General features: G+C 66.0%; 97 protein-coding genes, 3 tRNA genes and 3 pseudogenes (1 of these 103 running past the window's edge). 57 read left to right on the plus strand and 46 right to left on the minus strand.

Features of this window, described 5'->3' with window-relative positions; all coding sequences use genetic code 11:
- Window positions 1-191 precede the first annotated feature (191 nt).
- A complete protein-coding gene (locus ACFYOW_RS32820; RefSeq protein ID WP_387293952.1) occupies window positions 192-5,021 on the minus strand; it encodes an ATP-dependent helicase in 4,830 nt (1,609 codons plus the stop codon).
- A 137-nt stretch (window positions 5,022-5,158) separates the two neighbouring features.
- Between ACFYOW_RS32820 and ACFYOW_RS32825 the strand changes: the two genes are divergently transcribed.
- Window positions 5,159-5,704 carry a histidine phosphatase family protein gene (locus ACFYOW_RS32825; protein WP_387293953.1) on the plus strand — a complete coding sequence of 182 codons (546 nt, stop codon included), beginning with the start codon at window positions 5,159-5,161 and terminating at the stop codon, window positions 5,702-5,704.
- Here ACFYOW_RS32825 and ACFYOW_RS32830 read toward each other — a convergent pair.
- Complete coding sequence (locus tag ACFYOW_RS32830; protein ID WP_387293954.1) at window positions 5,694-6,323, minus strand: TetR/AcrR family transcriptional regulator; 630 nt, start codon at window positions 6,321-6,323, stop codon at window positions 5,694-5,696. The genes ACFYOW_RS32825 and ACFYOW_RS32830 overlap by 11 nt on opposite strands.
- 69 nt (window positions 6,324-6,392) lie before the next feature.
- On the opposite strand from ACFYOW_RS32830, the gene ACFYOW_RS32835 reads away from it, so the two are divergent.
- Window positions 6,393-7,340, plus strand: a complete 948-nt coding sequence (locus tag ACFYOW_RS32835; RefSeq protein WP_387293955.1) for a patatin-like phospholipase family protein — start codon at window positions 6,393-6,395, stop codon at window positions 7,338-7,340.
- A complete protein-coding gene (locus ACFYOW_RS32840) occupies window positions 7,337-8,176 on the plus strand; it encodes an SDR family oxidoreductase (protein ID WP_387293956.1) in 840 nt (279 codons plus the stop codon). The genes ACFYOW_RS32835 and ACFYOW_RS32840 overlap by 4 nt, the downstream gene beginning before the upstream one ends.
- 256 nt (window positions 8,177-8,432) lie before the next feature.
- On the opposite strand, the gene ACFYOW_RS32845 is transcribed toward ACFYOW_RS32840, so the two are convergent.
- A complete protein-coding gene (locus ACFYOW_RS32845; protein ID WP_387293957.1) occupies window positions 8,433-11,900 on the minus strand; it encodes an indolepyruvate ferredoxin oxidoreductase family protein in 3,468 nt (1,155 codons plus the stop codon).
- A 501-nt stretch (window positions 11,901-12,401) separates the two neighbouring features.
- On the opposite strand from ACFYOW_RS32845, the gene ACFYOW_RS32850 reads away from it, so the two are divergent.
- Window positions 12,402-12,542, plus strand: a complete 141-nt coding sequence (locus ACFYOW_RS32850) for a hypothetical protein (RefSeq protein ID WP_387294066.1) — start codon at window positions 12,402-12,404, stop codon at window positions 12,540-12,542.
- Here the strand turns inward: ACFYOW_RS32850 and ACFYOW_RS32855 are convergent.
- Window positions 12,482-12,745, minus strand: coding sequence for a DUF3761 domain-containing protein (locus ACFYOW_RS32855; RefSeq protein WP_387294059.1), 264 nt, complete (start codon window positions 12,743-12,745; stop codon window positions 12,482-12,484). The genes ACFYOW_RS32850 and ACFYOW_RS32855 overlap by 61 nt on opposite strands.
- Between ACFYOW_RS32855 and ACFYOW_RS32860 the strand changes: the two genes are divergently transcribed.
- Complete coding sequence (locus tag ACFYOW_RS32860; RefSeq protein ID WP_387294067.1) at window positions 12,630-12,980, plus strand: hypothetical protein; 351 nt, start codon at window positions 12,630-12,632, stop codon at window positions 12,978-12,980. The two genes, ACFYOW_RS32855 and ACFYOW_RS32860, sit on opposite strands and share 116 nt — an antisense overlap.
- 161 nt (window positions 12,981-13,141) lie before the next feature.
- On the opposite strand, the gene ACFYOW_RS32865 is transcribed toward ACFYOW_RS32860, so the two are convergent.
- A tRNA-Met gene (locus ACFYOW_RS32865) sits at window positions 13,142-13,215 on the minus strand.
- Between the two features lie 170 nt (window positions 13,216-13,385).
- Window positions 13,386-14,915, minus strand: a complete 1,530-nt coding sequence (locus ACFYOW_RS32870) for an aldehyde dehydrogenase family protein (RefSeq protein ID WP_387293958.1) — start codon at window positions 14,913-14,915, stop codon at window positions 13,386-13,388.
- Window positions 14,916-15,024: 109 nt separating this feature from the next.
- Here ACFYOW_RS32870 and ACFYOW_RS32875 point away from each other — a divergent pair, with 109 nt between their 5' ends.
- The 3 genes from ACFYOW_RS32875 (at window position 15,025) to ACFYOW_RS32885 (ending at window position 18,267) form a co-directional block, all read left to right on the plus strand.
- Window positions 15,025-15,477, plus strand: coding sequence for an Lrp/AsnC family transcriptional regulator (locus tag ACFYOW_RS32875; protein ID WP_040686931.1), 453 nt, complete (start codon window positions 15,025-15,027; stop codon window positions 15,475-15,477).
- 64 nt (window positions 15,478-15,541) lie between these two features.
- Window positions 15,542-16,891, plus strand: coding sequence for an L-lysine 6-transaminase (lat, locus tag ACFYOW_RS32880; RefSeq protein ID WP_387293959.1), 1,350 nt, complete (start codon window positions 15,542-15,544; stop codon window positions 16,889-16,891).
- 164 nt (window positions 16,892-17,055) lie between these two features.
- Window positions 17,056-18,267 carry a hypothetical protein gene (locus ACFYOW_RS32885; RefSeq protein WP_387293960.1) on the plus strand — a complete coding sequence of 404 codons (1,212 nt, stop codon included), beginning with the start codon at window positions 17,056-17,058 and terminating at the stop codon, window positions 18,265-18,267.
- A 13-nt stretch (window positions 18,268-18,280) separates the two neighbouring features.
- Here the strand turns inward: ACFYOW_RS32885 and ACFYOW_RS32890 are convergent, their stop codons facing one another.
- Together ACFYOW_RS32890 and ACFYOW_RS32895 are read right to left on the minus strand one after the other, a co-directional pair.
- The gene (locus tag ACFYOW_RS32890) at window positions 18,281-18,619 is read right to left on the minus strand and encodes a hypothetical protein (protein ID WP_387293961.1); all 339 of its coding nucleotides are present in this window, start codon (window positions 18,617-18,619) and stop codon (window positions 18,281-18,283) included.
- A complete protein-coding gene (locus ACFYOW_RS32895; RefSeq protein ID WP_387293962.1) occupies window positions 18,619-19,032 on the minus strand; it encodes a DUF1707 domain-containing protein in 414 nt (137 codons plus the stop codon). Before ACFYOW_RS32895 ends, ACFYOW_RS32890 begins: the two co-directional genes overlap by 1 nt.
- A gap of 195 nt (window positions 19,033-19,227) precedes the next feature.
- On the opposite strand from ACFYOW_RS32895, the gene ACFYOW_RS32900 reads away from it, so the two are divergent.
- Together ACFYOW_RS32900 and ACFYOW_RS32905 are read left to right on the plus strand one after the other, a co-directional pair.
- Window positions 19,228-21,495, plus strand: a complete 2,268-nt coding sequence (locus ACFYOW_RS32900; protein ID WP_387293963.1) for a serine/threonine-protein kinase — start codon at window positions 19,228-19,230, stop codon at window positions 21,493-21,495.
- A gap of 204 nt (window positions 21,496-21,699) precedes the next feature.
- Window positions 21,700-23,964: a protein kinase gene (locus ACFYOW_RS32905; protein ID WP_387293964.1), complete on the plus strand. Its 2,265-nt coding sequence runs from the start codon at window positions 21,700-21,702 to the stop codon at window positions 23,962-23,964.
- Here ACFYOW_RS32905 and ACFYOW_RS32910 read toward each other — a convergent pair.
- From ACFYOW_RS32910 to ACFYOW_RS32920, 3 genes are all read right to left on the minus strand, one after another.
- Window positions 23,917-24,885, minus strand: a complete 969-nt coding sequence (locus ACFYOW_RS32910; protein ID WP_387293965.1) for a patatin family protein — start codon at window positions 24,883-24,885, stop codon at window positions 23,917-23,919. The two genes, ACFYOW_RS32905 and ACFYOW_RS32910, sit on opposite strands and share 48 nt — an antisense overlap.
- 74 nt (window positions 24,886-24,959) lie before the next feature.
- Window positions 24,960-26,765: an acetyl/propionyl/methylcrotonyl-CoA carboxylase subunit alpha gene (locus tag ACFYOW_RS32915; protein WP_387293966.1), complete on the minus strand. Its 1,806-nt coding sequence runs from the start codon at window positions 26,763-26,765 to the stop codon at window positions 24,960-24,962.
- 163 nt (window positions 26,766-26,928) lie between these two features.
- Entirely contained in the window at window positions 26,929-27,843 is a 915-nt protein-coding gene (locus ACFYOW_RS32920; RefSeq protein WP_387293967.1) for a sulfurtransferase, read from the minus strand.
- A gap of 167 nt (window positions 27,844-28,010) precedes the next feature.
- Between ACFYOW_RS32920 and ACFYOW_RS32925 the strand changes: the two genes are divergently transcribed.
- Window positions 28,011-28,796, plus strand: coding sequence for a helix-turn-helix transcriptional regulator (locus tag ACFYOW_RS32925; protein ID WP_387293968.1), 786 nt, complete (start codon window positions 28,011-28,013; stop codon window positions 28,794-28,796).
- Here ACFYOW_RS32925 and ACFYOW_RS32930 read toward each other — a convergent pair.
- From ACFYOW_RS32930 to ACFYOW_RS32940, 3 genes are all read right to left on the minus strand, one after another.
- A complete protein-coding gene (locus ACFYOW_RS32930) occupies window positions 28,722-29,357 on the minus strand; it encodes a Maf family protein (protein WP_387293969.1) in 636 nt (211 codons plus the stop codon). The genes ACFYOW_RS32925 and ACFYOW_RS32930 overlap by 75 nt on opposite strands.
- Window positions 29,358-29,361: 4 nt before the next feature.
- A complete protein-coding gene (locus tag ACFYOW_RS32935; protein WP_387293970.1) occupies window positions 29,362-29,691 on the minus strand; it encodes an acyl-CoA carboxylase subunit epsilon in 330 nt (109 codons plus the stop codon).
- Between the two features lie 136 nt (window positions 29,692-29,827).
- Window positions 29,828-31,468, minus strand: a complete 1,641-nt coding sequence (locus ACFYOW_RS32940; protein ID WP_387293971.1) for an acyl-CoA carboxylase subunit beta — start codon at window positions 31,466-31,468, stop codon at window positions 29,828-29,830.
- Window positions 31,469-31,735: 267 nt separating this feature from the next.
- Between ACFYOW_RS32940 and ACFYOW_RS32945 the strand changes: the two genes are divergently transcribed.
- Both ACFYOW_RS32945 and ACFYOW_RS32950 read left to right on the plus strand, forming a co-directional pair.
- Window positions 31,736-31,915: a hypothetical protein gene (locus ACFYOW_RS32945; protein WP_387293972.1), complete on the plus strand. Its 180-nt coding sequence runs from the start codon at window positions 31,736-31,738 to the stop codon at window positions 31,913-31,915.
- Window positions 31,916-31,924: 9 nt separating this feature from the next.
- The gene (locus tag ACFYOW_RS32950) at window positions 31,925-32,725 is read left to right on the plus strand and encodes a biotin--[acetyl-CoA-carboxylase] ligase (protein WP_387293973.1); all 801 of its coding nucleotides are present in this window, start codon (window positions 31,925-31,927) and stop codon (window positions 32,723-32,725) included.
- Window positions 32,726-32,774: 49 nt separating this feature from the next.
- On the opposite strand, the gene ACFYOW_RS32955 is transcribed toward ACFYOW_RS32950, so the two are convergent.
- Window positions 32,775-33,728: an acyl-ACP desaturase gene (locus ACFYOW_RS32955; RefSeq protein WP_387293974.1), complete on the minus strand. Its 954-nt coding sequence runs from the start codon at window positions 33,726-33,728 to the stop codon at window positions 32,775-32,777.
- Window positions 33,729-33,993: 265 nt separating this feature from the next.
- On the opposite strand from ACFYOW_RS32955, the gene ACFYOW_RS32960 reads away from it, so the two are divergent.
- From ACFYOW_RS32960 to ACFYOW_RS32970, 3 genes are read left to right on the plus strand one after another with little or no spacing between them, the layout of a single operon-like run.
- The gene (locus ACFYOW_RS32960) at window positions 33,994-34,506 is read left to right on the plus strand and encodes a PH domain-containing protein (protein ID WP_387293975.1); all 513 of its coding nucleotides are present in this window, start codon (window positions 33,994-33,996) and stop codon (window positions 34,504-34,506) included.
- Window positions 34,503-35,180, plus strand: coding sequence for a response regulator transcription factor (locus tag ACFYOW_RS32965; protein ID WP_040686995.1), 678 nt, complete (start codon window positions 34,503-34,505; stop codon window positions 35,178-35,180). The genes ACFYOW_RS32960 and ACFYOW_RS32965 overlap by 4 nt, the downstream gene beginning before the upstream one ends.
- 18 nt (window positions 35,181-35,198) lie before the next feature.
- Entirely contained in the window at window positions 35,199-36,512 is a 1,314-nt protein-coding gene (locus ACFYOW_RS32970; RefSeq protein ID WP_387293976.1) for a sensor histidine kinase, read from the plus strand.
- On the opposite strand, the gene purE is transcribed toward ACFYOW_RS32970, so the two are convergent.
- Together purE and ACFYOW_RS32980 are read right to left on the minus strand one after the other, a co-directional pair.
- On the minus strand, window positions 36,513-37,022 hold the full coding sequence (gene purE / locus ACFYOW_RS32975; RefSeq protein WP_387294060.1) for a 5-(carboxyamino)imidazole ribonucleotide mutase: 510 nt from the start codon (window positions 37,020-37,022) through the stop codon (window positions 36,513-36,515).
- The gene (locus tag ACFYOW_RS32980) at window positions 37,006-38,229 is read right to left on the minus strand and encodes a 5-(carboxyamino)imidazole ribonucleotide synthase (protein ID WP_387293977.1); all 1,224 of its coding nucleotides are present in this window, start codon (window positions 38,227-38,229) and stop codon (window positions 37,006-37,008) included. Before ACFYOW_RS32980 ends, purE begins: the two co-directional genes overlap by 17 nt.
- Before the next feature lie 39 nt (window positions 38,230-38,268).
- Here ACFYOW_RS32980 and ACFYOW_RS32985 point away from each other — a divergent pair, with 39 nt between their 5' ends.
- The 5 genes from ACFYOW_RS32985 (at window position 38,269) to ACFYOW_RS33005 (ending at window position 54,899) form a co-directional block, all read left to right on the plus strand.
- Window positions 38,269-38,811, plus strand: coding sequence for a GtrA family protein (locus tag ACFYOW_RS32985; protein ID WP_387293978.1), 543 nt, complete (start codon window positions 38,269-38,271; stop codon window positions 38,809-38,811).
- Window positions 38,812-38,846: 35 nt separating this feature from the next.
- Complete coding sequence (locus ACFYOW_RS32990) at window positions 38,847-39,554, plus strand: TetR family transcriptional regulator (RefSeq protein ID WP_387293979.1); 708 nt, start codon at window positions 38,847-38,849, stop codon at window positions 39,552-39,554.
- Window positions 39,555-39,714: 160 nt separating this feature from the next.
- Entirely contained in the window at window positions 39,715-40,875 is a 1,161-nt protein-coding gene (locus ACFYOW_RS32995; RefSeq protein ID WP_040687001.1) for an acyl-CoA dehydrogenase, read from the plus strand.
- A gap of 428 nt (window positions 40,876-41,303) precedes the next feature.
- Complete coding sequence (locus tag ACFYOW_RS33000; RefSeq protein ID WP_387293980.1) at window positions 41,304-41,510, plus strand: hypothetical protein; 207 nt, start codon at window positions 41,304-41,306, stop codon at window positions 41,508-41,510.
- Window positions 41,511-41,525: 15 nt separating this feature from the next.
- Entirely contained in the window at window positions 41,526-54,899 is a 13,374-nt protein-coding gene (locus ACFYOW_RS33005; protein ID WP_387293981.1) for an amino acid adenylation domain-containing protein, read from the plus strand.
- Here ACFYOW_RS33005 and ACFYOW_RS33010 read toward each other — a convergent pair.
- Entirely contained in the window at window positions 54,896-55,222 is a 327-nt protein-coding gene (locus ACFYOW_RS33010) for a GNAT family N-acetyltransferase (RefSeq protein ID WP_387293982.1), read from the minus strand. The genes ACFYOW_RS33005 and ACFYOW_RS33010 overlap by 4 nt on opposite strands.
- 38 nt (window positions 55,223-55,260) lie before the next feature.
- Window positions 55,261-56,619, minus strand: coding sequence for an FAD-binding oxidoreductase (locus ACFYOW_RS33015; protein WP_387293983.1), 1,359 nt, complete (start codon window positions 56,617-56,619; stop codon window positions 55,261-55,263).
- A gap of 220 nt (window positions 56,620-56,839) precedes the next feature.
- Here ACFYOW_RS33015 and ACFYOW_RS33020 point away from each other — a divergent pair, with 220 nt between their 5' ends.
- Window positions 56,840-57,151: a hypothetical protein gene (locus tag ACFYOW_RS33020; RefSeq protein WP_387293984.1), complete on the plus strand. Its 312-nt coding sequence runs from the start codon at window positions 56,840-56,842 to the stop codon at window positions 57,149-57,151.
- Between the two features lie 45 nt (window positions 57,152-57,196).
- Complete coding sequence (locus ACFYOW_RS33025) at window positions 57,197-57,784, plus strand: GtrA family protein (protein WP_387293985.1); 588 nt, start codon at window positions 57,197-57,199, stop codon at window positions 57,782-57,784.
- Here ACFYOW_RS33025 and ACFYOW_RS33030 read toward each other — a convergent pair.
- Genes ACFYOW_RS33030 through ACFYOW_RS33040 form a run of 3 tightly spaced genes read right to left on the minus strand, consistent with a single transcriptional unit; the run spans window position 57,683 to window position 59,622 of the window.
- Entirely contained in the window at window positions 57,683-58,321 is a 639-nt protein-coding gene (locus ACFYOW_RS33030) for a Type 1 glutamine amidotransferase-like domain-containing protein (protein WP_387293986.1), read from the minus strand. The genes ACFYOW_RS33025 and ACFYOW_RS33030 overlap by 102 nt on opposite strands.
- Before the next feature lie 6 nt (window positions 58,322-58,327).
- Entirely contained in the window at window positions 58,328-59,167 is an 840-nt protein-coding gene (locus ACFYOW_RS33035) for a maleylpyruvate isomerase family mycothiol-dependent enzyme (RefSeq protein ID WP_387293987.1), read from the minus strand.
- Window positions 59,164-59,622, minus strand: coding sequence for an HIT family protein (locus ACFYOW_RS33040; RefSeq protein ID WP_387293988.1), 459 nt, complete (start codon window positions 59,620-59,622; stop codon window positions 59,164-59,166). Before ACFYOW_RS33040 ends, ACFYOW_RS33035 begins: the two co-directional genes overlap by 4 nt.
- 315 nt (window positions 59,623-59,937) lie before the next feature.
- Between ACFYOW_RS33040 and ACFYOW_RS33045 the strand changes: the two genes are divergently transcribed.
- Genes ACFYOW_RS33045 through ACFYOW_RS33055 form a run of 3 tightly spaced genes read left to right on the plus strand, consistent with a single transcriptional unit; the run spans window position 59,938 to window position 62,824 of the window.
- Window positions 59,938-61,056: a Re/Si-specific NAD(P)(+) transhydrogenase subunit alpha gene (locus ACFYOW_RS33045; protein WP_387293989.1), complete on the plus strand. Its 1,119-nt coding sequence runs from the start codon at window positions 59,938-59,940 to the stop codon at window positions 61,054-61,056.
- Window positions 61,056-61,394, plus strand: coding sequence for an NAD(P) transhydrogenase subunit alpha (locus ACFYOW_RS33050; RefSeq protein ID WP_387293990.1), 339 nt, complete (start codon window positions 61,056-61,058; stop codon window positions 61,392-61,394). The genes ACFYOW_RS33045 and ACFYOW_RS33050 overlap by 1 nt, the downstream gene beginning before the upstream one ends.
- Window positions 61,394-62,824 (plus strand): NAD(P)(+) transhydrogenase (Re/Si-specific) subunit beta, encoded by a 1,431-nt coding sequence (locus ACFYOW_RS33055; protein WP_387293991.1) that lies wholly within the window; start codon window positions 61,394-61,396, stop codon window positions 62,822-62,824. The genes ACFYOW_RS33050 and ACFYOW_RS33055 overlap by 1 nt, the downstream gene beginning before the upstream one ends.
- A 47-nt stretch (window positions 62,825-62,871) precedes the next feature.
- Here ACFYOW_RS33055 and ACFYOW_RS33060 read toward each other — a convergent pair whose 3' ends face one another.
- From ACFYOW_RS33060 to ACFYOW_RS33075, 4 genes are all read right to left on the minus strand, one after another.
- Window positions 62,872-63,108, minus strand: coding sequence for a hypothetical protein (locus tag ACFYOW_RS33060; RefSeq protein ID WP_387293992.1), 237 nt, complete (start codon window positions 63,106-63,108; stop codon window positions 62,872-62,874).
- A gap of 9 nt (window positions 63,109-63,117) precedes the next feature.
- Entirely contained in the window at window positions 63,118-63,402 is a 285-nt protein-coding gene (locus ACFYOW_RS33065; protein WP_387293993.1) for a hypothetical protein, read from the minus strand.
- 255 nt (window positions 63,403-63,657) lie between these two features.
- Window positions 63,658-64,929 carry an MFS transporter gene (locus tag ACFYOW_RS33070; RefSeq protein ID WP_387293994.1) on the minus strand — a complete coding sequence of 424 codons (1,272 nt, stop codon included), beginning with the start codon at window positions 64,927-64,929 and terminating at the stop codon, window positions 63,658-63,660.
- A gap of 141 nt (window positions 64,930-65,070) precedes the next feature.
- The gene (locus tag ACFYOW_RS33075; RefSeq protein ID WP_387293995.1) at window positions 65,071-65,919 is read right to left on the minus strand and encodes an NAD(P)H-binding protein; all 849 of its coding nucleotides are present in this window, start codon (window positions 65,917-65,919) and stop codon (window positions 65,071-65,073) included.
- A gap of 81 nt (window positions 65,920-66,000) precedes the next feature.
- Between ACFYOW_RS33075 and ACFYOW_RS33080 the strand changes: the two genes are divergently transcribed.
- The 4 genes from ACFYOW_RS33080 (at window position 66,001) to ACFYOW_RS33095 (ending at window position 67,857) form a co-directional block, all read left to right on the plus strand.
- Window positions 66,001-66,960, plus strand: coding sequence for an AraC family transcriptional regulator (locus ACFYOW_RS33080; protein WP_387293996.1), 960 nt, complete (start codon window positions 66,001-66,003; stop codon window positions 66,958-66,960).
- Window positions 66,961-66,986: 26 nt separating this feature from the next.
- Entirely contained in the window at window positions 66,987-67,379 is a 393-nt protein-coding gene (locus ACFYOW_RS33085; protein WP_387294061.1) for an acyl-CoA thioesterase, read from the plus strand.
- A 69-nt stretch (window positions 67,380-67,448) separates the two neighbouring features.
- Window positions 67,449-67,640, plus strand: a complete 192-nt coding sequence (locus tag ACFYOW_RS33090; RefSeq protein ID WP_387293997.1) for a type II toxin-antitoxin system HicB family antitoxin — start codon at window positions 67,449-67,451, stop codon at window positions 67,638-67,640.
- A gap of 49 nt (window positions 67,641-67,689) precedes the next feature.
- Window positions 67,690-67,857 (plus strand): type II toxin-antitoxin system HicA family toxin, encoded by a 168-nt coding sequence (locus ACFYOW_RS33095; protein WP_387294062.1) that lies wholly within the window; start codon window positions 67,690-67,692, stop codon window positions 67,855-67,857.
- Between the two features lie 44 nt (window positions 67,858-67,901).
- On the opposite strand, the gene ACFYOW_RS33100 is transcribed toward ACFYOW_RS33095, so the two are convergent.
- On the minus strand, window positions 67,902-68,414 hold the full coding sequence (locus ACFYOW_RS33100; RefSeq protein WP_387293998.1) for an Lrp/AsnC family transcriptional regulator: 513 nt from the start codon (window positions 68,412-68,414) through the stop codon (window positions 67,902-67,904).
- A gap of 145 nt (window positions 68,415-68,559) precedes the next feature.
- Here ACFYOW_RS33100 and pdhA point away from each other — a divergent pair, with 145 nt between their 5' ends.
- Genes pdhA through ACFYOW_RS33115 form a run of 3 tightly spaced genes read left to right on the plus strand, consistent with a single transcriptional unit; the run spans window position 68,560 to window position 72,015 of the window.
- Window positions 68,560-69,672: a pyruvate dehydrogenase (acetyl-transferring) E1 component subunit alpha gene (pdhA, locus tag ACFYOW_RS33105; RefSeq protein ID WP_387293999.1), complete on the plus strand. Its 1,113-nt coding sequence runs from the start codon at window positions 68,560-68,562 to the stop codon at window positions 69,670-69,672.
- A complete protein-coding gene (locus tag ACFYOW_RS33110; protein WP_387294000.1) occupies window positions 69,669-70,640 on the plus strand; it encodes an alpha-ketoacid dehydrogenase subunit beta in 972 nt (323 codons plus the stop codon). Before pdhA ends, ACFYOW_RS33110 begins: the two co-directional genes overlap by 4 nt.
- 25 nt (window positions 70,641-70,665) lie before the next feature.
- Window positions 70,666-72,015 (plus strand): dihydrolipoamide acetyltransferase family protein, encoded by a 1,350-nt coding sequence (locus ACFYOW_RS33115; RefSeq protein WP_387294001.1) that lies wholly within the window; start codon window positions 70,666-70,668, stop codon window positions 72,013-72,015.
- On the opposite strand, the gene ACFYOW_RS33120 is transcribed toward ACFYOW_RS33115, so the two are convergent.
- A complete protein-coding gene (locus ACFYOW_RS33120; RefSeq protein WP_387294002.1) occupies window positions 72,016-72,699 on the minus strand; it encodes a DUF899 domain-containing protein in 684 nt (227 codons plus the stop codon).
- Window positions 72,700-72,901: 202 nt separating this feature from the next.
- Between ACFYOW_RS33120 and ACFYOW_RS33125 the strand changes: the two genes are divergently transcribed.
- On the plus strand, window positions 72,902-73,264 hold the full coding sequence (locus ACFYOW_RS33125) for a hypothetical protein (RefSeq protein ID WP_040687025.1): 363 nt from the start codon (window positions 72,902-72,904) through the stop codon (window positions 73,262-73,264).
- A gap of 118 nt (window positions 73,265-73,382) precedes the next feature.
- Window positions 73,383-74,057: an HNH endonuclease family protein gene (locus ACFYOW_RS33130; RefSeq protein ID WP_387294063.1), complete on the plus strand. Its 675-nt coding sequence runs from the start codon at window positions 73,383-73,385 to the stop codon at window positions 74,055-74,057.
- Window positions 74,058-74,061: 4 nt separating this feature from the next.
- Here ACFYOW_RS33130 and ACFYOW_RS33135 read toward each other — a convergent pair whose 3' ends face one another.
- The 3 genes from ACFYOW_RS33135 to ACFYOW_RS33145 form a co-directional block, all read right to left on the minus strand.
- A complete protein-coding gene (locus ACFYOW_RS33135; RefSeq protein WP_387294003.1) occupies window positions 74,062-74,880 on the minus strand; it encodes a sulfurtransferase in 819 nt (272 codons plus the stop codon).
- Between the two features lie 252 nt (window positions 74,881-75,132).
- Window positions 75,133-75,741, minus strand: a complete 609-nt coding sequence (locus ACFYOW_RS33140; protein ID WP_387294004.1) for a hypothetical protein — start codon at window positions 75,739-75,741, stop codon at window positions 75,133-75,135.
- 234 nt (window positions 75,742-75,975) lie between these two features.
- Window positions 75,976-76,578: a hypothetical protein gene (locus ACFYOW_RS33145; RefSeq protein WP_387294005.1), complete on the minus strand. Its 603-nt coding sequence runs from the start codon at window positions 76,576-76,578 to the stop codon at window positions 75,976-75,978.
- 719 nt (window positions 76,579-77,297) lie between these two features.
- Between ACFYOW_RS33145 and ACFYOW_RS33150 the strand changes: the two are divergent.
- The 6 genes and pseudogenes from ACFYOW_RS33150 to ACFYOW_RS33175 all read left to right on the plus strand — a co-directional run bounded on the left by ACFYOW_RS33150 (window position 77,298) and on the right by ACFYOW_RS33175 (window position 84,838).
- Window positions 77,298-78,515, plus strand: a pseudogene (locus ACFYOW_RS33150) (benzoate/H(+) symporter BenE family transporter).
- Window positions 78,516-78,549: 34 nt separating this feature from the next.
- Window positions 78,550-78,957, plus strand: coding sequence for a DUF3224 domain-containing protein (locus tag ACFYOW_RS33155; RefSeq protein ID WP_387294006.1), 408 nt, complete (start codon window positions 78,550-78,552; stop codon window positions 78,955-78,957).
- A gap of 55 nt (window positions 78,958-79,012) precedes the next feature.
- Window positions 79,013-81,967: a DEAD/DEAH box helicase gene (locus tag ACFYOW_RS33160; protein WP_387294007.1), complete on the plus strand. Its 2,955-nt coding sequence runs from the start codon at window positions 79,013-79,015 to the stop codon at window positions 81,965-81,967.
- Window positions 81,964-82,731 carry an SWIM zinc finger family protein gene (locus tag ACFYOW_RS33165; RefSeq protein ID WP_387294008.1) on the plus strand — a complete coding sequence of 256 codons (768 nt, stop codon included), beginning with the start codon at window positions 81,964-81,966 and terminating at the stop codon, window positions 82,729-82,731. Before ACFYOW_RS33160 ends, ACFYOW_RS33165 begins: the two co-directional genes overlap by 4 nt.
- A 115-nt stretch (window positions 82,732-82,846) precedes the next feature.
- Window positions 82,847-84,080 (plus strand): annotated as a pseudogene (locus ACFYOW_RS33170) (RNA-guided endonuclease InsQ/TnpB family protein).
- A complete protein-coding gene (locus ACFYOW_RS33175) occupies window positions 84,077-84,838 on the plus strand; it encodes a helical backbone metal receptor (RefSeq protein WP_387294009.1) in 762 nt (253 codons plus the stop codon). Before ACFYOW_RS33170 ends, ACFYOW_RS33175 begins: the two are co-directional and overlap by 4 nt.
- 64 nt (window positions 84,839-84,902) lie before the next feature.
- Here ACFYOW_RS33175 and ACFYOW_RS33180 read toward each other — a convergent pair whose 3' ends face one another.
- Window positions 84,903-85,976 (minus strand): amidohydrolase family protein, encoded by a 1,074-nt coding sequence (locus tag ACFYOW_RS33180; protein ID WP_387294010.1) that lies wholly within the window; start codon window positions 85,974-85,976, stop codon window positions 84,903-84,905.
- A 73-nt stretch (window positions 85,977-86,049) separates the two neighbouring features.
- The gene (locus ACFYOW_RS33185) at window positions 86,050-86,679 is read right to left on the minus strand and encodes a TetR/AcrR family transcriptional regulator (RefSeq protein ID WP_387294011.1); all 630 of its coding nucleotides are present in this window, start codon (window positions 86,677-86,679) and stop codon (window positions 86,050-86,052) included.
- 100 nt (window positions 86,680-86,779) lie between these two features.
- Here ACFYOW_RS33185 and ACFYOW_RS33190 point away from each other — a divergent pair, with 100 nt between their 5' ends.
- Complete coding sequence (locus ACFYOW_RS33190) at window positions 86,780-87,181, plus strand: Dabb family protein (RefSeq protein WP_063046716.1); 402 nt, start codon at window positions 86,780-86,782, stop codon at window positions 87,179-87,181.
- A 14-nt stretch (window positions 87,182-87,195) separates the two neighbouring features.
- On the opposite strand, the gene icmF is transcribed toward ACFYOW_RS33190, so the two are convergent.
- Window positions 87,196-90,414: a fused isobutyryl-CoA mutase/GTPase IcmF gene (gene icmF, locus ACFYOW_RS33195; RefSeq protein WP_387294012.1), complete on the minus strand. Its 3,219-nt coding sequence runs from the start codon at window positions 90,412-90,414 to the stop codon at window positions 87,196-87,198.
- Window positions 90,415-90,643: 229 nt separating this feature from the next.
- Between icmF and ACFYOW_RS33200 the strand changes: the two genes are divergently transcribed.
- From ACFYOW_RS33200 to ACFYOW_RS33235, 8 genes are all read left to right on the plus strand, one after another.
- Window positions 90,644-90,844, plus strand: a complete 201-nt coding sequence (locus ACFYOW_RS33200) for a hypothetical protein (RefSeq protein WP_387294013.1) — start codon at window positions 90,644-90,646, stop codon at window positions 90,842-90,844.
- Entirely contained in the window at window positions 90,831-91,025 is a 195-nt protein-coding gene (locus ACFYOW_RS33205) for a hypothetical protein (protein ID WP_387294014.1), read from the plus strand. The genes ACFYOW_RS33200 and ACFYOW_RS33205 overlap by 14 nt, the downstream gene beginning before the upstream one ends.
- The gene (locus ACFYOW_RS33210; RefSeq protein WP_387294015.1) at window positions 91,022-91,183 is read left to right on the plus strand and encodes a hypothetical protein; all 162 of its coding nucleotides are present in this window, start codon (window positions 91,022-91,024) and stop codon (window positions 91,181-91,183) included. The genes ACFYOW_RS33205 and ACFYOW_RS33210 overlap by 4 nt, the downstream gene beginning before the upstream one ends.
- A gap of 180 nt (window positions 91,184-91,363) precedes the next feature.
- Window positions 91,364-92,863 carry a CoA-acylating methylmalonate-semialdehyde dehydrogenase gene (locus tag ACFYOW_RS33215; protein ID WP_387294064.1) on the plus strand — a complete coding sequence of 500 codons (1,500 nt, stop codon included), beginning with the start codon at window positions 91,364-91,366 and terminating at the stop codon, window positions 92,861-92,863.
- A gap of 28 nt (window positions 92,864-92,891) precedes the next feature.
- The gene (locus ACFYOW_RS33220; protein WP_387294016.1) at window positions 92,892-94,031 is read left to right on the plus strand and encodes an acyl-CoA dehydrogenase family protein; all 1,140 of its coding nucleotides are present in this window, start codon (window positions 92,892-92,894) and stop codon (window positions 94,029-94,031) included.
- Window positions 94,028-95,107: an enoyl-CoA hydratase/isomerase family protein gene (locus tag ACFYOW_RS33225; protein ID WP_387294017.1), complete on the plus strand. Its 1,080-nt coding sequence runs from the start codon at window positions 94,028-94,030 to the stop codon at window positions 95,105-95,107. Before ACFYOW_RS33220 ends, ACFYOW_RS33225 begins: the two co-directional genes overlap by 4 nt.
- Window positions 95,104-96,000 carry a 3-hydroxyisobutyrate dehydrogenase gene (gene mmsB, locus ACFYOW_RS33230; protein ID WP_387294018.1) on the plus strand — a complete coding sequence of 299 codons (897 nt, stop codon included), beginning with the start codon at window positions 95,104-95,106 and terminating at the stop codon, window positions 95,998-96,000. Before ACFYOW_RS33225 ends, mmsB begins: the two co-directional genes overlap by 4 nt.
- Window positions 96,001-96,003: 3 nt before the next feature.
- Entirely contained in the window at window positions 96,004-96,831 is an 828-nt protein-coding gene (locus tag ACFYOW_RS33235) for an enoyl-CoA hydratase (protein ID WP_063046710.1), read from the plus strand.
- A 60-nt stretch (window positions 96,832-96,891) separates the two neighbouring features.
- Here the strand turns inward: ACFYOW_RS33235 and ACFYOW_RS33240 are convergent, their stop codons facing one another.
- The 3 genes from ACFYOW_RS33240 to ACFYOW_RS33250 all read right to left on the minus strand — a co-directional run bounded on the left by ACFYOW_RS33240 (window position 96,892) and on the right by ACFYOW_RS33250 (window position 99,557).
- Entirely contained in the window at window positions 96,892-97,716 is an 825-nt protein-coding gene (locus ACFYOW_RS33240; protein WP_387294019.1) for a DUF6159 family protein, read from the minus strand.
- A gap of 105 nt (window positions 97,717-97,821) precedes the next feature.
- Entirely contained in the window at window positions 97,822-98,880 is a 1,059-nt protein-coding gene (locus ACFYOW_RS33245) for an Hsp70 family protein (RefSeq protein ID WP_387294020.1), read from the minus strand.
- A 128-nt stretch (window positions 98,881-99,008) separates the two neighbouring features.
- Window positions 99,009-99,557 carry a MarR family winged helix-turn-helix transcriptional regulator gene (locus ACFYOW_RS33250; protein WP_387294065.1) on the minus strand — a complete coding sequence of 183 codons (549 nt, stop codon included), beginning with the start codon at window positions 99,555-99,557 and terminating at the stop codon, window positions 99,009-99,011.
- 158 nt (window positions 99,558-99,715) lie between these two features.
- On the opposite strand from ACFYOW_RS33250, the gene ACFYOW_RS33255 reads away from it, so the two are divergent.
- Window positions 99,716-99,790 (plus strand) — tRNA-Cys (locus tag ACFYOW_RS33255).
- A 66-nt stretch (window positions 99,791-99,856) separates the two neighbouring features.
- Here ACFYOW_RS33255 and ACFYOW_RS33260 read toward each other — a convergent pair.
- The 5 genes from ACFYOW_RS33260 to ACFYOW_RS33280 form a co-directional block, all read right to left on the minus strand.
- The gene (locus tag ACFYOW_RS33260; protein ID WP_387294021.1) at window positions 99,857-100,906 is read right to left on the minus strand and encodes an ABC transporter ATP-binding protein; all 1,050 of its coding nucleotides are present in this window, start codon (window positions 100,904-100,906) and stop codon (window positions 99,857-99,859) included.
- The gene (locus ACFYOW_RS33265) at window positions 100,903-102,456 is read right to left on the minus strand and encodes an ABC transporter permease (RefSeq protein WP_387294022.1); all 1,554 of its coding nucleotides are present in this window, start codon (window positions 102,454-102,456) and stop codon (window positions 100,903-100,905) included. The genes ACFYOW_RS33260 and ACFYOW_RS33265 overlap by 4 nt, the downstream gene beginning before the upstream one ends.
- A gap of 2 nt (window positions 102,457-102,458) precedes the next feature.
- Window positions 102,459-103,478: an iron ABC transporter substrate-binding protein gene (locus ACFYOW_RS33270; protein WP_387294023.1), complete on the minus strand. Its 1,020-nt coding sequence runs from the start codon at window positions 103,476-103,478 to the stop codon at window positions 102,459-102,461.
- 126 nt (window positions 103,479-103,604) lie between these two features.
- Complete coding sequence (locus ACFYOW_RS33275) at window positions 103,605-105,005, minus strand: metallophosphoesterase (protein ID WP_387294024.1); 1,401 nt, start codon at window positions 105,003-105,005, stop codon at window positions 103,605-103,607.
- A gap of 14 nt (window positions 105,006-105,019) precedes the next feature.
- Window positions 105,020-105,673, minus strand: coding sequence for a hypothetical protein (locus tag ACFYOW_RS33280; RefSeq protein ID WP_387294025.1), 654 nt, complete (start codon window positions 105,671-105,673; stop codon window positions 105,020-105,022).
- 98 nt (window positions 105,674-105,771) lie between these two features.
- Between ACFYOW_RS33280 and ACFYOW_RS33285 the strand changes: the two are divergent.
- A pseudogene (locus ACFYOW_RS33285) lies at window positions 105,772-105,998 on the plus strand (2Fe-2S iron-sulfur cluster-binding protein).
- A gap of 32 nt (window positions 105,999-106,030) precedes the next feature.
- On the opposite strand, the gene ACFYOW_RS33290 reads toward ACFYOW_RS33285, so the two are convergent.
- Entirely contained in the window at window positions 106,031-106,963 is a 933-nt protein-coding gene (locus ACFYOW_RS33290; RefSeq protein ID WP_387294026.1) for an alpha/beta fold hydrolase, read from the minus strand.
- A 102-nt stretch (window positions 106,964-107,065) separates the two neighbouring features.
- On the opposite strand from ACFYOW_RS33290, the gene ACFYOW_RS33295 reads away from it, so the two are divergent.
- A complete protein-coding gene (locus ACFYOW_RS33295; protein ID WP_387294027.1) occupies window positions 107,066-107,878 on the plus strand; it encodes a helix-turn-helix domain-containing protein in 813 nt (270 codons plus the stop codon).
- A gap of 251 nt (window positions 107,879-108,129) precedes the next feature.
- Here ACFYOW_RS33295 and ACFYOW_RS33300 read toward each other — a convergent pair.
- The 3 genes from ACFYOW_RS33300 to ACFYOW_RS33310 all read right to left on the minus strand — a co-directional run bounded on the left by ACFYOW_RS33300 (window position 108,130) and on the right by ACFYOW_RS33310 (window position 109,964).
- Window positions 108,130-108,202 (minus strand) — tRNA-Arg (locus ACFYOW_RS33300).
- 127 nt (window positions 108,203-108,329) lie between these two features.
- A complete protein-coding gene (locus tag ACFYOW_RS33305; RefSeq protein ID WP_387294028.1) occupies window positions 108,330-109,055 on the minus strand; it encodes a DUF305 domain-containing protein in 726 nt (241 codons plus the stop codon).
- Complete coding sequence (locus ACFYOW_RS33310; RefSeq protein ID WP_387294029.1) at window positions 109,056-109,964, minus strand: DUF3105 domain-containing protein; 909 nt, start codon at window positions 109,962-109,964, stop codon at window positions 109,056-109,058.
- A gap of 111 nt (window positions 109,965-110,075) precedes the next feature.
- On the opposite strand from ACFYOW_RS33310, the gene argS reads away from it, so the two are divergent.
- The 4 genes from argS to thrC all read left to right on the plus strand — a co-directional run.
- A complete protein-coding gene (gene argS / locus ACFYOW_RS33315; RefSeq protein ID WP_387294030.1) occupies window positions 110,076-111,734 on the plus strand; it encodes an arginine--tRNA ligase in 1,659 nt (552 codons plus the stop codon).
- Between the two features lie 79 nt (window positions 111,735-111,813).
- Complete coding sequence (gene lysA, locus ACFYOW_RS33320; protein ID WP_387294031.1) at window positions 111,814-113,235, plus strand: diaminopimelate decarboxylase; 1,422 nt, start codon at window positions 111,814-111,816, stop codon at window positions 113,233-113,235.
- Window positions 113,232-114,587 (plus strand): homoserine dehydrogenase, encoded by a 1,356-nt coding sequence (locus tag ACFYOW_RS33325; RefSeq protein WP_387294032.1) that lies wholly within the window; start codon window positions 113,232-113,234, stop codon window positions 114,585-114,587. Before lysA ends, ACFYOW_RS33325 begins: the two co-directional genes overlap by 4 nt.
- Before the next feature lie 95 nt (window positions 114,588-114,682).
- Window positions 114,683-115,343, plus strand: partial view of a threonine synthase gene (thrC, locus tag ACFYOW_RS33330; RefSeq protein ID WP_387294033.1) — the 5' portion only. It continues 431 nt past the right edge of the window; the window shows 661 of its 1,092 coding nt (coding positions 1-661); its start codon is at window positions 114,683-114,685; its stop codon lies beyond the right edge, outside the window.

Here is a 115,343-nt window from a genome sequence, read left to right on the forward strand (position 1 = left end):
CGGCCTCGCTTTGCGGCGTGCGTGTGGCCGTTGCCGCGGCTGCGGGTGTGGTGTCGTCGTGCGTGGCTCGGGTCACGGCTTGCTCCGTAGTCGGAGGCGGCGTGGGGTTACCGAGAATTCGGCCTCGCTTTGCGGCGTGCGTGTGGCCGTTGCCGCGGCTGCGGGTGTGGTGTCGTCGTGCGTGGCTCGGGTCACGGCTTGCTCCGTAGTCGGAGGCCGCGTGGGGTCGCGGAGAATCCGGCCTCGGTGAGGAAACCGGCGAAGGTGTTGCCGTGCACGGTTTCTCCGTCGACCCGGTCGATCACGAGTGAGTCGACGCGGCGGTCGCGCACCAGATCGGCCAGGGCGGTGGCTGCGGCCTGGCGGATGTTCGGGTCCTCGGTGAAGGTGAGCAGGGTTTTGCCGCCGCGCTCCAGATACAGCGCGAGTTCGCCGTCGACGAGCACGACGATGGCGCCGGCCTTGCGCCCGGGACGGTGGCCCGGGCCCTCGGACGGTCCCTTCGGCCATGGCAGTGCCGCGCCGAAGGGGTTTGCGGGATCGCTTGCCGCCAAGGCGAATGCGGTGCTCCGGCGTTGTCCGCCGGTGCCGGGGCGGGTGCGCTCGGTGTCGAAGGAGCGCAGTCGGTCCACCACATCAGTGGTGGAGAACTGTGCGCCGCCCAGCGAATCGATGAAATAGCCGCGGCGGCAGCGGCCGCGATCCTCGAATTCGGTGAGCACGCGGTACATGAGCGCGAATCCACCCGGTACGCCCTCGTTCTGCACCGAACCGCGGGTCAGCACGCCGTACCGTTCCAGCAGGGTGTCGGCCGTTGCGTGGGCGCGCAGGGTGTTGTCCACTACCCGCTCCGGCAGCAGCGACCAGCGGCCCGCGACGGCGGGCGGTCCGGATCTGGTGGGCATATTCGGTCGTGGGAGGTAGGCCCGTCCGCGCGGTGCGCGCCGTGGTGTGCGATGGGCGGTGGTGGTCCGTGCGGTACCCGAGAGCAGGGCGCGAACGGGGGCGAAGGTGTCACCGGAGACCACGCCTGCCCAGACGAGCTCCCACAATGCATCCGCCACTTTGGTGTCGTCGAGGACTCCGGTGGCGTCGGAGAGTTGCCGGAAGAAGTACGCTCCGCCGCCGTGCAGGACCGGGGGAAGTCGCAATGGCGAACTGTCTCGGCCCGCTGAGCCATTGGTGGTCACCGAGGTGCCCGGCGTCGCCGAATTGCCCCGCGCCACTGAAACACCCTGTGCTGCACCATCATCCAGCGATACGACCTGGCCTGATCCCGTGCCGGGCTCGGTATCGGCATCGATGGGCGTCCACGGGGCGATCGATGCGCCCAAAGCGTTGAGCAGGCGCAGATGCACCTCGGACAGTTCGATCTCGTCGGCGGGTGTCAGGGTGAACGGGGCCTGATCGGCCAGGTGCAGGGCAATCCAGCCGTCCTTTGCGGTTATGGCGCCGTGCCCGGACCAGATGACCTCACCGGTGGCCATCAACTCGTCCAACATGGCGGGTGAGTAGTCGCGCACCCGCGCGGGCAAAACCAGCGATTCCCATGCGGACGCGGGAATCGGCACTCCCGCAAGCTGTTCCACCACCGCCGCGACCCCGTCGACCCCGCGCAGTTCACCGGTGCCGATGTGCTGCCAGGACGGCAGGAACCGGCCGAAGGCGGCGGTGGCGACCGGTTCGACCTCATGCCGGGCGGCCGCGAGCGACCGGCGGCGCAATCGGCGCAGTACCTGGCTGTCGCACCACTCCGAGCCGCTGGCCGCAGGTGTGAATTCGCCCTCCACCACGCGCTTTTCCGCAACCAGCCGATGCAGTGCCGTCGCGGCGACCGCGGTGCCGAGTCCGAAACGAGCGGCCACGGCCTCGGTGGTGAACGGTCCGTGGGTGCGGGCATAGCGCCCGACCAGGTCTCCGAGCGGATCGGCGACCGGTTCGATGAATGCGGCGGGGGTGCCGATCGGGAGCGGTACGCCGAGCGCGTCGCGCAGGCGCGCGGCATCTTCCACCGCGACCCACCAGGCTCGTCCGGCGAACGTGACCTCGAGTGCGCGCTTGGATTTCACCAGGCCGGCGAACCATTCCGCCGGATCACCGGTGGGCTCTGCATCGTCGATTCGAACGCCGACGCACCGCTGCGCGGCTTCCTCGGCAGTAAGCGGTCCGAGCAACCGCAACAGATCGGCCAGCCCCTCCGCATCCCGCGCCAACCGTTCGGGTGTGAGCCGTTGCAATTCCCGCTCGGTCTGCTCGATAACGGTGGCGTCCAACAGCTCCCGCAGCTCCACCCGCCCGAGCAGTTCGGCGAGCAGACTGGAATCGAGCGACAATGCGGCGGCCCGACGTTCGGCAAGCGGACTGTCCCCGTCGTACATGAACTGTCCGATGTAATCGAACAGCAGGGAGTTGGCGAATGGTGACGGCGTAGCGGTCTCGACCTCGACGAGTCGCACCTGGCGACGCGCCACCCGTCCGAGCAGATCCCGCAGCGACGGCAGATCGTAAACGTCACGCAGACATTCGCGCACCGTCTCCAGCAGGATCGGAAAGTCCGGAAACTTCCGCGCCACATCGAGCAATTGCGCCGACCGCTGCCGCTGCTGCCACAGTGGCGCACGCTTACCCGGATCACGTCGGGGCAGCAGCAGTGCCCGCGCCGCGCACTCGCGGAATCGCGATGCGAACAGCGCTGATCCGCCGACCTGCTCGGTGACGATGTCGTCGATCTCATCGGGCTCGAACACGAAAAGCTCGGCACCGGGCGGATCGTCGGTGGTATCGGGCAGTCGCACGACAATTCCGTCGTCGGAGGCGTTCGGCGCGACGTCCACGCCGAACCGCTCCCGCAGCCGCGCGCCGATCGCCAATGCCCACGGTGCGTGCACCGGCAGGCCGTACGGCGAATGCAGCACCAACCGCCAATCGCCGAGTTCGTCGCGGAAGCGCTCGACGATCAGAGTCTTGTCGGTGGGCAATTGTCCGGTGGCAGTGCGTTGTTCATCGAGTAGCGTCACCAGATTCGTGGTGGCATTGTCGTCGAGGCCCGCACCACGCAGGAGTGCGTCGACTGCTGGGTCCGTTGAGGAGCTTTTCTTTCCATCGCTGTCGGGATCCGCACCCTTCGGTGCGTGCACACCGGCCTTGCGAATGAATTCGCCCAGCGCCGCTCCCAGTTCGGCGGGACGACCGAGTCCGTCACCATGCCAGAAGGGCAACCGCCCCGGCTGCCCGAATGCGGGTGTGACCAGCACTCGGTCGAAGGTGATCTCCTCGATGCGCCAGCTGGTCGCGCCGAGGGCGAATACATCGCCGACGCGCGATTCGTACACCATCTCCTCATCGAGTTCGCCCACCCGCGAGGCCTTTTCACTGACCATGTAGACGGCGAAAAGGCCACGATCCGGGATCGCGCCACCCGAGGTCACGGCCAGCCGCTGTGCACCTGGCCGACCGGTGAGCGTGCCCGCGTCGCGGTCCCACACGAGCCGGGGCCGCAATTCGGCGAACTCGTCGGACGGATAGCGACCGGCGAGCAGATCGAGCACCGATTCATACGCTGACCTGGGCAGCGAGGCGTAATTGCCGGTGCCGCGCACGGTTTCGAACCAGGCGTCGACATCGATGGGCTCGAGCGCGCAGGCCGCGACGGTCTGCTGGGCCAGGATGTCCAAGGGATGCGCGGGAACTTGCAGTGCCTCGATCTGCCCCGCCGTCATCCGCTGCGAGGCGACCGCGCAGTGGATGACATCGGTGCGGTGCTTCGGGAACAGCACCCCGCGCGAGATCTCACCGACCTGGTGCCCGGCCCGCCCGACCCGCTGCAGCCCACTCGCCACCGACGGCGGCGCCTCCACCTGCACCACCAAATCGACTGCGCCCATATCGATTCCGAGTTCGAGACTGCTGGTGGCGACAACGCAGCGCAGCCGTCCGCTCTTGAGATCGTCCTCGATCAGCGCCCGCTGCTCCTTGCTCACCGAACCGTGGTGTGCCCGGGCCAGCAGCGGATCCGCGCCGTGGATCACTTCGGTGGACGCACCGAGTTGGGCGGGCGGTTTGTGTTCGGTCTCGACGGCCTCGCCCAGCCGCGCGGCATAGGCCTCATTGAGCCGTGCGGTCAGCCGCTCGGCCAACCTGCGCGAATTCGCGAAGACGATCGAAGACCGGTGGTCCAGCACCAGATCCACGATCGCCTCGTCCACATGCGGCCAGATCGACCCGGGCTGATCGGAATCGCCCGGTTCGGTCATGTCCGCGATCGGCACACGCACGGACAGATCGAAGGTCTTGGGAGCGGGCGGCGAAACGATGGTGATCGGCGCATTTCCAACCAGGAACCGCCCGACCTCCTCGGGCGGTCGCACCGTCGCCGAGAGCCCGATCCGCTGCGCGGGCCGCTCGGGCCCACCCGTCGCCCGACCGCCACCCCTCATCGAGTCGCTACGCGACGCTGTTATCAGTTGATCCAACCGGGCCAGCGACAGCGCCAGATGCGCGCCGCGCTTACCGCCCGCGATGGCGTGCACCTCGTCCACGATCACCGTGCCGACATCGCTCAGCGTCTCCCTGGCCGCGGAGGTGAGCATCAGGAACAGTGATTCGGGCGTGGTGATCAGAATGTCGGGCGGTGTCCGCTGCATCGATCGCCGGTCCGCCGGACTGGTATCGCCGGACCGAACGCCGACGGTGATCGTCGGCGGGTCCAGGCCGAGCCGCTTCGCGGTCTGGGTGACCCCGACCAGCGGTGCGCGCAGATTCCGCTCGACGTCCACCGCCAATGCCTTCAGCGGTGACACATAGAGCACCGAGGTGCCGACCTTGCCCTCTGGCTTCGGGCGGGTCGCGAGTTGATCGATGGCCCACAGAAAGGCCGACAGCGTCTTACCCGAACCGGTCGGCGCGACGACCAAGGTGTGCTCACCTGCGGCGATGGCCTGCCACGCGCCCAGCTGCGCGGCCGTGGGCGCGGGAAATGCGCCGTCGAACCACTCCTGGGTCGCGGTGGAGAACTGGGCCATGGCATCAGTGTGCACCCGGGCACCGACAACCGGCAGCGGCGGCCGGAATACCTCGAGTCGGGCAAATGGCTCGCGGCCCGAGCGAAGGGGTGGCAATCGAAGTACGGCCGCCAGCGCCGCACCGTACGCTTCCAACCGTGCAAAAGGTGCTCAGACTCGACCTGGTCAGCCATGGCATGACCGAGGCGATGCGAAAGGCACGTTTTCCAGTAGACGAATCGCTGACCGAGGCCGGTCGCCGAGCAATCGCGGCGTATGGCCGCCTGACCGCGGCGCGCGTGCTCACCGGACCCGAACGCCGGACCGTGGAAACGGCTGCGCTGATGGGACTTCCGGGCGAGGAGGACGCCCGGCTGCGCGATCTGGATGCCGGCGCGTGGCGCGGCGGCGAACTGATGTCGGTGCCGCAGGATGAGCTATATGCCTGGCTGACCGACCCACAGTTCCGTGGTCACGGTGGCGAATCCGTGATCGATGTGGTCGAGCGGACCAGGTACTGGATGGCCGAAATCGCCTCCGAGGGCATGTCCACCATCGCGGTCACCCATCCGGCGGTGATCCGCGCGGCGCTGCTGGTGACCCTGGACGCGCCGCCGAAATCGTTCTGGCGGATCGACATTCCGCCGGGCAGCGTCACCAGGCTGCATTACCGCGGCGAATGGACGTTGCACTTCACGGCGTGAGATCCGGGCTCATCGCGCGCAGCGGTCCATCGCCCATCGTCACGAGCAGTCGCACGGCATCGGTGATCAGCCGCACCGGAAGCGACGGATCGACGGCCCGCTGCATGCCGAGCCCGATGCCCATGCTCAGGATTGCCGTCGCGGCATCCTCTGCGGGCATCGGCAGTGGGATTCCGATCGTGTCCGAAAGCGCCTGCACCTGCGCCGCGACGGCGCCGCGCATCATGGCAAGACTGGAGACCAGCGCGGCCTGCAGTTCCGGATCGTCGCGGGCGACCGTGGCGAATTCGAATTCGAGCATGGTCCAGCCGACATCGCCGATGGTGTGTTCGGCCCATTCGTGGAAGCGCGCCAGCTGATCGTCGAGCGTCTCGCCCGCCGCGATCAGATCGGCCACCTCGCCGAACTTCGTCGTGTGGATCAGCCCGAGCACCTCCAGACAGAGTTCCTTCTTGGTGCGGAAGTTCGAGTAGACCGCGCCCTTCGAATAGCCCGCCTCCTCGGCGACCCGCTCCAGGCTGGTTTTCGCATAGCCCTCGGTCAAGAAGAGATCGCGTGCGGTCGCGATCAGGTCGGCCCTGGTACGGGCCTGACTTTCGGACCGGGTCAGACGTGCCATACCGCCGATTCTACGTACCGTTGGATTTCGGATACCGTAGGTATTTGAATTCTGCTAGTGTTTGAAACCATGGGTAACAAAAACCGGTCGCAACGGCGCGGCCTGGCCATCGGCTGTGGCGGCACGCTCGGGTTCGCCTGGATCGTCGCCGCGCTGGCCGCCACCCGCGAGGTGCTCGACTGGGATCCGCGCGACGCTGACGTGCTGCTCGGTACCTCGGCGGGCGCCGAGACCGTCACCCTGCTCGGCAGCGGTATCGGTGTCGAGGAACTCGTCGCCATGCAGCGCGGCACCTCGACGAATCCGATTCTGTCGGCGCATATGCGTTCCGAGCCCGGACGGTTCCCGCCGCTGCCCCGGCCGCGGCTGGGTGAGTTGGCATTGAGCCTGCGTGCGCCCGCGACCGGACAGCGGTTGCTCACCGCGGGCAGCGGCCTACTGCCGATCGGCGGTGGTGATGCGAGCTGGCTGCAACATCTGGCCGATCGGTTGAATCCCGGCCGCTCCTGGGTGTCTCATCCCGCGACCTGGCTGGTCGCCATGGACTATGCGACGGGAGAACGGGTTCCATTCGGCGCGCCCGACGCACCGTCGGCGAAGTTGGGTGAGGCGCTGCGTGCATCGTGGGCGGTACCCGGCTGGTTCCCGCCCATTTCCGTTGCCGGACGCCGCTTCATCGATGGCGGTGCGGGCTCGACCGCATCGGTGGATCTGCTTGCCGCACAACAACTCGACGAGGTACTGGTGCTCGCGCCGATGGCCTCCGTCGAAGACGTCCCCGCGACCGGTCCCGGTCATTTTCTGGAGCGGCAGCTGCGCACTCGCATGAGCGCCCAGCTCGCCGCCGAGGTCGCGGTGTTGCGTGCGGCAGGTACGCGCGTCCTCGTGATCGGTGCCACCGCAGCCGATCTCGCGGTGATGGGCCCGAATTTCATGGACGGTCGCCGCCGGGTCGAGACCTTCGAACACAGTCTGCGCAGCACCCGCCGAGCGTTGGAACAAGGAGTCTTCGCATGAATATTCTCGGTCACGGTTATCCGGATATCGACCTGAAGGGTGCGCGGGTGCTGATCACCGGCGCGGGCCGCGGCATCGGACAGTCGACCGCGGAACTGTTCGCGGCCAAGGGCGCTGAAATCGCTATCGCCGATGTCGATACTGCCGCAGCCGAATCCGCCGCTGCGGCTATCGGTGCGCGCGTCTTTGAGCTCGACGTTCGTGCCCGCGACCAGTGGGACAAGGTCGTCGCCGACTTCGGCGCGGTGGATGTTCTCGTCAACAACGCGGGTGTCATGCCCGCTGGCGCGTTCCTCGACGAGCCCGACGCGGTCGGCCGCGCCACCATCGATATCAACGTCTGGGGCCTCATCCACGGCATGCGCGCCGTGGTGCCCGGCATGATCGAGCGCCGCCGCGGCCACGTCGTCAACGTCGCCTCGCTCGCGGGCAAGATCCCGGTCGCGGGCCTCGCCGTCTACAACGCGAGCAAATTCGCCGCCGTGGGCCTTTCCGCCGCAACACGTTTGGAGTTCGCACCGCAGGGTGTCAGCGTCAGCTGTGTCATGCCCTCGGCTGTCCGTACCCGCCTCTCCTCCGGACTGACACTCGGCAAGGGCATGCCCACCGTGGACCCCGAAGACGTCGCCGCCGCCATCCTGCAAACCTGCGAAACCCGCAAGGCCGAAGTAGCCGTCCCGAACTACCTGGGCCCCATCGACATAGCCCTGGCCGCCGCCCCCGAACGCGCGGTCCGCCTCGTTCGCCGACTCCTCGACGGCAACCGCGCCCTGCACCCCGCCGACTCCGAAACCCGCGCGCAGTACGAACAACAAGTCCGTTCGATCACCGAATAGCCGAAACTTATCCACAGCCTCGTGGTCGACTTCCTCGACAAGATGCCTTACGCGCACTCGGCTGGATCGTCATCCGCTGAGCCTGGCAAGACCTGGACCACCCCGCCCGATGGCTGCGCCGCCTGCGCTCCGCAGCCGAAATCGCCCGCCCACGCCTCGGCGCTCGCTGTATATGAACCGACCGGGCAACCCGTCTCCTACCGGGCACTCCATATGCGGGTGCCGGGTGCGGAAACGGGGTGCCCGGTGGGCGCGGCTAGAGCTGTGGGGGCTCGATGCCGAGGTCGTGCAGGCTGTTTCGGTAGAGCTCGACGTTGGCCAGTTTGATGTCCTCGTAGCCGCGGACCAGGTCGGGGAGTGCGGCGGCTCGGGTGGCGCGGTCGTAGTCGGCTGGGGCGAGGTTGGTGGCCAGGGTGGTCACCATTTCCGTGTAGTGGGCGAGCAAGGCGCGTTCGACGCGGCGGACGTGGGCGTAGCCGAAGGGGTCGAACTTGGTGCCGCGCAGGCGCTTTCCCTTGGCGAGAACACGCAGCGCGAAGTGGCTGCGTGGGCCGAGGCCGATCTTCTTCGTGCGGCCCATGGCGCGCAGGATCGGCGGGTGCAGGCGGTAGGTGAGGTTGGCGCCGTCGGGGAGTTGCTCGCTGACCTGGTCGAGGAAGGCCGGGTCGGTCAAGCGGCGGGCAACTTCGTATTCGTCCTTGTAAGCGGTGAACTTGTATAGGCCGCGGGCCACCTGCTCGCTGAACTCGGTGCGATCGGTGACGCGTTGCTCTGCCTCCCAAATGCGTTGCACGGTGCGGATATAGTCGCGCGCGACGCGTACGCCCTGGAAGCCGATCAGCTCGACGGCACGCAGTTCGAGTAGCCGCCTGGTCTCACCTGTCGCGGTCACGCCGTCGAAAAGGTCTGCCGGAATGGCGATCTCGGCGCGGTTGTGCGTCTTTCGCGCAGTGACAGCGGCGAACTCGTCCGGCCGCGCGATCGCCACCCGACCCCATCGGAACGCCGCGATATTGGCATGCACCGCAACGCCGTTGATCTCGATGGCCTCCTCGATCGCCGGCGCGGGTATGCGCAGGCCACCGATCTGGTAGGCGGCGCCGACGAGCAGGAAGTTGGCGGCCGCGGTATTGCCGAACAGCACCTCGGCCGCGGCCAGCGCGTCGAACGATCGCACCGAATACGACACCTGCTCGAGCCGGGAAAGCAGTTCGCGCTCTGCGGGATACGCGACGGACTTGTCGTAGACCATTTCGCCGGTCGCGGTCTTACTGGTCGACGCGACGGACATGGTGGTCTGCTTCGACCCGTAGGCCAGATTCTTGTTATCGGTGGCGGCGAGCAGGTCGAACGCGACGATGCAGTCGGCCGAACCCGGCGTCAGGCGGTTCGCCGGTTCCAATTCGCCACTCGCGAACCGCAGGTGCGATACGACCGGTCCGGCCTTCTGACTCAGGCCGATCTGGTCCAGACTCGCCACCTCGTACCCGGCGCGCAACGCCGCGGTCGCAAGCACCTGGTTGACCGTCACGATTCCGGTGCCGCCGATACCGGCTAGGAATACGTTCTGGGTCGTCGCCGGTGCGTCGTTCGACAGGTCGGGCAGTATCGGCGGCTCGGGGCGTCGAGTTGCCTTGCGCTTCTCGGCTTTCGCAGGAAGCTCGACCGTTACGAAAGAGGGGCAATCGCCGTCCATGCAGCTGTAGTCGGTATTGCACGAGGTCTGATCAATGCGGGTCTTGCGGCCGAATTCGGTATCGACCGGCTGCACCGAAAGGCAGTTGCTCTTGATGCCGCAGTCGCCGCAGCCCTCGCAGACCGCCTCGTTGATGACCACCCGGGTGCGCCGGACCGGCAGCGTGCCCCGCTTGCGCTGACGGCGCGCGTCGGCGGCGCAGTGCTGGTCGTAGATGAGCACGGTCACGCCGGGAATGTCGCGTAGGGTGCGCTGGGCTTCGTCGAGCCGATCCCGGTGCCAGAGCAGGGTTCCGGCGGCGAGGTCGCGCTTGCGGTACTTCTTCGGTTCGTCGGCGCAGATGATGATCTGCCGCACGCCCTCGGTGGTGAGTTTATGGGTCAGCTTGGGCACCGCGAGCGCGCCCTCGGCGTCCTGCGCGCCGGTCATCGCGACGACATCGTTGTAGAGCAGCTTGTAGGTGATATTCACGCCCGCGGCGATACACGCCTGCACCGCGAGTTGTCCGGAGTGGAAATACGTTCCGTCACCGATGTTCTGGAACAGATGCGGCACCGAGGTGAACGGGGCCTGCCCGATCCACTGCGCACCCTCGCCGCCCATCTGGGTCAGTCCGGTCACCTTGCTGTCTTCGCGGCCGGACATGGTCACCATGGTGTGGCAGCCGATGCCGCCACCGGCGATCGACCCTTCCGGCACGGCGGTGGACCGGTTGTGCGGACAGCCGCTACAGAAGTAGGCGGCCCGCTTCACGGGCAGAACCGCAAGCGACAGTGGCTGCGGTAAGGGTCGTTTCATCTCCAGCCGACCCTGCAGCGCGCGGCGCAACGGTGCCACGATCCGACCCGAAGTGAGCTCGCCGTCCTGCGCGAACAGCGGCCGGTTCTCGGCATCGCGCTTGCCGATTATCTGCGGCGCATCGGCAGTGCCGTACAGGATTTCGCGGATCTGTGTTTCGATGAAAGCGGTCTTGTCCTCGACGACAACGATCCGCTCGAGCCCATCGGCGAACTGCCGGACCCGTTCGGGTGCGATGGGATACGGCATGCCGATGCGCAGCAGTCGGACCCCGGCGCGATGCAGTGCGTCATCGTCGACGCCGAGATCGATCAGCGCCTGGCGCACGGCGTCGAATGTGGTTCCGGTGGCGGCGATGCCGAGGTGGGCGCGCGCCGGATTCACCTCGATGACATCGAGTTGATTGAGTGCGCTGTAGGCCTGCACCATTTTCCAGCGCGGCCCGTACAGATCGGCCTCGGCGAGCACGCTGTCCGTCGGCGCGGCCATCGGCCGCTGGAGATAGGTGAACGGCCTTCCCTCCCATTCGATCTCGGGGACGGTGATGTCGATATCGCCGACCGAGCCGTCGACTGTCCATGCGCCGTCGGCGACATCGGCGACGATTTTCAGCGCGACCAGGCATCCCGATGCCCGCGAGAGCGCGACGCCGTGCAGCCCCATCGTGATGATCTCGCGGGCGTTGCGCGGGAACAACACCGGAATACCCATTGCGGCCAGCGACCGCTCACTCACCGCAGGCACGGTCGAAGACTTTGAGGCCGGATCGTCGCCGACCAGCAACAGGACACCGCCACGGGCATTCGCGCCGTACATATTGGCGTGCCGAAGTGCGTCCGTCGCGCGATCGAGACCGGGACCCTTGCCGTACCAGACTCCGACAACGCCGTCATGGGTCGCCGCGCCCGCGGGCAGATCCGCTTGGCTGCCCCACACCGAGGTCGCCGCGAGTTCCTCGTTCAATCCGGGGACGAACGAAATATCGTGCTCGGCCAACACATTCGGCATCCCGTTGAGCATCTTGTCCACGCCGCCGAGGGGGCTGCCCTGGTATCCGGATACGAAGGTGCCGACCCGGCGTCCGGCGCGCAGATCGCGAACATGCTGCTCGACCAGCTGTCGAGCAATCGCCTGGACGCCGGTGAGGACAACGGTGCCCGCGCCGACGCGGTAGCGGTCGGCCAGGTCATAGGGGGCTGGGATCAGTTCGCGGTCCGCGAGCTCGGTCATGTAGTCCACCCGTCCGCGAGGCACCGATCAGGCGCTTCGCTTCGTTGAGCATTTCTTGCCGCCATCCTGTACTTGAAGAGCTGAACGCACAACTGATGTGCGACACGTTGAGCAGATTGCGCAATCTGCAGCTCATATGGTGTGCACGAGCTGTGCAGGATGCGAGGTGAAATGTGACCCCGGCCACGCGAGCCGATGAACTGCATCACGCCACCGGGCGTCACCCGGGCAAGTTCGTCCGCGCCGGGCGAAACTCACGCGCCAGCGGAGTCCGGGGTCCGGGCAAAGTTCGCGCCCCGCCAGGTGAGTTCATGCGCGCCGGGGGACTCATGTGTGCCAAGCGAACTGGCGCAACAGTTCGGGCGGACTGGGTGAATTCGTGCGGGCAGCGCAACAGTTCGTGCGGGCAACGCGAGTTCATGCGGACAGGTGAGTTCGCGCCCCCGGCACCCTTGTCGCAACTGGCCACCCCTTGTATGGGAGCCCAGTTTGGAAGGCGGGGTGTCCGATACGCCCATCACCGGTGTGCGGGAGGCTCAGGTGCACCTCATCCGCGGAGTCGCCGCTGCGGTGGCCGGGAGTTACAACCAGGCGGCTACTCCGCCGTGGTGGGAGCAGGTGCCGGAGCGGTGCTGGCTGTAGCTGTAGGTGCCGTCGGTGCAGCGCGCGGTGGCTCCGGGTGGGGCGGCGGGTGCGGACTGCGGGCGGTGCACACATTGATTGTCCGAGTTGAGGTATGAGTCGTCGCCGCAGGTCTGCTGGGATTGTGCGAGCGGGGCGGCTGCTATCGGCGGTGCCGAGGCGATCGGCGCAGGCGGTGCGGGGGCCGCCGCGGGTGGTGCCACCAAGGTGGTCGGCGATGCGGTCGTCGTAGCGGCGGTGGTCGTGGTCGGCTGCGGCGATGTCGTCGCGACCGGTGTCGAGGTGACCTTGGACGTGGTGATCGACGCCGTCGCGGCGGTGAGGCCGGGGCTGCTCGATTGCGGCGCGCAGCCGCTGAGCAGCAATGTGAGCGCACCCGCGAATGCGAGTCCGGTGCCGACGAGAGTGTTGAAGCGGTTACTCATGTTCCCCTACTGAGATGCTGCCAGGCCGGTCTAAAGGTTTGGGCGCCTGGGCTACTCGCTCAATCGGCCTGGCATACATCCCGTTACCGACACTCCCGGCGACTCGCCGCACAGCGCCCGTGACGAAAAAAGGTCCAGGCCAGTCGGTTTGGAACCGACCGGCCTGGACCTCAGTGGCAGGGGCAGGATTCGAACCTGCGACCTCTGGGTTATGAGCCCAGCGAGCTACCTAGCTGCTCCACCCCGCGTCGTACGAGCAACGTTACGTCGATGCCGGTCGTCCGCGCGAGCGATTATTCGCTCTGCCGCACATGCGTGCGCGCCGCGCAAAGCCCGCGCCGCGCACTATTCGGCGCGGTCACCGTTCACCGCGACACCGTCGCCGAGGCACGCGCCGCAAGTCAGGACAGTTTGTGGCTCAGCCGAATTGGATGCCCTGCGCCAATGGCAACTGATCGGAGTAGTTGACGGTGTTGGTCGCGCGGCGCATGTATGCCTTCCACGAATCCGACCCGGATTCCCGCCCGCCGCCGGTCTGCTTCTCCCCGCCGAACGCGCCGCCGATCTCCGCGCCGGAGGTGCCGATATTGACGTTGGCGATGCCGCAGTCGGAGCCGTCGGCGGCGAGGAAGCGTTCGGCCTCGCGCTGGTCGGCGGTGAAGACGGCCGAGGAAAGGCCTTGCGGAACACCGTTGTGCAGGTCGATGGCGGCGTCGAAGTCGCGGTAGGTGAGCACGTACAGGATCGGTGCGAAGGTTTCCTCGCGGACCACGGCGGTCTGGGCGGGCATGCGCACGATCGCGGGACGCACGTAGAAGGCCTCATCGCCGAAGCCGTCGACTCGCTCACCGCCGCAGACCAATTCGCCGCCGTCGGCAAGCGCACGATCGATCGCCGCACGCATCCCTTCGTAGGCACGGCCGTTGATCAGCGGGCCGACGAGCACACCGTCATCGAGCGGATTGCCGACGCGCAGTTGTCGATACGCCCCGGCCACGCGATCCAGCAGCGGCCCGACGACATCGGCGTGCACGATCAGCCGACGCAAGGTCGTACAGCGCTGTCCGGCCGTACCCGCCGCCGCGAATACGATGCCGCGCGCCGCCAACTCCAGATCCGCTGTCGGAGTGACGATCGCGCCGTTGTTACCGCCCAACTCCAGCAGGCATCGCCCGAACCGAGCGGCCACCCGCGGCGCCACCGTACGGCCCATCCGCACCGAACCGGTCGCGCTCACCAACGCCACCCGCTCGTCCTCGACCAGCCGGGACCCGACCTCCGCGCCACCTTGAATCAGTTGATGCACTTCGGGATCCGCGCCCACATCGGTCGCCGCGCGACGCAGCAGCGTGTGGCAGGCCAGCGCCGTCAGCGGTGTCGTCTCCGACGGCTTCCACACCACCGTGTCGCCGCAGACCAGCGCGAGGGCGGTATTCCACGCCCATACCGCGACCGGGAAGTTGAATGCCGAGATGACCCCGACCACGCCGAGCGGATGCCAGGTCTCCATCAGCCGATGTCCGGGCCGCTCCGAGGGCATGGTCTTGCCGTAGAGCTGGCGCGAGAGACCGATCGCGAATTCGCAGATATCGATCATCTCCTGCACCTCGCCGACGGCCTCCGCGCCGATCTTCCCCGCCTCCAGGGTGACCAACTCGCCGAGTTCGGCCTTGTGCGCGGTGAGTAGTTCGGCCAGTCGCCGCACCACCCCGGCCCGCACCGGCGCGGGTACGGTGCGCCAGCCGCGGAAGGCCGCCGCCGCCCGCTCGATCGCCGCGTCCGCAGCGTCGAGGGAATCGGCGGGCAGGGTCATGAGCGTGCCGCCGGTGATCGGCGTCCGTGCGGGCAGCTCGCCCGCGACCGGTGTCGGTGCGCCGAGTGTGTGCAGCAGTTCGGCTGCCCGGGTTGCCAGGTTCTCGGTCAGGTGGTCGTCGAGCGTATCTGTCATCGGTTGCTCCGCTTTAGCTTTGGGTCGGCGAACAATATCGGATGGGTACGGTGCGTTAACGAGCAGAAGTTTTTGCCACGAGTAGCCTCCGCTGGGTTAGCCTTCGCTGATGGCGGATACACCGGCAAGACCCGTACTCGATGACATCGATCGCCTGCTCATTCGTGAACTGATGGCCGATGGTCGCGCCACCCTGTCGAATCTGGCCGAAAAGGCGAGCTTATCGGTCTCAGCCGTGCAGTCGCGGGTCCGCAGACTAGAGGCGCGCGGGGTGATCCGTGGCTATACCGCGCATGTCGATCCAGAGGCGCTCGGGCAACTGTTGTCGGCATTCGTCGCCATCACTCCTCTCGACCCCTCGCAACCCGATGACGCGCCTGCCGTGCTGCAACATATCCCGGGAATCGAGGCATGCCACTCGGTGGCCGGTGACGAGAGTTACGTATTGCTGGTCCGGGTGGCCTCTCCCCGGCACCTCGAGCAGTTGCTGCAGGAGATCAGGGCGACCGCCAACGTGCGAACTCGAAGCACCATCATCTTGCAGACATTCTACGACAGATAGCCTCTGGCCGTAATTACTCCGTTATTACGTAGAATTTTCGTAAAGATTTTCGTACCCTACTGATGTGACCATCGAACTGGAGCGCACCCGCGCGGGGAGTGGCACTGCACCGGTCACCCCCGCCTCCCGGGTACACGAGATCCTGTCGGCGCACATCCTCGCCGACGGATTCGACCTGGTGCTGGATCTACGGAAATCCCATGGCTGCCTGATCGTCGACGAACGAGACGGCAGCTCCTACCTCGACATGTTCGGCTTCTTCGCCTCGAATGCCCTCGGCATGAACCATCCCGCCCTGGCCGAGGACGAAGAGTTCCGCGCGGAACTGAGCGTCGCGGCGCTCAACAAGCCGAGCAACTCCGATATCTACACCGTCGAGATGGCCCGCTTCGTCGAAGCTTTCGTGCGGGTGCTGGGCGATACCCGGCTACCGCACCTGTTCTTCGTCGACGGCGGCGGACTGGCGGTGGAGAACGCGCTCAAGGTCGCGTTCGACTGGAAGAGCAGGCATAACGAATCCCACGGGCGCGCACCGGAACTCGGCACCAAGGTGCTGCATCTGACCGGAGCGTTCCACGGCCGCACCGGTTACACCATGTCGCTGACCAACACCGACCCGGTGAAGACGGCCCGCTTCCCCAAGTTCGATTGGCCGCGCATCGATGCGCCGTTCCTGGCCAACGGTGTCGACATCGCCGCCGCCGAAGCACACGCACTCGACCAGGCGCGCCGCGCCTTCGCCGAAAACCCGCACGACATAGCATGTTTCATCGCCGAGCCGATCCAGGGCGAGGGCGGCGACCGGCATATGCGCCCGGAGTTCCTGCAGGCCGTGCAGCGGCTCTGTCACGAGAACGACGCGCTGTTCATCCTCGACGAGGTGCAGACCGGCGTCGGCATGACCGGAACCACTTGGGCCTACCAACAACTCGGACTCGAGCCCGATATCGTCGCGTTCGGCAAGAAGACCCAGGTCTGCGGCATCATGGCGGGCGGGCGCGTGGACGAGGTGCCCGACAACGTCTTCGTGGTCAGCTCTCGGATCAATTCCACCTGGGGCGGCAACCTCACCGATATGGTGCGGACCCGGCGCATCCTCGAGGTGTTCGAGCGCGATGAGCTGATCGAGCGGTCACGGCCGCTCGGCGCGCATCTGCTGCGGCGTCTGGAACAGCTTGCGGCCGACCATCCTCGGGTTACCGAACCACGCGGACGCGGCTTGATGTGTGCCATCACGCTGGCCTCGGCCGAACTGCGGGACGAGGTGCTGACCGCGCTGCGGGAACGCGAGCATGTGCTGATTCTCGGCACCGGCGAACGCGGCATCCGGTTCCGGCCGCCGCTCACGGTTACCGAATCGGAGCTGGATGCCGTGGTCGATGCGCTCGATCGGGTGCTCAACGACGCCGGATAGCTATCCGACCGCAAACGGAAATTTGACTGTCCGAGTACGTATTTCCGGATCTTTCGGGCAAACCGTCGCGCCCTGGCGGCGATTGCTGTGGAATCAGGGCGGCAGCGCCTAGGCTTCGCACCCATGTCATCTCGTCTTCACCACCTCCTGGCACGGTGCAGCGCGTGAACCGACAGCGCAATCACCGAACCTGCGCACCACTGCTCGCCTCGCTGACCGTCCTCGTGACGGTCGCGGGGTGCGCCCCGAGCGAGGCCGGATCGGTGGGTGTGCCGACTCCGCCGCCCACCACGGTCGCCGCCCCGACCAGCGCGGCACCGCGGCATCTGGAGAATCTGCTACCCGGCATGCCGCCGCCGCTGTCGCCGACCGACGTCTATGCCGCGAACCGGGAATTGAGTCCGGCGGTGGCCGATCATCGGCCCCTGGTCTACGTGCCGAACAGCGAATCGCATTCGGTTTCGGTGATCGACCCGGCAACCTTCCAGGTGATCGACAATTTTCCGGCCGGTGGTCGCGAACCCCAGCATGTGGTGCCGTCCTACGACATGCAGACGCTGTATGTCACCAATGATCTGCCAATCGGCGCAGGCACCCTGTTGCCGATCGATCCGCGCACCGGCAAACCCGGCGAGCCCTTCCCGGTGCGTGACCCCTACAACATGTACTACACGCCGGATGGCCAATACGCGCTTGTCGTCGCCGAGGCGGATAAGTCGCTGGACTTCTACGATCCGCACACCTGGCAGAAGGTGCACGCCCTCGCGGTGCCCGACTGCGCGGGCGTTGATCATATGGACTTCACAGCCGACGGTCGATTCGCCCTGGTCAGTTGTGAATTCATCGGCCGCATGCTGGTTTTCGATGTGGCCGAGCGCGAGGTGGTCAAGATGATCGACCTGCCCGGCGGTCGTGGTGGCATGCCGCAGGACGTCAAACTGTCCCCGGACGGGCGCACCTTCTTCATCGCCGATATGGTCGCGGACGGCATCTACACCATTGACGCATCATCCTGGGAGAATACAGGTTTCGTGCCGACCGGCAAAGGTACGCACGGCCTGTATGTCACTCGCGACTCCAAACAGATGCTCATCACCAACCGCCGCGAGGGCAGCATCTCCGTCTGGGATTTCGCCGCAAATGCCCTGGTGCACAAGTGGTTCATACCAGGCGGCGGCAGTCCCGATATGGGCAACCTCTCCGCGGACGGCCGCGTTTTCTGGGTATCGGGTCGAAACCACGGTGAGGTATACGCCATCGATATCGAGAACTGGAACCTGTTGGCGCGCATCCCCGTTGGGCGTGGGGCGCACGGACTCACCATCTGGCCGCAACCGGGCCGCTACTCCACCGGACACACCGGTGTGATGCGCTGAATCGGCCGCCGGCTCAAGGGAGTCGGAAGCCGAGGCCGCCTTCTACGAAGCGGCGGACCGCGGTGGTACCGGTTTCGAGGGCGGGCTCGTAACCGGGGCGGGCCCAGCCGGTGAGTTCGGCGGAGTTGCCGGCACCGGGCGTGACGACGATTTCGGCGACCAGTTCGGCAGTGGTGGGTTCGCAGACGGCCCAGGAGAAATGGGATTCGTCATCCCACTGCTCGGTGCGGCGGGAGACGTAGTCGGGATCGGTGATACCGCCCTCGGCGAGGGCGGGGCGGTCGTCGATACGGTCGTCGGCGCGCAGGGCACGCAGGTACCAGGTGCCCGCATTGATTTCGACAGGCTCCATCAGTCCTCCAGCTCCCTGCGGCGGCGACGGTCGCGCGGGCGGCGACGTTGGTGCTCGTGTCGACCGCCGAACAGCAGTGCGCCCGCGAGCGGGATGGCGAGGAACCATAGCCAGCTGCCGGTGACGAAGAAGAGGATGACGGCGAGGATCGGGATTACAGCCATCACCCGCTCCGGCCACTCGGCGATGAACCCGGAGTCGCGTTTGGCGGGCGCCGCGGCAACGGGTGCGGGTTCGGGCAGGTCGACGAAGACTTCATCCAGGTCGCTGCGGGTCAGCGCGGCCGCGACCACGGCGCTGCGCTCGTCGAACTCCGCAACGCTGAGCCGCCCGGCGGCGAAATGATCGGACAGGCGCTGCATCGCTTGCTCACGCTCCGCGGTGCCGATGCGAATCTCGGGCAGGTCACTCATAACAGCAAGGCTAGCGGCTTTTGCTGAACGCTCCCGCGCCACCGCATCGACGTCGTGCTCGTCGAATTTCGCGACGCCGAGCGGGCCGGTTGCGTCATGATCGCCTCTGCCGCCGGAACTAATTCGCGGATTCTGTAATGCCGGTGTGGATTTCGGGTAGCTAAAAGACGAACGGAAGGTAGTAGGAGGTTCGACATGGGCAAGACGTGGTTCGGCCACTACCGCCTCGATCGGTTGCTGGGCACCGGTGGCACCGGGCAGGTCTGGCTCGCTCGGGACACCGTCGCCGACCGCGCCGTCGCACTCAAGGTGCTGGCCTGCTCGCACGCCGCGGATCCAACCTGCCGACTGCGGTTCACCAGGGAGGCTCGCCTGGCGGCCCAGGCCCCGGGACCGCACCGGGTTCCGATCCACGCTTTCGGCGAACTCGGCGGCCGCCTCTATATCGATATGGAGTTCATCGAGGGCACCGATGTCAGCGCATTGCTGCGGGACGCCGGGCCGCTGGATCCGGCGCGTGCCGTCGCGATCATCGCGCAGACCGCGATGGCGCTCGATGCCATGCACCGGGTCGGCCTGGTGCACCGCGACGTCAAACCCTCCAACATCATGGTGGGCCCGACCGGGTTCGTCCATCTGATCGACTTCGGCATCGCGCATCGCATTGATCAGCCCGCGATCACGGCCCACGGCAATGTGGTCGGCACCCTGGCATATATGGCACCGGAACGCTTCGACGGTGTCGCCGACGCGCCTGCGGACCAATACTCACTGGCCTGCGTCCTGTACGAATGCCTCACCGGCCAAAGACCTTTCGGCAATGTCGACTCCCCACAGCAACTGCGCGCCCACCTGCTGACCGCCCCACCCAGCGCCACCACCCTGAACCCCGCCGTACCCGCAACCCTGGACGGCGTCATCGCCCGCGCCATGGCCAAAGACCCGAGCCAACGCTATTCCAGCGCAGGCGAATTCGCCTGTGCGGCGTATGCCGCGGTGACCGGACGCGAGGCCTCGACAGTCGAGATCGCCGCGGAAACCGTACCGACAAGCTATCGCCTGCCCGAGCCATCGCGTGCGGCCGAGTCACTCGGCGCCGGTGCCGGGCCACGCGTCGCCGAGTCTGCCGATGAGCCGATACGGGTCGGCGGAGTCCAGCCGATGCAGGTCGCCGAGTCTGCCGCTACCTCGATGCTGGCCTTTGGGTCCGCAGGGGAGCAGATGCTAGATGCCGGGTCTGCGCGTGCTGTGATGCAGGGCGGCCCGTCCGAGGGCGCGGAGATTCGGGCCGCTCAACCTGCCGCTGAGCTGATGCGAGGCGGCTCGTCTGCAGGCGCGAGGATGGGCGAGGCTCAATCTGTGCCGGAGACGATGTGGGCCGGTGGGGTCGAAGCTGCCGGTATGGGGGATGCCGGGGGTGTGCGGGAGTTGGCGTTGGGCGGTGGGGCCGCGGGTGCGGGGATGCGAGGCGGCCCGTCCACGGGGACGGAAATGCAGGAGGCTCGACCTGCGCCAGAGCCGATGCGAGCCTCAGAGCGCGAAGGAGCGGGGATCGAGGATGCCGGGTCGGCGCGCGAATCGATGTGGGGCGGACCGTCTGAAGGCGTGAGGATGTGGGAGGCCCAGCCTGTGCCGCAGTCGGTGTGGGGCGGTGGGGCTGGAGGTGCCGGGATGGTGGATGCCGGGTCTGCGCTGGAGTCGGTGTGGGGCGGTGGGGCCGTGGGTGCTGGGATGCAAGGCACCGGATCTGTGTCTGAGCCGACCTGGGTCGCTGGGTCTTCGGGCGGGTCGATGCGGGGCGGTGGGGCCGCGGGTGAGGGTATGCGTGAGCGTGATTCGAGGTGGGGCGGCTGGTCCGGGCGGCAGCTGGGGTGGGGCGGCACGGCTGCGGCTGAGCGGACGCGGGATGTTGGGACTTCGGGTGAGTCGACGTGGGTTGGTGGGGGTGTGGGGGAGTCGGGGCGAGATCTCGAGTTGTCGGGGGAGGGGGAGGGTTTGTGGGGAGTCGGTCCGGGGCATGCGGCTGTTGCTATTGCTGCGTTGGTTGCTGTGATCGGGTTGGCGCTGTGGTTGGGGCGGCCGGGAGGCGAAACGAGTTCCGCGGCACCATCGTCTGGCAGGACTACGCCTACTGTTCCCGCATCGTTGGTGCCGCCCGAGTCGGCGCAGGCGGCGTCGCCGAATGTGGTGATTCCGGGTGTGGGGCAGCTGTGCAATCCGGATATCGACGGCATTACTACTGCTGCCGACGGAACACCGCTCGCATGTCGAACTGTAGGTAGTGGCAATGCGAACTGGGTTCCCACGCAGCCCTTCGGTGAGATACCCGAACAGCAGTCCGAACCCACGATCGTTGGCAATGGAAATCCGCATGTGGACAACTCGGCCAATGGCGACTCTGGCAACGACAAGCCGAACAACGGCAAACCCGGCCATGGCGGCCGCGCCAAGCCGGGCAAATAAAGCATTGCCGAGTGGCACAACTCGGCGTTCGCGGCGGTCGGGTGTCGCTGATTGAGTAGGACTACGTAGGGGAGCTCACACTGGTCGAGAATGGGTGGCGGGGTTAGGGTCGGGAGAGGTTCGGGCGATGCGGTTTCGATCGGGTTGCCGCCCCACTCCGCAATGGCGCGGCCACCTGCCTCGTCCCAGCGATGGAGGTCAGTGATGGGGGAACAGTTCGGGAAGTACCGGCTCGACCGTTTGCTCGGGCGGGGCGGTATGGGGGCGGTATGGCTGGCGCATGACAGCGAAACCGGGCGCACGGTCGCGCTGAAGGTGTTGGCGGAGCAGGTGGCCGCCGATGCGGACTATCGAAAGCGGTTCCAGCGGGAGGCGCGGCTCGGATCGAGTCTGCGACATCCGCATGTCGTGCCGATCCACGGTTTCGGGGAACTCGACGGCCGGTTGTACATCGATATGGAGTACATCGACGGCATCGACCTGGCCGAAATGCTGACCAGGGTCGGCACTTTGACACCCACCGCAGCCGTCGACTTCGTGACGCAGGCGGCCTCGGGTCTGGATGCGGCGCATCGAGCCGGGCTGATCCACCGTGACGTCAAACCGTCGAACATCCTGGTCGGCACCGGTGGGCATGCATATCTGATCGACTTCGGCATCGCGCAGAGCCTGGGCCAGACGGCCGTCACCGCCACCGGCATGGCTATCGGCAGTTGGGCCTATATGGCGCCGGAACGTTTCAACGGCACCGTCGACGCCCGCTCCGACGTCTACTCCCTGGCCTGCGTCCTCTACGAATGCCTGACCGGCCGCCGCCCCTACGGCGACACCGACCCGGCCCGCCAGATGCACGGCCACCTGATGACCGACCCGCCCCGCGTATCAACCGTGAACCCCGCGGTCCCAACGGAATTGGACGCGGTGATCGCCCGCGGTATGGCCAAGGACCAGACCCACCGCTATCCCACAGCCCGCGAATTCGCCGCCGCCGCATACACAGCCGCCGCCTTCGCGCGCCTCCCACACCCCGCACCGCATTCATCAACGCCCGCCTCGGATCAGCGTTCGACACCCAAGTTGCCGACTCCGTCAGCCCGGCCACCAGCTGTGCCCTCCGCGCAGCCTCCGGCCCCGGACGTACCGCGGCCGTACGCGTCGCAATCGGCTTCATCGCAGCCTGCGCGCCCGGATGCGCCGTCGCAGTCGCGTACGCCGCAGTCGGCACCAACGCAGCCTCCACTCCCAGACGCACCGCAGCCGCGACGGCTGACAGCAGATGTACAGCCGACACCCACGCGGGTGGAGACGCACCCGCCAACGCGCGCGGAGACGCAGGCGCCGCTATCGCGGACGGCGCCACCGCAACCGCGACTTCCGGATGCGCTGTCGGCCACGCCGTTACCTGAGACGCGACGGCTTGTAGCGGATGAGCAGCCGACACCGCCGCGAGTGAAGTCGCAACCGCCGCAGCAGGTGGAGGCGCACCCGCCGACCCGAGTGGAGACGCATCCGCCGACACGGGCACACACGCCTGCGCCGACAATGGTCGAGGCACCTGCGCCGACTCCAGCGGCAGAATCCCCCGCGCCACCGCTCGAGTCGCCGAAGACGCTCAATCCCACCAAGGTCCTGCCCGAGCCCGGCCCGACGCCGACACTGGTAGCAACCCGATTGGCGCCGCCACCAGCGGGACCTGCCGCACCTCAGCATTCACCGTGGTCACCGAATCATGCTGCGGTCCAACCGACACCGGTCATCCGCCCGCCAACTCCAGCCAAACGAGCTGCACCACAACCGAAGCGGGCTCCGCTCGCCCCTCGCTGGTCGGTCTCACAGCGCCGCCCATGGATCGCGCCACCGCCACGCAAGTATCAGCGTCGGCGCCGTAAGTCCTTCCTGTCCAGGCTGGTCGGCGCACTCGTGGTCATCTTCCTGACCCCGTTCATGCTGGCTGCGGGATGTGCCGCGCTGATCGCCTTCGGCAATACCGGCAGCGGCGGCGGCACGCGCACGGCCGATCCATCTGCCGCGGTGCGTGACGGCGATACCGCGCAATCAGCCGAGCCGCCCGCGCCGGTATCTGCCGGCTTGAACAGCCCGGTGCGCGACGGCAAGTTCGAATTCGTGGTCACCTCGGTGGATTCGGGTGTCCCGCGGATCGGATTGCAGAATGCGAGCGGCTCGTATTCCGTGGTCACTGTCGAAGTCCGCAATATTTCCGACGAGGCGAAGTGGTTCCTGCCGGTCGGGCAACGTCTCGTAGACACCCAGGGGCGCCAGGTCGACCACAACGCGATCGCAACTATGTGGCAGACCACCCAGCGCCGCTACGGCTATTCGTTCGAACTCCAGCCCGGCCAATCGGCCACCACCCAGCTGGTCTTCGACATCGCGCAGGACGCCACCCCGAGCCGGGTCGAACTACACGACTTCATGCTCTCCAACGGCGCCACCGTCGAACTGAACTAGCGCGGCCAGGGACGCATGCACGGCTTGCCGCCCGATCGTCAATGCCTGGTAGAGCAGCGCGGTATCGCGCGCGGCGCTGTCCACATCCGGGGAGCCGAGGGGCGGGTGGATTTGCAGAGCCGCATCCCCGAGACCCGCCAGGAAGTTGTCCTCGACGGCCTGCTGATGGGGCCGCTGCAGCCAGGCGCGGTAAGCCCCCGGTGCCCTGACGCGCAGATAGCTACCCCCGACGACCTGGTGCAGCCGAGGCGCGGGTGGGCGTTTTTCATCGGTGCGTCGGGTGCGCAGCACCAAGGCGTGCGTCGCGCCGTCGCGTACCGCGGTGCGGATAGGCACCGTTTCGGACAGCCCACCGTCCAGATATTCGGCGCCCCCGAGCGGCACCGGCGGACCCGCCAGAATCGGCAGCCCCGCCGAGGCCCGCAGCGCGGTCATCAGCGTGGGCTTGTCGACGATGTGCCGACGCAGATCGACCGCGTGCCCGGTGCGGATATCGGTGCCGATCGGATGAAAGGTGGTGCTATTGGCCAGAATTGCCGGAAAATCCATCGGCTCGATGCCGTCGTAGACCTGGTTCACCAGGTAGTCCAGATCGAAGGCGGGCCGCCCACGCAGCAGCCGGGCCGGATCGACGGCGCGCCGCATGATCACCGGATCGGTCCAGGCCCGCATGCCCGACTTTGCCCGCCCGCACAAGAACCAGGCCGCGTTGATCGCGCCTGCCGATGTGCCGTATACGGCATCGAAAACCGCGGCGAGCCCGAGTTCCTCGAGCGCCTGCACCATCCCACTGGAGTAGACGCCGCGGCTGCCACCACCCTCGACGACCAAGGCGAGGCGGTATCCGTCGGCGCGGCTGGCTGATTCACGTCGGCCGCGGATGACCTCCGCGACGGTGGGCACGACGGCAGAGCTGGTCACCGATCCACGATACGACAGAGCGGGCGCGGACGTAGGTGTCCAGCGCCCGCTCCGATACGGTCTTCGCCAGCTGTTTACTTGATCTCTGCCAGCACGGTGCCCTGGGTGATGGCCGCGCCCGCCTCCACGGACAGTCCGGTGACCACACCGGCCTTGTGCGCGTTGACCGGGTTCTCCATCTTCATGGCCTCGAGCACCACGATCAGATCGCCCGCCTCGACCGACTGGCCCTCTTCGACCGCGACCTTGACCACGGTGCCCTGCATCGGCGCGGTGACCGCGTCACCGGAGGCCGCACCGCCGCCCGCGCCGCCACGCTTGCGCGGCTTGGGCTTCTTGCGGATCACTCCGGCGCCATTGCTGCCCGCACCCGCGGCGCCGGCGCCGACGGTGAAGTTGCCCGGCAGCGACACCTCGACCCGACGTCCGCCGACCTCGACGACGACCTTCTGCCGCGGCAGATCCTCGTCCTCGTCAGCGGCGGCACCGGCCGGGGCGTACGGCTCGACGGTGTTGACCCACTCGGTCTCGATCCACTTGGTGTAGACGTCGAACTTCTCGCCGTCACCGATGAACGCCGGGTCCTCGACGATCGCGCGGTGGAACGGGATGACCGTCGCCAGCCCCTCGACGTGGAATTCGGCCAGCGCGCGCCGAGCCCGCTGCAGCGCCTGCTCGCGGTTCTCGCCGGTGACGATCAGCTTGGCCAGCATCGAGTCGAACTGACCGCCGATCACGCTGCCCTGCACCACACCGGAATCGACGCGCACACCGGGGCCGCTGGGCTCCTCGTACACCGACACCGGACCGGGCGCGGGCAGGAAGCCGCGGCCTGCGTCCTCACCGTTGATCCGGAATTCGAAGGCGTGCCCGCGCGGCGTCGGATCCTCTTTGATCGCCAGCTCGTGGCCCTCGGCGATGCGGAACTGCTGACGCACCAGGTCGATTCCCGCGGTCTCCTCGGTCACCGGGTGCTCGACCTGCAGGCGGGTGTTCACCTCGAGGAAAGACACGGTGTCGCCCTGCACCAGGTACTCCACGGTGCCCGCACCGTAGTAACCGGCCTCCTTGCAGATGGCCTTGGCCGAAGCGTGGATACGCGCGCGCTGGTCATCGGTCAGGAACGGCGCGGGCGCCTCCTCGACCAGTTTCTGGAACCGGCGCTGCAGCGAGCAGTCGCGGGTACCGGCGACCACGACATTGCCGTGCTTGTCGGCGATGACCTGCGCCTCGACGTGGCGGGCCTTGTCCAGGTACTGCTCGACGAAGCATTCACCGCGACCGAACGCCGCGGTGGCCTCGCGGACAGCGGAGTCGAACAGCTCCGGAATCTCCTCGATGGTGTGCGCGACCTTCATACCGCGACCGCCGCCACCGAAGGCGGCCTTGATCGCGACGGGCACGCCGTACTCCTTGGCGAACTCCACCACCTCGGCCGCGTTCTTGACCGGATCCTTGGTGCCCGCCGCCATCGGCGCCTTCGCGCGCTCGGCGATGTGGCGCGCGGTGACCTTGTCACCGAGGTCGCGGATGGACTGCGGCGAGGGGCCGATCCAGATCAGCCCGGCGTCGATGACGGCCTGGGCGAAGTCGGCGTTCTCGGAAAGGAATCCGTAGCCGGGGTGGATGGCGTCGGCGCCGGACTTGGCCGCCGCGTCGAGGATCTTGTCGAAGACGAGGTACGACTCGGCCGAGGTCTGCCCGCCGAGGGCGAACGCCTCGTCGGCGAGTTTCACGAAGGGGGCATCGGCATCCGGCTCCGCGTACACCGCGACACTGCCGATACCGGCATCCTTGGCCGCCCGGATCACGCGAACGGCGATCTCGCCTCGGTTAGCTACGAGTACCTTCGATATCCGCGCGCTGGCATGGCTGGGCACTGAGCCTCCTGTTAGCAATCTTCTTGGTCGCCCCGTGGTCGACATACTTCCGTCTCGGGCGAGTGTAGGCAGTCTGCCAACAACCGCCGCACTCGGATAGCCCTACTCCACAGTAGGTCACACATCACAATGCGCCTTCGGTTGTGATGCGCCCAGATCACGGCTATCGGGCGCGCGCCTGGCGGGTACCGGCAGTCGGTGCGTCACCCGGTTCATACCCCTTGGCAATCGGCATGCGAACCGAGTTGCCCCATTCGGTCCAGGACCCGTCGTAATTGCGTACGCTTTCGAACCCGAGCAGATAGGTCAGCACGAACCAGGTGTGGCTGGACCGCTCGCCGACCCGGCTGTAGACGACCAGATCGTCCGCGACCGCCAGCGCGCCATAGATATCGTCCAATTCCGCCCGGGAACGGAAGCGCCCGTCGCTGTGGAAGGCCTCGGTCCACGGAATGTTGGTCGCGGTCGGAATATGTCCGCCGCGCAGCGCCGCGTCCTCGGGATTGGCAGGCGGCTGGATCAGCTCACCGGAGTACTCCTCGGGGGAGCGCACGTCGATCAGCGGCTTGCCGAGGTGGGCCAGCACATCCTCGCGGAACGCCCGCACGGAACTGTCATCGCGCCGGACTGTCGGATATTCGCTGCGCGACAGGTAGGGCGGGTCGAAGGTGGTGTCGCGCACCTCGGAGATCCACGCGTCCCGTCCGCCGTCGAGCAGTCGCACATCCGGATGCCCGAACAGGGTGAAGACCCAGAAGGTATGGGCAGCCTGCGCGTTGCCGCGATCGCCGTAGATCACCACGGTATCGTCGCGCTCGATTCCCTTGGCGCGCATCAATTCGGTGAACCGAGCACCGTCGATATAGTCACGCGTAACCGGATCGTTGAGGTCGCCCCGCCAATCGACCTTGGTGGCGCCTGGAACGTGTCCGATGTCATAGAGCAGGATGTCTTCGTTGGACTCGATGATCTTCAGCCCCGGCGTGCCGATGTTTGCCGACAGCCACTGTGTGGTTACTAGTCGGTGAGGATGTGCGTACGAACCGAAGGCTGGATGAGAGTCCGGGGCAACGGGCACGATATGGGTCCTTCACACGAGGTAGACGGGTGGTTACAGCGGTTCGGGTCTCACGCCGATGTTAGGTGCGAGGCGTTAGTGAAACTCGTTTCAGATCACAAATCGGCTGAATGGGCGAATAAATCGCACCCTCATCCGATAAAGTCTCCCGGGAGGAGGGGTGAGCTATGTCCGATTCTTGGCCGAGGCGTCGACTGCTCGCGATCCTACGTGGCGCCAGCGAACCTCTCGACGCCCAAGAACTGGCCAGAATCACCGGACAGCACGTCACCACTGTTCGGTTCCATCTGGATGTGCTTACCAGGGAATCGCTGGTGCGACAGTTCCAACAACCGCCGCGCGGTCGTGGGCGCCCACGCATCGGCTACAGCGCGGTCCAGCGATCGGTTGGTTATCAGGAACTGGCCCAGGTCCTAGCCGATCAGCTCGGCCCCGATCCGCGGCGTCGCTCCGAGGCGGCCATTGCCGCCGGACGTGCCTGGGGCGCCAAACTCGACGCGGGCGACCATGCGGTCGAATCGCTGGAGGACGCCAAGGACGTCACTATGACGCTGATGTCCGAACTGGGTTTCGCGCCGGAGCGTGACGCGGCCGCCGAAACCGATGAGCAGGTCCTGATCCGGCTCACCGCCTGCCCGCTGCGCGAACTCGCGCGCACCCATTCCGAGGTGGTGTGCGGCGTGCACCTGGGCTTGATCAAAGAGGTGCTCGACCGCAACGGCGTGCGCGGTGAGGTGAATGTCCGGCTGCAACCGTTCGTCGAGCCGGAGCTCTGCGTGGTTCGATTGGAACTCATGGCACGGCGGGAGCCGGAGCGCGACGCGACACCGGTGCCGATCGGCGCGGAGGCCGGGACGGAGGCGCGGATCGCGCCGCCGTCAGCTGGGCGAGTGGCGCCACAACTGCGCAATGCCGACCCCAATGTCGCCAAGCAGTCGGCGCAGCAGTGGTAGTCCGATCCCGATAACGCTCGACGGATCGCCATCGATGCGATCGACGAACCAACCGCCCATGCCATCGAGGGTGAAAGCACCGGCCACCTGCAACGGCTCGCCGGTCGCGATGTAGGCGTCCAACTCCTCGGGTTCGGGCTTGGCGAAATGCACTGTGGTGGAACTGCAGTCGACGGATTCGGCGACGATTTCGCCGTCGCGCATGCGCAGGACGCAGTGGCCGGTAATGAGATCCGCACTGCGCCCGGCCATTTCGGACCAGCGGGCCCGCGCGACCTCGGGCGTATGCGGCTTGCCCTGTAGTTCGCCGTCGACGAGCAGCATCGAATCACAGCCGACCACAACGCAATCCGCGGCGAAATCCGGAATCGTGGCGGCCACCGACCGGGCCTTGGCCCGTGCGAGTTCTACCACGACGACCTCGGGAGCCGTGCCGGGCGGCAGTGCCGCGGCGACGGCGTCCTCGTCGACATCGGAGATCCGGACGACGGGTTCGATGCCCGCCGAGCGCAATACCGCGCGGCGGGCGGGCGACGCGGAGGCGAGAACGAGTCTCGTCATCCGATCAGTCGCGCAGGTGTGACAGTTGCGGGAAAGAGTACGGAGAGAACGGCGAGGTGCCGCGGTGCATCAGGGTCGGTCGACCCCAGGAGTCGGACGGACCGACCGGTCCGCTACTCGCGGCGCCGTCCGCGGCCGCCGACAGCACGCAAACCAGCGCCGCGACTTCCTCGTCGGACGGCGCACCCTTGATGACTCGGATGAATGGCTGCTCGGCCACCACTGAGGCCGGTGCTGCCGCCGGTGCGGCCGCCTCGACCGCATCCGCGATCGGGTCGACTGTGAGATCCAGTTCGACGGCGGTCAACACATCTTCATCTGCCACGGTCGTCACAGTGCCAGATCCTCTCTCTATTTCGATCGAGCCCATGCCCGACTCGAAGACATATGGATCAAGCGATCATCATCCTCGAATCGACTCATTGCGTCTCTGCAACCAGTGTGCGCGGCCCATCGAGGTTATCGCTTGATCACAGCGGAATGTTGCCGTGCTTCTTCGGAGGCAGGGTGACCATCTTGCGCTCGAGCAAACGCAGCGCCGAGACGATCTGGCCGCGGGTGTGCGAGGGCGGGATGACCGCGTCGACGTACCCGCGCTCGGCGGCCACGTAGGGGTTCACGAGGGTGTCCTCGTACTCGTTCTGCAGCTCCAATCGCAGCGCATCGACATCGTTTCCGCTCTTCGCGGACTCTTGCAGCTGCTTGCGGTAGACGAAGCCGACGGCGCCCGAGGCGCCCATCACCGCGATCTGAGCACTCGGCCACGCGAGGTTCACATCGGCGCCCATGTGCTTGGAACCCATGACGTCGTAGGCGCCACCGTAAGCCTTACGGGTGATGATCGTGATTTTGCCCACAGTGGCCTCACCGTAGGCGTAGAGCAGCTTCGCGCCGCGCCGGATGATGCCGTTGTATTCCTGGCCCGTGCCCGGCAGGAAGCCGGGAACATCGACCAGGGTGATGATCGGGATATTGAACGCGTCGCAGGTGCGCACGAAGCGTGCGGCCTTCTCCGAGGCGTCGATATCGAGGCAGCCCGCGAACTGGGTCGGCTGGTTGGCGACGATGCCGACGCTGCCGCCGTCGACCCGGCCGAAGCCGACGATGATGTTCATCGCGCGCTCGGCCTGCACCTCGAGGAATTCGTCGTCGTCGAGCAGCCTGCGGATGACCTCGTGCATGTCATAGGGCTGGTTCGGCGAATCCGGGATGATCGTGTCCAGCTCGAGGTCCTCGTCGGTGAGCGAATCCTCGATGGCGCCGGTGATCGGGTCGGTGGCCGGGAAGCGCGGGGCTTCGGCGCGGTTGTTGCTCGGCAGATAGCTCAGCAGATCCTTGACGTAGTCCAGCGCGTCCTGCTCGCCGGAGGCGACGTAGTGCGCGACACCGGATTTCGTCATGTGGGTGTGCGCGCCGCCGAGGTCCTCCATGGTGACGTCCTCACCGGTGACCGTCTTGATGACATCGGGTCCGGTGACGAACATCTGGCTGGTGCCGTCGACCATCACCACGAAGTCGGTCAGCGCGGGCGAATAGACGTGCCCACCGGCGGCCGGGCCCATGATCAGCGAGATCTGCGGGATCACACCCGAGGCCTGGATATTGCGGTGGAAGATCTCGCCGTAGAGGCCCAGCGAGACGACGCCCTCCTGGATACGCGCGCCCGCCCCCTCGTTGATGCCGATCAGCGGGCGGCCGGTCTTGAGCGCCAGATCCATCACCTTGACGATTTTCTCGCCGTAGACCTCGCCGAGGCTGCCGCCGAAGACGGTGACGTCCTGGCTGAAGATGCAGACGTCGCGGCCGTCGATGGTGCCGTAGCCGGTCACCACGCCGTCGCCGAGCGGCCGGTTGTTCTCCAGACCGAAGTTCACGCTGCGGTGGCGGGCCAGCGCGTCCAGTTCCACGAAGGAGCCCTCGTCCAGCAGGGCCAGGATGCGCTCGCGGGCGGTCATCTTGCCCTTGGCGTGCACCTTGTCGACCGCGGCTTCACCCATCGGGTGCTTGGCCTCTTCCAGCCGATTCCGCAGATCAGCCAGCTTCCCAGCGGTGGTGTGGATATCGGGGGCGCCCGCCGATTCCGATGCGGGCTGGTGCTGGACACTCGTCATGGCTCCGGAGTGTAACCAGTGCCAGTGCCTCTCGGTAACCGAGTGTCGCTTACCGGTCAGTAGAAAACCGCAGCTAGATCATGTTCCAACATGTGAATGGCGGCAAACTTCCTGGTCGATTGCCGACCCGAACGCGGTGCTAGAGGCGGGAAAATCAGTGGAGCGGCGCGGCGGTGCCCGGATACCCTGAGGACGTTCGCATTTCAGCTCGAGATAAGGGGGCAGTGCGGTGCATGGGAGGACGCACACCTAGCTGAGGAGCAAATCATGTGGGGATGGAGCAGCAGAGTCGCCGAGCACGCCGCGGCGACCTCGTGGACCAGCTGGCAGACCGTGGAAACCGAGCCGACCGTAGTGGATCCGCAGGAGTGGGCCGAGGTCGAAGCGGAATCGGATGACGGCATGTCCGTGGCGGTGGCGATTCGCGAGTACGACCTCGTCGGATAGCCTGCCGGTGTGCACAGGCCACCGTTGGATGCAGAGCAATTGCGGCGCAGTCTCATCGAGTCGCCCGAGCTGTCGTTCTTCTCCCACATCGCCGTGGTGGAGTCGACCGGGTCCACCAATGCGGACCTGATCGCTCGGGCCGGGGAGCTCGACGCCGATCGCGCGGTACTGCTCGCCGAAACCCAAGAGCAGGGCCGGGGTCGGCACGCTCGGAGCTGGGTGAGCCCGCCGCGCGCACAGATAGCGATGTCGGTGTTGGTGCGGCTGCCCGGCATCGAGCCTGCCGCAATGGGCTGGCTGCCGCTGCTCACCGGTGTCGCCGTGGTGGACGCACTGCGCGCGACCGCCGGTGTGGACGCGAATCTGAAGTGGCCCAACGATGTGCTGATCGATGGCCGCAAAGTCGCGGGCATCCTGGCCGAAGTCGCCTCCGGTGGTGGGGCGCCCGCCGTTGTCGTCGGGATCGGCCTGAACGTCGGTCTCACCGAGGCGGAACTGCCGGTGCCGCATGCCACTTCGCTCACGCTGGCGGGCGCGAAGGTCACCGACCGCACCGAGCTCGTGCGGTCGCTGCTGACCGAATTCGCCCGCCGCTTCACCGCGTGGCGGGACGCCGGTTGGGCCACCACCGACCTGATCGGCGTCTACCGCGACCGCTGCGCCACCCTCGGTGCACCCGTGCGTGCCGAACTGCCCGGCGGCCAGACCCTCGAGGGGATTGCCGCCGATGTCGACAGCGCGGGTCGCCTGCGCATCGGCGAGCACGTCGTTTCCGCCGCCGATGTAACCCACCTGCGCGCCGACTACTGACCTGGAATCCCTTGTGGGGCACTCGACAAGGGATTCCGGCGTCAGGGGATCAGACCGGTTGCATGATGCCGCGCGCCGCCTCGCGGGCGAGCAGGCGGTCGCGCTGTTCCTCGAACTTGAGTACGTCCTTCTCCAGCTTCTCCAGGAACTCGCCGAGTTCCTGGCGCGCTTTTTCGCCGCGCGGTCCGAAGTCGGTGCGGTCGAAGACATTCCACTTCTTCAGCACCGGCTGCACGACCTCTTCGAGATGCTGGCGCAGATCGTAGATGCCGTGCTTGGCCATCAGCGCGCCGTTGCGGCGGAAGTCGGGCATGCCGTAGCCGGGCATGACGAAGTTGGTGAGGATCTTGGTGATCGCCGCCATGGCCTGGTCGGGCGCCAGATCCAGGCCCGCGGCGCAGAGGTTGCGGTAGAAGATCATGTGCAGGTTCTCGTCGGCGGCGACGCGCTGCAGCATGCGATCGGCGATGGGGTCGTTGCAGACCCGGCCGGTATTGCGGTGGCTGACCCGGGTGGCCAGTTCCTGGAAGGTCACATATGCGACATTCACCAGGAATCCGCTCCAGGCGTCGGGCGAATGCACGCCGCGGGTCATGTGGATCATGCGGGCCTGCTCGAGCGCGACCGGGTCGACGCCGCGGGTGACGACCAGGTAATCGCGCATGACGATGCCGTGCCGGTTCTCCTCGGCGGTCCAGCGCCCGACCCAGGTGCCCCACGCGCCGTGGGAGGAGAAGCTCTCCGAGATCTCGCGGTGGTAGGAGGGCAGATTGTCCTCGGTGAGCAGGTTGGTGATCATCGCGGCCTTGGCGACCTCGTTCAGCTTGGACTGTTCGGGCTCCCAGTCCTGGCCGCCCATCGCGGCGAAGTTGCGACCTTCGTCCCACGGGACGTAGTCGTGCGGGTGCCAGTCCTTGGCCATCGACAGGTGGCGGTTCAGATTCTCTTCGGCCACCGGTTCGAGTTCGGTCAGGATTTCCAGCTGGGTCAGATCCTTGGTCACAACACGCCTCCACGGTCGTTTTCGACGTCTTGTCAAGCCGGACTTGTCTTTTCACAGGCAGAACGTTGAGCAGAACAAAACGAGAGCTACGGCAGAGCCGGGTCGAGCGGCTGCCGTCGGATCGAGGCTATGGAGCGATCCTGTGCGGAATCTCGAGGTTGCTCGAGAGCCTCTCGAGGTGGTTACAGCGCAAGGTGCCGATTGTGCAGCACGGCGCGCGTCGCTGTCCACGCTTTCCGGCGTGTTCTCGCGGTAGGGTTCCGGCATGGGTTATCCGGAGGAGGTGCTCGCCCCGGACGAGCAGTTGATACTCCATCGTCATCCGCATTGGAAAATGCTGTTCTGGCCGATCGTGACACTCATCATCGCGACCGCGCTGGCCGGATTCGCCGGGGGACTGATCTGGCGCAGGACCGAGGGCACGACCCGCTCGGTATTGCTGATCGTGGTGCTGGTCGTCTGGCTGGGCATCATCGTATGGCGTTGTGTCGCAAGGATTATCAGCTGGCAGTCGACACACTTCATCGTGACCGACCGCCGGGTGCTCATCCGGCAGGGCGTGGTCACCCACACCGGCATCGATATTCCGATGAGCCGGATTTCGAGTGTGCAGTTCCGGCACGGGCTGTTCGATCGGATGCTCGGCACCGGCACCCTGATCATCGGATCGTCCTCCGAGGAACCGCTCGAATACGACGACATCCCGCACGTGCAGAAGGTGCACGCACTGCTGTACCGGCAGGTGTTCGAGGGATCCCGGGATAATCTGGGCCAATGACCGCCGTACTGCTGGCCGAAGACGATGAGGCCATCGCCGCACCGCTGTCGCGTGCGCTCGGGCGCGAGGGCTATTCGGTCACCGTGGAACGCTTCGGGCCCGCGGTACTCGAACGCGCACTGGAGGGCGATCACGACCTGCTCATCCTCGATCTGGGCCTGCCGGGTATGGACGGGCTCGAGGTGTGCCGCCAGGTGCGCGCCCGCGGTGCCGATCTGGCCGTGCTGATGCTCACCGCGCGCACCGATGAGGTCGACTTCGTCGTCGGGTTGGACGCGGGCGCGGATGACTATGTCGGCAAACCGTTCCGGTTGGCCGAATTGCTCGCCCGGGTGCGAGCTTTGTTGCGGCGCAGCGGAATCGGTGACGAGGCAGTCGAGGTCGGCGGTATCCGGCTGGAGCCGGCGGCGCGCCGGGTGCTGGTGAACGGCGTCGAAGTCGGTTTGGCCAACAAGGAATACGAGCTGCTCAAGGTCTTGATCGATCGGGCGGGCCAGGTAGTGCCGCGCGAGACGATCCTGCGCGAGGTGTGGGGCGACGCCGAGCTGCGCGGTTCGAAAACCTTGGATATGCACATGTCCTGGCTGCGTCGCAAGATCGGTGACGAGGGCCCGATGGCCGAGCGACGCATCGTCACCGTGCGCGGTGTCGGGTTCCGGTTGAACACCGATTGATGGTGCGGCGCAACTGATATGAGACGCAGAATTCTGCGATCGATACTCACCGTGCTGACCATTACCACGGTGGTGCTCGGCGTCCCGCTGATCTACACCGCGTGGCTCTGGGTCGAGGACATCACCCGCAACGATCTGGAGAACCGGCTCGAGCGGATCGCCTCCGAGATCATCGCCCAGGAACACGGCGACGGCGCGGTGCTCGGCGAACTCGACACCCGGCTGGTGCGGCCGCTGATCCCCAAGGACGGCAAGCTGACCATCATCTATCCGGCGCCGCGGGACAATGCGTCCCGGCTCGATGTCGGCGCGGAGCAGGTCCACGATCCGGTGGTGGAATCGCTGGCGATGGGCACCAAGGGTTCATTGCGCCTGGAGGTGCCGTCGGGCCCGATGCATACGCGGCAGATCCAGGCCGTTGCGGTGGTCGCCTTCGCGGTGCTCGCCTCACTGGGCGCGGCGGTGTCGGTGGCCATGATCACCGCGCGCCGGGTCGCCGATCCGCTCCGCGACGTGGCGGCCCGCGCCGCCCGGCTGGCCATGGGTGACTTCCGGCCGGATCCGCGGCGGCACGGGATTTCCGAACTGGACCGGGTTTCCGATGTGCTCGATTCGGCGACCGTCGAGATCGCCGGGCGATTGCAGCGCGAGCACGCGCTGGTCGCGGACGTTTCGCATCAGCTGCGCAGTCGCCTGACCGCGGTGCGATTGCGGCTGGACGAGTTGTCCGCGCATTCCGATCCGGCCGTGGTGCACGAGGCCGAGGAGGCAATGGCACAGGTCGACCGGCTGACCGACGCGATCGACGATCTGGTCCGGGCCTCGCGCGACGAGGATGCCGCCGATCGCGATCCGGTGCCGGTGATGGACGAACTGCGCGGCGTTGTCGAGGAATGGTCGCATCCGTTCACCGAGGCGGGCCGGATCCTGCGGCTGATCGGCGACGAATCGCTGCGCGCCCCGATCACCGGTTCCCGGCTGCGCGAAGCGCTCGCCGTGCTGGTCGACAATGCGCTGATGCACGGCGGCGGGACCTGCACGGTATCGGTGCGCACCGTGCGCACCGTCAGCGAGCGCGAGCCCTTGGTGGTGGTCGAGGTCGCCGATGAGGGCGACGGTGTCCGTGACGAACTCGCGCCGCACATTTTCGACCGCGGTTTCTCCGCAGGCGGCTCGACCGGTGTCGGACTCGCCCTCGCCAGGGCACTCATCGAGGCCGACGGTGGGCGCTTGGAATTGCAGCGCCGCCGCCCAGCGCTGTTCGCGATGTTCCTCGGATCGAGCGCGTCACAACGCACACCAAACGGCGCGCAGGCGCCCGAGCCGCGCTAGTCAGCCGAGGAGCTTGCTGCGCAGCGCATCGTCCTTCTCCAGGACCATGCCTTCCAGGCCGGCCTGGAACTGCTCCATCCGGGTGCGCAGAGCGGAGTCGGCGGTGGCGAGGATGCGGGCGGCGAGCAGGCCGGCGTTGCGGGCGCCGCCGATGGAGACGGTGGCCACTGGGACACCCGCAGGCATCTGGACGATGGACAGCAGCGAGTCCATGCCGTCGAGATATTTGAGCGGGACGGGGACGCCGATGACCGGGAGCGGGGTGGCGGAAGCGACCATGCCGGGCAGGTGGGCGGCGCCGCCCGCGCCCGCGATGATGACCTTCAGGCCGCGGCCCGCCGCCTCGCGGGCGTAGTCGAGCATGCGCTGGGGTGTGCGATGCGCCGAGACGACGCCTACCTCGAAGCGAATATCGAACTCCGCCAAGGCGATTGCGGCGGCCTCCATGGTCGGCCAGTCGGAGTCGCTGCCCATGATCAGGCCAACTTGCGCATTACTCACCGTGGGGATCCCATCCGTCGGTCCAAATCGCGTGCGACATCCAGTACGCCGCGCGCTCGGCCTGCTCGCGCACCACGGCGACATCGTCGCCGAGCACGTTGATATGCCCGATCTTGCGATCCGGGCGTTCGCCCTTGCCGTACAGGTGCACCTTCGCCTGCGGCAGTCTGGCGAAGAGGTGGTGCAGCCGCTCGTCCATCGACATGGTCGGCGCCTCGGCCGCGCCGAGAATATTCGCCATCACCGTGACCGGCGCCAGCGGACTGGTGTCGCCGAGCGGATAGTCGAGCACCGCGCGCAGATGCTGTTCGAATTGGCCGGTGCATGCGCCGTCCATGCCCCAGTGGCCGGAGTTGTGCGGGCGCATGGCCAGTTCGTTGATCAGGATGGCGCCGTCGTTGGTTTCGAAGAGTTCGACGGCCATCGCACCGACCACACCGAGTTCCCCGGCCAGGTTCAGCGCGAGTGTCTCGGCCTGCGTGGCCAATTCGTCACTGAGGTCCGGTGCGGGTGCGATCACCACGGCGCACTGGCCGTTGCGCTGCACCGTCTCCACCACCGGCCAGGTCGCGGCCTGACCGAACGGCGAACGCGCCACCATCGCCGACAGTTCGCGCTTCAGATCCACCTTGGCCTCGGCGAGCAACTGCACACCGTGCGCGAGCTGATCGGAAACGATCGTCTCGGCCTCGGCCGCCGACTCCGGCATCCAGACGCCGCGCCCGTCGTAGCCGCCGCGGACTGCCTTCAGCACGATCCGCCAGTCGTGCTCGTCACCGAATCGCACCGCATCGGCCACCGACGTGACGGGCACGAAGGCCGGCACAGGCAACCCGAGATCGGACAGCTTGGTCCGCATGGCGAGCTTGTCCTGCGCGAAGACCAGCGCGTGCGGCGGCGGCTGCACATTCACACCCTCGGCGACCAGCGCCTCCAGATGTTCGGTCGGCACATGCTCGTGATCGAAGGTGAGGGCGTGGGAGCCGACGGCGGCTTTGCGCAGCGCGGTCAGATCGGTGTGGCTGCCGAGGACGACCTCGGGGCTCACCTGTGCGGCCGGGTCATCCGGATTCTCCGCCAGCACCCGCAGCCGCTGACCGAGCGCGATAGCGGCCTGGTGCGTCATGCGCGCGAGCTGGCCACCACCGATCATGGTGACGGTGGGCATGGCGGCAGGATCGAATGAACGGCGGGTCACGTCGTGCAATCTTGTCATGTCCGGGCACCACGATCGCTACCGGTACACTCGGGCCTTGTGCCTTTCGTCGACGACGTGGTCAACGTCCTCCCCAAGCCCCTGCGGGAGATCGCTTACCGCCACCACGAACTGATCAAATTCGCCATCGTCGGCGCGACCACCTTCATCATCGACTCGGGCATCTTCTATGTGCTCAAGTGGACCGTACTGGAGACCAAGCCGGTCACCGCGAAGATCATCTCCGGTGTGATCGCGGTCATCTGCTCCTACATCCTCAACCGCGAGTGGTCGTTCAAGAACCGCGGGGGGCGCGAGAAGCACCACGAGGCGCTGCTGTTCTTCGGCGTCAGCGGCGTCGGTGTCGTGCTGAGCTTCATCCCGCTGTGGATCTCCAGCTACGTCTTCGACCTACGCCAGCCCGATGTGAGCTTCACCGTCGAGAACATCGCGGACTTCATCAGCGCCTTCATCATCGGCAACCTGCTGCAGATGGCGTTCCGCTTCTGGTCGATGCGGCGCTGGGTGTTCCCGGACGAGATCAGTGAGCTCGTCGAGGAAATCGAGGAAATGCTCGAGGAAGAGCAGCTCGGCCACAGCTGAGTTCTCGCGTCGATTTTCGGCCATGCGGATCGCGCATGAGCCGGGGTCAGTACGGTGATGCGGTGGCGATTGAGGAAACCGTTCGGGGGCGTAACGGGGATGATGCGGCCAGGTTTCGGCTGACCGTCGTGGATCAGGCATTGCGGTTGTTCGCCGAGCAGGGGTATGAGGCGACGACCGTGGATGAGATTGCGGAGGCGGCGGGGATTTCGCGGCGGACGTTCTTTCGGCAGTTCCGGTCGAAGGAGGATGTGATCTTCGCCGATCACGAGTCGCAGTTGGCCCGGGCGGCGGAGTTCTTGGCGGCGGCGAAGGGGGATCCGTGGGAGGCGGTCTGTACCGCGGTGGTGCAGGTGTTCGAGCGGTTCACCCAGTGGCGCGAGATCGCCGAGCGGCGATATCGGGTGGTGCGCAAGGTGCCCGCGCTGCGCGAGCGCGAGATCGTGACCGTGTTCCGGTACGAGCGGTTGTTCACCGACTATCTGCGTGAGCGGCTGCCGGAGGTGCCGGATCTGGCGCGGGTGCAGTTCACGGCCGCGGTGACGGCCACGCACAATTACCTGCTGCGCCGGATGGTGCGCGGCGAATCGGATGCGGGTGCGACGGATCTGCGCGAGGAGTTGGCGGCGATTCCGCGTGGGCGCGGCTCGGGGGCGGCGGAAATGGTGGTCGCGGTCTTCCCCAGGGATATGCCGCCGCGACAGGTCGCGGATCTGGTGACGCGGCAGCTCGGTAATCTGTGACCGGAGTCACAGTATGCAGTATCTGACACTCAGTGCCATGATGTAACCGCACTTGACGCGGCTCTCTGGGCGTATACTCGATGGGAGTATGGCACTGAGTGCCGAATGTTGGAACTCTGATCCAGCAAAATCACGACCGACAAACCCAGGAGTGTGTCCCATGGCGGGGAACCCCGATTTCAACCTTTTCCAGCTCGAGGACTTCCACGACGAACTGCGTGCGGCCATCCGCGGACTGGCGGAGAAGGAAATCGCTCCGTACGCCAAGGATGTCGACGGCAACGCCCGCTTCCCGGAGGAGGCGCTCACCGCGCTGAACGCCGCGGGCTTCAACGCGGTGCACGTGCCCGAGGCCTACGGCGGACAGGGCGCGGATTCGGTCGCCACCTGCATCGTGATCGAAGAGGTCGCCCGCGTCTGCGGTTCGTCCTCGCTGATCCCCGCGGTCAACAAGCTCGGCACCATGGGCCTGATCCTCAACGGCTCCGAGGAGCTCAAGCAGAAGGTGCTGCCGGATATCGTCAACGGCGAGATGGCCTCCTACGCGCTGTCCGAGCGTGAGGCCGGCTCCGACGCCGCAGGCATGCGCACCCGCGCCAAGCAGGACGGCGACGACTGGATCATCAACGGCTCCAAGTGCTGGATCACCAACGGCGGCAAGTCTTCCTGGTACACCGTCATGGCGGTGACCGATGCGGAGAAGGGCGCCAACGGCATCTCCGCATTCCTGGTGCACAAGGATGACGAAGGCTTCGTGGTCGGCCCGCTCGAGCACAAGCTCGGCATCAAGGGATCGCCCACCGCCGAACTGTATTTCGAGAACTGCCGGGTGCCGGGTGACCGCATCGTCGGCGCGCCGGGCACCGGCTTCAAGACCGCGCTGCAGACCCTCGATCACACCCGCCCGACCATCGGTGCGCAGGCCGTCGGCATCGCGCAGGGCGCACTGGACGCCGCGATCGCCTACACCAAGGACCGCAAGCAGTTCGGCACCGCGATCGCCGACTTCCAGAACACCCAGTTCATGCTCGCCGATATGGCGATGAAGATCGAGGCCGCCCGCCTCATGGTCTACACCTCCGCGGCCCGCGCCGAGCGCGGCGAGAAGAACCTCGGCTTCATCTCCGCCGCCGCCAAGTGCTTCGCCTCCGATGTGGCCATGGAGGTCACCACCAACGCCGTGCAGCTCTTCGGCGGCGCGGGCTACACCACCGACTTCCCGGTGGAGCGAATGATGCGTGACGCCAAGATCACTCAGATCTACGAGGGCACCAACCAGATTCAGCGCGTCGTCATGTCGCGCGCACTGCTGCGGGGCTGATAACGCATACCGACCGGGTGTTTACGCCGCTGCATCGAGCGGTGTGAACACCCGGTCTTTTTTCGCCCTCGATACCTCCATTTTTTGGGGTACGGATGTTCGGCGAAATAGTCTCGAGGCCGATCGGTTGTTTATTCGTGTCCTTAACTGGAGCAATTCGATACATGGCGCGGCACATTAATGCTTTGAAGCGGTTAGAGATTGATTTGCCTGGTAGAAGGCACGAATTAACACTGCGAACCTCGCTCGACGAGGTCGCGCTGGGAAACGGTCTTCGTAAGTATGTCGCCTTCGTAGGCGCGCGTGTTACGTGTTTTCGAACACCATTTCGACCATAAGTTGAACAAATAAATCAGGTGGCTCGTTTCCTATTAAAGGTGCCTGCAAAGGGTGGATACTCGACTTCGTAAACATAACGAGGTGGGGATATGACCAAGATCGTAATCGGGCCGCGGTCGGGGATGAATTGGGTCCCGCTGTCCATGCCGCCCACCCAGGGCGGCGATGCGGCACCGCGCGCATTGGTCACGGATGTCGAGGCGTATCACATCGAGCCCGAGGAGGTTATGGTCGACGCGACGCACGCACGGACCAACGGTAAACCGGTGCCCGTCGGACGGCATCGAGGTAACTGATCCGGGTGGTTGCTCATGTCGCACGGCCTCTCATCGGCACGGCCATCGCTTGCCGCTGAAACTCAGGTTTTTCCGCTCTCGCCCGCGCAGCTGGGGATGTGGTACGCCCAGCAGCTGGATCCCGATGTGCCGCTCTACGAGGCGCAGTACATCGAGATGTCCGGGTCGCTCGATCTCGACCTGCTGATCCGGGTCGGTCGCCAGGCCGCGCACGAGTTCGAATCGGGCGTGCTGCGGTTGATCGAGAAGGATGGTCGGCCGTATCAAGTGGTCGACCATCGGATCGAGACCGAGGCCCGGTATCTGGACTTCCGCGCCGCGGCGGATCCGGATGCCGAGGCGCTGCGTTGGATGCGCGCCGATGTGGCGGCGCCGATCGATCTGCTGCGGGATCGGCTCGCGATAACGGCGGTGCTGCGGGTCGGCGCCGACCGGGTGTTGATGTACTCGCGGGCCCATCACATTGTGGTGGACGGCTTCGGCTCGGTGACCGGGCTGTATCGGGTCGCCGAGTTGTACAACTCGGCGCTGGCAGGTGTCGAGCCGCCGCCAGCGGCGGCGGCGAGCCTGCGGGAGGTGCACGAATCCGAGATGCGCTATCGCTCGTCGACGCGATTCGCGACCGATGCGGCGTATTGGTCCGAGCGGATGGCGGACATGCCGCAGCGGTGCAGTCTGGTGGATGCGGCGGCACCCACACATGCGCTTGGGCGTCAGCATCGCATCGAGCTCTCGGAGCTTACGATCGCGCGGATGGAAACCGCCGCGGCGCGCTTCGGTGTCGGTTCGGCGGCATTGGCGATCGCGGCGCTCGCGCTGTATTACGCGCGGATGACCGGTGAGCGGGAGGTGGTGCTGAGCCTGCCGGTATCCGGGCGGACCACCGCGATGCTGCGGCGTTCGGGCGGCATGCTGGCCAATGTGGTGCCGTTGCGGATCGAGGTCACCGCGGACAGTACGGTCGCCGATATCGTCGCGGCGGTGCGGCTCGAGGTGTCCGGTGCACTGCGGCACCAGCGGTACCGGCACGAGGAAATCCGGCACGGTGCGGAGGAGTCCGATGCCGCGGTACCGGGGCGGGGGGTCGTCGGGCCGGTATTCAACATCATGTTGTTCCCGACGGAAGTCGTTTTCACCGGTGTCCGAACCGCACTGCATGTATTGACGTCGGGGCCGATCGAGGACCTGTTCGTCAACCTGTATCAGCACGGCGCGAACAGTCCGATCCACGTCGACTTCACCGCCAATCCGCAGCTGTACGACGCGGATTCCCTTTCCCGGCATCATTATCGATTCATCGGTTTGTTCGAGTCGATGCTCGCCGCGGAGCCGGATACGCCGGTCCGGGAGCTCGAATACTTCCTCGACGACGAGCGGCATCTGCTTCGTGGAGTACACGGGCCGAAGGTTTCGGCGGTGCGGTTATTGCCCGAGGTGCTGGATGCGGGTTTGCGTGCCGCGGAGGCCGACGCACCCGCGGTGGTATGTGGTGACCGGACGTTGTCGTATGCGGAACTGGATCGACTCTCGAATTCTTTGGCGCGCAAGCTGATCGGGCGCGGTGCGGGACCGGATATTCCGGTGTTGAGCGCGCTGCCTCGATCGATCGAATCGGTGCTGGCGTTCTGGGGGGTGGCTCGATCGGGCGCGGCGTTCGTGCCGATCGGGGGCGGGAATCCGAGCGAGCGGGTGGCGCGGATGGCGGCGGAATGTGGTGCACAGCTGGGTATTACGGTGTCCGAGCTGGTATCCGGACTGCCCAGTGATGTGACGTGGATTGTGCTCGATGCCGATGCCGATGCCGATGCCGATGCCGATGCCGATGCGGCAGTGGACTCGGACCTGAGTGGGGTCGTACGGCCGGAGCACGCGGCCTATGAGGTATTCACTTCGGGTTCGACCGGCGTACCGAAAGGGGTTGTGGTTACGCATGCTGGCTTGGCGGGACTGGTTGCGGCAGAGCGTTATTCGTTCTATTCGGGGCCGTGGGCGCGGGTATTGCACTGTTTGAACCCGAGTTTCGATGCCTCGCTACTGGAGTTGCTGCTGGCGTTCTCGGCGGGCGCGACATTGGTTGTCGCGGAGGGGGATCAGGCGGCCGGGAGTGAATTGGCCCGGGTGATCCAGGACTTCGGCGTGACGCAGTTGTTTTCGACGCCCGCGGTTCTTGCGACGCTGCCCACCGATGCGTTGGACGGGGTGCATGCGGTGTCTTCCGGTGGCGAGAGTTGTCCGCCGGAGTTGGTGGCACGATTCGGATCCGGGCGGACATTGCTGAATTCTTATGGGCCGACCGAGACTACGGTCGCGGTCACCTTCACGGATCGGTTGACACCGGCTCGGCCGTCGGGGTTGGGGCGTCCGGTGCCAGGGGTCGGGCTGTTGGTGCTGGATCGCTGGTTGCGGACGGTGCCGATCGGGGTTGCGGGGGAGCTGTACATCGTCGGATCCGGGCTTGCCAGGGGCTATGCGGGACGAATGGGCGTAACCGCCGAACGTTTCGTGGCGAACCCGATCGGGCCGAGCGGATCTCGGATGTATCGGACCGGTGATCTGGTTCGCTGGCAGATGGAGCATCCGATCGATGCGGAGCACGATGGGGCGTCGGATCCGGTACTGGAATATCTGGGCCGCACGGATTTCCAGGTCAAGTTGCACGGAATGCGGGTCGAGCCGGGTGAAATCGATGCCGTGCTCGACATGCATCCAGGTGTCGAGATCGCCGTGACGGTACTGCGCCGCACGGCTGCGGGCGGATCGATGTTGGCCTCGTATGTGGTTCCGGTCGATCACAGGGAACCGCCTGTGCACCTGGATGTTTCGGATATACGTGACTTCTGTGCCCACCGGCTGCCCGGACATCTGGTACCCGGATCGATTACTGTGCTCGACGCGCTGCCGTTGACCGGCAACGGCAAGATCGATCGTCGCGCCCTTCCGGAACCCGAGCCCATGGCGACCGAACCGGTGCCTGCGGCGGGTACTGAGACCGAACGCGCGCTGTGCGCGATATTCGCGGAGATACTCGGCGCGCAGCGCGTTGACGCGGAATCGTCCTTCTTCGCACTCGGCGGCGATTCGATCATGGCTATTCAGCTGGTATCCAGGGCCCGCGCCGAAGGGCTGATCTTCGCGGCCCGTGCTGTTTTCGAGCATCCGACACCTGCCGACCTGGCCCGATTCGTCGCGGAACCCACCGGTCGCCCGATATTGCATGAACTGCCGGGTGCGGGCATCGGCCGGATACCCCGCACGCCCATCGTTTCCTGGCTGCTCGAACAGTCGACCGATGCGCGCAGCTTCGCCCAGTCGATGGTGCTCACCCTGCCCGTCGGTATCGAGCGAAACCCGTTGGTGCGCACCATACAGGCCATCCTTGATGGGCACGACATCTTGCGCGCGGCCTTGGTGGATGGGGAACTCGAGGTGCGCCCGGTCGGGACGGTCGACGCGGACGCGCTGCTGGCCGTCGATTCCGAGACTTCGTCGGACGCGTCCGCTCGGGCTATCGCGGATGCGACGGATCGTCTCGATCCGGACCGCGGCCGAATGCTGGCCATGGTGTGGCTCGATGCCGGGCCGACGCGGGCCGGTCACCTCGTCATCGTGGCGCATCACCTGGTCATCGACGCGGTGTCCTGGCGGATCGTGCTCGCCGACTTGATCACCGCATGGACGCAGATCGCGGCGGGAGATGAGCCGGTACTGCCGCCGGTCGGCACGTCCATGCGAACGTGGGCACACGCTTTGGCCGTGGCCGCCGCCGATGATTCGGTGGTCGAGGAGCTGGATTACTGGTCCGAGGTCCTCGCCACGCCGGATCCGCCGTTGCGACGTCGTCGCGAGGCTGCGCTCTCGCCGGGAGAGCCTGGCGGCCACGGCGATGCGATCGAGGTGCCGACGGGACGCGGTGACATTGCCGTTGATGTGCCGGATGTCCTCGACACGGAGCCGGAGAGCCCGGCTGACGAAACGCCGCGGGTCCGTGCGCGGATCGAGGTTCGGCTGCCCGTCGAGGCGACGAAGACGCTGCTCGAGCGACTGCCGGTGGCGTTGCGGTGTGGGGTGGAGGATGCGCTGTTGAGTGCCTTGGCGTGCGCGGTTACGCGGCGGCGGGGGGACCGAAGCCCAATGCTGGTGAGCGTCGAGCGGCATGGGCGGGATGAGGGATTGGTTCCGGGGGCGGACCTTTCCCGGACGGTCGGGTGGTTCACAAGTCAGTTCCCGGTGCGGTTGGATGTCGGGTCGGCTGATCCGTTGACGGCGTTGAAGGCCGTGAAGGAACAAGTGCGCGCGGTGCCCCGGGGCGGGTCCGCGTTCGGGCTGTTGCGGTATCTGAATCCGATTGGGTGCGAACGGCTGTCGGCCGTGCGCCCGCGAGTCGGGCTCAACTATCTCGGCCGGGTGCCCGCTGTCGATGCGGGTGAGCCGTGGCTGCCGGATTCGGTTGTGACGTCATTGGGAGGGGGGCCGGTCTTGCCTGCGGCCGGGGATATCGCGATCGATGCCTTGACACTGGATACCGCTGAAGGCCCTGTCCTACAGACGGTCTGGCATTCCAGGTACTCGGCGTCGGATCTGGAAGACATTGCGCAGCAGTGGACATCGGAACTCACATCGCTTGCCGAACTGCTGCGGGCACCGGATGCGGGTGGCTTCACTCCGTCGGATCTGCCACTGGTATCAGTGACACAACAGCAGATCGACGAATGGGAGTCGCGGTACCCGGCATTCGAGGATGTCTGGCCGCTCGCGCCACTGCAGCAAGGTCTGTTGTTCCACACCCAGCTGGCCGCCGGACGCGCCGACGGGTACTCGGTGCAGGCGGCAATCCAATTCGACGGCGAGGTGGATATCGCACGGCTGGAGCGAGCTGCCTGCGCGCTCGTCGAGCGCCACCAGGTGCTGCGCACGGCCTTCCTGCCCGGCGATGATGTGGCGGTTCAGCTGGTACTCGAGCAGGTAACCGTGCCATGGAGCTACATCGAAGCGGACGCGACGGAATGCGATCGCCTTGCCGACGCGGAACTCGCGACTCCCTTTGCCCCCGATAGGCCACCACTGCTGCGCTTCCGCTGCGTGCGATGCGGCGAGCGCGATGTCCGGTTGGTGATCACGAATCATCACCTGATCCTCGACGGCTGGTCCATGCCGCTGTTCATCGGCGAGCTGCTCGTGCTGTACGAAACCGACGGTGACAGTGCGGGATTCGCCCCAGCTGTCTCGTATCGGCGTTACCTCGAGTGGCTGGCGGACCGAGACCACACTGCCGCCCGAGCCGCATGGTCGGCCGCATTGGCCGATCTACCAGGTCCGACCTTGGTGACCGCCGGGCGGGCTCCGGCTATGGCCGACGGCAGCGCGAGCCGGTCGGCGGACGAGCGAGTGTCGAAACCCGTTCGGACCATCGATATCCCTTTGGGGCAACCGAATGCAGCCGCACTCCAGCGGATTACCGCTGAGCACGGTGTCACCCTCAATACGATTGTGCAGGTCGCGTGGGCATTGCTGCTGGCGGAGCTGACGGGGGAACACGACATCGTATTCGGCTCCATCGTATCGGGCCGTCCGCCCGAATTGCCCGGTGCCGAACGCATTGTCGGCATGCTGGTGAACACCATTCCGGTGCGGATCACCCTCGAACCAGCCGAGTCGGTGGCGGACCTGCTCGGGCGCGTGCATCGTGAGCAGGCGCGCTTGCTCGAGCATCACACTTCAGGGCTCACCGATATTCAGGCGGCGGCCGGTATCGGGCCACTTTTCGACACCACGCTCGTGTTCGAGTCGTATCCGATGGATGTCGCGGCGCTCATGGCGGCGGCCGAGCGGGCGGCATTGCGAGTGAGCGGATTCCGTGCCTACGACGGTACGCACTATCCACTCGCACTGGCCGCACACGGCCGCAGCGGTCTGCGTCTGGTCATGAGCTACTCGGCCCAGTACTTCGACGCCACCGAGGCGGCAGCGCTGGCGGACCGGCTGGCCCGCATTCTCGCGCGGCTCGGCGAGGATCCGAACCAGCCGGTCATGGCAGTAAACGGAGCCGACCCCGGGGAGGTGCTGCGCGCATGTCCACAGCCACTGCGGTTGCTCCCCGAGATCCTGGCGGGCGGCATCCAACCCGACCGGACCGCAATCCGTTGTGGTCCAATGGAATTGACCTATCGAGAACTCGACGAGCAGTCGAATCGGCTCGCCGGAGTATTGATCGAGGCGGGTGCGGAACCGGAAACGGCTGTGCTGCTCGCAGTGCCGCGATCGCCGGAGTGGATGGTCGCGGTGTGGGCGATCGCGAAGTCCGGGGCCGCCTTTGTGCCGGTCGATCCGGCCCAGCCTGCGCAGCGGATCATCGATATCGCCGCCGACTGCGGTGCGTTGTTCGGGGTGACTGTCGCGACGGTGCGGGATCAACTGCCCGACGAGGTGCCGTGGCAGGTGCTGGACGCTCCGAAGGTGACCATGGCGCCGCTGCCAGCCGTGGATCGACGCAGGCCACTACTCGCCGCGCACCCGGCCTACATCGTGTACACCTCCGGCTCGACCGGAACACCGAAGGGCGTAGTCGTCACCCATGCCGGTCTGAACGGTCTCGTGCGCGGCACCGCGGCCGCCATCGGAGCCGGGCCGGGCGATCGCGTATTGCACTGTCTGAACCCGAGTTTCGATGCGGCCATTCTGGTGTGGTTGTCCGCCTTCGGAACCGGTGCGACTCTGCTCATCGCGCCGCCGGAGGCGAATGCCGGTGCCGAGCTGTGCGCGGCTATCACCGAATCCGGTGCGACCCACTTGACCTCGACTCCCGCCGTACTGGCCACGGTGCCCGCGACCGCATTGGCGAGCGTGCGAGTGCTGGTCTCCGGCAGCGAGGCGTGCCCGTCGGAGCTGATCGCCCGCCTCGCTGAGGGCCGGGTGCTGTTGAATTCCTATGGCCCCGCAGAAGCCTCGGTGGCAGCGACGTTCACCGGCCCACTGCGTCGGGAAGAACCCGCGGATCTCGGAGCACCGTTGCCGGGAACCGGTCTGGCCGTATTGGATTCGTGGTTGCGTCCGGTACCGATCGGTGCGACCGGCGAGCTGTATGTCATGGGACTGGGACTTGCCCGTGGCTATATCGGGCAGCCTGGACTGACAGCGACGCGGTTCGTGGCGAACCCGTTCGGAACGCCGGGGGAGCGGATGTACCGCACCGGCGATCTGGTTCGCCGTATGTCCCGTCGGCGACTGGAGTACGTGAGGCGCAATGACTTCCAGGTGAAGTTGCACGGCATCAGAGTCGAACCGGGTGAAGTCGATGCGGTGCTGCGCAAGTGCCACGGTGTCGAGATGACGATCACCGTGCCGCGCCACGGGCCGGCCGGAACTCATCTGCTGGCCAGCTATGTGGTGCCGACCGAGGATGCGGTCCTGAAATCGAACGAGTTGCGGGACTACCTGTCCCAGCGGCTGCCGAGACATCTGGTGCCCGCGACGATCACCGTACTGACCGAGCTGCCGCTGACCGGAAACGGCAAGGTCGATCGGCGCGCACTGCCCGAACCCGAACTAGTGGTGGCCGAATACGTCGAACCGGTCGGGCGGGAGCGCCTGGTCGCCGATGTCTTCGGTACGGTGCTCGACCGTGAAAAGGTCGGTGCGGCTGACGACTTCTTCGCACTCGGCGGTGATTCGCTCTCGGCGATCCGAGTCGCCGCACGGCTCGGCTCGGCCCTCGCGATTTCGGTGCCCGTCCGCCTGATCTTCGAAGCGCCGACCGTCCGCGCGCTCGCCGCGCGGCTGAGCACCACGGCCGCCATGGATCGCACCGGTCCTCGTCGGGGGCAACGGCCGGCACGAATTCCGCTTTCACCCGCGCAGCAGCGGATGTGGTTCATCAACCAATATGATCCCGATTCCGGCGCTTACAACGTGCCGATCGTGCTGCGGCTCATCGGAAGGCTGGATCCGGCAGCACTCAAGGCGGCCGTGCGCGATGTGCTCGAGCGGCACGAATCGCTGCGCACGGTTTATCCGGCCCGTGACGGTGTCGGATATCAGATGATTTTGCCAACGGATTCTGTTGTCCCGGAACTTGATCCGATCACGGTCACCGATGCGAAACTGCCAGGCGCGATCATGGACTGTGTCGGTGCGGGATTCGACGTGACGGTCGCGGTGCCACTGCGGCTAAGCGTGTTCCGGCTCGCCGAAAACACGCACGTACTGGTGCTGGTAATCCACCACATCAGCACCGACGGCTTCTCGATGGGCCCACTTGCCCGCGACGTGATGACTGCCTACACGGCCCGGCTGGCCGGCGCCGCACCCGACTGGACCCCGCTTCCGGTGCAGTACGCCGACTACACCCTGTGGCAGCACGAGCGCCTCGGCTCCGAGCTCGATTCGGAATCGCCACTGACACAGCAGATTCGGTACTGGAAAGACACACTTACCGGATTGCCCGATCAACTCGCACTGCCCGTCGACCGCCCCCGCCCGCCGACTGCATCGCTGCGGGCAGGCACGGTCTACCGCGAATTCGATGCCGCGCTCACCGCACGCCTCGACGAACTCGCCACCGCGAACCGATGCACTCGATTCCAGGTGCTGCACAGTGCACTCGCGGTGCTGTTCGCCCGACTGAGCGGCACCACCGATATCGCCATCGGCACCCCCGTGGCGGGCCGTGGCGTCGCCGAGCTCGACGATGTGGTCGGCATGTTCGTCAATACCCTGGTGCTGCGCACCGAAATTCGTGCCGCGGAACCGTTCTGCGAGCTACTCGGACGGGTTCGACGCACCGACCTCGACGCACTCGCCCACGCCGACGTGCCCTTCGAGCGGCTCGTCGACCTGCTCGAACCCACCCGCTCGGCCTCCCGGCACCCCTTGATCCAGACAATGCTGGTGATGCAGAATCCCGCCCCGGTCGAACTCGCGCTGCCGGACCTGCGCGCCGAGGCACTGGATCTCGACCAGCCGAGTATTCGTTTCGATCTGAGCGTCACGGTGGCGGAGACCGACTCGTCCGGCCTATCGGTCCGGATCGCATACGCCACCGACCTGTTCGACCGCGCAACCGTCGCGCATATGGCCGAGCGCTGGCTGCGCGTGCTACGCGCAGTAGCGGCGAATCCCGAAGTACCCGTTGGCGATATCGAATTGCTCGCGCCTGCCGATCGCCGAGATCTGCTGTCCCGGCGGGCGCGAATCGAGCGGGCGCCGCGCGTGCTGGCAGAGCTGCTCACCGCAGCGGTCGCCGCGAACCCGGACGGCATAGCGGTGGTAGACGGCGCAGCAACGCTGACCTATGCCGAACTCGACGATCGCTCGAATCGACTGGCTCGCTTACTGATCCGCGCGGGTGCACGTCCCGAGGCGCTGGTCGTGGTGGCCCTGCGCCGCTCGCTCGAGTCAGTGCTCGCCGTGTGGGCGGTGGCGAAGACCGGAGCGGCCTTCGTCCCGGTCGATCCCGGCAACCCGGTCGAGCGGATCCAACAGATCATCGCGGACTCGGTTGCCGAACTCGGCATCACCCGGAATTCGATCGAGCCGAGTCTGCCGGATTCGATGCGGTGGTTCGCCCTCGATGACCCGGATGTCATCGAATCACTCGATACCACAACCAGTGCACCGATCGAGCTGTCGAACGTGCGGCCGGAAAACCCCGCCTATGTCCTGTTCACCTCCGGATCGACCGGCAGACCCAAGGGCGTCGTCGTCACCCACACCGGACTCGCCAACCTCGCGGCAGCACAACAGAAACGCGACGCGACCACCAGCACCTCCCGCGTCCTGCACGTGACCTCACCGAGTTTCGACGCCGCGGTACTCGAACTCCTGATTGCGGTGGGCCCGGCGGCGACGCTGGTCATCGCGGGCCCGACCGCGTTCGGCGGCCCGGAACTCGCGGAACTGCTGATACGCGAACAGGTTTCGCATATCGCCCTCACACCTTCGGCCCTCGCCTCGGTCGATCCGGCCGGATGCGACGCAGTGCGCGTCATCATCACCGGGGGTGAACCCTGTCCGCCCGAATTGGTCGCCCGCTGGTCCGCGCCGGATCGCCTGCATTTCAATGATTACGGCCCGACCGAAACCACGATCTGGGCAACGGAGAGCAACCCGCTGCGAGTGGGCGACGTGGTCACCATCGGCGGCCCCATCGCGGGCATGTCCGCAGTCGTGCTCGACGATCGGCTGCATCCGGTGCCCGAAGGCGTCGCCGGTGAGCTGTATCTGGCGGGCATCGCACTGGCCCGCGGGTATCACGGCCGCGGCGGCCAGACCGCATCGCGCTTCGTCGCCGACCCGTACGGCCGACCGGGTGAACGCATGTACCGAACCGGTGACCTGGTGCGCTGGCGCGGCCGCGACCTCGAATACCTGGGCCGCTCGGACCTGCAGATCAAGCTGCGCGGCCTGCGCATCGAACTCGGGGAAATCGAATCGGCGCTGCTCGCCGACCCGGCCGTGGACAAAGCGGCGGTGAGCGTGCACACCGATGCTGCCGTCGGTGAAGTGCTCGTCGCCTACGTGGTACCCGGTGCAGAACTCGCACCCGGGCTGCTCGAAAGTGCTGTGGCACAGCGACTTCCGTCTTATATGGTCCCCTCGGTCATTATCGCGCTCACCGAACTGCCGCGAACCGCGAACGGCAAGCTGGACCGCAAGGCACTGCCCGCACCCGATCTGCGCGGCGGCCGATATCGCGCCCCGGAGACGCCCACCGAACGAGCGATCGCCGAAACCTTCGGCGAACTGCTCGGTGTCACCCGCGTCGGACTCGACGACAACTTCTTCGCCCTCGGCGGCAATTCGCTGATCGCGACCCGTATCGTCGCCCGGCTCGGCGCCGCGCTCGAAACCCGAATTCCGTTGCGCACCGTGTTCGACGCACCCACCGTCGCCGACCTCGCCGCGGCGATCCGGACCGCGACCGCCCCGATCGGACCGCGGCCCGGACCGCGCGAGCGACCGAGCTGCATCCCGCTCTCGGCGGCCCAGCGGCGCATGTGGTTCCTCAACCGTTACGACCCGGCCTCACCCGCACACAATGTGCCTCTCGCCGCCGAGGTCCGCGGCGACCTCGATCCGGAGGTTCTGCGCGCCGCCGTCTCGGATCTGGTCGCCCGGCATGAATCACTGCGCACCGTCTATCCGATGGATGCCGCGGGCGATCCGTATCAGAAAGTCTTACCGGCAGCCGAAGCCGTTGTCCCGGTGGTGGTCTCCGATATCGGCGCGGAGAATGTGGCCGAGTTCGTCATGCGCGCCGGCGGGCACGGCTTCGATCTGACCCGGGAACTTCCGATGCGCGTGTGGCTGCTGCGCCTCGAACCGCAGCGCTGGGTGCTCATCGTCGTCATGCACCACATCGCCTCGGACGGATGGTCATCGGCACCGCTGACCCGCGACGTGCTGCTGGCCTACGCCGCGCGCCGCGCCGGTACCGCACCGCAGTTCACACCATTGCCGTTGCAATACGCCGATTACGCACTGTGGCAGCACGAATTGCTCGGCGCCGATGACGATCCGGACAGCGTGGCGCACCGCCAGCTCGAGTATTGGCGCGATGAACTCGAAGGACTGCCGGAGGTATCGGCGCTGCCCACCGATCACCCGCGGCCAACGGTGGCCACGCATCGCGCCGACATGGTGGAGTTCGACATCGGTAACGCGGTGCAGCGAAGGATGCGCGAGATCGCGCGCTGGCACGGCGTGAGTGTCTTCATGGTGGCGCACGCCGCGCTCGCGGTCCTGCTCGCCAGGCTGTCCGGTACGACGGATGTGGCGATCGGTTCGGTCACCGCGGGCCGTGGGGACGGCGAACTCGACGATCTCGTCGGGATGTTCGTCAATACCCTGGTCCTGCGCACCCGGATCGAGCACGACGCGACCTTCGACAACATCCTCGCCACCACCAAAGACGCCGATCTGGACGCCTTCGGCAATGCCGATCTGCCGTTCGAGCGGCTGGTCGAGGTACTCGCACCGGCCAGATCGACCGCGCATTCGCCGCTGTTCCAAGTGATTCTGGTGTTCCAGAACTTCGATCGCGAACCGATTCAGTTGCCCGGCCTGGTGATCACACCGTTATCGCTCGCGGCTGTCGGTGCCAAATACGATCTGGAATGGATGCTTGCCGAGGAATTCGACGCCGACGGCGCGCCCGCCGGTATCACCGGAACCCTGACTTTCGCCCGCGATCTCTTCGAGCAGACGACCGCGGAAACCTTGGCACAGCGATTCGTTCAGGTGCTCGAAGAGGTCACCGCGGACCCGGCTGTCGTCATCGGCGACCTCGATGTCACCGCCCCGCCGGGCACGGTTGTGCATCAGCCACCGCCAACGACCCTGCGGCGCAGGGATTTGCCGTACCGTCCGCCGGTCACCAGCACCGAACGTCTCGTCGTCGATGCCTTCGAAGCGGTGCTCGGCGCGGATCGAATCGGCCTGGACGACAACTTCTTCGAACTCGGCGGCACCTCCATGGTCGCCATTCGACTCGTCGCCGAAATCCGCGAACGCAGCGGCTTCGATGTGCCGGTTCAGTGGATGTTCGGCGAACCGACCCCCGCTGTCCTGGCACAACGCATCATCGAGGGTGACCAACCGGGCGTCGATCCGGCCTTGCGCACTGTCCTGGCCCTGCGCCCGAGCGGCACTGGTCCCGGACTGTTCTGCATCCATCCCGCAATCGGATTGGCCTGGTGTTATGCCGGTTTGGTGCAATACCTCGATGGTGATCACCCGATCTACGGCCTGCAGTCACCGGCTGTGGCCGACGGCAACCAACTGGCGAGCACCCTCACCGAACGCGCCGCCCGCTACGTCGACCATATTCTGCTGACCCAGCCCGCGGGGCCCTACCGACTGCTGGGCTACTCCGCGGGCGGCCCGCTCGCCCATGCGGTCGCCGTCGAACTCCAAAGCCGCGGCGCCGAAGTGTCGGCCCTGATCCTCATCGACGGCCGCGCCGATGTCGAACCGGAAAGCGCCGTCGAGCTGCCGCCTCCGGAGGCGTTGCTCGCCGAATTCGGCGGCATCGATCCCGCGCTGCTCGACAACTTCGACGGGGATGCGGCGCTCGCCGACCGCGCCGCCGAACTCCTGCGCGCCGCGGGCGGCACCTTCGCGGCCCTGACCCCCACCGATCTCGAGCACCTCTACCTCGACTACCAGCAGTTGATCCGCGAAAGCGCCGACTACCACCCGGCAGTCTTCGAGGGCGACGCGCTCTTCTTCAGCAGCACCAACGGCCGACCCGGGTACATTCCCAACGCCGAAACCTGGCGGCCCTATGTCACCGGAACCATTGCCGACCACCAAGTCGGCTACGAACACAACAAACTCACCAGCCCGCAAGCCTTGGCCGTGATCGGTCCGATCCTCGCGGACTACCTGAGTTAGGCGACCAGATCGGCGTATTCGCGGTGTTCGGCGATGTACTGCTCGACGTACCAGCAGGTCGGGATGATGGCGAAGCCCTGTGCGCGCGAATCCTGCAGCGCGTATTCGACCACCTGGGCGGCCACGCCACGGCCGCGGAACTCCGGGAAGGTCATGGTGTGGTGGAAGTCGCGGACTCTCGGGGGATGGTTGTCGGCGGAGCCGACGGGGCGGGTGAGATCAGCGTCATCGCGTTCGGCGTAGTCGGCGTACCCGGCGAGGGTGTCGTCGAGATAGATCTCGAATCGGGTATCGGCGACATTGTGCTCGAGCCTGGTGGTCATGATCGGGTCAAACTCCTCAGCGGCCGGGAATGTTCCGTCTACAGAATCGCGCCTGGGTTGAGAATGCCATGCGGGTCGAGCGCATCCTTGATCCGGCGAGTGAGCGTCATCACATCGGGTCCGAGTTGATCGGGCAGCCAGGCCTTCTTCAACCGGCCGACACCGTGTTCGCCGGTAATGGTGCCGCCGAGCTCGATGGCCAGATCCATGATCTCGCCGAAGGCGCGGTGCGCGCGTTCGGTCATCTGCGCATCGGTGGGATCGTGCACGATCAGCGGGTGGGTATTGCCGTCCCCGGCGTGCGCGATCACCGAAACCAGCACGTCATTGCGTGCGCCGATGGCGGCGATACCGTTGACCAGATCGGCGAGCCGCGGCAGCGGAACACCGACATCCTCGAGCAGCAGCTGCCCGATCTTCTCCACCGCCGGAATGGCGAAACGTCGTGCGGCAGTGAAGGCTTCGCCTTCTTCCGGATCCTCGGTGTGGAAAACCTCGGTGGCACCGGCCTTTTCGCAGATGCCGACCATGATTTCGGCTTCGTGCCTGGCGAATTCGCCCGGTGCGTCGGAGCGGGCGACCAGCAGTGCGGCGGCCTCGCGATCCAGACCCATCCGCATCTCGTCCTCGACCGCATTGATCGCGACGGCATCCATGAACTCGAGCATGGCGGGCCGCAGCGTGCCGGTGATGCCGAGGATGGCCTCGGTGGCGGCGGTCAGCGTCGCGAAGGTCGCGACCACGGTGGACTGCGGCGGTTGGGCGGGCAACAGCCGCAGGGTGAGTTCGGTGATCACCCCGAGCGTGCCCTCGCTGCCGACGAACATCTTGGTCAGCGACAGGCCCGCCGAATCCTTGAGTCGTGGCCCGCCGAGCCGCACCACCGTGCCATCGGCGAGCACCACCTCCATGCCGAGCACGTAATCGGTGGTCACGCCGTATTTCACACAGCACAGGCCGCCCGCGTTGGTGGCCGCATTGCCGCCGATCGAGCAAATTTCGAAGGAGGAGGGGTCCGGCGGATACCACAGGCCGCGCTCGGCGACCGCACGTTTGACCTCGGCATTGAGCAGGCCGGGCTGGACCACCGCGGTGCGGGTGACCGGGTCGACGGTGATCGCGCGCATACGTTCGGTGCTGAGCACGATGCCGCCGTCGACGGCCGTCGCACCGCCGGACAATCCGGATCCGGCCCCGCGCGGCACCACCGCGACCCGGTGTTCGTGCGCCCACCGCAACGTCGCCGCGACATCATCGGTACCGGTCGCGCGGACCACGGCCAGCGGTGTGCCGGCGCTCGGATCGCGCGCCCAGTCCTGCCGATAGCCCGCGAGCAGGTCGGGATCGGTGAGTACCGCGCCGTCGGGCAGGCGGGAGATCAGGTCATCCAGGTCCACACGACTCACGCTATACGGCGGGTACAGGCCAGGGTGAGTGCCCGACTGTAACAGCCGCGCGTCCGGTTCTCCCTGGAGGTTTGCTACAACGCGGAGCCCGGCGGGATTGTGGGCCGGTCCAGTGGTGCCGGGTGCGTAGGCCGGTAAGAATTCCGGGCAAGGCGCCCATTCGGGGCGCTGTCCGATTCCATAAGGTGCGCAGGCGCGCCGAGGAGGTCTCATGCAGGTCGAGTCGCCGGATTACCGTGATTTGGTCGCTGCGGTGTTCTCCTACGAAGTTCTCGACGGGGGTATCGACCCGGATTCATTGCGCCGCATACACGCGGGCGATATCGCCGAATGGATCACGGCACTGGATCGCTCGGGCATGTTCGGCAAGACCGTGATCGCCACCCTGTCCGATCAGTGGCAGCGCAAACCCCGCCTCCTGCTCGAGGCCCTCCTGGAAGACGTCGACGACGTCACCCGCCGCCGCTGCCTGGTCGCCTGGTCCGCTCTGGACCACCGTTCGCCCCTCACCCAGATCGGCTGATCGGGATCGGGTGCCACCCGATCTTGTTTCCTGGACGATCACCTGATGGACACCTGCCGCTGGCATGCTGGCGGCGTGACGAGCACCGAGTCCCTGGTGGCGGGCTTCTCTCGCTGGTGCGAGGACGTCGTCGCGCGGCTGCCGCCGGGGCTGAATCGCCTTGTCGCCCCGACGTTTCTCGGCTTCGCGCTGATCAACGGCTTCACCTTCGGTGTCGATCTGGCGCTGCTCACGGTGCTGCACGGCTGGTTGGGACTGCCTGTGTGGCTATCGGTCACGGCGGCCTATATCTGCGCGTTCGGGCTCAGCTTCGTGCTCAATCGCACGTTCAACTTCCACTCGCACGCACCGGTCGGCAGGCAGGCCGTGGTGTACGTGGTGGTTGTCGTGATCAACTACGTCGCCTTCATCCTCGGCGTCGGCAGCGGACTGACCGCGCTGGGATTGGAATACCATCTGTCGCGGCTGCTGGCGGGGGCATGCGAGGCGGTCTATATGTACTGCGCGATGCGCTGGGTGGTGTTCCGCGGGCTATCGCAAGATCTCGATATCGCCGCCGTCGACCACGACGACATCGTCGTCGGTGAGCGCCCAGTGCGCGATGCCCTCGGCCCGGTAGCGAGCGGCGAGTAGCGCGGACGCACCGTCCGGATCGGTCGCGGAATTCAGGTGCGGCACGATGCGATGGTCGACCAGACCCAGTCCGTCCCACCGTGGTTCGATACCGCACGCCGGTTCGACCTCGGCCGGGTCGTCGGTGGATTCCAGGCCGTGCAGATCCGGAGTCAGCAGACAGGCGCCCGCGCTGTACCCGGCATACACCAGCGCGTCGGCGGCGAGCAGCTTCGGCAGTACGAAATCTGCTCCGCTGCGGGCGAATTGGGCGCGCAAGACGAAGGTATTGCCGCCGCGTGCCCACACCAGTGGATACTGTGCCAGTGCGGCTTCCAGTTCGGTTGCGCGACCGACGAATTCGCGTAGATCCAGCACCTCGGGGGAGTAGCCGAGTTTGCGCAGCGGGATCACGTCACTGGCGACCGCACCCGCCCAGGCCGCGGGCCAGGCGTCACATGCGTTGGGAATCACCGCGACTCGGCACGGCTCGCCGACGAGTGCGGCGAGCCGGTCGTAGTGTGCGCCGAATCGGTAGCTGGACAGGAAGAGTCGCACGGCGGCTCAGATGGTGAAGGCCAGGCCGCGCACCAGTCGGTTGCCGAGTTCCGCATCGCCGGAAATGCGGAACTCGCCTTCGTGCGCATCCGCGGTGGTGCGTCCGCCACGCAGCCGGGCGAACAGGCCGGAGCCCATCCGAACCACCACGGTGGCGGGCGCGTCCAGTTCATCGACGATATTGGCGCGGCCGTCCACCGCGACGTGCAGCGTCTGCGGCAACGGGCCGGTCAGTTCGAAGGTGATGCGCGATCCGTCCGGCGCCTGCGCACCCTTGGCCACCGCCCGCCCGATGGTGGCGGTGAGTTCGCCGAAGGCCCGCTCGGCCCGCGGTCCGCCCTCGTCGACGGATACGCCGAGCGCGTCGGCGATATCGAGTTCGTGCATCCAGCAGTCGAACAGCCGCACCCGCATGAACCGGCCATAGCTGACCTTGCCGATCGGCGATACGGTCTCGGCCTGCCATTCCGCATCACCGAAGGATGCGAGCGCCTCGCGCCTGCGATCGGTGACATCGCGATACAGCGCGAGCAGTCGCTTACCCGACAGCGGCCGCAGCCGATCGACCCAGATTTCGTTGAGCACGCCGGTCTCGTTGCGCACATGCGGCAGCGTGGTCGCATCGGTTTTGGGCCGGATCGGATCGTGCGCGGGCGGGCTTTCGCCGAGCAGCCAGGATTCCGTCCCGACGACGTGTGCGACCACATCGAACAGCGACCAGCCCGGCAGCGGAGACGGTGTGTGCCAACGCTCTTCGTCGAGATCGGCGACCAGCGTCGCGATCGTCTCCCATTGCTCGGACAGCAGGCCGGTAAGCTCGTTCCGGTCCTGGGTCGGGTCGGTCATTCTCGCTCCTCGGCGCTGGTCTCGTCTTCGTTTGCCAATGCCGATATTCCGGCGCGGATGGCGGCCGCGGTGGACTCGGGATCGTGTGGGCGCCGCAGCAGCAGTCCGGCGGCGAAGCTCAGTTTGTCGCCGTGCCGGCGCGGTATCACGTGCAGGTGGACGTGCGGGACGGTCTGGAAGGCCGCGGCGCCGTCATTGAGGACGAGATTCGCGCCGTCCGCGGCCAGGTCGCTACGCCTGATCGCCAGCGCGAGCCGGTGTCCGGCGCGGAAGATGTGCGCTCCCGATTCGGCGTCCAGATCCTCCAGTTCGGATGCGTGTCGCTTCGGGATGATCAGGGTGTGGCCGCGGGCGATCGGGCGAATGTCCAGGAATGCGCACAGCGTGTCGTCCTCGTAGACCTTGGTCGCCGGGGCTTGCCCCGCCGCGATGCGGCAGAAGACGCAGTCGTTCACACCGCCGACCATACGGCGTACCGCTCACCGGGAACATGCCCGGCATGACGCACGTCACTGTGGGAAGGTATTGCGCCGCGCCGACCAGGATTCGAACCTTGGTGTTGGTCGCGAATCCGACATAACGGCGGAATCCGGCCGCAACTTGTGACCGCCATCTCAGCTACGCTCGCCGCTAGCGATTGCTTGCCAGGTCGCTCGAAAGATCAGTGAGCCGGGTACAGTTGCGAAGATTTGGACGAACTTACTCCAAAGTAACATCGTCCGGCCGTCGACCGGTTGCTTGAAGCTCAGCCAGAGAAGGAAGTCTGACAAGTGGAGACAACGCAGAGCGTAGGCGACCAGTCGCCGCGCGGAGCGCGTGTCGGAGTCGTTCGCGAGTCAAACGCGGGCGAGCGGCGTGTCGCATTGGTGCCCAAGATCATCCCGAGTCTGCTGAAGCAGGGCGTCGAGGTGGTGGTCGAGGCGGGTGCCGGGATCGGTGCGCTCATTCCGGACGCGGCCTATGTGGATGCGGGCGCGACCATCGGTGATCCGTGGTCGGCCGATGTGGTCGTGAAGGTCGCTCCGCCCAGCGACGCCGAGGTGGCGAAACTGCACAGCGGGCAGACCCTGATCGGATTCCTCGCCCCGCGCAATGCCGACAACCAGATTCCCGCGCTGAAATCGGCCGGGGTGCAGGCCTTCGCCGTGGAGGCGATTCCGCGTATCTCGCGGGCGCAGGTGATGGATGCGCTGTCCTCGCAGGCCAATGTCTCCGGGTACAAGGCCGTGCTGCTGGCGGCGTCGGAATCGACGCGCTTCTTCCCGATGCTGACCACTGCCGCAGGCACTGTGAAGCCCGCGACCGTGCTGGTGCTCGGTGTAGGTGTCGCCGGTTTGCAGGCTTTGGCGACGGCGAAGCGTCTGGGTGGGCGGACCACCGGCTACGACGTGCGCCCTGAGGTCGCCGATCAGGTGCGCTCGGTCGGTGCGCAGTGGCTCGATCTGGGCATCGATGCCGCCGGTGAGGGTGGTTATGCCCGTGAGCTCACCGACGAAGAAAAAGCCAAACAGCAGCAGGCGTTGGAGGATGCGATCAAGGGCTTCGATGTGGTGATCACCACCGCGTTGGTGCCCGGGCGTCCCGCTCCCCGCTTGGTCACCGCGGCAGCGGTGGAGGGCATGAAGCCCGGCAGTGTGATCGTGGATCTGGCCGGTGAGACCGGCGGCAACTGCGAGCTGACCGAGCCGGGTGAGGTCGTGGTCAAGCATGAGGTGACGATCGCTTCGCCGTTGAACCTGCCCGCGACGATGCCCGAGCATGCCTCGGAGTTGTACTCGAAAAATATTGCGGCACTGTTGGAGCTGATGTTGGTCGATGGGAAGCTGTCGCCCGACTTCGGTGATCAGGTGCTCGCGGACTCCTGTGTTACTCGTGAGGTGGATGCCTGATGTACACCGAACTGTTGGCGAATATCGCGATCCTGGTGTTGTCCGGGTTCGTCGGGTTCGCGGTCATCTCCAAGGTCCCTAATACGCTGCATACGCCGTTGATGTCGGGTACCAACGCTATTCACGGCATCGTCGTGCTGGGTGCGTTGGTCACGCTCGGCAATGTGCAGGATCCCTCGATCCTGACCCAGATCATTCTGTTCGTCGCGGTCGTGTTCGGAACCCTGAACGTCATCGGCGGTTTCGTCGTCACCGACCGGATGCTGGGGATGTTCAAGGGTAAGAAGGCCGCACCGGTGAAGGTTGCCGCAGCGGAGCGTTCAGAGGGAGCTGCGTGATGCATACCTTCGACAATGTGACCTATCTGGTCAACGGGCTCTACATCATCGCCTTCGGCATGTTCATCTACGGCCTGATGGGGTTGACCGGCCCGAAGACCGCGGTGCGCGGCAACCTGATCGCCGCGGCGGGCATGGTGATCGCTGTTGTGGCGACGCTGATCTCGATCCGCCACACCTCCAACTGGATCCTGATCGTGGCCGGGCTCGTGGTCGGTGTGGTGCTGGGTGTGCCGCCGGCCAAGTACACGAAGATGACCGCGATGCCGCAGTTGGTGGCCGCGTTCAACGGTGTCGGTGGTGGCACGGTCGCGTTGATCGCGTGGTCGGAATTCATCAACTCCCAAGGCTTTTCACATTTCGATGAAGAACCCACCGTGCACATCGTGATCGGCTCGCTGTTCGCGGCGATCATCGGTTCGGTGTCGTTCTGGGGCTCGCTGATCGCCTTCGGCAAACTGCAGGAGATCCTGCCCGGGCGCCCGATCGGTCTGGGCAAGCTTCAGCAGCCGTTGAACCTGCTGCTACTACTCGGTGCGATCGCTGCCGCGGTGGTGATCGGGATCGGCGCCACCAATGATGGTGTGCCCCAGTACTGGATGATCGCGGTACTCGTGCTCGCCGGTGTCCTGGGCCTCGCGGTGGTGCTGCCGATCGGTGGCGCGGACATGCCGGTGGTCATTTCGCTGTTGAACGCGTTGACCGGTTTGTCGGCTGCCGCGGCGGGTTTGGCGCTCAACAACACCGCGATGATCGTGGCGGGCATGATCGTCGGCGCGTCCGGCACGATCCTGACCAACCTGATGGCCAAGGCCATGAACCGGTCCATCCCCGCGATCGTCGCGGGTGGCTTCGGTGGCGGCGGCACCGCACCCGGAGCATCCGGTGGGGAGCAGAAGCAGGCCAAGGCCACCAGCGCGGCGGATGCCGCGATCCAGATGGCGTATGCCAATCAGGTCATTGTGGTCCCCGGCTACGGCATGGCCGTCGCGCAGGCTCAGCACGCGGTCAAGGAGATGGCGTCGTTGTTGGAGGCCAAGGGTGTGGAGGTCAAATACGCCATCCACCCCGTCGCCGGTCGTATGCCCGGCCACATGAACGTGCTGTTGGCCGAGGCCGAGGTGTCCTATGACGCGCTCAAGGAAATGGACGACATCAACGGCGAATTCTCCCGCACCGACGTGGCTTTGGTGATCGGCGCCAATGACGTCACCAACCCCGCCGCGCGTGAGGACTCCTCGTCCCCGATCTACGGGATGCCCGTGTTGAATGTCGACCAGGCCAAGAGTGTGATCGTGTTGAAGCGTTCCATGAACTCCGGTTTCGCCGGTATCGACAACCCCCTGTTCTACGCCGACCACACCTCGATGCTGTTCGGCGATGCGAAGAAGTCCGTCGGTGCAGTCACCGAGGAACTGAAGGCACTGTAAGCACCTCTGCATGAAAGCCCGCTTCCGCGAATGGAAGCGGGCTTTCATCATTGCAGGTGCCGTTCGCGCGCTTCGACCGCCTCTTTGGCATCCCTCAGGCTTGCGCCCGTCAGGTTGCGATAGAGCTTGATCGCGTGGATCTTCTTGCCCTGCCGAATGAGTTCGTCGATTTCGTCATAGGGTGTCGCCGGGTCTGGGCTGGGCAGACCGAGGTGCTTGATGATCATATCCAGCTTGCGCTCGAGGTTATCGATCCGGCGCTCGAGTCTGCTGTTGTCGAACATCTCTCGAACTTACCGATTCCCGCGCTGTTCGCTCGGACTACGCAGAGCATCCGTGACGAGCCGGAGCAGTCGATCCGGTTGGTCCGGATCGGTGCCGTGACGTGCTGCCAGCGCTATCCCGGCAACCAGTTGGACCACATCGTCGATGCCGACATCCGATCGCATGCCGCCACCCTGCTGTGCCCTGGTGAGCAGAGCAGCGCCCGCCTGGTGGATGTCCTGCGGACAGTCGAAACCCAAGGTCGACCGGTCCGGCCAGGACGGCACCGCCGAGGCCGTGATCGGTCTGCGCATGCACCAGTAGGTCGCGCAGCCACGCGGTGAGTGCGGCTGTCGGCTCGCTCGACTGTAGTTCTTCGGCTCGGCCGCAGAGCTTTTCGACGCGCGCGTTCAGTACCGCGGCCTGTAGAGCTTGCCGGTTGGCGAAGTGTCGGTAGAGAGTGCCGGGGCCGGGGCCTCACGTGTGTCTACACGTGCTCACCGCCGATCCGACGGAGCTGCCGCTGCCGCACTGGTGTGAGCTCGCCGCGTTTGCCCGGGAATCAGCTGCTATCCGGTAGTCCGTTGCGGGGCAACCGCACCCGCGTAGCCACAGCAGAGCAGGACCGCGATGAGCGAAACGACCATTGCGGCGGTGAGTGGGACCAGTGCGGTCAGCCAGCCGATGATGGAGGGGCCCGCGAGCAGGCCGAGGTAACCGAGGCTGAATACCCGCGACATATCGGTAGCCGCCGTGGTCGAGCCGAGATTGCCTGCGGCGGTAAAGATTTGCGGGATTCCGCCGGAGAGGCCGAGGCCGCACATCGCCCAGCCTAGCAACGTCAGCGGCACCCATCCCGAAGCCATGATCAGGGCCAATCCGAATGCGGCGATCAAGGTGCCGTAGCGGACGACGGCGACGCGCCCGAACGCACCCGCCACGCGGTCGGCGGTGAATCGGCCTGCGGTCATGGTGCAGGAGAATGCGCCGAATGCCAGTGCGGCGGTGGCATCGTCGACGTCGAGGTGGTCGCGGACCTGCAGGGCGCTCCAGTCGGCGGCGACGCCCTCGGTGAGAAGTAGGGCGAAGGCGATCGCGGCCAGCGCCCAAACCTTTCGGGAGCGGTTCGGTGCGGTTGTCGACCGGGCTGTTCCGCCATCATGTGGTGCCGCATCGGACTCACGACCGTGGTCCCTGCTGTCCGGAATGTGGTCGTGTGGCCCGTTTTCCAGGGGCGCGTCCGAATTCGCTTCTCGTGTCGCCGATCCGGTGTCGACCAGCAGACGTGGAACGAGCGCGCCGGTAATCGCCAACCCCGCCACCGCCGCGAGCGACAAGCTCAGGCGCACATCCCATCCCGCGCCCTGAGCAGCCGCACCCAGCAGCGAGCCGAGGAATCCACCACCGGAGAACAAGGCGTGGAACGCCGACATGATCGGGCGGTCATAGGCCCGCTCGACATGCACCGCTTGGGTATTCATCGAAACGTCGAGCGCGCCGTTGCCGAAACCGAAGCAGGCCAAGGCAATCGCCAGGCTGACCGGTCCGGTCGCCAGTCCGGGGCCGAGCACGGATATCGAGACGATCACCGCGGCGGCCGCGACCACGGTCCGGCTGCCGAATCGGTCGGCCAGCGGGCCCGCGATGCGCATGCCGACGATGCCCGCACCGGCCAGCATCAGAATGAACATGCCGAGTGTGGAATGCGCGATACCGGTCCGGTCGGTAATGGCCGGTATGTGCACCACCCACATGGCCAGTAGGAAACCGTTCAACGCGAACACCACGAATACCGCGGCGCGTGCTATCCGTATCTGCGGATCGATCGTCGTGGTCGCCACCGATTCGACGGTACCGCGTCGAGCGCGATCTCGCGGCCGCACGGAGAGCCGGCCCGGGACATCATCGGCCGAGGACCCGGCTCCGTGGATCTCGCCATTGAGATCGAGCGTCCGTGCGGCGGTCTTATTTCCTACAACTACCTACTCGCTCGAGATGTTCCAAATTCCGGTGGCCGCAGTCTCGTCGGCGTAATCCCGGAAATCTTTCGGTGCCCGGCCGAGCGCACGCTGGACGCCGTCCGCGGTCTTGGAGTTCCTGCCGTCCAGGATCGTGCCGAACAGGTAGTCCAGCAGGCTGACGACGTCGGCGGGAACCTGGTACTCGGTCAGTGCCGCAACGAAATCCGTCCGGGAGATCGGGATGAAAGCGACTTCGCGTCCGGTCGCCGAGGCGATCTCCGCGACGGCTTCGGAGAACGTCAACGACCTCGGTCCGGTCAGTTCGTAGAGTTCGCCGCTGTGCCCGTCCTCGGTCAACGCGGCGACGGCGACATCGGCGATATCGTCGGCGTGCACGAACGGTTCCGGCACATCGCCATTGGGCAGCGCCACCTCACCCGTGAGCACATACTCCAGGAATGCGCCTTCGCTGAAGTTCTGCGCGAAGAAGCTGCAGCGCACGATGGTCCAGTCGGGCCCCGAACCCTGCACGATCTGCTCACACGCCACGGCCTCCGGTTCGCCGCGTCCGGACAGCAGCACGAGTTTGCGCACACCGTTGACCTTGGCCGCATTGGTGAATGCGCGGATAGTCTCGGGCGCACCCGGCACCGCCAGATCCGGCTGGAAGGCGATGTACACCGCGTCCACGCCGAACAGCGCCGGTGTCCACGTGCTGCGGTCGGCCCAGTCGAAGGGGATCTCGGCCGCGCGGGAACCGATCCGGATCGGATGACCGGCTTGCCGGAGCCGGGTCGCGACGCGGCGGCCGGTCTTGCCCGTACCGCCGGTGACGAGGATGAGGCGCTGGTGGGAGGTGCTGTTTGTCATGTTTCCAGTACATCGGCGCGGCGCGCGACGAAACATAGCTCAGCGGCTCGTGATCATGCGTCAGCGTCTACTGTCTGTTATGTGGATGCGCTCGCCAGCCTGCTCGAAGGTCCACGCGCCCGAGGTGCGTTCGTCATGTGTTCACTGCTCGACCCGCCGTGGTCGCTGCGCATCCAGGACCGGGCCCCGCTGACGGTGGTGTCGATGATCCGCGGCACGGCCTGGATCATGACCGATGCGGCGGGCAGTAAGCCTCGGCAAGTGAGCGCGGGCGATATCGTGATCTTCCGCGGGCCGGATCCGTATACGGTCGCCGACGATCCGGCCACCGCACCGCAGATCTTCATCGATCCAGGCAACGTCACCAAGACGGCCGACGGTGAAATCCTCTGCGAGACATTGAGTCTCGGTGTGCGCCAGTGGGGCACCGATGCGAACGGCGCCACCCTGATGGTCACGGGCACCTATGAGTCCGCGGGCGCGGCGAGTCAGCGACTGCTGCGAGCCCTGCCGCCCGTGATCATCTTGCAGCGCGGCGATTTCGACACCCGGCTGCTCGATATTCTGGTCGACGAGGCCACCAAGGACGAGCCCGCACAGGGCGTCGTTCTGGACCGGCTGCTCGATATGGTGCTGATCGCGGCCCTGCGCGCCTGGTTCGCTCGCAATGACGCGCCCGCCTGGTATCACGCCTACAGCGATCCGCTGGTCGGCAAGGCGCTGCGGCTGTTGCAGCACAATCCGGCGCACGGCTGGACGGTCGCGAGCTTGGCGGAGGCGGTGGGGGTTTCGCGCGCCGCGCTCGCTCGCCGGTTCACCGATCTGGTCGGTGAGCCGCCGATGGCGTTCCTCACCGAATGGCGGCTGGCCCTGGCCGCCGATCTGCTGCAGGAATCCGATGCCACCATCGAATCCATTGCCCGCCAGGTCGGCTACGGCAGCGCGTTCGCACTGAGCACGGCATTCAAACGCCACTTCGGCGTGAGTCCGCGCGACCACCGGCAGGGCAGCACCCCGGCTGAGCTATCGTCGGCCGGGTGACGCAGCAGTATCCGGTCCTCTGGCCGATGCCGACCCGGTGGGCCGATAACGACCACTACGGCCACGTGAACAACGTGACGTACTACTCGTACTTCGACACCGCGGTCAACGCGTGGCTCATGCACGCCACGGGCACGGATATCCGCGAACTGCCCGCCCTCGGCGTGGTCGCCCAGACCTCCTGCCAGTATCACGGCTCGCTCAGCTTTCCGGACCAACTCCAGATAGGCCTGCGCATCTCCCGCCTCGGCCGCTCCAGCATCACCTACGACCTGGCCATTTTCCGCGAATCCGAAGATGGTCTGGAACTGGCCGCCACCGGCACCTTCGTCCACGTCTACGTAGACAACGAAACCCGCAAACCAGTAGAAATCCCCGAAATAATCCGCACCGCCGCAACAGCCCTGGTCGCAGACTGAACGTGCCGGGCGCCGAAGACATTGTGGGACCCTGTCTCCAGGGCTGATCAGCGCGTATTGACGGCTGCGGTGCACCAGGAAGAGGACTGGTATGTGGCGCAGTGCCTCGAGGTCGATGTAGCCAGTCAGGGCCAGACGATCGAGGAGGCCCTGACGAATCTCCGGGAAGCGGCCGCTCTCTACCTGGCCGAGGCACCCGAGCCCCAGCTAACCGCCACTCCATTGGTGACTTCGTTCCAGATTCCCGGCACGGCAGCGTGAGCCCCGCGCTGTCGGACCTTCCGGTGCGGAAGGTCTTGCGAGTCTTGGAATCAGTCGATTTCGAACACGTGCGAACAGCAGGCAGTCCTGCCGTCTATCGTCGCGAAGACGGCAGACCGTGGTCGTGCCGCTGCATGGCACAGTCAAGCGCGGCACGCTCGCCTCGATCCTCCGGCAGGCCGGAATGACAGCCACCGAATTCCTCAACCTGCTGTAGGTCCTTCCGCCCCAGGCGCAGAACTCGCCGACCACGCCGCCGGATCAGGCTCGTAGCGAGCGATCGGCGGAGCCGGCCAGACGATCCAGCAGTGGAGCCGTGCGCGGTCCGACGAATTGCTGCATAACCAATGCCATATTGGTGCGTTCCACCCCGGGAATCTTCAAGATCTGCCCGGCGATCCGGTATAGATCGTCCGCATCCTGCGCCACCACGCGCACGGTGAGATCGGTCAGGCCCGTCATACCGCACACCTCGGTCACCTCCGGCACCCGGGCGAGTTCGGCGACCACCGAATCCAATCGGTGCTGATCGACGACGACGGCGACGAAGGCCGCCAGCGGGTAGCCCAGCGCCTGCGGTTGCACTCGACGTTCGAAGCTGGCGAGCACTCCGGCCGCCTCCCAGCGCGACAACCGCGCCTGCACGGTATTGCGGGACAACCCGAGCCGGGTCGCCAGCTCGACACCGGTCGCGCGTGGGTTGGCGACCAGCTCGAGCAACAGCCGCGCGTCGGTGGCGTCCAGGGTCACGTCGGCGGGTTCTCTACTGGTCATACAACGCAGTATGACATCAGTTCGCCCCGAAGATTTGGGCATTCTGCTTACTCGGGCGTCGATCACTTGCGCACTTCGCCTACTCGTGGATGCTATGTGATATAGGGCACACCAGCCCTGCGCTCATGTCAGGAGGCGATCCCGAATGACGAATAAATCCGACCATCCGGTTCAGTTGGTACAACCCGACGGCCGCCGCGTATTCGACCGAGAACACGCGGCCCTGATCGCCGACATCGGGCCCGCCCAGTTGCGCGCGATGTACACGGACCTGGTCGTGACCCGCCGGATCGACACCGAGGCAACCGCTCTGCAACGCCAGGGCCAGCTCGGACTGTGGGCGCCGATGATCGGGCAGGAGGCCGCCCAGGTCGGCTCGGCATACGCGTTGCGCCCCGACGACTACGTCTTCTGCAGCTACCGCGAGCACGCCGTCGCCTACTGCCGCGGCGTCCATCCCACCGAACTCACCCGGATGTGGCGCGGGGTCGCGCATTCCTGCTGGGATCCCGAAGCGGTCAATATGACCAACCCGAATATCATCGTCGGCTCGCAAGGCCTGCACGCGACCGGTTACGCCTATGCCGCCCACCTCGACGGCGCGGAGATCGCGACCATCGCCTACTTCGGTGACGGTGCCTCGAGTCAGGGCGATCTCGCCGAGGCATTGGGCTTCGCCGCGAGTTGGAGCGCGCCGGTCATCTTCTTCTGTCAGAACAACCACTGGGCGATCAGTTCCCCCGTCCGGATCCAGAGCGCGACCCCGATCGCGCGGCGTGCCTACGGTTATGGAATTCCCGGCCTACAGGTCGACGGCAATGATGTGCTCGCCGTCCTCGCGGTCACCAGGCAGGCCGCCGCCCGTGCCCGCACCGGTGGCGGACCGTCGTTCATCGAGGCGCTCACCTATCGGATGGGTCCGCACACCACCGCAGACGATCCGACGCGCTACCGCTCCGCCGCCGAGACCGAGGAATGGGCGCGCCGCGACCCGATCGCGCGGCTGCGCAAGCTGATGGAACGAGAGTCTCTGTGGGACAACGCATTCGAGCGCCACGTCGATGCGCGCGCCGACGAAGTAGCCCAACAGGTGCGCACCGCGACCATCGATATGCCGGATCCGGCGCCGACACAGCTGTTCGATCACGTCTATGCCACCCCGCATCCGCTGATCACCCAGGAGCGGAGCGAGTACGCGGCGTATCTGGCCGGCGATCCCGGTGACAGTGCCGCGCGACCGGAAGGAGTCCCCACATGATCACGACCTTCGCCGCAGCGCTCAATGCCGGGCTGCGGCGGGCCATGGACGACGATCCGAAAGTCGTTCTGATGGGCGAGGATATCGGCCGCCTCGGCGGGGTCTTCCGGGTAACCGACACGCTGCAAAAGGATTTCGGAAACCGCCGCGTCATCGATACGCCGCTGGCTGAATCCGGCATTGTCGGAACGGCTTTCGGTATGGCGCTGCGCGGCTACCGGCCGGTCTGCGAGATTCAATTCGACGGCTTCGTCTATCCCGCCTTCGACCAGATCGTTTCGCACGTCGCCAAGATCCACTACCGGACACAGGGAAAGGTGACCGCGCCCATCACGATTCGCATTCCGTTCGGCGGTGGAATCGGTTCGGTGGAGCATCACTCCGAGTCGCCGGAGGCGTATTTCGCCCATACCGCGGGACTGCGCGTCATGACGCCGAGCAATCCCGCCGACGCGTATTCCATGATCCGCCAGGCGATCGCGCTCGATGATCCGGTGATCTTCTTCGAACCCAAGCGGCGCTACTGGGATAAGGCCGAGGTCGATTTCGATGCCGAGGCCATCCCGGTGGACCGGGCCAGCGTCTGCGTCAGCGGTACCGATGCCACCGTGCTGGCCTACGGCGGCACCGTGGCCTCGGCCATCACCGCCGCGAAAATCGCTGCCGAGGAAGGGCATTCGCTCGAGGTGATCGATCTGCGCAGTTTGTCGCCGATCGATTTCGACACCATCGAGGCCTCGGTGGCCAAGACCGGCAGGTTGATCGTGACGCACGAAGCGCCGGTCTTCGGCGGGCTCGGCGCCGAGATCGCCGCGCGGATCACCGAGCGCTGCTTCTACTACCTGGAGGCGCCGGTGCTGCGCGTCGGTGGCTTCGACATCCCCTACCCCCCGGCTAAGCTCGAAAAGCACCACCTGCCCGATCCGGACCGCATCCTCGCCGCGGTCGATCGCTCACTCGCCGCCTGACTACCGCTCGCTGAGAGGTGCCCCAGTGGAAGATCGTGCCCCCGAGGATGATCAGGGCAATATCCTGGAATTCCGGCTACCCGATCTCGGCGAGGGACTGGCCGATGCGGAGTTGGTGTCGTGGTCGGTGGGCGTCGGCGATACCGTGCAGCTGAATCAGACGATCGCCGACGTGGAGACGGCCAAGGCAGTGGTCTCGCTGCCGTCGCCGTTCTCGGGCACGGTGATCGAATTGCTCGCGCAGCCCGGTCAGACGGTTGCGGTGGGGGCGCCGCTCATCCGGGTGCGCAATGATCTGGCGGTCGCGCAGGAAGGGGCGAACGGGCGGACGTCGGTGCTGGTCGGATACGGGCCCGAAGACGAAGCGGTGTCCCGGCGGCGCAGAAGGGTTGCGGAACCGACCGCGCCGCAGGAGAGTTCGGCCGCTGAGCCGGTCGAGTCGGGAACGGCCAGAGCTGCGGCGACCCCCGGTGCGCGCAAACTCGCCAAGGAACTCGGCATCGACCTCTGGTACGTCGCGGGTTCGGGCCCCGACGGTGCGGTCACGGTCGAGGACGTGCGCGGGGCGGTCCCGGTATCGCAGCCGCGCGCCGCGGCGACCCACACCGACGGCCCGGCCACGCCGCCGACGCCATCGGTCACCGATCCGAATGCGGGCATCATCCGCCCCGCGACCCGTGAGGAACGCACGCCGATCAGCGGCATCCGTAAACGCACCGCGGCCGCCATGGTGGCGAGCGCGCGCACCATCCCGCAGGCCAGCACCTTCGTCACCATCGACTTCACCGCATCGATGGAACTGCTCGACCACCTGCGCACCACCAAATCCTTCGAGGGCCTGACGCTGACACCGCTGGCCCTGGTCGCCAAATCCGTCCTCGCCGCCCTCGCGGAGTATCCCGGCATCAACGCATCCTGGGACGAGGCGAATCAGCAGATCGTCACCAAGCACTATGTGAATCTCGGTATCGCGGTCGCCACCGAACGCGGCCTGCTGGTGCCCAATCTCAAGGAAGCCCAGGCATTGAGCCTGCGCGACCTGTGCCGGGAGATCGGCTGGCTCGCGGAGACGGCGCGTTCGGGCAGCGCCACCCCGACCGACCTGCGCGGCGGCACCTTCACCATCACCAATGTCGGCGTCTTCGGTGTCGACGCCGGTGTTCCGCTGGTCGATCCGGGTGAGGCCGCGATCTTGTGCCTCGGCTCGATTCGCAAGCGCCCGTGGGTATTCCGCGACGAACTCGCCATCCGGTGGGTCACCACCATCGGCATCAGTTTCGACCACCGGATGATCGACGGTGAGCTGGCAGCGCGCTTCCTCGCGACCGTCGCCGGATTGCTCGAGGATCCGCTCACGCTACTGGGCCGGATGTAGTCACGCCCCCGGGTCGCCGTAGTGCGCGGCGATGTCTTCGGAGCCGCTCCATCGGCTGTAGGTCGGCGACTGCGGCCACCCCTCGGGCGAGTCCTGCCACTGCTCCTGCCGCCCGTACGGCAGCACGTCGATCAGCGCGAAGCTGTGACCGAGTTGCTCGGTGCCACGGCCGTTGGTGTGCCAGGTGCGATAGACCGTGTCGCCGTCGCGCAGGAATACGTTGACCGCGAATCCGCCGCCGGGCGGTGCGCCGACGTCGGTGCCGAATGGACTGTTCGCCGTGGAATACCAGGCCATTTTGTTCCCGACCCGCCGCTTGTACGCGAGTGCCTCCTCGATCGGCCCCTGGGTGACGATGACGAACCGGGCATCGTAGTTGTCCAGGAACTCCAACCGGGTGAACTGCGAGGTGAACCCGGTACAACCACCGCACTGCCACTTCTCGCCCGGGAACCACATGTGGTTGTAGACGATCAGCTGTGACTTACCGTCGAAGATATCCGCCAGCCGGACCGATCCCTCCTCGCCCTCGAGGGTGTATTCGGGCATTTCGACCATCGGCAGGCGCCGCCGCTCGGCAGCGATCGCATCGAGTTCTCGGGTCGCTGCCTTCTCCCGGACACGCAGTTCATCGAGTTGGCGCTGCCAGGTGTCGGAATCGACGACGGGCGGCAGAGCATCCATGAGAGTCCTCCCTGATCGTGGTGCGTTTGCAGATATAGACGCGGCCCGGTCGCCGAACTAATCGGTCGCCGGAAAAATCCCTGAACTCGCCGAGATGGACCAGTTACTACCCCTTGGCACCACTTTCGGAACATACTGGTATATCCGCTGGTCATCGCATGAGAACCGCAGTTGGGCGTCAACGGAAAGCGGAGGGCAAAGCATGACGATTCTGCTCCAGGTACTCGAGCAGAGCTTCACGCCGACCACGCCGTGGGAACGGCGCAAATTCACCTTTGTCAATGCCGACAAGATCGTCGGCATGCGACTGGACGGACAGTCCGGCGTCTGGCTCGACCTGTCCCGGCCCGGTGAATCACAGCGCCTGGCCCGAACCCTGGACCCGCGTGACGCCGTCACGTTCCTGCTCACCACCTTCGCGAAGATCGCCGAGTGCGAGGAGCGCGGTGGTTCGTGGCTGATCGGACACGACGGCGCGCACACCGAGTCCATTGTGGCCACCAGATTCCCACCCCGGTCCAGTGAAGTCGCCAATGACGATCTGCTGGCTCGCGCCTGGCTGTAGGTCCTGACCGGCTCCGAGGCGCTCCAGCCGGGTTCTACGAATGTCGGTCCATACGGGTACATCTGGCACCGTGCGTGCCGACATCCGACGATGGTTGCCTGCCTTGATCGCGGCGGCGATGTTCGCGCTGCCCGGATGCGCCGAGGTGGGCGGTGGACCGGTCGCGCCCGCATCTGGCAGCGGGGAGGGTGAACTCAGTCCGACCCGGGTTCAGCTCGAGCAGCTATTGGCATCGGTGCGAGTCGTTGCCGCACGGGGACATCCCGGCGGTTATGAGCGCGGCTGCAAGGAAGGACAGCGGTGCGTGTTCGGACCGTCATGGACCGATGACTACGACGGCCCCGGCGGTCACGACGGCTGCGATACCCGCAACAACATACTGAGCGCGCAGCTGACCGGGGTGAGCTTCCGGCCGGGCACCCACGACTGCGTGGTCACCGCGGGCACGCTCGACGATCCGTACACCGGCAAGCGGATCGCCTTCAGCAAGGCCGACGCGGGCGATATCCAGATCGACCATGTCTATCCGCTGGCCGCGGCCTGGGATATGGGCGCGGTGTCCTGGCCGCTCGAGCGGCGGGTGCGTTTCGCCAACGATATCGACGTGAATCTGCTGGCCACCGCCGCGAATGCCAACCAGGCCAAGGGTGACAGCACACCGGCGGAATGGACGCCGCGCACGAACCGCTGCTTCTATGCGGGCAAATACCTGACGGTCGCGGTCCGGTACGACCTACCGGTGACCGCTGCGGACAATGCCGTACTGAACGACATTGCCCGCTCGTGTCCGTAGCGAGCTATGCCCCGGTGGCGACCGGCCGTTTCGGGTCGTTCGACCATTGCGACCACGAGCCCGGATACAGTGCCGCTTCGATACCTGCGGCGGCGAGTGCCGCGATCTGATGGGCGGCGGTCACACCGGATCCGCAATAGACCGCGACCGGTCCGGACCCGAATGCGGCGAAGCGGTCTTGCAAGACTTCCACGCTGCGGAATCGCCCGTCGGCGTCGAGGTTCTCCGCGGTCGGTGCGCTGATCGCGCCCGGAATGTGGCCCGCCTGCGGATCGACCGGCTCCACCTCGCCGCGGTAGCGTTCGCCGGCGCGTGCGTCGAGCAGTACGCCGGACCATTTGGCGGCCGCATCGGCATTGATGACCGGCAGCTGCCCCGGATTCACCTCGACGTCACCGAGTTCGGGATCGTTCTCCTCGCCGGAGGCGATCGCACCGCCCGAATCGGTCCACGCGGGCAGACCGCCGTCGAGAATCCGCACGTCCGCGATCCCGGCCCAGCGCAGCAGCCACCAGGCCCGCGCCGCCGCCATGCCGCCCGTCGCGTCGTAGACGACCACCGGATCGCCGGTTCGCAAACCCCAGCTGCGTGCGCATTTTTCGAGCTGTGCGGGATCGGGCAGCGGATGCCGCCCGCGTGCGGGGGACGGGGGTGCGGCCAGTTCGGTCTCCAGATCGACGAAGACCGCGCCCGGAATATGTCCGTCCAGATAATGCTGCGGGCCGTCCGGATCACCGAGCGCCCACCGCACATCGAGTAGACGAACCCGCTTGTCCGCCAATACTTCCCGAAGCTCATCCGCCGAGATCAGTACCGCGCTCAACAAAGCTCTGTTCCGCCTCTCCGAATATTTTGGCCATACTAATAAGCGCACTATGCCTGGGTAAAGGTTCTACGTCATGTGCCGCATCATTTTTGGGCGTACCCGATGAGTTGCCCCCTAAAGCATATCCGCCGGTCATGGGGCCGACAGTACTGTGTGATCTGCGGCCATATGCCATCTAGTCGTCAAGAATCCGGCCGTGTTTGTCGGGGGCAGGTTCGCAGCGCGCACCGTCCGCTCGAGCTGTCAGCGTCATCGCCGCCGTCGAGGCCTCGACGTGCTGGCGCCGTATTGCCCCACCAGCGCGATGCCGACTCCGATCATGAAGACCACGAATCCGTTTGTGGCATCGTTCATGTGCCCCGGCGTGTGCTGGGCAATCGCGATCGCGGCGATTGCCCAGCCGATCACTCCGATTGTCGTGCCGATCCAGATCAGGACTTTGCTCCAGAGAGGTGCCCGCGACAGATCGCCTGGAGCCGGGGAATCGTAGGTGGTGTTATAGACGTCGTCACCAGCAGTCAGGCCATCTCCGCCGGTGACGATTCGGCTACCGTGGGTGGCGGTGTTGATGATGGTCGGGCCGTTGATCCGGTCGAGTCTGTCTCGGAGTTGGGCGAGTTCGCGGGCGAATTCCGCGTCGGCGGATGCCGCGCGTTCGATCGCGTCGGCAAGTTGACGGCGTGCGGCCATGCTGTTCGGATTTCGGTCGAGATCGTCGAGCGCGCGTCGTCCGAGTCTGCGTGTGACCGCGCCGGTGATGGCGGTCAGTCCTTGATCCAGTGACCGGTCCACGAGCCGTCCACCGGCTGCCCCCAGTGCCGCAGCCACATACGCGGCAACGACCATTCCGTCGATCATGTCAGGCTCCTCCCAAGCCGCCCCGGCAACATAATCATCTCATCGAACGAACCACATGCGGCGTTTCGAACATTCCCACGAAAAATCAGCTCACCGGGTTTCAGTACGGCCTCGCGGTAGCGGGACGCATGCCAGGAGTTGGATACGATCGCGCACCGTTGATATCGAAAACCCATACCCGCAGCTTGTTTTCATTTGATGCGCGGAAATGGCTTCACCCAGCTGCCTTCCGGCCTACCGGCGGCGTCGAGGTGTCGACGTTCTCGCGCCGAGCTCGGCGAAGGTCATGAGGACACCGCCGATGAGGAAGAACGGCAGCAAGTTGAACTGCTCTGACACCGACCCGCCTTGGGACATGCCGATCAAACCGCCGGCGAAGCCGATACCGACGAACACCAAGCCGATCCACAACAGTGCCTTGGTCCAGATCGGAGCTCGGGACAGATCTTCATCCGATGCTATGTCGTATGTGGTGTTGTGAATGCTGCCCCCGGCCGTGATGCCTTTGCTCCCGGTGACGATCCGGCTGCCGTGGGTCGCGGTGTTGATCACGGTTCCGCCGTTCAGTCTGTCGAGCGTGGCCTGCAGGGCCACGAGTTCGCGGGCGAATTCCGCGTCGGCGGATGCCGCGCGTTCGATCTGATCGGCGAGCTGGCGGCGTGCGGCCATGCTGTGCGGATTCCGGTCGAGGTCGTCGAGTGCGCGCCGTCCCAGTCTGCGTGTGACCGTGCCGGTGAGAGCGGTCAACCCTTGATCCAGCGATCGGTCCACGGCCCGTCCGTCTATCGCCCCCAACGCAGCGGCCACGTAAGTGGCAACGCCCATTCCGTCGATCATGTCAGCTTCTTCCGCAGCCGCCCCGGCAACATAATCGTCTCATCGAGCGAACCACATGTGGTGTTTCAAACATTTCGACTTGAAAGTCGTTCGTAAGCAAGCTAATGCGCAACTGCTGGCCAACTGTCGTCCTTTTCGCGTTCGCGTTCTCCGGTGATGCAACTTGCTGTTCACTGCGAATGGTCTTGGGACACAGGCGGACCCGCGTCGGGCGCTACCGGGCGCATGGAGCGAACCTGTGATGGCTATCTGCGTCCTCCGGTGCGGGTGCAAGCCTGGCCGAGCGCGGACTTCGGCACATTCGACCCACGCCGCGGTAGTGCGCGATCGGGCTATCCGGTCTCGGGGACAATCCGGGGATCCGGCCGGTGGCGCCACTGCTGCCGTCGATCTGCTCGTCGACCACCAGCGAGTGCTCGGGGCGAGCACCAGAGCACTGTGGCCACCCGTCACGATCTCGCCTTCTGGCGAGGGTTGAGCGGTGATACCTGCACGGCGATCGCCGAGTTCGACAGCCTGCACGCCGACCAGATCCGAGTGCTCGGCCCCGACCACCCTACGTCCTGGCGACCCGCCGTCAACTGTCCCGCTTCACAAAATCAGGTGGCAAATCCGGATGCGGTTTCGGCGATTCACCCTAGCCGGACGTCGCGCAATTCAGTCCAGTTTCCGGGGACTGGCTGTGACAACTGGACTGATGACCGGGGAGGATTCCAGAAATGTCCAGGCTTTCCCCGGCGCTCGCCGACACACCGACACCGGTCCACCGTGAGGCGCGGCTCGCACAGCCGGTCGGGGCCGGTGTCGTCACCGCGCTGGTCGGATTCACCAGCTCATTCGCGGTGGTGCTGAGCGGGTTGACGGCGGTCGGGGCCACCCCTGCACAGGCGGCGTCGGGACTGTTCGTGCTCTGCCTCACGCTGGCCATCGGAATGATGCTGCTCAGTTATCGGTATCGGTTGCCGATCACACTGGCTTGGTCGACGCCCGGTGCGGCACTGCTCGCCGGCACCGGCGCGGTCGCCGGTGGTTGGGCCGCGGCAGTCGGGGCGTTCGCGATAACCGGTGTGCTGATCGTGATCACCGGACTGTGGCAGCGGCTCGGCAATCTGGTGGCCGCGATTCCGGTGGAGATCGCGCAGGCCATGCTCGCCGGTGTGCTGCTTCCGTTGTGTCTCGCGCCGGTGAAGGCCGTGCAGGCCAGTCCGGCGGTGGTGGTGCCGGTGATCGTGGTGTGGCTGGTGCTGCAGCGATTCGCCAAGCGCTGGGCGGTGATCGCGGCCTTCGCGACCGCCGCGATCGGGGCGGGGATCAGTATCGCGGTGCAGCACAAGCATCTCGATCTCGCGGCAATGCGCCCCTCGCTCGAACTGACCGTGCCGCATTGGAGTTGGCAGGCGATGATCGGTATCGCCATTCCGCTCTACATCGTCACCATGGCCTCGCAGAACATTCCGGGCACCGCCGTGATGAAGTCCTTCGACTATCAAGTCCCTTGGCGCGCTTCGATGTCCGTCACCGGTATCGGCACGATTCTGGGTGCACCGGCCGGTGGGCACGCCATCAACCTGGCCGCGATCAGTGCCGCGCTCTCGGCCGCCCCCGCCGCCCATCCGGATCCGAAGCGTCGCTGGATCGCGGCCTGCACCGCGGGTGCCTCCTATCTGATTCTCGCGCTCGGCTCGGCGGCGCTGGTCACCCTGATCGCCACCGCGCCCAAGGGCACGCTGGAAACCGTTGCGGGCCTTGCCCTGCTGGCCACTCTGGCGGCCGCCCTTGCCGGTGCCCTGAAATCCGAACAGCACCGCTAGGCGGGTGTGGTCACCTTCCTGATCGCCGCGTCCGGTGTCGGCTTCCTCGGCATCGGCGCGGCCTTCTGGGCGCTGGTCGTGGGTCTTGTCGTGCGCAGGGTGCTCGCCCACCGCCGAGAGTCGTGAAAAGTTGTCGGTACCTGCCGTTACGCTCCGCCGCATGAAAGCAATCGGCACGTTCTCCGTCGCCTCCTTCACCCCAACCGATGTCGTGCCGGATCCGGCCATCGCGACCGCGCTGCCGGTCGGCATCGCGCAGATCGAGAAGGAGTTCGCGGGCGAGATCACCGGACGGTCGGCGACCCTGTTCACCGCCGCCTTCGACCAGGCGACGGGTGCGGGGACGTATGTCGCCATGGAATCGTTCGAGGGCGCGCTGCACGATCGCGCGGGCGGCTTCAACTTCGCGCATTCGGCTACCACCCTCGGCACCGACCGCACTGCCGAGTTCTTCACCATCGTGCCGACCAGCGGCACCGGTGAGCTGACCGGTATCACCGGCACCGGTGGTCTTACCGTCGACACCGACGGTGTGCACCACATCTGGTTCGACTACGAACTCGACTGAGCAGCGGGCGAGGATGGCCGCAGCGTCCGTCGGACCCGCCTGATTGGATGGGGTGATGCTGCACGGTCTGTGGTCGCCGGGATCGGGCTTGCTGCTCTGGCAGGAGGCCCCGGTCGTGCTACCCGAACCGTTGGGCGGGGTGCTGGCGGCGTCGAAGTTCCGGCATCGGGCGCAGGTACTGGTCAGCGGGTCACCGGGGACGACCGAGCAGGTAAGGGCACATGCGATGGTGCCTGCGGCGGCCGCGGTCGCGCTGCGACAACGGCTGCCGGTCGATGCGGTTTCGGGGGATCTGCGGTTTCTCGGGCATGTGGCGCACGGTGTCGAACGGTGGGTGCGGGCCGGGCGGGTTGTCCCCGAGCTGCGCCGCGACGACGGGCAGTGGTGGGTGCGCTGGCGGTTGGTCGGCGGCGAGCGTCAGCGTGCTTGGCTGGCGGAGTTGGCGGTGGCTATGCCGCCCGCGCTGCGCGTCGCGGGGAAGCCGGGGATGCTGCTCGAGGATATGGTCACCGAACTCGCCGATCCGATCGTCCGGGAATTGATGGATCCGCCGCGGTCGGCGCATCCGCTGGTGGCCGCGCTCATCGATGACGTCGCCCTGGACGGCGGCAGCCATCAGCTGGCCGAGGTGCTGGAACGCTGGCGGGCGAGTCTGACCGGGGACGAGCCCGAGTTGGTGTTGCGCCTGCTGGAGCCCGAGGGCGATATCGCGCTCGGCGAGGCCGATACCGATGCCGATGACGTGGTGGCGCTGTGGCGGCTGCAGGTCTGTCTGCGCGCCGATGGTGAAGCGCCGAATCCGGTTCCGCTGCTGGGTGATCCGGTGCTGGTCCGCACCGCGATCGAGAAGCTGGGGGAGGCGACGCGGGCCTATCCACGCCTGCGCGACCTGCCGAACGATCCGCAGTCGATGGACTTGCTGCTGCCGACCGAGGTGGTCGCGGACCTGGTCGAACACGGTGCACATGCGCTGCAGGCGGCGGGTGTGCGGCTGCTGCTGCCGCGCGCTTGGAATATCAGTGCCCCGACGATGCGGCTGCGCGTGGAGAGCGGCGTACCCGCCGCCGAGAGCACCGTCGGCATGCGCGGACTCGTCTCCTACCGTTGGGAACTCGCCCTCGGCGATACCGTGCTGACCAAGGCCGAGATGCAACGGCTGGTCCGCTCGAAATCGGATCTGGTGCAGCTGCGTGGCGAATGGGTACAGGCCGACCACAAGGTGCTGGCCGCCGCCGCCCGGTATGTCGCCGCCCATCTCGACGACACCGAAATCACCTTCGCCGATCTGGTCGGCGAACTCGTCACCGGTCATGTCGAGAAGGTCCCGATCACCGAGGTCAGCGCAACCGGTTGGGCCGCGGACCTTTTGGACCAGACCCGCGAGCCGGTACCGGTGATTCCGCCGGTCGGTTTGAAGGCGCAGTTGCGGCCGTATCAGGAGCGTGGGTTGGCCTGGCTCGCCACCATGAGTCGCTACGGTATCGGCGGAATCCTGGCCGATGACATGGGGCTGGGTAAGACCGTGCAGGTCTTGGCGCTCTTGGTACATGAACGCGAGGTCGATCGCCAACTGACGCAACGGCACACCGGTACTGCGCGGTCCGAGGACGCACAGGTCGTTTCGCTGCGCGATGTGAGGCAGCGGAGTGCAGCCCGGCGCCGGGACGACCGCGATGCGCGCGCTGGCGGGCAGGAGGCACCTGGTGGCGACGGTGCGCCAGGGCCGACCCTGCTCGTATGCCCCATGTCGGTCGTCGGCAACTGGCAGCGCGAGGCCGAGCGATTCGCCCCCGATCTGCGTGTTTTGGTGCACCACGGTGTCGGCCGCGAGTCAGGTACGGAACTGGACGAAGCCGTTGCGGGTGCGGATCTGGTGATCACCACCTACTCGCTCCTGGCAAGGGACGCAGTCGAATTGGCGCGGCAGCAGTGGGATCGCGTGGTGCTCGACGAGGCGCAGCACATCAAGAACGCGGGAACCAGACAGGCGAAGGCGGCGCGGGCGCTGCCTGCCCGACATCGGTTGGCGCTCACCGGAACTCCAGTGGAGAACCGCCTCGAAGAATTGCGCTCGATTCTGGACTTCACGATGCCGAAAGTGCTCGGTAGCGCACAGACTTTCCGCGCCCGGTTCGCCGTGCCGATCGAACGCGATCGGGACGAGAACGCCATCAGCCGGCTGCGCACCGTCACGCAGCCGTTCGTGCTGCGCCGGGTGAAGACCGATCCCGCCGTCATCAGCGATCTGCCGGAGAAACTGGAGATGACGGTGCGCGCCAACCTGACCGTGGAGCAGGCGGCGCTCTACCAGGCGGTCGTCGACGACATGATGGCCAAACTGAAGGATGCGAAGGGCATGGCCCGCAAGGGCGCGGTACTCGGTGCGCTGACCAGGCTCAAACAGGTCTGCAACCATCCCGCGCATTTCCTCGGCGACGGCTCCGGCGTGCTGCACCGCGGCAGTCACCGCTCCGGCAAACTCGCCCTGGTGGAGGACGTCCTCGATGCGGTGCTGGCAGATGGCGAGAAGGCATTGCTGTTCACCCAGTTCCGCGAATTCGGCGAGCTCATCGCGCCCTATCTGATCGAGCGCTTCGGTACGAAGATCCCGTTCCTGCACGGTGGCGTGCCGAAGAAGCACCGCGACACCATGGTAGAGCGCTTCCAGGAACCGGATGGCCCACCGCTGATGCTGTTGTCGCTCAAGGCCGGTGGCACCGGTTTGAACCTCACGGCGGCCAACCATGTTGTGCACCTGGATCGTTGGTGGAATCCGGCAGTCGAGAACCAAGCGACCGACCGTGCCTTCCGGATCGGTCAGCAGCGCAATGTGCAGGTGCGCAAACTGATCTGCGTCGACACCATCGAGGAGAAGATCGACGAAATGATCAGCGGCAAACGCCAACTCGCCGATCTGGCCATCGGTGCGGGCGAGAACTGGATCACCGAATTGAGCACGGACGAACTGCATCGGCTCTTCGCCCTCGGCGCGGAGGCGGTCGGCGATTGAGTCCCTTCGAGGATTACAGCAAGTACGGCAAACGCCGCCCGGTGCGCGGCGGGGTAGAAGCACGCAGTCGCCGTGGCGGATTCGGACGAACCTGGTGGGGCAAGGCGCTGATCGAGGCGGTCGAGCAAATGGCCGAACCCGGTCGACTCGCCCGCGGCCGCACCTACGCCCGAGCCGGACAGGTCGTGAGCTATCGGATCGAACCCGGTGCGGTCACCGCGGAAGTCCAAGGGAGTCAGCCGCGCCCGTTCACCTCGGTATTCGCCATCCGGCCACTGCGCGACGAGGAACTCGAACTGCTCATCGAGACCATCCGGACCACGCCGGGCGTACTGGCCGAAATCGCCTCCGGTGCGCTGCCGACGAGCCTGGGCGAGCATCTGCTCCCGACGACGGCCGCCGATCTCGACTTCTCCTGCACCTGCCCGGATCCCGGCTGGCCGTGCAAACATGTGGCCGCGGTCTGCTATCTGCTCGCCGAACGTCTTGATGAGCGTCCTCGCGAAATCCTCACCCTGCGCGGCCTCGACCTGGACACCCTCATCGTCGGCATCGAACGCGATACGACCCCGACAGTTTCCGACGACCCCTACGGCGACCGTATCCAACTGCCCGACCTCCCGAAGCTCGAATTCCGCCCCGCCATCGATGATCTGGACCCGACCTTGCTGCGTCGCGCCCTGCGCATGATCGCCGAGGACGAACCGACGGCCGCGGCCGGGCTGCGCGACATCCGCGCGCTCTACGAAGCCCTGGACCGCTGAGTTCGGTTCAGTTAGTTGGTAGTGTCGGGGTGTGCAGCTTCGGTACAACTTCCGCTTGTATCCCACTGTGGGGTAACAGCGGTCGTTGGCGAAGGCGTTCGGGTGTGCTTGCGTGGTGTTCAACGACGCGTTGCGGGCCCGGCGTGAAGCGTTCGAAGCCGGGCAGCGGATCAGCGACGGCGAATTGTCGAAGCGACTCACCGCGGCCAAACGCACGCCGGAGCGGGAGTGGCTCGGGCAAGTGTCGTCGGTTGTTCTTCAACAGGCGCTGGCCGATCTGAACACCGCCTACCGCAACTTCTTCACCTCGGCAACGGGCAAGCGCGCAGGTGCCAAGGTCGCGCCGCCGAGGTACCGGTCTGGCAAGGACAGCAGGCAGTCGATCCGGTTCACAAGGAACTCACGGTTCAAGGTCACTCCCGGCGGGAAGCTGCGGTTGCCGAAGATCGGGGACGTGTCGGTTGCCTGGTCACGAGAGCTGCCCTCGGGTCCATCGAGTGTGACGGTCGTGAGAGATGCTTCGGGCAGGTATTTCGCGTCGTTCGTGGTGGAAGTCGAATCCGGGCCGCTGCCCGGCTCGGATTCCGAGGTCGGTATCGACTTGGGGTTGACGTCGTTCGAACGGTAGGGTGATCGAGAACCCGAGGTTCCTGCGCCGCGCCGAACGCAAGCTCCGCAATGCGCAACAGTCGTTGTCACGCAAGCAGAAGGGCTCGCGGAACCGAGGCAAGGCGCGATTGCGAGTTGCCAAGGCACACGCGAAGGTGGTCGATACGCGCAGAGATTGGGTGCATAAACAGTCCACGGCGATCATCCGCGACAACCAAGCGGTGTACGTCGAGGACCTGTGTGTCAAGGGTCTGGCGCGGACAAGGGTGGCGAAGTCGGTTCACGATGCCGGGTGGGCCATGTTCACCCGCATGCTCGAACAGAAGGCCGCCCGGTACGAGCGGCGCTTCGGCAAGGTGGACCGCTGGTTTCCATCCACGCAGCTGTGCTGGTTCTGCGGTGCGCTGACTGGTAGGAAACCGCTGCGTGTCCGGCAGTGGACGTGCGCGTGCGGGGGCACCCACGATCGAGATGTGAACGCCGCGAAGAACATTCTGGCCGCAGGACGTGCGGACAGCCCAACGCCTGTGGAGCTGGTGTCAGACTTGGCCTCGCCCGAGCGACCGGCGTTGAAGCAGGAACCCACCGGAAGCGCGGCATACCCGCACAGACCGGAATCTCCCGCCTTTAGGCGGGAGAGGACCTCAAAAATCCGCGCTGCTCGCCTACAACACCTCGAGCAGATGCACACCACGCCATCCGAGCAATCGCGTGTCCCGTGTCGTCTGGTTCTCTCGTGACCGACGACCTGGGCGCGGCCGTGCGCATCGACCGCCCGGTGCATCGGGTGGTGTCGCTGGTTCCGTCGCTGACCGAGGCCGTCGCGGTGAGTCGCCCCGAAGTCCTTGTCGCGGCGACGGATTGGTGCACACACCCCGCGGATTTGGACGTCGAGCGGGTTCGCGGCACCAAGAATCCGAATGTGCGCCGAATCATCGAGCTGGCACCGGATCTGGTGCTGTGCAATCAGGAGGAGAATCGCCGCATCGATGTGGAGCGGCTGCGCGATGCGGGAATCCCGGTATGGGTCACCAGAATCGAAACGCTGGACGAGGGTTTCGCCTCGCTGCGCCGACTCTTCACCGAAGCGCTGGACGGTCCGATGCCGGACTGGCTTGTCGAGGCCGAAATATCCTGGGCCGCACCAGCTCCCGCGCCCACGCGCAGTACAGTCATTCCGATCTGGCGTAACCCCTGGATGGTCGTCGGCCACAACACCTTCACCGGCGACCTGGCGGCGCGCCTCGGCCTCCGGCTCGTGCACGTCGACCGCACCGAGCGCTATCCGCACGTCTCCGAGGACGAGCTGACCCGCGATGTAGAACTCGTCCTGCTCCCTGACGAGCCGTACGTATTCACCAGATCCGATGGTCCCGAGGCATTCTCCGGCTTGCCTGTCGCCTTGGTCGAAGGCCGCAGCCTCACCTGGTACGGCCCATCCCTTGCGACCGCCCGCGACACCCTGACCGGCCAAATCGCTGAAGCCTTCGTCCCTTGATCGAGCGGTACCAGCCGGGTCCGATCCCCGGGCCGCGAACCTTGCTCCTGCGTTTCGGCCCGGTTCAGGATTCGATTCGGTAGGTGCGTTGCGCGTTGGTTCGGAAGATCTGCTCGAGCTCATCGCGTCCGCCGCCGTGCTCGGTGACTGCGGTGGCAATGAGCTCGGCGCTGTCGGCGATGCTCGTAATCGGTTTGTCCACCGGGAAATTGGAGCCCCACAGCAGGCGGTCCGCGCCGAAGACTTCGTAGGCATGTGCGACGAGCGGGCGAATTCGATCCAGCAGCACCGGAATCGGTGTCGACGTGCCACGTGGTGGTACCGGGTGGCCGAGGATCGGCATCATCAAGCCGCTGACTTTCGCGACCACATTGGGGTTTTCGGCGAGCGCCGTGAGATCGTCGCGCCAGCGGACGAATAGTTCCCGGCGCAGACTCGGATTCGTTCCGGTGTGTTTGCCGACCGGGCCGAAAATCCCTGCGGGCGTGGCCAGATGGTCGAGCACGATCGGGACTTCCGGATAACGTTCGGCAAGCGCCGTCACATCGGGTAGCGCATGCGAATACACCCAGGCCTCGAAAGACAACCCGCGCTCGGCAAGTGCCGTGAAACCGTTGAGGAATTCCTTGGTGGTGAGTGCGCTGTCGTGCTCGGTATAGGGCCGGACATCCGGATCGGGATGGTGTGCGACATGCGCGCGAATGCCGCGGACCAGCGGCGATGCGGCCACATGGGCATCGAGTAGCGCCGCGAAATCCGATGCCGCCGGATCGGCATTCCCGATGATTGCGCCGAGTGCCGGATGGTCGCCGCCGAATGACAGCCCGGCCACCCACTTCGTCTCGTCGGCCCCGGCCAGCGTGCCCTTTCCGGTCCATCCGACCTCGATATGCACGATCGACTCGATCGGGACACCGTGGGCATCCGCGCGGTAGTTCGAGGGCAGATATGGATTCGCATAGGCGGTCGGATCTCCGACGAATTCCCGATCCCGGCGCGGTGCCACCCGCTTGGCCCAATCGATCGGAATGGGCAGCATCCGGAGCAACTTCGCCGTCTGGCTGAATTCGCGCGGCGTGCGGAACGGATCCCACTGATGAATATGGCTGTCGATAATCCGGATATTCGAGAGATCCATGTCCGCCGTCCCAACCACGCTGAAGGCCCTGACATCGCGATTGTCACACGCGCGCGGGCGGGCGCGTTCGGGTTCAGCGGGAACCGTATGCGGACAAGAATGTCCGCACCGCCGCATCGGCGATATCGGCCTGCTCGGCCTCGCTCACCTCGCGAGTGCCGAGCCGCGACCGGGCCTCCAGCGGCGCGGTGAGCAGGGCGAGCAGCTGTTCGGCGGCCTGCGCCGGATCGCTGGTCTGCAGCCGACCCGCAAGAGCGAGTCGCGCAAGTCGATCGGCCAGCGCCTCGGCAATGTGTCGCGAGGTGCGCTCCAGCACGGTGTCGGCCAGGTCCGGAAAGGCGGCGAGCTGCGCGTAGGTCAGCGCACGCAGCGAACGGGCGCGCTCGCCGGAGCATTCCGCGAGCAGCGCGCGCGCCGTCGTGGTGAGGGCGGCGGGGAGATCATCGCCCGGCTCGCGCAGGCGATCGACGATCGCGAGGGTTTCGGCGGCCACCGTATCGGCAGCGGCCAGCACGGCGTGCCGGAACAGGGTCTGCTTGTCATTGAGGTGGTTGTAGACCGTCGGTTTCGCGACGCCCGCCTCGTCCGCGATCTCCTGCACACAGGCCTTGTCGTAGCCGCGCCGCGCGAAGACGGTGAATGCGACGTCCAGGATCGCCTGCCGCTTATCGATGCGCCCGCGCGCCGCCGTCGTACCCGTCACCCCTGCATAGTAGCGCCCGATTGAACTTGCGGGTTCACTCTTGTGCATCTACCGGTCAGTTATCTAGATTGAACTCGCTGGTTCAAACTAGGAGGTATCCATGATCGTTCATCTGTTGCGCTTCGGCTTCCGCGAAGAGACCACCGAGGCGCAGAAGGCCGAGGTACTCGCGCTGATGAAGCGCACCGCCTCAGTCGAATCGGTGTCGTTCGCGACCGTCGGCCAGAATCTGGGCGACGTGAGCGAAGGGCTGACCCATGCCTATTGCGTGGGCATCGAGGATCTCGATGCGATGGAGCGCTACATGCACGATCCGGTCCACCTTGCCGGTGATCCGCAGATCGTCCCGCACTTCCAGAAGATCGCCATCGGTCCCGATGTATCGGATGAGCCGGATCCCGAACTTCGCGACAAGATCATGGCCCTGCACAACGCCAAGTTGGCGAAGTATCCGGAGTGGGCGCGTCAGATGGATTCGATTCCGGAGGTGCGAATCTTCTGACGGGCCAACCTAATTCACACGTTGCGGCGGTATTGGCCGCCGACGGTGAAGAAGGTGTCGGTGATCTGTTGCAGGGTGCAGACCCGGGCGGCGTCCATCAGGACCTCGAAGATGTTGTCGTCGGTGCGGGCCACCGCGTCCAGGCGGGCGAGGGCGGCATGTGCGGCATCGCGGTGGTCGTTCTGGAACTGGCGCACGCGCTGCAGTTGTGACTGCTTCTCCGCTTCGGTGCCGCGAGCCAATTCGATGACCCGATGCGGTTCGCCGTGCGGGTTGCGGAAGGTATTGACGCCGATGATCGGCAGCGAGCCATCGTGTTTGCGGTGCTCGTAGCGCATGGATTCGTCTTGGATCTTGCCCCGCTGGTAGCCGGTCTCCATGGCCCCGAGGACCCCGCCGCGCTCGCTGATGCGATCGAATTCGGCGAGCACGGCCTCCTCGACGAGATCGGTGAGTTCATCGATGAGAAAACTGCCCTGGAGCGGGTTTTCGTTCATCGCGATGCCCCACTCGCGGTTGATGATGAGCTGAATGGCCAGCGCGCGGCGCACCGATTCCTCGGTCGGTGTGGTCACCGCCTCGTCATAGGCATTGGTGTGCAGGCTGTTGCAGTTGTCGTAGATGGCGATGAGCGCCTGCAGGGTGGTGCGAATGTCGTTGAAGCTCATCTCCTGTGCGTGCAGCGATCGGCCCGAGGTTTGCACGTGGTACTTCAACTTCTGTGAACGCTCGTTGGCGCCGTAGCGATCTCGCATGGCAACGGCCCAGATGCGTCGCGCCACCCGGCCGATCACCGAATATTCCGGATCCATGCCGTTGGAGAAGAAGAACGACAGATTCGGTGCGAAGTCATCGATCTGCATGCCGCGTGCGAGATATGCCTCGACATAGGTGAATCCGTTGGCGAGGGTGAAGGCCAGCTGACTGATCGGATTAGCACCGGCCTCGGCGATGTGATAGCCGGAAATCGAGACCGAGTAGAAGTTGCGAACACCCTTGCGCACGAACCATTCCTGGATATCGGCCATCATGCGCAGACTGAATTCGGTGGAGAAGATGCAGGTGTTCTGGCCCTGATCCTCCTTGAGGATGTCGGCCTGTACGGTGCCGCGCACTGTCGCCAGAGTGCGTGCCGTGATATCGGCGGCCTCCTCGGCGGTTGGTTCGCGGCCTTCGGCGGTCGAGAACCGTTCCAGTGCTTGGTCGATGGCGGTATTGAGGAAGTAGGCCAGGATGGTCGGCGCCGGGCCGTTGATGGTCATCGATACCGAGGTGGTCGGCGCGATCAGGTCGAAGCCGTCGTAGAGCGCCTTCATATCGTCGAGCGAGGCGATCGAGACGCCGGATGTGCCGACCTTGCCGTAGATATCCGGGCGCTCGGCGGGATCGTGACCGTAGAGCGTCACCGAATCGAAAGCGGTGGAAAGCCGTGTCGCCTCGGCATGTTCGCTGAGTACCTTGAAGCGCCGGTTGGTGCGGAACGGATCGCCCTCACCGGCGAACATCCGCGCCGGATCCTCGTTATCGCGTTTGAACGCGAAGACGCCCGCGGTGAACGGGAACCGTCCGGGCAGGTTCTCCGAGCGCAGGAATCGCAGCAGCTCACCGTGATCGGTGAAGCGCGGCAGCGCGACGCGCGGAATGGAATTGCCGGACAGCGTCTCCCGGCGCAGCGGGGTATGGATCTCCCGATCACGAACCCGAACCACCTGCTCATCGCCTCGGTAGGAGTCGGCCAATTCGGGCCAACCCGCGAGCAGTTCGGCATTGTCGGCATGCAGTGCGTCGCGGGCCTTTTCGGCGAGTTCGGCCACCGCGATGTCATCGGGCAGCTCGGCCGCCACCTGCTCGAGCCGCTGTAGGCGCTGTGCCGCAACGATTTGGGTAGCCGTATCGGCGTGATAGTCGCGGACCGTATCGGCGATCTCGGCGAGGTAGCGCACCCGGGCGGGCGGGATGATCTGCGCGAACCTGGTGGAGGAGCGGGTTTCCACCTTCGGAAGTACGCCGGGCTCCAGGTGCAGACCGTGCTCGGCGAGCAATCCGGTGAGGTGCTGGTAAAGCGCGGTCACACCGTCATCGTTGAAAGTGGCTGCGCTGGTACCGAATACCGGCATCTCGTCGGGAGATTTGCTGAATTCCTCGCGATTGCGAATCAATTGTCGCGAGACATCACGCAGTGCATCCTCGGCGCCGCGCCGCTCGAACTTATTGATTGCCACCACATCCGCGTAATCCAGCATGTCGATCTTCTCCAGCTGGGAGGCCGCGCCGAATTCCGGTGTCATCACATACATCGACACGTTGACGTGGTCGGTGACCGCGGCGTCGCCCTGGCCGATGCCGGGGGTTTCCAGGATGACCACGTCGTAGCCTGCCGCCTTGCAGGCGGTCACGATGGCGTCGATATTCTGCGGCAGCTCATGGCCGCCGCGGGTGGCCAGTGAGCGGAAGAAGATGTGATCGCCGTCGAGGGCGTTCATCCGGATGCGGTCGCCGAGCAGCGCACCGCCGCCGCGTCGCCGGGTCGGATCCACCGCGAGAATCGCGACGCGCAACTTGTCCTGCTGATCGGAGCGCAGACGGCGCACCAATTCATCGGTTAGGGAAGACTTTCCGGAACCACCCGTGCCGGTGATGCCGAGCACCGGCACCGTGCGTGCGGCGGCGGCCGAGGCCAGGGTCTGGCGATCGGACTCCGACAGTGTGTCCTGCTGCAAACAGGTGATCGCGCGGGCGAGCGCGGCCCGTTCACCGGCGAGTACCGCGTCCAGCACCGGCGGCTCGGCGGCGAGATCGAAATCGCAGGTCCGGATCAGCTGATTGATCATGCCGGGCAGGCCGAGTCGCTGGCCGTCTTCGGGGGAGAAGATGGTCACCCCGGATTCGGCGAGACGCGCGATCTCCTCGGCGACGATCACCCCGCCGCCACCGCCGAAGATCCGGACATGGCCGGCGCCGGCCTTTTTCAATGCGTCGGCGAGGTATTCGAAGTACTCGACATGTCCGCCCTGATACGAACTCACCGCGACGCCCTGGGCATCCTCGGTGAGCACCGCGTCCACGACCTCACTGACCGCGCGATTGTGTCCGAGGTGGATGACCTCGGCGCCCTGCGCCTGCAGGATCCGTCGCATGATGTTGATCGCCGCATCGTGCCCGTCGAAGAGCGCGGCCGAGGTCACGAATCGGACGGGATGGGTGGGCGTGTGGAGCGCGGTGGTGTCGGCCACGGGGGTCCTCCGGGGGAGATCCTGTTTGGCGCCCGATACTAGGACGTCAAACTAATCTTACGGTGATGGCAGTCACAGCGCCAGGTGAACCGCGCCCGGATTGTTGGCCGAATGATTGCCGGGGATTCCGCTCATCGTGACCGCAACCCGCGACATCCACCCCGACTCGAGTTCCGATGGAGGGTGGGGATTCCGCACACCGCACGAATGCGATTGGTGGTGAGTCGAAATGAACTCGCAGGCTGTCCGGCAGTGGTGCACCGCTGGTGTCGATCGGATCTCGCGTTGGTGCGAGATCAGTGCCGCGGCATGGATTACGGTCGAAGCCCCGACGGTCACGACCGGGATGCGCGATGCGGTCATGGCCGCAGCTGTCACCGAATTCGGTTCGCCGGTTCGGCCGAATGTGGCAGGCGGTGGCTGCCTGTGAAGTCGCGCTAACCAGGACCGGCGCGATCGTCGAAACCTGGGCGGGCTATCTCGTCGCGGTCCTCATCTCGGCGGCGGGCGTCGTGACCGGCTACGTCGACGCCAAGCGCACGGAGTTCGTACTCGCCGGGTGGTCGGCTGCTTCGCACTGCACGCAACGCGGCGCTCGGCCGTGCTCATGATCGGCGGCGCTGCCATGATCGCGCTGGCGGTGGGCTTGGCGGTCGCGCGTTGGTTCGACGACGCGGTCGGCGCGATCGCCACGATCCTGATCGTCGGCACGGTGGTCCTCGCCGCCGGTGCGTGGCTGCTCACTCGCTCGTCGAAGTCCTCCGCCTGACCGGCTGATCGGTTCTGCTGGTCCGGCGACCGCCGAGGTCGCCGGGCGACTCGGTTCGCTGGGTGGTTGCCGTGGGATGAATCACAGTCTGCTCGTGTGCCTGTATTTACTTGGACATCCAACTATAGGATGACCGTAAATCGCGCGATGCGCGGCATCCACTACGAGAACAGGACTGGCATGGTTCGCGAACTCACTCATTACATCGGCGGGCAGCATGTCGCCGGGACCTCGGGCAACTTCGCCGATGTCTTCGATCCGAATACCGGCCAGGTGCAGGCACGGGTGCCGCTGGCGAGTAAGGCCGAGGTCGATGCCGTCATCGCGAACGCGGCCGAGGCGCAGCAGGTGTGGGCCGCGTTCAACCCGCAGAAGCGGGCCCGGGTGCTGATGAAGTTCCTGACGCTCGTGCAGGACGAGATGGATTCCCTTGCGGCGCTGCTGTCTGCCGAACACGGCAAGACCATCCCCGACGCCAGGGGTGATATCCAGCGCGGTATCGAGGTCATCGAATTCGCGGCGGGTATTCCGCATCTGCTCAAGGGTGAGTACACCGAGAGCGCGGGCACCGGAATCGACGTCTACTCGATGCGTCAGCCGCTCGGTGTGGTCGCGGGCATTACCCCGTTCAACTTCCCGGCCATGATTCCGCTGTGGAAGGCCGGTCCGGCGCTGGCCTGCGGAAACGCCTTCGTGCTCAAGCCATCCGAGCGCGACCCCTCGGTGCCGCTGCGGCTGGCCGAGCTGTTCCTCGAGGCGGGTTTGCCCGCGGGGGTGTTCAACGTGGTCAACGGCGATAAGGAAGCTGTCGACGCGATTCTGCACTCGCCGACCGTCAAGGCCGTCGGCTTCGTCGGCTCCACCCCGATCGCGCAGTACATCTACGAAACCGCGACCGCGAATGGCAAACGCGCACAGTGCTTCGGCGGTGCCAAGAACCACGCGATCGTGATGCCGGACGCCGACCTCGACGATGTCGCCGACCAGCTCATCGGCGCGGGCTACGGCTCGGCGGGCGAGCGCTGTATGGCCATCTCGGTTGCTGTCCCGGTCGGCCAGGAGACCGCGAACCGCCTGCGCGAGAAGCTGATCGAGCGGATCGCCAAACTGAATGTCGGACGCTCCGACGATGCCGGTGCCGATTTCGGCCCGCTGGTCACCAAGGATGCGCTCGGCCGGGTCGAGAATTACGTCCAGATCGGCGTCGATGAGGGGGCCGAGCTGGTGATCGACGGGCGCGGCCTCGCGGTCGACGGCGGCGAAGGCGGGTACTTCACCGGCGCAACGCTTTTCGACAATGTCACCCCGGAAATGCGGATCTACAAAGAAGAGATCTTCGGCCCGGTGCTCGCGATCGTGCGGGCCAAGGATTACGACGAAGCGCTGGCGCTGCCCAACGAGCACGAATACGGCAACGGCGTCGCGATCTTCACCCGCGACGGCGATACCGCACGGGATTTCGCCGCCCGCGTGCAGGTCGGCATGGTCGGCATCAATGTGCCGATTCCGGTGCCCATCGCGTACCACACCTTCGGCGGTTGGAAGCGTTCCGGTTTCGGTGATCTGAACCAGCACGGTCCGGATTCGATTCGCTTCTACACCAAGACCAAGACCGTTACCCAGCGCTGGCCTTCCGGGCTGAAGGACAGCAACCACTTCGTCATTCCGACGATGGACTGAATGGCCCACGGACGGGAGGTCGACGATCGTGTTCGCACTGAATGACGACGAGCGCGCCATTACCGAAATGGCGCGCGACTTCGCCGACGAATACCTCGCCCCGAACGCCCTGGAATGGGATGAGCAGAAGCACTTTCCAGTGGATGTGCTGCGCAAGGCGGGTTCGCTCGGCATGGGTGGCATCTATATCGGCGAGGACGTCGGTGGGTCCGGGCTGTGCAGGCTCGATGCCGTGCGCATCTTCGAACAACTGGCCACCGGCTGCCCCGCCATCGCGGCGTATATCTCCATCCACAACATGGTTGGGTGGATGATCGACAACTACGGCAATGCCGAGCAGCGCAACCATTGGCTGCCCCGGCTGACCTCGATGGAATGGCTCGGCAGCTACGCGCTCACCGAGCCGGGCGTCGGATCGGATGCGGCGGCCTTGAGCACCAAGGCCGTTCGCGACGGTGACGACTACTTGCTCACCGGGGTAAAGCAATTCATTTCCGGAGCGGGCAGCACCGATGTGTACGTCATCATGGCGCGCACCGGCGATGCGGGTGCGCGTGGGATTTCGGCATTCATTGTTCCGGCCGATACGCCGGGGATTTCCTTCGGCGCCAACGAGAAGAAGATGGGTTGGAATGCCCAGCCCACTCGTCAGGTGATTCTGGACAAAGCCAGGGTGCCCGCCGCGAATATGCTGGGCGTCGAGGGCAATGGCTTCCGCATCGCCATGAACGGGCTCAACGGCGGGCGACTCAATATCGCCGCCTGCTCGTTGGGCGGCGGCCAGGCGGCGCTCGAGAAATCCGTGACCTACCTGGCCCAGCGCAAGGCGTTCAACAGCCGACTGCTGGACAACCCGGCATTGCAATTCCAGCTCGCGGATATGCGCACCTCGCTGGAGGCGGCGCGGACCCTGCTGTGGCGGGCCGCGGCCGCACTGGATGCCGATGCCGACGACAAGGTCGAATTGTGCGCCATGGCAAAGCGATTCACGACCGACGCCGGATTCGAGGTTGCGAATAAGGCGCTGCAGATGCACGGCGGCTACGGATATCTGGCCGAATACGGCGTGGAAAAGATCGTCCGCGATCTGCGGGTGCACCAGATTCTGGAGGGCACCAACGAAATCATGCGGGTGGTCGTCGCCCGCTCGGTGGTAGGAGCAGCATGACGGAATCCGAAGTTCTCATCGATAAGCGCGACGGACTCGGTCTGATCACGCTGAACCGGCCCAAGGCCATCAATGCACTGAATCATCCGATGGCCCTCGCCATTTCCGCCGCACTACAGGTGTGGGCCGATGACGACGAGGTGCGCACCGTCGTCGTCACCGGTGCGGGGGAGCGCGGGCTCTGCGCGGGCGGCGATATCGTCGCCATCCACAGTGACGCGTCCGCATTGCAGGGCGGCTCCCCGGCCGGTGCCGCCAATGCGAATTCGGCCACCGGTGTGTTCTGGCGCGACGAGTACATCCTCAACGCCCTGATCGGCCGCTACCCGAAGCCGTATGTGGTGGTTATGGACGGCATCGTGATGGGCGGCGGCGTCGGTCTTTCCGGCCACGGCAGCCACCGGATCGTCACCGAGCGCTCCAAGATCGGCATGCCGGAGGTCGGCATCGGCTTCATTCCGGATGTCGGTGGCACCTACCTGCTCGCCCGAACGCCGGGCGAAATCGGCACCCACGTCGCGCTGACCACCGCGCGAATGAGCGCCGGTGACGCCATTGCCGCGGGTTTCGCCGATTACTACGTGGCCTCGGAACATATTCCGGCACTGCTGGAAACGCTGCGGACCGAGTCCGCGGAGATCGCGATTGCCAAATTCGCCACGGACGCGCCGGAATCCGAGCTGGTCGCCCAGCAGGACTGGATCGATGCTTGTTACAGCGCCGGTACCGTCGAGGAGATCGTCGATCGGTTGCGGTCGCACGGCTCGCCGGAGGCCGCCAAGGCCGCGACCGAACTGCTCGCCAAATCACCGGTGGCACTGAAGGTGACGTTGCGTTCGCTGCGTGCCGCCCGTGCCGCGCGGAGCCTCGAGGCGGTGCTGAACGAGGAGTACCGGGTGTCCATCGCCGCGCTGGCCTCGCACGATCTGGTCGAAGGCATTCGCGCGCAGGTGATCGACAAGGACCGCAACCCGCAGTGGTCGCCTGCGACGCTCGCCGATGTCACCGCCGAGCAAGTCGACGCGTACTTCGTCGAATTGGGCGATAAGGAACTGGGTTTGGAGGCAAGCAAGTGACGAAGAAGATCGGTTTCCTCGGCCTCGGTCATATGGGCGGGCCGATGGCCGCGAATCTGGTGCAGGCCGGGTATGACGTGCTCGCCTTCGATCCGGTCCCCGCCGCACAAGAGCAAGCACGCAAAGACGGTGCCACCGTAGTGGATTCGGCCACTGCGGCCGCTGCGGGTCGCGATGTCGTGATCACCATGCTGCCCAATGGCAAGCTCGTCCTCGACGTCTACGCCGATCTGCTCTCCGCCGCGGATCCGGGCACTTTGTTCATCGACTGCTCCACCATCGATGTCGCCGACGCCAAAGCGGCCGCCGCTAACGCCGTCGACGCGGGTCATCGTGCACTCGACGCCCCGGTCTCCGGTGGTGTCGCGGGTGCCGCGGCGGGCACGCTGACCTTCATGGTCGGCGGCACCGAGGCCGACTTCGCCGATGCGCTCGACGTGCTCCAGGTAATGGGCGGCAAGGTCGTGCACTGCGGTGGCTCCGGTGTCGGCCAGGCCGCGAAGATCTGCAACAACATGCTGCTCGGCATCTCGATGATCGGCCTGTCCGAGGCCCTGGTGCTCGGCGAGAAGCTGGGCCTGAGTCACCAGTCGTTCTTCGATGTGGTCTCGACCGCATCCGGCCAGAGTTGGGCGCTGACCAGCTACTGTCCGGTTCCGGGTCCGGTACCGACCAGCCCCGCGAACAACGATTACCAGCCCGGTTTCGCCACCGCATTGATGACCAAGGACCTGGGTCTGGCCGCGAATGCCCTGCGCGATAACGACGTCGACGGTCGGCTCGGCTTGCTCGCCGCCGAGATCTACACCCGGTTCAACCAGTCGCAGGGCGGGAAGGACTTCTCCGCTATCGTCACCGATATCCGTGACCGTTCCGATGAAGAGGGTGTCTGAAAGATGGATGCATCGCGAAGCGATTCCGTGGGGGGTGGTGGTCGGGCGACGGGAGGGCGCGACTTCGAGACGATTCTGCTGGAGCGCAAGGGCCGGGTCGGCTGGATCACGCTGAACCGCCCGAAGGCGCTGAACGCGCTGAACGCGCAGGTCCTCGACGATGTCATCGCCGCGCTCGACGAACTCGAGCACGATGACGCGATCGGCGCCATCGTCATCACCGGTTCGGAGCGGGCCTTCGCGGCCGGTGCCGATATCAAGGAGATGCAGCCCAAGTCGTACATGGACATGTTCATGAACGACTACTTCGCCCGCTGGGACCGGCTGGCGCAGTTCCGCAAGCCCACCATCGCCGCCGTCGCAGGTTACGCCCTGGGCGGTGGCTGTGAGCTGGCCATGATCTGCGATATCCTGCTCGCCGCCGACAACGCGAAATTCGGCCAGCCCGAAATCAAGCTCGGCGTCATCCCGGGCATCGGCGGCTCACAGCGCCTGACCCGTGCCGTCGGCAAGGCCAAGGCTATGGATCTGGTGCTGACCGGCCGCAATATGGATGCCGAGGAGGCCGAGCGCGCCGGCCTCGTATCCCGCATCGTGCCCGCCGCCGAACTGCTCGACACCGCACTCGAGGTCGCCGAGACCATCGCCTCGATGTCGCTGCCGGTCACCATGATCGCCAAGGAAGCCGTGGACCGCTCCTTCGAAACCACCCTCGCCGAGGGCCTGCGCTTCGAACGCCGAGTTTTCCACTCGCTCTTCGCAATCGACGATCAGAAGGAAGGCATGAGCGCCTTCGTCGAGAAGCGTCCGGCGAAGTTCACCAACAGCTAGCGCTGATGTATAGCACTGTGCCCGGCCGAGTGAATCTCGGCCGGGCACAGGTGTATTCGATCAGCGGCGGCCACGTCGCCGGAACGACTGCGAAAGATCGGCCGTGGCGAACGCGATCGGCGCGTTGCCATCAACGCTGTACCGGTACAGCGCCGTCTGGTAGATGCCCGACAGCGCGGACACGATAACCCCGGTCGCCATGAGCCATGCGATGCCGAGCGCGATCACTGCCAGCCCGGCTACCGTACCCGTGCCGAGCATCAGGAATCCGACGAACATCACCAGAATGCCCGGCAGGGCGAGCAGCAAGCCGAACAATCCGAGCCCGGCATTGCCTGCCAGATTCTCTCCCCAGGTCCGCTTCAAAGCCACCGACGAATCCTTCACCGCCGCAACCACATTACGATCCTCGAGCACAATCTTCGGCAGCACCAAGAACGTGACCACCTGCCATGCCGTCCCAGCGATAGCGGCCAAGATCATCCCGAGAAACGGCACCCGATCCTGCAGCCACCGCAACGCCTGCGACACCGTGGCCGAAATCGCCGCCCACACCAGAATCTGCGGCCATCGCGCTCCCGCCGCCCGCAGCCCCTCGGCCACATCGGGGTCCCCACCCTGCAACGCAACGTTCGCCTGCGAGATCAATGCCGCATTGAAGAAAATCGTGACGAACGCAGAGACCAGATACATCAGCCCGAACAGCACGTAGGTCATCGTCGATGATTTGTGCCAGAAATCATTGGCAACGATCGGCACAATGAATGTCGCGGCCACCAGGACACTCGCGACCGCCGAGAACACCGGAAAAACCGCCAATTCTTTACGCGACTTCAGTACCGCGGCCGACGTCTTGAACATCTGCCACGAGGTTGCGAACGCCATTCCTACCTCCAAGACCATCCGATCGATTGCGTCCACAATCGGTCAAGCCCCCTAAGAACCGCTTGCCGACTCCTTAAAGGGCACCGCCGGTCTTCGTATACCGGGTCAGTTGAAGGACGTCGCCGGGATTTCCGCGACTTCGACGGGGGTCGGCGCGTTGACGCCACCGGGTGGCTGGGCGGAGCTGTGGTCCATGGCGAGCAGTCCGGCGATGGTCGCGCCCAAGGCGATCGTAACCGCAACGGCGGCAATGAGTTTGCGGCGGCCGGTGGTGGTCGGCGCCAGTGAACCGGTCAGTGCTCCGCTGCGTAAGCGCGCCATGCGCACATCTCCGGTGGGACGTTCCGCGGCAAGCAAAACCGCCCCGCGGGCCGAAACGTATTCGGGCTCCTCGTCGTAGATGACCGGGAGTTCGATCATTTCGGACAATTCTTCGCGGATATCGGGGTTGCGAGTGCAGCCGCCCAGCAAGATCAGAGCTTCCGGTTGGACGCCGGTTTCCTCGATCAGTTGGCGGACGAATGATGCGGAGTGGTGGATGCCCGCGGCGCACAGTTCGGCGAGGTCGCTGCGGGTGACCACGGCGCGTCCGCCGGAACTGGTGTCCATGGCGGTAATTACCCGGGCGCTGCTCAGTTCTTCGCGATGCCTGCGGCTGGTGAGTTTGTCGGTGAGTACACCGCCGCGGGCCAATTGCCAGCGCAGCAGTGCGTCGTAGCCGTCGCCGCCGAGTACGGTGCTGCGTTTGCTGGACAGGATGGTGTCGGTGCGGCAGTCGGCGTGGGTGATGGTCAGGCCGGAACTGCCGAGGTCGTAGAGGATGACCGAGCCGGTGGTCGGCAGGCAGCCGGTGAAGCGCAGGTAGCGCAGCTGGGCCAGCGGTTCGTCGACGATGGTGAGCCGGGTGCGGCCCGCGGTGGTGCGGATGGCGTCGGCGTGCAGCGGGCAGCGGCAGGTCACGGCGGTTCCGGTAATGAGCTCGTCGCGCCGGTCGGCGGCGGTGCGCATCTGGCGGATCGCCTCGAAGACCGGTTCCTCGACCCCACCACCCGCCCGACGCGGCACTTGGCATCGATCGATCGGGGGCAGATGCGGCTGATCGGAATGCGTCAGCATCGCGCGGGCACCACCAGCGCCCGCCGATACCCCCAAGACCAGCACCATGGATTCCATGGTGGACCCTTTCGTCTCCGCTGCCAAGAAGACGGGGCGGGAAATTCGCTAGTTGGATGCCAGACCGTTACCGCGCGGTCCTCCGCGCGGTGTAAAGACCGACCGGTCCGGCTGTTTGGTTACTGCTCGTGCGCCGACCATCGGGCCGGTTCATCACCGGTGTCGAAGTCCCCTGCGGCATGGCGGAATTCCGCGAGCAACTGCAGCAGCGTTTGCAGCCGATCCGGCGGAAGGCCGGGAATCGCGAAGACTTTCGCGTTGAGCTCCTCGGTCGCCTCGGCAACCAATTTCCTTCCTGCGGAGGTGATTTCGATCAAAGTGGCACGTCGATCGCTAGGGTGCGGCACCCGCTCGACGAGCTCGGCTGCTTCGAGTCGATCGACGGTATTCGTCACGCTGGTCGGGTGCACCTGCAGTCGCGCACTGGCCTTCGCCATGGGCAGTGCGCCCGTCTTGCTGAAAGCAAGCAGCATGAGAAGTTCATATCGAGAGAAGGTCAGACCGGTGGGTTTCAGGGCCTCGTCCACTCGAGCCATCACGATTTGCTGGGCGCGAACCAGCGAGGTCACCGTCGCCATTCCGTCGGCGAAATCGCCCCAGCCGTGGCCGACCCATTGACGATGGGCCTCCTCGATCGGATCAATCGGAAGTGGGCGTGGCCGCGACATGGTCTTGATCATTCCACGTTCCGCCGCCGCTCCGGATCTTCTCCCGATCGGTGAGCGCCGCAGAAGTCGCATTCCGGAGAGTCGAGCGTCATCGGTTCGGATCACGCTGAGTGCAAACGTGGGCGTTCCGATGCGGCGACGGCAATATTCATTGCGAGGCGGGCGTGGCTGAGTGGTTGAGGCAACGGTCTGCAAAGCCGTTTACGCGGGTTCAATTCCCGCCGCTCGCTCCAAAGGTGAGGGTGCGCCATGGGTACCCGACCCGGTGATACGCCACCGCCGGGTCGGGTGTCCGTGGTTCAGGCCGCTTCGAAGGCCACGGCGTTCCCGAGCACCTCCAGACGGACGCGCTCGCCCGCGGTCGGCGCCGCGACGCTGGCCCGGCGTACCCGCACCGGATCGACATCGCCGTCCAGCGCGATGGTCAGCATCACATCCGCCCCGCGGAACTCCACCTCGTGCACGATCCCGCTACTCGCTTCGCTATCCGAAACAACCTGCGCCACAAGCTGTTCCGGACGGATCATGATGGTCGCCGACCCGGTCGGCGCGGACTTCTGCACCGGAACCCGGCCGAGCGCGCATTTGGCCACATCGCCGTCGACCACCGCATCGAGCAGTACGCAATCGCCGAGGAATTTGGCGGTGAACAGATCGGTGGGCGCGGCGTAGACCTCTTCCGGTGCGCCGACCTGGGTGAATACCCCCTCGCGCATGACCGCGACCTGTTCGGCGAAGCAGAGCGCTTCCTCCTGGTCGTGGGTGACCAAGATGCTGGTCATGCCTGCCGCCCGCAGCGTCTCGGCAACGGCCTGCCTGGTGGTGGCTCGCAGGCCGGCATCGAGTGCGCTGAACGGCTCGTCGAGCAGCATCACATCGGGTTTGCGGGCGAGCGCACGCGCGAGCGCGACGCGCTGCTGCTGGCCGCCGGATAACTGATGTGGGCGACGGTCGGCGTAGGACGGATCGAGCGAGACCATCTCCAGCAGCTCGTTCACCCGATTCCGACCGCGTCGCAGCCCGCAGAATCCGTTGTGCAGACCGTAGGCGATGTTCTGGCCGACGGTCAGATGCGGGAACAGCGCACCGTCCTGCGCGACGTACCCGACATTGCGCCGCTGCGGCGGCACCGAAAACCGGTCGCGGGTCACGGTTTCGGTGCCGATCGCGACCGAACCCGTGTCCGGCGCCTCGAATCCGGCGATCACCCGCAGGAGCGTGGTCTTTCCGCACCCCGATGAGCCGACCACCGCGGTCGAACTACCGTTCGGCACTTCGAGATCGATCCCGCCGAGTACCCGGTGGTGGCCGAATGTCTTCGAAACGTCCGCCACGACAAGCCGACTCATAACCCGGCCGCCTTCCTGGATTGGGTGAACAGCAGATACGTCACCGGCACGGCCGCGACGATCATGATGAGTGCATAGGGCGCGGCCGCGGCATAGTCCAATTCGCCCGAGAGCGACCAGAATCGCATCGCCAGTGTGCGAGTTCCGCTGGGCGCCAACAGCAATGTCGCGGTCAATTCGGTCGCCACCGCAACGAATACCAGCGCACCGGCGGAGGCCGCGGCGGGCGCGGTCAACCGCAGCGTGACGCGCAGGAAGGTGACCGGCCCCGACTGACCGAGCGAGCGCGACACTTCCTCCAGCCCGACCGGCACCTGCGCCAGCCCGGCCCGCACGCTGACCAGCGCCCGCGGCAGAAACATCAGCACATAGGCGGCCACGACCATGGTCACCGTCTGATAGAGCGGCGGCGCCCACCGAATGGTGACCGTCACCATGGCCAGCGCGATCACAATGCCCGGCAGCGAACTCGTAATGTAGTTGGCGCCCTCCACCATTCGGGCGAAGGCCGATGTCGAGCGCACCGCGATCCAGGCCACCGGGAACGCGCACACTGTGGTGAGCAGCGCGGCCATCGCCGCAAGGGCGACGGTCTGTCCGAGTGCCGTGCCGATCTCGGTGTAATCCCAGACTTGCGCACCGCCGATGCGCAGCCAGCGCACGATGGTCCACAGCGGCACGCCGATCGACCCGACGACCACCGCGGCCAAGGCGGCCAGAACCGGAATCGTGCTGGGCCCCAACGCAATCCGGACAGCCGCCCGCGGCGCACCGCTGCCGATCCTGGCGTAACGCGCCTTACCGCGCGCGCCCGCCTCGGCTGCCAGCAACACCAGACAGCACAGCACCAGCACACCGGCCAGCATGCTGCCTGCCGGACCGGCGAAACTGGATTGATACTGCTCGAAGATCGCGGTCGTGAACGTATCGAACCGGATCATCACGAACGCGCCGTATTCGGCGAGCAGATGCAGCGAGATGAGCAGTCCGCCGCCGAGAATCGCCAATCGCAACTGCGGCAGGACGATTCGGGTGAAGACCGCGACCGGACCGGAACCCAGCGCACGCGCCGATTCCTCCACTGCCGGATCGAGGCGGCGTAGTGTGGCCGCCGCGGGCAGATACACCAGCGGGAAATACGACATGGTGGAGATCACCACGCCCGCCCACAGCCCGTGCATGGTCGGGAAAACACTGACCCAGCCGTAGCTGTTCACGAACGCGGGCACGGCGAGCGGTGCCGCGAATACCGGCCCCCACCACGCCGCGCCCGGCACATTCGTCCGCTCCACCACCCAGGCCAGCCCGACCCCCAGCACCACGCAGATCGGGACGGTGACGATTACCAGCCCGACCGTATTGCGCAGCAGATCACCGACCCTCGGGCGGAAAACCAATTCCGCCGCCTCGTGCGGACCGGTGGAGAAGACGGTGGACACGATGTAGCCGAGCGGCACGAACGTCGCCGCCACCAATAGCAGCGCGACGGTCGTGACGAGTGGCCCGGGTCTTCCGACCCGGGGTGCGGCGACAGCGGTCCGGACGGCCATGACTAGAGCAGACCCGCCTCGGTCATCAGCGCCGTCACCTTCTTGGCATCGAGCTTGCTCGGATCGACGGCGGGCGCCTGCAACGAGGCCAGCGGCGGCAGCACCGGATTGGCCGCGACATCACTGGCGACCGGGTACTCCAACGAGGTGCCGTCGCGCAGGATCTCCTGGCCGGCCTTGGCGGTGATGAACTCCAGGAACTTCTGCGCGGACTCCTGCTTCTTGCTCGACTTCAGCACGCCGCCACCGGAAACCGAGACGAAGGCGCCCGGATCCTGGTTCTTGAAGTAGTGCAGTCCGGTGTGGCTGCTGCTCTCCTTGGTGTTGGCCTGATCGCGGTACCAGTAGTAGTGGTAGATCACGCCGCCGTCGGGCTGTCCGGAGTCGACCGCCTTCATGGTGGCGACATTGTTCGGGAATGCGGTGGCGTTGTCCTTCATGCCCTTGAGCCACGCCTTGGTGGCGTCCTCACCCTTCAGCGCGAGCAGGGCCGCCACGATGGCTTGGAAGTCGGCGCCGGAAACGCCCGCGCCCCAGCGGCCCTTCCACTGCGGCTGCGCCAGATCGAGCAGCGATGCGGGCAGCTGATCGGCCGCGATCTTGTCCTTGTTGTAGACGAAAACCGTTGATCGGGCGGCGATTCCGGTCCACTTCCCGGTGGACGGGCGGAACTGCGCGGGCACCTGGTCCAGGGTCTTCTTGTCGACATCGGCGAACAGTCCTGCGTTCTCCACCAGCGCCATGGCGGGGGAGTTCTCGGTGAGGAAGACATCGGCGGGGGACGCCGCGCCCTCGGCGACCAACTGGTTGCCCAGTGCGGTGTCACCGCCCTGGCGCAGTGTGACCTTGATGCCGGTCTCCTTGGTGAACGCGTCCACCCATTCCTTGGTCAGCGATTCGTGCTGGGCGTTGTAGACGGTGATCTCGTTCTTGTCGTCCGAGGAATTCGAACAGGCCGTCACGCCGAGCGCCGCGACAGCGACGGCCAGCGCTGCGGAAATCGCTTTCCATCTGATCGACATGTTCGAGTCCTTCCGACGCGTGCAAGGGTTCACTTCATATGATGAGGCTTACCTAAGCAAGATACCGCGTCCGAAGTGCGGCGATGGTATCGGTACGGCTGCGGCGGATGTGCGTTTGTCTGCCGATCAGGACAGACCCGAGAAGTCCCGCAGCACAACGTGATTGCGGTCGGCGAAGGTGCCGAGCGTGTAATCCGGCAGCAGGCCGAAGTATTCGCCGCGGGTGGTCGCACTCCAGCGGCGGGCGGCCGCGGTGCGTGTCTTGTAGAAGTTGATCATGTACCCGCCCTCGTACAGGCGCAGCAGGCTGTAGCCGCCCGGATACTCCTTGACCGCGGCGACCTCCAGGAATTCCACCGCGGCACCGGTGTCGGGGCGGGTGCGACGGTTGCGGTGGGTATGGCCACTGTGCTGCAGGAATACGCCGGGAGCGCGCTCGTAGAGCGTCTGGAGTTCGATGCTGTCCGGGCGGTTGAGGACGAAACCCGGTCCGGCGGTATTGGTCAGACCGGATTCGATGGTCACCGGGTGATGTCCGAAGACCAGCGTCGGGCGGTTCGGATCTTCGCGAAGCAGTTCGCCGAGCCGGTCGAATTGCGGGCGTTCGATGCTGCCGCCCGAACCGTCGAGTTCGCTGGTGTCCAGTCCGAGCAGCCGCAGGCCGCCCAACTCGTGCTCGATCAGTTGCTGGCGCGGATTGAATTGCTCTGCCCAGCAATCGTAATGATCCGCGGGCGCGGGAATGCAGCCCTGATATTCCGGGCCGATGTGCGGACGGTCGTGATTGCCGCGTACGGCGAGGTAGTCGCGGCCCTGCGCGCCCCACGAGTCCAGGTGCCTGCGAACCGAACGCGATTGCTCCGGCGTCGCCTCGGCGGTGAGATCGCCCGCGATGAGCAGGACGTCGGCGGCGCGGTCGGGGCGGCGCAGATCATCGAGCATGGCCGCGAGCATCACCTCCGGGTAGGGCGGCAGGCCGGGCTCCTGCCGGAAACCCGGCGGCAGGTTGTCGACGACGAGGCCGCTGACCTGCTCGCCGTAGTGCACGTCATTGGCTAGTGCGACGGTGCGCAGCGCACGGCCGGGCGGCGGTGTCAGGGTGGTGAATTCGCCGGTGGATTCCGGACTTCCGGGGATGCGAGTGGTCAGCGAGAGCGCGGGGACAGCGCGGACGCCGTTCGACCATGCCTCGTATCGGTAGGGACGGCCTGGTTCCAGACCGTCGATCTGCGCATAGTGGAACGGGGTGGGCTCGTCCTGGGCATAGACGGTGGTCAGCGCTGAATCGGCCGGACCGAGGCGCACTTCGGCGGCCGTGTCGACCGGCAGCAGTCGGCCGCTCGGATCCGAGGCAACCGTCGTCCAGGTGAGAATCACCGATCGATCGGTGACCGTGACGACCTCCAGATCGGTCGCGAAGAGCGGATTCGGCTGAGCCCGAACCGAACCCGGGTCCGCGAGGCTCGCGAGCGCGGCCGGCCCGATGACGCTGAGGAAGGTCCGGCGCGACGGTCCGCAGCAGCTCATCCGACGAGATTACGTCAGTTCTTACCCGACTCCGCCGAGCAGATCTTCCACTTCCCGTCTTCCTTGCGCAGGTGTTCGGTGGTTCCCGTATCGGTATCCGGCGTCTCACCCGGGACGGTCAGCGTGAGTTTGCCGGTGATCCGGGCCGTCGCACGGTCGCCGGTGACGACGATGTCATCGATCTTGTCGATGCTGACCTCGATCTTGGCAGTATCGAATTCCTTCTTCTGCTCATCGGTCAGCGTGTCGAACTCGGCACGGTCGGCCGCGCATGCCTTGCCCGCCGCGGCGGCGAAGCCGTTCGACTCGAGCGTGTCATAGAAGTCGTGGATGGCCGCCTGGATCTTCTTCTCGTCCGAGGCCAGCGGCGTCTTGCCCTGCACAGTCAGTACCACGCCCGCGGCAACCGCACCCGCGATGACGAGCACCAGCACCAACAGGCCGATGATCAGCCCGGTCCTGCGCTTCTTCGGCGGCGGATTCCCCGGCTGCTGATAACCGCCAGGCGGCGGATACCCCTGCTGCGGTCCATATCCCGGACCACCCTGCTGCGGATAACCACCCTGCTGCGGATACCCCGGCCCACCCTGCTGCGGAAAGCCATACGGCTGCTGCGGCTGCCCCTGCGGCGCCCCGAACGGCGGTTGCCCTCCCGGCGGATATGTCATCGTCCCGTCCTCCCGCTCACCCCAACTGTGTCTGAGATTACGGCAACTCGGACCGCCACGACCGGAACACCGATCAGCTCACGGCGACACACGATTGTGTGCGGACCGCAACCGCGCCACCCTTACCTTCGACTCCGCGCCGGACTCACCCGCCCTTCTCCTGCGAATCCGGCAACTGCGCAACGTGTATCGCCGAGGTCACCGGCCGACACGCGACCATGCGCATCAACGACGCCGCACCGACGACGAGGTGGCCGACAACTACGTGCTCACCTGCCGAGCAGTCCCGGACACCCCGTCGATCACCGTGCACTACCAGAACTGAGTTCCGCGAAAGACCGGTCGGCTGCCGGGAATTCAGTGCTGACCGGCGAAGTCACGGATGAGGGCGCCGGTGCTGTCGGGCTCTTCGACCATGGGCGTGTGGCCACAGTCGAGGCTCTCGATCCGAATGCCCGGGACGCGGCGGTAGTCCTCGAAAGAGTTCGGCTGCCAACGCTTGTCCTGAGAGCCGTAGAGCACCATGGCCGGCACGCCGAGGTCGGTGAGCCGGTCCGGTTCGGTCCGTTCCCGCAGGTAGTCATCCGAGGCCGTGGAGGTCGCGGTGAGACTGCGGTAGGTCATGCCGCGCAGGTCGGCGACGAACCGGTCGGGGATCTGCACGTCCCGGGTGAACGCGGAGCTCATGGCTTGCCGGAGGACGACGTCCGGGAGCAGCGGCCACAGTGGCTGCCCGATCGCCGGAACGAACAGCAGGTTGCCGACCGGACCGTTGTCGGTGACGGCGTCCAGGCGGGGTCCGGAGTCGATCACCATGATCGCCGACACCAGGTCGTGGCGCTGTTCGGCCAGTGAGGTGGCCACGTAGCCGCCGGAGGAATGCCCGACGACGATCGCCTGGCGCACGCCCAGTTGGTCGAGCACGGCCCCGACTCGGCTCGCCTGTTCGGACGTGCTGTAGCCGCTGTCGGGTTTATCGGACTTGCCGTGGCCGAGCAGGTCGATGCGCACGACGTACTGGTCCCGCAATGCGGGCAGCACCGGATCCCAGTAGGCGGTCGAGGCGCCCAGCCCGTGCAGCAGCACCAGTGCGCGAGCGCCGGGTGTTCCGTCGGCGACGACGTGGATGTCTCCGCCCGGCAGCTGCACCATGTGCTCGTGCGAATCGTCGGTCTCGGCGTTCGCTGCGCTGGCCGTGTTGCCGGTGAGCACGGCGACCAGGCCGGTGACGATCAGCATCCCGATATGCCGCCACCGATTCGGTCTTGCGGCGGCAGTGGTTTCGTCCACGGTTTCTCCTTCGATTGGTTGGGACGCCACTACGTTCGGACACGACAGCGGGTCACGTATTGAAGAAATGTCAGCGTTCGCGGCTGCTCATACAATCGACGTGTGCCTTGGGATATCGCGCGGCCGGCGCGGCCACCCGCCCTGCGCGGCGTCGACATGGCCGGATTTCATGTTCACGGGGACGGCCCGGAGCAGGTGCGTGTCATTCCGCATCCGGCGGTCACGGTGATCGTCGAGTTCGGTGAGTGCAGCTTCGAGGTCCGCGACTCGACGGGCCGCAGCCATTCGGGCAGCCTGACCCTCGGCCTCGCAGGCTCCGCGCTTCCGGTCCGCGTCGACGCCGTCGAATGCGTCCAGATCCGTCTGGAACCGGTTGTCGCCCAGGCCATCCTCGGCTTCGCGCCCACCGAGCTGGGTGGAACCATCATCGGCCTCGACGACCTCTGGGGTCGCGAGGCAGGGCGGCTGCGCGAGCGCCTGCACGAGACACCGAGCTGGCCCGACCGATTCGCCCTGGTCGACACCGCGCTGTCCGCGCGGTCTCGGCACGACCACCGCGTCGACCCGGAGGTCGCCTGGGCATGGCGCCGAATCAAGCTCAGCCACGGCCGATTCCGCGTCGAGCACCTGGCCGCCGAGCTGGGCTGGAGCCGTCAACGACTGTGGTCACGCTTCGGCACCCAAATCGGCCTGACCCCCAAACGCGCCGCCAAACTGGTCCGCTTCGATCACGCCGTCCACCGCCTCGTCCAAGGACACTCCCCCTCCCGAGTAGCAGCCGACACCGGCTACGCCGACCAATCCCACCTCCACCGCGATATCCGCGAGTTCACCGGTACACCGCCCACCTCCGCAGCCACCGAACCCTGGCTCACAATCGACGACCGAGCCTGGCCGTCGAGCACGGCGACGTAATCCGGCACGACATTCGAGCACTACCGCCCGGACTCCCAGAGGTGTCGCCGGCGGTGATTGCGGCATAGCTCGGGCACGCCGACGCCAGCGTGACAGGGCGGATCTTTACCCATTCACAGCTCGAAGCTCCGGAGACTGCGGCGAAGACATCGGGTGAGGTTGTGACAACTCGTGACACTGAGTCTGGATGAGTCCTCGGATGAGAAAAGGCCCTGACCGTATGCGCGCCGGTCAGGGCCTTCTTCGTGCTGTGCCCTCGGCAGGATTCGAACCTGCGGCCTTCTGCTCCGGAGGCAGACGCTCTATCCCCTGAGCTACGAGGGCGGGATAGGTTTCGAACGGTGCCGGTGCGGGCGGCCGTTCGGGCGGGGCCAAGCGTATCGCATTGCGCGGCGTCCGCCAAAAAGTGTGTCGGGCCGGGGAGTTTCGGTTCCCGGCCCGACGCGATGGATCAGTTCTGCGGCAGTGGTTTCGCGTTGCGGGCGGTCAGCATGGTGGTGATGAGCTGTGCTTCGCCCTGCTGAGTGGTCGCTATGGCCGCCGCGAGTGTGCGCACCGCGGTGGTTTCGGCGTGCTGGGCGGCGTATTCGGTCATCGAGAGTCCGCCCTGATGGTGGCGCAGCATCAACTGCAGGAACATCGTGTCCAGCGCGGGACCGGTGGCCTGGCGCAGCGCGGTTACCTCCGCGGTGGTCGCCATGCCCGGCATGGACGCCGATGGGCCCGACATTGCGTGGTCGGTGGTAGCACCGGAATGCGAATGGCCCGGCTGTTCGGTCATCCAGCCCATATAGCCGTCCACATTCTGGTTCGGTTTACCCCACATCTGCAGCCAGCCCTGCATCCGCCCGATCTGTTCCTGCTGGGTGGTCAGAATGTCGTAGGCCAGCCTGCGGACATCGTTATCGGTGGAAGCGATCAGCGCGATACCGGCCATTTCGACGGCCTGCGCGTGGTGTGCCGACATGTCCTGGCTGAACCCGATATCGACCGCGCCGGGATCGGGCTCGCTATTGCTGTCCAGCGGCAGCCGGGCCAGCACGCCGACCGCGAAACCGATCAGCAGGATGCCGATCGCACCGAGCACCAGCAGCGGAGTGCGCTGCCGCCGTGCCTGTGCGGCCAAACCCGTGGAATCGGTCGTCACGTCAGGCTCGATTTCGGCATCCACGGACATCTACTGACCTTCCGTCGGCTGGGTCGGAATTCCGCCGGGCAAGCCCGGGATATTCGGCACACCCGGAATATTCGGCATACCGGGCAGACCACCCGAGGCGCCGCCGAGTTCGGTCCGGTCCTGCGACAGGCCCTTGCCGTCCATCGGCACCGCATCCGGTCCGGGCGGCGTCGGGTCGTACGGCGTCGGGTTGTTCGCGTCGAACGCTGGGTTCGAGCAGCTCGCGCCCACCTCGGGGTAGGCGTATTGGTTCGCGCGCAAGGCGGTGATGAACTGGTTGACCCGCTTGTCGTCGGCGCTGTCCAGTTTCAGCTGATGCCCCCAGGACTGCAGCGATACCGCCGAGGAAAGTCCGGGGAACGGCGACATCAACGTGAACGGCTTACCTTCGACCTTCTGCTTCAGCGTGTCGATGCCCGCCGCGTCGACTTTGTCGGGGTTGTAGGCGATCCACACCGCACCGTGCTCGAGCGAATGCACCGCGTTCTCGACCCGGACCGGCTTGCTGTAGACCACGCCCATGCAGTTCGCCCAGACCTGATCGTGCGGACCGCCGAACGGCGGGGTCTGGTCGTACGCGACGCGCTGCGTACCCACGACGTGCAGTCCCGCCGGGTAGTCCTTCTTGGTCACCCCGGCGATCTGATCCGACGGATCCTTCTTCTGTGCACTCGGCGTGAATTTCTCGAGTTCGGCCTTGTCCCGATACTTCGGCACCAGGCTGAACGCGAGCGCACCGATCAATGCGATGATCACCACGGCGGCTCCGATGACCAACCAGGGGATCTGGCGCTTCTTCAACGGGCCCTTGCCCATCGGAACCTTGCCGCCGCCTTTTTTCCGCGACGGTGCGACCTTCCCTGCGGCCCGGACGGCCTTGGCCGATTTGGCGCTCGTGCTGCTCGGCATGCTCGCTGTGCTCTTTCCACGTATTGATCCACGGTGCTGGGTGGTTGCGGAGGGCTCCGCCGAGGTGCCCACTCGAGGCGTACACCTGCCCAGACCATAGGATAGAGACTCGTGACTCCAGCTGACCTTGCAGATCTCCTTCGCGCGACCGCGGCGAAGGTGCTTGTCGAACGTGGACTGGACCCTGCGGTCCTGCCCGACGAGGTCAACGTGGAGCGCCCCCGTAATCCGGAACATGGCGACTATGCCACGAATGTGGCCATGCAGGTAGGTAAGAAGGCCGGAACGAATCCGCGCGAGTTGGCGACCTGGCTGGCCGAGGCGCTGGCTACCACGGACGCCATCGATACCGCCGAGGTCGCCGGTCCCGGCTTCCTCAATATCCGGCTCGCCGCCTCCGCGCAGGGCGCGATCCTGCAACAGGTATTGACCGCGGGCGCGGCCTACGGCACCTCGGACACCCTGAAGGGCACCCGGATCAATCTGGAATTCGTGTCGGCCAATCCGACCGGTCCGGTGCATCTCGGCGGTACCCGCTGGGCCTCCGTCGGTGATGCGCTCGGCCGCATTCTGGCCGCGCAGGGCGCCGACGTGACCCGCGAGTACTACTTCAACGACCACGGCGCGCAGATCGACCGCTTCGCCAAATCCCTGGTCGCCGCCGCTACCGGCGCGCCGACCCCGGAAAACGGCTACGCGGGTGAATACATCGGCGAGATCGCCGCCAAGATCGTGGCCGCGCACCCAGAGGCGCCGACTCTGCCGGAAAACGAGCAGCTCGAACTTTTCCGTGCCGAGGGCGTCGAGTTGATGTTCGCCCATATCAGGGAATCGCTGCACGAATTCGGCACCGATTTCGATGTGTACTTCAACGAGAGTTCGCTATTCGAATCCGGTGCGGTCGAACAGGCGGTCACCAAGCTCAAGAATTCCGGCGACCTCTACGAAAAGGACGGGGCCTGGTGGATCGCCAGCTCCGAATACGGTGACGATCAGGACCGCGTCGTTCTCAAGAGCGACGGCAATGCCGCCTATATCGCCGGTGATATCGCCTACTTCCAGAACAAACGTTCGCGCGGGTTCGATCTGTGCATCTACATGCTCGGTGCGGACCATCACGGCTATATCGGACGTTTGAAGGCCGCCGCGGCCGCCTTCGGCGATGATCCCGCCACCGTCGAGGTGCTCATCGGACAGATGGTGAATCTCGTCAAAGACGGTGTGGCCGTGCGAATGTCCAAGCGTGCCGGCACCGTGGTGACCCTCGATGATCTGGTCGAGGCCATCGGCGTCGACGCCTCCCGGTACTCGCTGGTGCGCAGCTCGGTGAACTCGAGCATCGATATCGACCTGAACCTGTGGACCAGCCAGAGCAACGAGAACCCGGTCTATTACGTGCAATACGCGCACGCCAGGACCGCGTCCATCGCACGCAATGCCGCCGAATTCGAATACGACACGGTGACACCGGATTTCGGTCTGCTCACCGCCGATGAAGAGGGTGAACTCATCCGCACCATCGGCGAATACCCGCGTGCCGTCGCCAGCGCCGCGAGCCTGCGCGAACCGCACCGCGTCGCACGGTATCTGGAGGAACTGGCCGGTGCCTACCACCGGTTCCAGACCAACAAGAACCTGCGCGTACTGCCCCTCGGCGACGAACCCGTCACGCCGACCAATGCCGCCAGGCTGGCCCTGGCCAATGCCACCCGTCAGGTGCTGAGCAACGGCCTCGAGCTGCTCGGCGTTAGTGCACCGGAGCGAATGTAGTGAGCGAGCGCAGCGAGCGAACCATAGACACAGCGTCTCGGACGGTCACCGCGGAGCCGAGCGTCAGCGAGGTGGAGTCGTGAGCGTCCATCCCGCCGGTCCTCGGCATGCAGATATTCCACACGCACCCAGTCTCGCGGAGCGTCCGAGCGATCCGAAACAGATGATCGATCTGCCCGCGAATGTATGGCCGCGCAACGCTTCTCGCGATGCCGAGGGTGTCGTGCACCTGGCCGGTGTGCCGGTGCACGAGCTTGCCGAGCAGTTCGGCACCCCGCTGTTCGTGGTCGACGAGGACGACTTCCGTTCCCGCTGCCGCGATATGGTCGCCGCCTTCGGCCCGGACGCGCGAGTTCACTACGCCTCCAAGGCATTCCTGTGCGGTGAGATCGCTCGCTGGATACGCGACGAGGGTCTTTCCCTCGATGTCTGCTCCGGCGGCGAACTGGCCATCGCATTGCACGCGGGCTTCCCCGCGAACCGAATCGCATTGCACGGCAACAATAAATCGGTCGCCGAACTGGCAGCCGCGGTCGAGGCGGGCGTCGGGCATGTGGTGGTCGACTCACTGATCGAGATCGAGCGCCTGGAGGCCATCGCGGGCCGCGCCGGAGTCGTTCAGGATGTGCTCGTCCGCGTCACTGTCGGCGTGGAAGCCCATACCCACGAATACATTTCGACCGCACACGAGGATCAGAAGTTCGGCTTCTCGATCGCGGGCGGCGATGCCATGGAGGCGCTCGCGCGCGTCTTCGAGGCCGATAATCTCCGGCTCGTCGGTCTGCACAGCCACATCGGTTCGCAGATCTTCGAAATCGATGGTTTCGAGATCGCCGCGCGCCGCATGCTCGGCCTGCTGCGCGAGGCCATCGACAAGTTCGGCATCGAGCGCACCGCGCAGATCGCCACCCTGGATCTCGGTGGCGGACTTGGCATTTCGTACCTGCCCAATGACGACCCGCCGCCGCTCGACGAATTCGCCGCGAGCCTGCGCAAGCTGGTCGCCACCGAGGCGAGCCGCGCCGGACTGCCCGAGCCGAAGATCGCCGTCGAACCCGGCCGCGCCATCGCCGGACCGGGCACCGTCACCCTCTACGAGGTCGGCACCATCAAGGACGTCTCGCTCGATGCCGGACTGCGCAGGCGCTACGTCAGCGTCGACGGCGGCATGAGCGACAACATCCGCCCCGCGCTGTATCAGGCCGACTACGACTGCCGCCTGGTTTCGCGCTCCTCCGATGCCGCGCCCGTGGTCGCCCGGGTCGTCGGAAAGCATTGCGAGAGTGGGGATATCGTCATCCGCGATACGTGGATGCCCGCCGATGTCGGCCCCGGCGACCTGGTCGCCGTCGCCGCGACCGGCGCGTACTGCTACTCGATGTCCAGCCGGTACAACCAGCTGACTCGGCCGGCGGTCGTCGCGGTGCGGGGCGGTGTGCCGCGACTCATTCTGCGCCGGGAAACGGTGGCGGATCTGCTCAGCCTGGAGGTGGAATCATGACCGACGCTGTGAAGTTCGGCGTATGGGGGACCGATCGTCCGATCGGAGTCGCGGTCCTCGGGATGGGCAATGTCGGCACGGAGGTGGTGCGCATTCTGCGCGACCACGCCGATGACCTGCGTGCGCGCGTCGGCGCGCCGGTGGTGCTGCGCGGTGTCGCCGTGCGCAACCTGGACGCCGACCGCGGTATCCCGGCCGAATTGCTGACCACCGACGCGGATGCGCTGGTCGCCCGCCAGGATGTCGATCTGGTGGTCGAGGTCATCGGCGGCATCGATCCGGCCCGCCGCCTCATTCTGGCCGCACTCAACGCGGGCAAATCCGTGGTGACCGCCAATAAGGCACTGCTGGCCGACTACACCGGCGAACTCGCCGCCGCCGCCGAGCACCACCGCGCCGACCTGTATTTCGAGGCCGCCGTCGCCGGCGCGATCCCGGTGGTGCGCCCGCTGATCCAGTCGCTGTCCGGTGACCGTGTGAACAAGGTCGTCGGCATCGTCAACGGCACCACCAACTTCATCCTCTCCGCCATGGACGAGACCGGTGCCGACTACGAGATCACCCTGAAAGAGGCCACCCGCCTCGGCTACGCGGAGGCCGATCCGACCGCCGACGTCGAGGGCTACGATGCCGCCGCCAAGGCCGCGATCCTGGCCTCGCTGGCCTTCCACACCCGCGTGACCGCGGCCGATGTGTACCGCGAGGGCATTTCGAAAATCACCGCCGAGGATCTCGAGACCGCTTCCGCACTGGACTGCACGGTCAAACTGCTCGCCATCTGCGAGCGGGTGGCCGCGGGTCCGGGCGAACCGAGCCCGGAGGAGGGCGGCAAGGAGCGCGTCTCGGTGCGCGTCTACCCGGCCCTCATACCGCGCAAGCACCCCCTTGCCGCGGTCACCGGCGCATTCAACGCGGTGGTCGTCGAGGCGGAGAACGCCGGTCGGCTGATGTTCTACGGCCAGGGCGCGGGCGGCGCCCCGACGGCGTCGGCGGTGCTCGGCGATCTGGTGATGGCGGCGCGCAATAAGTTCTTCGGTGGCCGTGCTCCGGGCGAGTCGGTTTATGCTGAGCTACCGATCGCGCCGATCGGCGATACGCCCACGCGGTACCACGTGAACCTGCAGGTCGCGGACCGACCCGGGGTGCTGGCCAAGGTGGCGGGCGAATTCGCCAACCACGAGGTGAGCATTTCCACGGTCCGTCAGGAAGGACACGGCGAGGGTGCGCGCCTGGTCGTGGTCACCCACCACGCGTCGGAGTCGGCGCTCGCGGACACCGTCGCCGCCCTGGCGGAAATGGAATCCGTCACATCCGTGACCAGCGTTCTGAGATTGGAAGGCACCAACGAATGACAACTGCATCGCGTAGCGATTCCGTGGGGGGTGGTGGTCGGGCGATGGGTGGGCGTACGACCAGGGGACGGCAGACGGCGGAGCCGGCGGGGTGGGTGAGCACAGCCGTTGCGCCGCAGGCAGGAGTGCACTCGCGATGGCCCGGCCTGATCGCCGCCTACCGCGATCGCCTGGCGGGCGCCGCCGACTGGGACCCGGTCACCCTGTACGAGGGCGGCACCCCGCTGGTGCCCGCACCGCATCTCTCGCAGCTGACCGGCTGTGATGTGTACCTCAAGGTCGAGGGCCTGAATCCGACCGGATCCTTCAAGGACCGCGGCATGACCATGGCCATCACCGACGCGAAGTACCGCGGGCAGAAGGCCGTGCTGTGCGCGTCCACCGGCAACACCTCGGCATCGGCCGCCGCCTACGCGACCCGGGCCGGGATGAGCTGTGCGGTGCTGATTCCGCAGGGCAAGATCGCCATGGGCAAGCTGGCCCAGGCCGTGATGCTCGGCGCGAAGATCATCCAGGTCGACGGTAATTTCGACGACTGTCTCGAGCTGGCGCGCAAGGTCACCGCGGAATTCCCGACCGTCGGTCTGGTGAATTCGGTGAATCCGGCGCGTATCGAGGGCCAGAAGACCGCCTCGTTCGAGATCTGCGATGTGCTCGGCAGGGCGCCCGATGTGCACGCGCTTCCGGTGGGCAATGCGGGCAATATCACCGCCTACTGGCGCGGTTACCGCGAGTACTACGCCGACGGCATCACCA

Origin of the sequence: Nocardia sp. NPDC006982 (assembly GCF_042869435.1) — a bacterium.
In the GTDB taxonomy this organism is placed as follows: Bacteria; Actinomycetota; Actinomycetes; order Mycobacteriales; family Mycobacteriaceae; genus Nocardia.

What these genes read in the sequence shown, in the direction of transcription:
- ACFYOW_RS32820 (WP_387293952.1), bottom strand. Translation starts at nt 5,021, where the DNA reads ATGGCCCAGTTCTCCACCGCGACCCAGGAGTGGTTCGACGGCGCATTT.
- ACFYOW_RS32830 (WP_387293954.1), bottom strand. Translation starts at nt 6,323, where the DNA reads ATGGCACGTCTGACCCGGTCCGAAAGTCAGGCCCGTACCAGGGCCGAC.
- ACFYOW_RS32835 (WP_387293955.1), top strand. Translation starts at nt 6,393, where the DNA reads ATGGGTAACAAAAACCGGTCGCAACGGCGCGGCCTGGCCATCGGCTGT.
- ACFYOW_RS32840 (WP_387293956.1), top strand. Translation starts at nt 7,337, where the DNA reads ATGAATATTCTCGGTCACGGTTATCCGGATATCGACCTGAAGGGTGCG.
- ACFYOW_RS32845 (WP_387293957.1), bottom strand. Translation starts at nt 11,900, where the DNA reads ATGACCGAGCTCGCGGACCGCGAACTGATCCCAGCCCCCTATGACCTG.
- ACFYOW_RS32870 (WP_387293958.1), bottom strand. Translation starts at nt 14,915, where the DNA reads ATGACAGATACGCTCGACGACCACCTGACCGAGAACCTGGCAACCCGG.
- ACFYOW_RS32875 (WP_040686931.1), top strand. Translation starts at nt 15,025, where the DNA reads ATGGCGGATACACCGGCAAGACCCGTACTCGATGACATCGATCGCCTG.
- ACFYOW_RS32890 (WP_387293961.1), bottom strand. Translation starts at nt 18,619, where the DNA reads ATGGAGCCTGTCGAAATCAATGCGGGCACCTGGTACCTGCGTGCCCTG.
- ACFYOW_RS32895 (WP_387293962.1), bottom strand. Translation starts at nt 19,032, where the DNA reads ATGAGTGACCTGCCCGAGATTCGCATCGGCACCGCGGAGCGTGAGCAA.
- ACFYOW_RS32900 (WP_387293963.1), top strand. Translation starts at nt 19,228, where the DNA reads ATGGGCAAGACGTGGTTCGGCCACTACCGCCTCGATCGGTTGCTGGGC.
- ACFYOW_RS32905 (WP_387293964.1), top strand. Translation starts at nt 21,700, where the DNA reads ATGGGGGAACAGTTCGGGAAGTACCGGCTCGACCGTTTGCTCGGGCGG.
- ACFYOW_RS32925 (WP_387293968.1), top strand. Translation starts at nt 28,011, where the DNA reads ATGTCCGATTCTTGGCCGAGGCGTCGACTGCTCGCGATCCTACGTGGC.
- ACFYOW_RS32930 (WP_387293969.1), bottom strand. Translation starts at nt 29,357, where the DNA reads ATGACGAGACTCGTTCTCGCCTCCGCGTCGCCCGCCCGCCGCGCGGTA.
- ACFYOW_RS32940 (WP_387293971.1), bottom strand. Translation starts at nt 31,468, where the DNA reads ATGACGAGTGTCCAGCACCAGCCCGCATCGGAATCGGCGGGCGCCCCC.
- ACFYOW_RS32945 (WP_387293972.1), top strand. Translation starts at nt 31,736, where the DNA reads ATGTGGGGATGGAGCAGCAGAGTCGCCGAGCACGCCGCGGCGACCTCG.
- ACFYOW_RS32960 (WP_387293975.1), top strand. Translation starts at nt 33,994, where the DNA reads ATGGGTTATCCGGAGGAGGTGCTCGCCCCGGACGAGCAGTTGATACTC.
- ACFYOW_RS32965 (WP_040686995.1), top strand. Translation starts at nt 34,503, where the DNA reads ATGACCGCCGTACTGCTGGCCGAAGACGATGAGGCCATCGCCGCACCG.
- ACFYOW_RS32970 (WP_387293976.1), top strand. Translation starts at nt 35,199, where the DNA reads ATGAGACGCAGAATTCTGCGATCGATACTCACCGTGCTGACCATTACC.
- ACFYOW_RS32980 (WP_387293977.1), bottom strand. Translation starts at nt 38,229, where the DNA reads ATGACAAGATTGCACGACGTGACCCGCCGTTCATTCGATCCTGCCGCC.
- ACFYOW_RS32990 (WP_387293979.1), top strand. Translation starts at nt 38,847, where the DNA reads ATGAGCCGGGGTCAGTACGGTGATGCGGTGGCGATTGAGGAAACCGTT.
- ACFYOW_RS32995 (WP_040687001.1), top strand. Translation starts at nt 39,715, where the DNA reads ATGGCGGGGAACCCCGATTTCAACCTTTTCCAGCTCGAGGACTTCCAC.
- ACFYOW_RS33000 (WP_387293980.1), top strand. Translation starts at nt 41,304, where the DNA reads ATGACCAAGATCGTAATCGGGCCGCGGTCGGGGATGAATTGGGTCCCG.
- ACFYOW_RS33005 (WP_387293981.1), top strand. Translation starts at nt 41,526, where the DNA reads ATGTCGCACGGCCTCTCATCGGCACGGCCATCGCTTGCCGCTGAAACT.
- ACFYOW_RS33010 (WP_387293982.1), bottom strand. Translation starts at nt 55,222, where the DNA reads ATGACCACCAGGCTCGAGCACAATGTCGCCGATACCCGATTCGAGATC.
- ACFYOW_RS33020 (WP_387293984.1), top strand. Translation starts at nt 56,840, where the DNA reads ATGCAGGTCGAGTCGCCGGATTACCGTGATTTGGTCGCTGCGGTGTTC.
- ACFYOW_RS33025 (WP_387293985.1), top strand. Translation starts at nt 57,197, where the DNA reads ATGGACACCTGCCGCTGGCATGCTGGCGGCGTGACGAGCACCGAGTCC.
- ACFYOW_RS33035 (WP_387293987.1), bottom strand. Translation starts at nt 59,167, where the DNA reads ATGACCGACCCGACCCAGGACCGGAACGAGCTTACCGGCCTGCTGTCC.
- ACFYOW_RS33050 (WP_387293990.1), top strand. Translation starts at nt 61,056, where the DNA reads ATGTACACCGAACTGTTGGCGAATATCGCGATCCTGGTGTTGTCCGGG.
- ACFYOW_RS33055 (WP_387293991.1), top strand. Translation starts at nt 61,394, where the DNA reads ATGCATACCTTCGACAATGTGACCTATCTGGTCAACGGGCTCTACATC.
- ACFYOW_RS33060 (WP_387293992.1), bottom strand. Translation starts at nt 63,108, where the DNA reads ATGTTCGACAACAGCAGACTCGAGCGCCGGATCGATAACCTCGAGCGC.
- ACFYOW_RS33065 (WP_387293993.1), bottom strand. Translation starts at nt 63,402, where the DNA reads ATGCGCAGACCGATCACGGCCTCGGCGGTGCCGTCCTGGCCGGACCGG.
- ACFYOW_RS33075 (WP_387293995.1), bottom strand. Translation starts at nt 65,919, where the DNA reads ATGACAAACAGCACCTCCCACCAGCGCCTCATCCTCGTCACCGGCGGT.
- ACFYOW_RS33085 (WP_387294061.1), top strand. Translation starts at nt 66,987, where the DNA reads ATGCCGACCCGGTGGGCCGATAACGACCACTACGGCCACGTGAACAAC.
- ACFYOW_RS33100 (WP_387293998.1), bottom strand. Translation starts at nt 68,414, where the DNA reads ATGACCAGTAGAGAACCCGCCGACGTGACCCTGGACGCCACCGACGCG.
- pdhA (WP_387293999.1), top strand. Translation starts at nt 68,560, where the DNA reads ATGACGAATAAATCCGACCATCCGGTTCAGTTGGTACAACCCGACGGC.
- ACFYOW_RS33110 (WP_387294000.1), top strand. Translation starts at nt 69,669, where the DNA reads ATGATCACGACCTTCGCCGCAGCGCTCAATGCCGGGCTGCGGCGGGCC.
- ACFYOW_RS33120 (WP_387294002.1), bottom strand. Translation starts at nt 72,699, where the DNA reads ATGGATGCTCTGCCGCCCGTCGTCGATTCCGACACCTGGCAGCGCCAA.
- ACFYOW_RS33125 (WP_040687025.1), top strand. Translation starts at nt 72,902, where the DNA reads ATGACGATTCTGCTCCAGGTACTCGAGCAGAGCTTCACGCCGACCACG.
- ACFYOW_RS33130 (WP_387294063.1), top strand. Translation starts at nt 73,383, where the DNA reads ATGTTCGCGCTGCCCGGATGCGCCGAGGTGGGCGGTGGACCGGTCGCG.
- ACFYOW_RS33140 (WP_387294004.1), bottom strand. Translation starts at nt 75,741, where the DNA reads ATGATCGACGGAATGGTCGTTGCCGCGTATGTGGCTGCGGCACTGGGG.
- ACFYOW_RS33145 (WP_387294005.1), bottom strand. Translation starts at nt 76,578, where the DNA reads ATGATCGACGGAATGGGCGTTGCCACTTACGTGGCCGCTGCGTTGGGG.
- ACFYOW_RS33155 (WP_387294006.1), top strand. Translation starts at nt 78,550, where the DNA reads ATGAAAGCAATCGGCACGTTCTCCGTCGCCTCCTTCACCCCAACCGAT.
- ACFYOW_RS33160 (WP_387294007.1), top strand. Translation starts at nt 79,013, where the DNA reads ATGCTGCACGGTCTGTGGTCGCCGGGATCGGGCTTGCTGCTCTGGCAG.
- ACFYOW_RS33180 (WP_387294010.1), bottom strand. Translation starts at nt 85,976, where the DNA reads ATGGATCTCTCGAATATCCGGATTATCGACAGCCATATTCATCAGTGG.
- ACFYOW_RS33190 (WP_063046716.1), top strand. Translation starts at nt 86,780, where the DNA reads ATGATCGTTCATCTGTTGCGCTTCGGCTTCCGCGAAGAGACCACCGAG.
- ACFYOW_RS33200 (WP_387294013.1), top strand. Translation starts at nt 90,644, where the DNA reads ATGAACTCGCAGGCTGTCCGGCAGTGGTGCACCGCTGGTGTCGATCGG.
- ACFYOW_RS33210 (WP_387294015.1), top strand. Translation starts at nt 91,022, where the DNA reads ATGATCGGCGGCGCTGCCATGATCGCGCTGGCGGTGGGCTTGGCGGTC.
- ACFYOW_RS33215 (WP_387294064.1), top strand. Translation starts at nt 91,364, where the DNA reads ATGGTTCGCGAACTCACTCATTACATCGGCGGGCAGCATGTCGCCGGG.
- ACFYOW_RS33225 (WP_387294017.1), top strand. Translation starts at nt 94,028, where the DNA reads ATGACGGAATCCGAAGTTCTCATCGATAAGCGCGACGGACTCGGTCTG.
- ACFYOW_RS33235 (WP_063046710.1), top strand. Translation starts at nt 96,004, where the DNA reads ATGGATGCATCGCGAAGCGATTCCGTGGGGGGTGGTGGTCGGGCGACG.
- ACFYOW_RS33240 (WP_387294019.1), bottom strand. Translation starts at nt 97,716, where the DNA reads ATGGCGTTCGCAACCTCGTGGCAGATGTTCAAGACGTCGGCCGCGGTA.
- ACFYOW_RS33245 (WP_387294020.1), bottom strand. Translation starts at nt 98,880, where the DNA reads ATGGTGCTGGTCTTGGGGGTATCGGCGGGCGCTGGTGGTGCCCGCGCG.
- ACFYOW_RS33250 (WP_387294065.1), bottom strand. Translation starts at nt 99,557, where the DNA reads ATGTCGCGGCCACGCCCACTTCCGATTGATCCGATCGAGGAGGCCCAT.
- ACFYOW_RS33260 (WP_387294021.1), bottom strand. Translation starts at nt 100,906, where the DNA reads ATGAGTCGGCTTGTCGTGGCGGACGTTTCGAAGACATTCGGCCACCAC.
- ACFYOW_RS33265 (WP_387294022.1), bottom strand. Translation starts at nt 102,456, where the DNA reads ATGGCCGTCCGGACCGCTGTCGCCGCACCCCGGGTCGGAAGACCCGGG.
- ACFYOW_RS33270 (WP_387294023.1), bottom strand. Translation starts at nt 103,478, where the DNA reads ATGTCGATCAGATGGAAAGCGATTTCCGCAGCGCTGGCCGTCGCTGTC.
- ACFYOW_RS33275 (WP_387294024.1), bottom strand. Translation starts at nt 105,005, where the DNA reads ATGAGCTGCTGCGGACCGTCGCGCCGGACCTTCCTCAGCGTCATCGGG.
- ACFYOW_RS33280 (WP_387294025.1), bottom strand. Translation starts at nt 105,673, where the DNA reads ATGACATATCCGCCGGGAGGGCAACCGCCGTTCGGGGCGCCGCAGGGG.
- ACFYOW_RS33305 (WP_387294028.1), bottom strand. Translation starts at nt 109,055, where the DNA reads ATGTCCGTGGATGCCGAAATCGAGCCTGACGTGACGACCGATTCCACG.
- ACFYOW_RS33310 (WP_387294029.1), bottom strand. Translation starts at nt 109,964, where the DNA reads ATGCCGAGCAGCACGAGCGCCAAATCGGCCAAGGCCGTCCGGGCCGCA.
- ACFYOW_RS33325 (WP_387294032.1), top strand. Translation starts at nt 113,232, where the DNA reads ATGACCGACGCTGTGAAGTTCGGCGTATGGGGGACCGATCGTCCGATC.